This is a genomic window from Amycolatopsis sp. 195334CR, assembly GCF_017309385.1.
In the GTDB taxonomy this organism is placed as follows: domain Bacteria; phylum Actinomycetota; class Actinomycetes; order Mycobacteriales; family Pseudonocardiaceae; genus Amycolatopsis.
In genome coordinates, this window is sequence record NZ_JAFJMJ010000002.1 from 1,448,840 (window position 1) to 1,561,407 (window position 112,568).

The window sequence follows — 112,568 nt, forward strand, 5'->3', positions numbered from 1 at the left end:
GAGCTGCCGGGCGATGCCCTCGGCGGCGGGCACGTCCAGCGCGTCCGCCCAGCCGAGTTCGACCGTGCCGTCCAGGGTCTGGCTGGCCAGTGTGCCGTCCTCGCCCACGTGCAGCACGATGGTCGCCGGGTCGAGCGCGCGCGGCGGTGCGGTGCGCAGGTCGATGACCGTGACGCCCTCCAGCCCGCCCTCGGCCATCAGCGTGTCCGAGCCGGCGGTCGATCCGCCGTCCAGCACCACGACCACGTGCGGCATGGCCGTCCTGCTGTCCACCGCGAGGTCGAACCGGGGCCGCTCGCCGAGCAGGTCGTCGATCATCGCCTCGATCGACACGATCGAGCCCGCCACCAGCCGCAGTGGCCCCACGGCGTCGGACCGTTCGGGGTGCTGGGCGTGCGGCAGCCACTTGAGCCATTCCCAGTCCGCCTGGGCGGACGCCGAGGTGCAGGCCGCGATCCGCAGGTCGTCCGGTGACTGCAGGGAAGCGAGCTGGCTGAGCACCGCGCGCACCAGCGCGGTCGAGCGGGACCGGTCGCCGCGGACGTAGATCCGGCTGAACCCGTTGACGGCCATGGCGAGCGGCAGCCCGGGAATGGCGGTGTAGGTGGTGAGGAACCGCCGCAACGCGAGCGCGGACAACGGTTCCAGCTGTTCCAGCGGCTTGGCGTCCGGCGGGACGAGGGTCATCGCGGGCCGCTGCTCGCCGGTGCCGATGCGGGCCACCCCGAAGTCGGCGTCCACCGGGCGGCGTTCCCACAGCCGGTAACTCGCCACGAGGGACAGCAGCGCGGCCGGTTCGGGGTGCAGGTAGACCATGGCGTCGCGCTGCTTGTGGATGGCGCGGGTCAGCCGGAGCCGCTGCTGACCGAGGTGGCGGAGGTACCCGCGCCGTTCCTGGCCCATTTCCCGTTTGCTCGGGCCGCCGGAGTTGAGCAGCGCCACGCCGACCATGCCCAGCATGCCGACGCCGAACAAGCCCATCACGACCAGGCGCAGAACGCCGTTGCCCGCGCCGAAACTGCCGGAGAACAGGAGCATCATCGCGGCCATCATGGCGATCATCGGGATCACCATGAGGACCTGCGTCCACTGCCGCCCGCCCGGCTGCGGAATCTCCGGTGGAGCGTCGAGGATCAGCTCACCGGAGGGCTGTTCCGGGGCGGGCCGCCGAACCGGCCTGCGCACCACGACCGTCGCCATCGCGCTCCCCTCCTGGTGGCCGGACACCGCCGATTCTCGCCCCGGTATGCGGCGCGGTGGGGCCGTTGGCAGGAACGTGCCGCGCGCCCCAGCGGGCCGTACCGCCCGAACTAGCTTCGAAAGTGCCCTGTCATGCGGGGAAGTCGGCGTGAGCCGCAAACAGGAAAGGAGGCTCCGATGACCGGTAGCGGTTTGATGGACGCCAATACGGACACGCTCGCGAGAGTGGTCCAGATGGCCGCGGTGGTCGTGCAGGAGATCGAAGGCCACCGCGGCAAGCTCGAGGGTGAAGTGAACAGCGTCATCCCCGCGCAGTGGAACATGAACCAGTCCCAGGCGCTGCTCGTGGCGCACAAGAAATGGGACATGGCCATTCGGAACCTGTGTCAGAAACTGGAAAAGCTGGGTGGCGACACCCAGTTCGCGATGAACGACTACATCGGCGCCGACGAGCAGGGCACCCAGTGCTTCCACGGCGCCGAGGGCGGCGGCGGAGCGGGCTTCGGCGGCGGCTTCGGTGGTGGCGGCGGGGCCGGCTTCGGCGGTGGCGGCGGTTTCGGTGGCGGCGGCGGGTTCGGTGCCGGCTTCGGTGGCGGGTTCGGTGACGTGCTCGGGGGTGACCTGGGTGGCGGTCTCGGCGACACCGGCGGCGGCGATTCCGGCGGCGGCGACTCCGGCGGGGATTCCGGCGGTGGCGACTCCGGCGGCGGGGACGGCGATTCCGGCAGCGGTGGTGACGGCGGCGGCGATTCCGGTGGCGGCGCCTCTTCCGGCTCCACCTACGCCTTTGCCGGAGTGCTCCGCGCGATCTGAGGAACACGTATCACGGAAAGGAGATGAACCGTGCGCAAACTCGCGATGTTCGGTGCGCTGGACGGCCTTTCGGCGAGCATGAACGGCTGTGTCAACGGCGTTCAGCAGTCGATCGATTCCTGGGGCAACGCCTCGGGCATGACCCAGGCCGACTGGACCGACCAGGCCGGTGGGCAGTTCGCCGAGATCAGCCGGGCCTGCCAGCAGGTGATGGCCGCGGGGCAGGAGCTGATGCAGGCCATGAACCAGGGTGTGCAGTCCTGCAACTCGGAGAACATGGCCGCGGTGCAGCGGTCCTGCGGCAGGCTGGGTTCCGGCATGTGACCGGACCCGGCTGAAAGTGTCCCGGCGCGCCCGTGCGCTCCGGGGCATTTTCTTTCGCTGCCGAGGATTCCCGTGGCAGGAACAGGTCAGTGGCGGCCGTGCGGGCTTCGATTGCCGGACAGTAGGCACATTCCGGCGGTCTGGCGTTAGTCCTCTGAAAGGCCTGCGATGCCTGAACCTGGTGCGGCACAGCCCGCTGAATCGCCCGCGCCCGCGGAGAAACCCGCGCCCGCGGAAGAGCCCGCGCCCGCGGAGAAGCCCGCGGAACCGGAATCGGCGGCACCCGCCGAGTCCGCACCATCACCGGACAAGCCGGATTCCACTTCGGACGATCCGAACGCGTCCCAGTCGGAGCAGGGCGGCGCGGAGAAAAAGCAGGCGGACTCGGCCGAGCCCACTGAGGAGGAGCCGCGAAGCGAATTCCGCGACGCGGTTCACGCCCAGGAGCCGCCCATCGGGCGGCCCGACTCGATGCACCAGACGGCCGACGAGCTGAAAAAGGTCGGCGAGAAGTCCGACGCCACCACCGAAAACAACACCCGGGCGCGGACCGCCATCGCGGCGGACTGGACCGGCGCGCCCGCCGAGGAGGCAGACCGGCGGGCGGCCGACTTGGCCGAGGACGGCAACGAGGTCGGCCGGCTGGCGAAAGCGGGCGCCGAGGCCGCCGGCAAGAGCGCGCAGCACGTCGACCAGGCCAGAGCCGACGACGAGCAGGTGCTCACAGAGGGCGAGGGCGACTGGAACCTGGCTCGCACCTTGCTGGCCGACGGGGAAAGACAGGTCGCCGAGACCAACCTCACCGAGTCGACCGCGAACGCCACCCGGCAGAACCACGCCACCGCCGCGGCGGGGATCCGGCAAGCCTGGGAAGGGGTGTTCGACGAAGGCGGAGAGATGATCGACGATGCCGGTGACGCCGTCAAGGACGCCGGCGACCAGGCGGACGCCGCGATCAGCGCCGCCGGCGAGGCCGCGGCCGACGGCGTCAGCGACGCGCTGGAATCCGCGGGTGAACTGGTGGGCGGCCCGGTCGGCCGGGCGCTGGGGGAAGGGATCGGCGACACCATCGGCAACAACTTGGACACGACCGGGGAGTTGGTGGGCGAGGCCGTGGACGGCGTTCTCGGCACGGTCGGCACCGGCCTGGAAACGCTCGGCGGGGTCTCCGACGCGATCGGCGACGGCATCCGCGACGGCGACCCCCTGAGCATTCCGGGGGAAGTGGGTGCGGAGTACGGGGAAGGTGTCGGCGAAACCGTCGAACACTTGCTGGAAACCCGCGACGACATGGTCGACAGCGTCGTCGACGGTGTGGCCGACGGCGCCGCGAATCTGGGCGAGACCTCGGTCGAAGTCGCGGCGGGCGCGCTCGACCAAGCGACGGAGGCACTGCGCGACGCGGGCGACGGTGCCGTGGATTCCGCTTTGTACGTCGGCGAAAGCGCCGACGACCTCATCGACGGTGCTGGAGCCAGGCTCGGCGACGCCGTCGAAGCGCTGGGATTCGCGTCGGCGGGGCAGACCGTCACCGGCTTGGCCGATGCGGCCGGTGACGCCGTCGCCGAGGGAACGCTGGCGCACGGCGCGGGGGTGCGGAACAGCATCTACGACGCCGCGCAGGGCCTGGATGGCAAAGACTGGGCGCGGACCGTCTACATCTCACACGAACGCTACCCGGCGTCCGCGCAGCACATTGACGAGGCCCAGCGTGGAACCGTCTGGAGTGGTGATGTTTCCCGGCAGGCCCGGTCCGGGCTGGGAAGTGTTTTCGAGGTCGATCGTGATGGTGCCGCCGGGCGTCGTGCGGCTGCTCTCGGGTCGCTCCCGTCGAGCTCGGAATACGATCGCGACGAGTATCCGCCCGCGGTCGCGAAAACGGAGGGGGAGAAGAGCGTGAAGAACGTGCCGTTCTCCGACAACCGCGGCGCGGGATCGTCTATGGGCAACCAGATCAACGGGCGGGACGGCTCCATCCGACGCCAGCTCGAAGGGAGCGGCCTGCCGTTCTTCGGTGACGGCCGCGTCGACGACGGCGACCAGATCGAATTGAGGACCTTCCGATGAACACACTGACGAAACTGGTCGAGCGGGCCCGAGGGCCGCTCGGGGCACCGGTCGAGCTGGATTTCGGCGCCGGGCTGCCCGGTGAGCTCGGCGCGTTGTTGTCGGAGCTGAACGGGTTCGCGTTGTTCAACTACGGCGTCCAGGTTTTCCACGCCGGTCCTTCCGGGCTCGGGCCGGAACTCGGCGCCTGGAACGCCCCGGACACCTGGAAGGACACCTACGGCGACCTGGCCGATGGGCTGCTGTGCTTCGCGCAGGACCTGTTCGGCGTCCAGTTCGCCATTGAGCAGGGGCGGCGGGTCGTCACCTTCGACTCGGAAACGGGCGAGCGCGAGAACGTCGGCCCGGACCTCGACAGCTGGGCAGGCTGGTTGCTCGAGCAGCCGGATGTGCGCGGCGTGCGGTCGTTCGCCACGGTTTGGCAGGACACGCACGGCGCGCTCGGCCACGACGAACGACTGTTGCCGGTCAAGCCGTTCGTGCTCGGCGGCGAGTACGAAGTGGACAACCTCGTCGTCCGCGACGCGGTGACCGCGATGCGGATCCGCGGTCAGCTCGCCCGGCAGCTGCGGGATCTGCCTGACGGCACCCCGATTTCGTTCGTCATCACCTGATGTGGGAGGCATGTGCTGCCTGAGGCAGGCCCTCGGCCGGGCCGAGCGCACGGATGAAGACGTGCTCGCGCACGGTGACGGGGGAGGACGCCCCCGGTGACGGGTTACTGCTCGCTCGGCCGGTTGCCCGCCACGATGTCGCCGATGTTCCGCTGGCCCGGATTGGGCACATCACCGCGGATGTACCGGTCGTGGGAACCGGTGTCCGAGTAGTCGGCGTCCTGCGGTGGGCCCGGGTCGGTGCGGAAGCGCTCGCTGCCGAAGTGCTCGCCGGTGGGATCGGCGCCGTGGCCCAAGCCGGTCGAGCCGAGGTCGGCGATGAAGTCGTTGTTGGACTCAGTGGCCCACACCCGGCCAGGGGGCAGGTTGAGTTCCGACGCGTGGTTGACGCCGAGTCCGGGACTGCTGACCGAGATGAAGTCGTCGATCGGCAGGTCCCGGTAGTCGCGTGCGGTGGTTCCGGCGACGGTGCTGCCGTAGCTGTGCCCGATGAGCGTGTTGTGCGACGGCGCGCCGTCGTGGCTCTCGCGCAGGCCTTGCTGGAAGGCGGCCAGGTCGCCCTTGGCGTTCTCCGCGTAGGAGGTCGACGCCGCGTCCGTAAACCAGTCCGGTGCGTCGTAGTCGAACCACGCGATGCTCGAGACCGACTCCCCGGACGCCCGGGCCTCCTTGGCGATGTCGTCAGTGGTCTTGAGCACCGACTCGAAGCTGTCCAGGTCTGTCATCATGCCGGGGACGAAGGTCGCGACGTTCTCGGAGCGGTCCGGATCCCCGTTCGCCACGATGAACTTCCCGTCGTCGTCCCCGTCGATCCCGAGGAGGTAGTACCGGTTCCCATCGGGAGTCGGGCCTTCCAAGCGCGTCTGGAGTTTGTCGAGTGCTTCGATCTTGCCGTCGAGGTCCTGGATCTCGTTGGTCAGCTCGCCGTACTCGCGATCGGTTCGCGGACTCCGGAGCAGCTGGTCGCGTTCGGCCGCGATCCGATCGCGTTCGGCGGTGAGCGCGTCGCGTTCCCGGCCGAGCAAGATGTCGTTGGCCTTGTCGCGGGCGACCGCCGGTACGCCGTCCTGGTTGCCGACGAGTTCCGGCTGCTTCTCGGCGAGGTCGTTCCAGTGCCGTTCGATGTCCTCCCGGGTCGCGCCCTCGGGCGGCTGGGGCAACTGGGAACCTTGCCCGGCCTCGAGGCTCCGGATGTTGGCTGCGGTGATCTCGTCCTCGCGGTTGACGTCGCGCACCGTGACGGCCTCGATCTGCCCCCTGGCGACTTCCCGGTCCGCGTCGGGAAGCAGGTGAGACTGCAGGTAAGCGTCGTCGTTCGATCGGACGACCGACTTCCTGCGCTCGATGCCGTCGCCGACCTCGCCGGCCGCCGCGTCCGCGTACTCGGCCACCACCGTGGCGTCTTTGCCGAGGGTGTCGGCCTCGGCGGTCACCGAGTCGGCGCGGTTCCGCGTCGCCTCGCCCGCGGGGTCGTTCCAGGCCTGTTTGACGGCGTTCGCGGCCTGCTCGCCGTCGTCGCGAGCCGCGGTGGCCGTTCCGCTGACCTCGCGCGCCTGGTCACCGACCGCTCGCAACCGCTCCGGCGGGGTCACGTCCTGGACCTGCCCCTGTATCGCCTGTTCGAGCTCGCTCTTGCCGCCGTCGTCACCGGAGGTTCGCTCCTGGGGTTCGGCGCGCTCATCGGGAGCGGCTGCTTTCTCCGACGACGCCGGGCCGCCGCCTTCGGCCGCGTCCTTTGTGGACGACTCAGGGGTGCTTTCACCCGCGGGTGCGGCCTTTTCCGCTGGGGGAGCGGATTCCTCCGCCTTCGGGGCGGCCGGCTCGGCGGGCGCCGGCTCGGCGGGCGCGGAAGGGGCCGGTGCCGCGCCGCCACCCGAGTCCTCTGCCATGAGCGGAACTCCTCGATCGACACAGTGGAAGGGAGCCCAGCTTCGCGTGCCGTGGGTGGCCGTGACCGCTGCTGACCTGTTCCGGCCACCCGGCGCCACGCCACCGCCATCGACGCGACACTGATCACCGAGGCTGGTCGAAAGTTCAGGGGAGTGCCAGATGGCCGAGTCACCAGGAGACGGACCGAGCGCGTCCGGCGACGGCGCCGGTGGGTCTCCCGCGCCACCCGCGGACAGCGAACCCGCAGCCCCTCAACCCGCGGACAGCGAACCGGCAGCCACCCCGCCCGCAGACAGCGAAGCCTCCCAGCCTGCGGACAGCGAAGCCACCCCGCCCGCGGACAGCGAGGCCACCCCGCCCGCAGACAGCGAAGCCTCCCAACCTGCGGACAGTGAAGCCACCCCGCCCGCGGACAGCGAGGCCACCCCGCCCGCAGACAACGAAGCCTCCCAACCTGCGGACAACGAAGCCACCCCGCCCGCGGACAAAGAGACCAAGAACCCAGCCGCCGAGGACCCCGCGCCGAAGGAACAAGCGGCCGAGGACCCCGCGACAACCGATGCCGCTCAAGAACCGTCGGACAAGCAATCCGCGACGGCAGAAGCCAAGAACCCGGACGGCGACGAAGTCACCCAGCGGGTGCTCGCCAGGGCGCCACTGCCCGATACCGACACGGCAGCGATCCGCACCGCCGCCAACGGGCTGCAGGTGGCAGGGACCAGCGGGCAGGAAGCCGCCGACAAAGCGCTCAAAGTGGCCAACGGAACCGGCCAGGACTGGCGTGGCGGGCCGGGCGAGCAGTTCGGCACGCGGGCGACCGCCGAGGCCGAACAGACCAGGGTGGCCGGCCAGGAGATGAGCAAGCTCGGTGACGGGCTCTCCCAGGGCGCCGACACCGTGGACGCGCTCACCCGGGAGCGAGTGGCCGACATCGACGACAGCCGCCCGATCGCCGCCGTGGCCCGGGCGACACTGCCTCCCGCGGAAAGCGACTACGTCGTGGACAACGTGGTGGAAGACCTCGTTCAGCGCGGCAGCAACGCGACCGGGCCGGCCGTGCGACGCGTGCAGGAAGCCTTCGAGGGCTGGCAGGTCACCCCCGTCCAGTACGAGCGAGGTCCGGTGGAGACCGGGCACCGCTTCGAAGTCGAGGCCGGGAAGAAGAAGTTCGGCCACAACCCGGAGAAGAGCTTCGGCGCGAACAAGACCGAGGACCAGGTCGAGCGAAGCAAGCTGAGCGATCCGTCGCTGGTGCGGAGCTACGACGCGGTACGGGACGCGTCGTTCCAGGTCGACTCCGGACTGCGCAACCTCGAGATCGCGGGCGACGACGTGCCCGCCCGCCTCACCGCCGACGTCACGGGGTGGCGCAGCGACACGTTGCCGCACCAGGGTTCGCTGTACACCGAGTTCCTGGACACGCCGACGCCGAAAGCGGGCCGGTTCGAGGGAAAGGCGGCCTGGGGCGCGGGCGGGTCCGCCGACGTGCGCCTCGATGTCGGCGACGCCTCCGCGCGGGCGCGGTTCGAAGCGCTGGCCGGAGCCGAGGGCGACGCCAAGCTCGACGTCGGCTCGGAGTTCTTCGGCGCCGGGGCCGGCGGCTTCGTCGGCGGCAAGGTGAGTGCGGCCGGATTCGGCGAGCTCGGCGGATTCGGCGCGGGCGGCCGGGCCGAGGCCAGGGTCGGCATCGGCCTCGACGCGGGCGTGACCATCGGGAGGAAGGACGGGGACTGGGTGATCGGCGGCAAGATCGGCGCCGCGCTCGGCGTCGGCGGGAAGCTGGAGGGGCAGCTCGTCATCGACCCGGACAAGGCGGGCCAGACCCTGCAGGACCTCGGGTCGGCCATTGTCGAGGGCTTCCGGAACCCGGGCCCGTCGATTCCCCACAGCAACTTCTTCTAGCGGAGAGCCACGGTGACGGCGAACCTGTCCTTCCCCCTCGAATTCACCCTGCCGCCCGGTTGGCGAACCCCGCTGCCGCCGGAGGCCGAGTCGGCCGCGGGCACGGTCGTCGCCGTGCGGCCGGAACGGGCCGCGACCATCACCTCAGCCGGCGAGCTCCGCCCGGACGGCGCGGGCCTGCCCGAGGTCGCCGACGAGGCCATCACCACGCTGCGCGAGTCCGGCTCGCGCGTCGACGTGCTGAGCCGGACGGAGGTCGGCACGCCCGACTCGCCGGGGCTCGCGCAGATCCTGTTGCTCGGCGGCGCCGCGGCGAGCATAGAGGAAGTCGTGCAATGCCAGGCGTTCCTGGCGATGCCCGACGTCGGTGGCAGCGGCGTGCGCGCGGTGCTGCGGTTCGTGATGACCACGACCAGGCAGCACATCGGGGCCCTGGTGGGGGACTTCCAGCAGTTCCTCGGCACCGTCCGCCTGAACACCGCTGTGGCAGAAGGAAAGACCAAGGAGGAGCCATGATCCAGCCGATGATCGACCCGGCCGCGCGCAAGGCGGACTACGAACGGCTGCGCGACGACCTGCTCGAGATCAGGGACAAGATCGCCGACATCGAGGCGACCGCCGACTCGCCCGACGGCCTGGTCAGCGCCACCGTGGTCGGGCGCGGCGAGCTGAGCGAGCTGTACCTCGACCCGAGGATCTACCGGACGCACGACTCGAAGGCGCTCGCCGGGTCCATTGTGGACACCATCAGGGAGGCGGTGGCGCGCTCGCAGGAGCAGCTGTTCGAGATCACCCGCCGGTACCTGCCGCCCACCGCGAAGCTCGAGGACACCGACGTGCACACCGGTCCCTTCCTGCACCAGCTCGACCGGAAGATCAAGGGGGAGTTCTGATGGCGGACTACGACATGGACCCGGACGCGGTGACCCGCGGGATCAACCAGCTGCGCGCGGTCGGCGAGGACTTCGGCAGTGCGTGGGAAACGCACAAGCGGGCCATCCAGGCCGGGCAGGCGGGCATCGGCGGGGACACCCTCGGCCAGGCGTTCCTGGAGAAGTACCTGCCGCTGGCCGAGAAACTGACGGCGAAGGCCGACGCCATCCCGGCCGCGTACGGCAGGTTGTGCGACGACGCGATGGGCTGCGTGGCCGACTACCGCGCGGCGGACGCCGAGGGCACCGGCGCGGTCAACCGGCTGACCGGTACCGACGGCCGGGAAACACCGGCCTAGCGCGATGACCGGCAACAGGCTGGCGGCGGCGGTCGTGGTCGCGGCCGCCCTGACCGTCCACCCCGGCGTGGCGCCTGCGGCACCGCCGCCCGGCGCCTGCGGCGACGTCGACCCGGCGAGCCCCGAGGTCACCGAGGTGCCCTGGGCGCAGCGAACGCTGGACACCAAGGCCGTGCACGAGCACGGCACCGGCGCCGGGGTGGTGGTCGCCGTGGTCGACTCCGGGGTGGACGCCGACCACCCGCAGTTGCGCGGGAAGGTCCAGCCCAGCCAGGACTTCTTCCTCGTCGGCGACCTCCCCGGCAACTTCGACTGCGTCTCGCACGGCACCGGGATCGCCAGCATCGTCGCGGCGGCACCGGCTCCCGGCACCGGGTTCACCGGCCTGGCGCCGGACGCCTCGATCCTGCCGGTCCGGATCAGCGAGAGCGACACGACCGACGGCGCGGCTCAAGCGATCGACCCCGAGGTGCTGGCCAGGGGCATCTGGTACGCGGTCGACCAGGGCGCCGACGTCATCAACCTCTCCGTCGCGGGTGGACTCGACAACGTCTACGTGCGCGACGCGGTCCGGTACGCGGTGGGGAAGGACGTGGTCGTGGTGGCCGCCGCGGGCAACGCCCAGCAGGGCACCGCGCCCGGCCCGGCGAGCTATCCGGCCGGCTACGACGGCGTGCTGGGGGTCGGTGCCGTGGACATGACCGGCACCCGCCTGCCCAGCTCGCAGATCGGCCCGCAGGTGGACCTCGTGGCCCCGGGCGCCGGCGTGCTCAGCGCCGCGCGCGCGGGCGGACACCAGTACCGCGACGGCACCAGCTTCGCGGCACCGTTCGTGTCGGCGACCGCGGCACTGGTGCGCGCGGCCCGGCCGGAACTGTCCGCTCCCGAAGTCGTGCAACGGATCCTCGCCACCGCGAGCCCGGCGCCGGGCGGCCGGGACAGCGCCGCCTACGGGGCCGGTCTGGTCAACCCGTACCGGGCGCTGACCGACGGCCTGGTGACCACCGGCCCGGCCGCCGTGCCCGCGGTGCGGCGTCCCGTGCCCGATCCCGCGGAGGTGCGCCTCGCCGAGTGGTGGGACGACAGCACTTCGACGGCGTGGACCATCGCGATCCTCACCGGTGCCGTGGCCGCACTGGGCGCGATCACCGCGCTCGTGCTGGTCCGGGGGCGGCGCGGCGGCTGGCAGCCCCGCCGGGCCGTCCTGCCTCCCGCCGAGCCCCCGCGCGACGAACTGCCGGACGAGATGTTCGTGGTACCGCCACCGCCGGTGGAACGCTGACCCGCCGGTTCAGCGGGTCAGCACGGTGGCCGGGTCGAGCCCGCTCCCCAGCGGCACCCGGTCGACCAGCCCGGCGGGCAGCCGGACGGGGACCGCCTCGGCGTAACCGAGAACGCCCAGCACCTCGCGGTTCGCCAGCGGATACGCCCGGCCCTGGTCGGTGACCAGGACGAGGGTGCCCGCGTGCGCCCCCGGGCTCGGCATCACCTCGACCAGCGCCGCCCGGCCCGGTTCGACGTGGACGCGGTCGGCCAGCGGCATCCCGTAGGCGCCCCGGCGCGCCGTGGTACCGGTCGCCAGTTCGGGGAGCAGCGAGTCGACGTACAGCTCGGGAGCCGCCGCGGCGGGCTGGTAGGTGGCGCAGAGCGCGCCGCCGCCGGCGAACCGGGGCCGCACCGCGGGCGCCGCACCCGGATCGGCCGGGGCAGGGGGTGCTTTGGGGGCTCCGGCGGCCGCGGCCGGGCTGAGCGGGACATCTACCGGCTGGCCACCGTCGTAGGCTCGGCCGGTCTCCGGATCCGCGCGCTGGATGTCGTACTGCAGCGGGGAAATCGGCCGCAGCCGGTCCGCCTCGGCCAGGTAGTGCTCCCGCCCGCCGGAGGTCTGCACGACGAGCAGCTGGCCCACGCGCAGCCCGGCCAGGCCCGGTACGGCCGTGGACGGTGAACCGGTACCGGCCAGGCGGAGGGGCCCGATCGGCGCGCCCGCGGGCAGGATGTCCACCAGCGGCATCCCGGTCCGCGTCCTCGGCTCGCCGGTCAGCGAGAGCCCCGCCGACACGATGCTCGGCTGCTCGACGCGGTGCCGGTAACCGTTGGCGATCAGATAGGTTTCCCCGCTGGCCGGAATTTCGGCGAGCACCGCCGCGTCGGCCAGCGGCCTGCCACCGGGGTCGCCGACGCCCGCCAGCAGCATCGATTCGTCCACAGTGGACCCGCTGGGATCGGCCACCGGCCGCGAGCAGAGGCTCCAGCCGCCGGTGAGCAGCTTGTCCGGGGCCGGCAGCGCGTCCGGCGCGTCGGAGATCCCGATCCACGGCCCGCGTGGCACACCCGCCAGCGAATCACTGGCCACCGACACCGTCTCGGCGTGCTCACCGAGGGCGAGCAGCGCCGAGGCGTAGTTCGTCACCGGGTGCAGCACACCGTCGAGGTAGACGTACCGCGCCCCGGACTCCTGCGCCACGATCACCGAGGGCTTTTCCCGCCACGACGTGTTCCCGCCCGGATTGACCAGCCCGTACACCCAGAACCCCACCAATGCCAGCACGCCGATGACGATGCTGCCCACCGCGGCGCCGCCGGGGCGGCGGAACGGCGGTTGCTCCGGGTCCGGCTCGCGCGTCACCAGCGCCGAGATCGCCCGCTGCGCCAGGAACTGGTGCGCCTGCAGCAGGTCGCGTTTGGACGCCATCGCCTCAGCCGCCCAATCCGCGCACGAGTCCGTACAGGCCCAGCACCGCGCACAGCACCGGCACGCAGGCCAGCACGATCCCGATTTCCAGCAACTCGGCGAACCTGCCGAAGAACGGGCTCGGCAACCGCTTGCTGTGGCCGAGGCCCAGCAGGACCGCCAGCCCGGCCACGGCGAGCAGGACGGGCGTGGTGACCGCGAGCAGGACGTCCGCTTCGGCCATCACCGGACCGGTGGCCAGCGCACCCGCGCCCGCCACGCCGGTCAGCAGCAACGGGGCCCGGTGCCGCAGTGCCGGGTAAAGCCGGGCACGCAGGCAGAAACCCACCGAGAGCACGCAGAGCAGCACGACGACCGACGCGCCCGATTGCCCGGCCACCACGAACTGGCACAGCACGGCGACCGTGGCCGCACCGCCGATCATGCCGGTGAGCAGCTGGTCGGCCCGCAGCACCGCGGCGTACACCGCGTGCCGCGGCGGCTGCGGGTCGTCCCGCACGAGGTCGGCGGTGCTGCGCGGCAGCACCGGCATCGGCACCCGGCCCAGCCGGGTGGCCAGTGGGCCGAACAGCGGTGAGAACAGCAGCGTCACCACGGCCGCGACCGCGGCGCCGTCGACCCCGTCCAGCGCGTCCAGGCTGGCCAGCCAGGACGCGAGACCGCCGAGCAGGCCCGCGGTGACGCCCGCGAGGAACAGTTCGGCGCGCTCGACCACTCCGGCGTACCCCAGCGCGGAGGCCACCACGAGCGCCGAACACGCGGCGAGTACGTGCGGTGCACCGAATCCCGCGGCAGGCGGGCCACCACCGAGCAGCAACCCGCCGCCGGCGAAGGCGAACGGCAACCCCAGCGCGGCGACGACCGCGCCGGCGCCCGCGTCGCCCAGCGCGCGGGCCAGCACGGCCCCGGCGACGAGCAGGACCGCGCAGCAGCCCAAGGCGACCCACGCCGCGGAGGTCCACGGTGGACCGGCCCGGACCACCGCCACCAGTGCGAGGGTGGCGGCGAATGCCCCGGTGAGCAGGCCCGCGGCACGGGTGTGCACCGGCCCCCACGGCCTGCCGGTGCGCCCGGCGCCCTGCGCGATCGTGTCGGCGAGGTCGTCGTACTCCAGCTCGGGCCAGTGCAGGCGGCGGGACACCAGGTGCAGCACCTCGCCGTCACGGATGCCGCAGGTGCCCAGCGCGGCGCCGAGGCCGAGCGCGGTGCCGTCGGCCTTGCGCAGCAGCCAGCCGCCGTCGGTCACGCCGTCGTCGGCGAGGCTTTCCCCGGCGCGGCGCAGGAGGCCGGGCAGGACCTCGGCCACCGAGGCGCGTTCCGGCAGCGCCAGGTCGATCCGCCGGGCCGGTGCGTCGATGGTCACTCTGACGAGGTTCGTCGTCATCCGCGTCGTCCTCCTGGCCGTGGAGCGGACGGCAGCATCCTGCCGCCGGCACCCCCGTGGAACTTCTCGTTCCTACGATGAAGCGCGAACGGGCCGGGGGAACGGGAACGGCAGCTACCGGACAAGGGGATGGCGGCACCATGAGGGGTACGCACGATCCGGCGGGCACACTGACTCCGCTCGGCGACGGCCCGGTGGCCACCGTCCTCACCGGTGCCGACGGGCACGCCGCGTTCGCGCTCAAGGCGTATCCGGGAACGATCGACCGGCGCACCCGCGGCCTGCTCGACGCCGAACTGCGCCGGCTCGGCGAGCTGCGTACGCGGGCGCACGTGCTGGTGGCCGACCGGGTCGAGGAACTGCCCGACGGACGGTGTGCGCTGCGGATGGAGCTGTGCGCCCAGTCGCTGCCGGAACTGGTCGGCTCGTTCGGCCCGCTGACCGTTCCGGACGCGCTCGCCGTGGGCAGCGCACTGGCCGCGGCACTCGCGGCCGCGCACGCGATCGGCGTGGTGCACGGCGGCGTCACCCCCGGCAACGTGCTGTTCCGGCCGACCGGGGAGCCGGTGCTCGCCGACTTCGGCTTGACCCTGCGGCACGCGTTTCCCGCGGAAGTGAGCGCCGGGGCGGACTTCCTGGCTCCGGAGACCGTGCGGGACGGCACCAGGGACGAGCGGACGGACCTCTACGGGCTCGGGGCCGTGCTGTACTTCGCGCTGGCCGGTGCGTCCCCGCACCAGGGGCGGCTCGGGGAGCAGGTGGACGAGCGCCTCCTGCGCACCCTCAGCAGCGAGGTGCCCGCGCTGGAGCGCACCGACCTGCCGCCGGGACTGAGCCAGCTGGTGTCCGCGTTGCTGGCGCGGAACCCGGACGCGCGGCCGCTGGACGCGGCGACGGTGGCCGCCAGGCTGGGCCCGCCGCGGGCGCAGCCCGTGTTCGACGACTTCGGTGACGTATTCGCGGGCCACGTCGCCAGACCCCAGCCGCCCGCCCCCGTGCACCGGCCCGCCGAGGCCGTGCCGCGGGCCAAGCCGAAGACCGGTGCCGTCATCGCCATCGTCGGCGCGCTGTCGCTACTCGCCGTCGCGTTGGTGGTGTTGGTGAACCGGCCCGCGAAACCCGAGGCGCCGATCGCGCCGGCCGGTATCGCCGCGCCGGATCCCGGCCGGTCCGGCGGGCAGCCGGTGATTCTCGAACTCGCCGAGCCGGTGGACAAGGGGGAGTACGTCGAACTGTCCTGGCGCAGCAGCGAACCGCTGGACTTCGTGGTGGTCATCGCCGCGGAAGGACAGCAGGCGCACGCGGAATACGTCGAGCGGGCCAGCACCTACCGGGGCCGGATCGACCCGGTGCTGCGGTACTGCTTCCTGATCCAGGGCGCCACTTCCACCGGTTACGTGCAAAGCCAGCCGAAACCGATCCGCGAAGCCACGTGTGTCAACGAGTAACTGGCACCGTTCGTTCACCGAGCGTTCACCTCCTGATGGGCGGCCCGCGCGTCAAACGAGTCACGGGCGATGAAGGATCGGCCGCAGGGGGAACGAGTTGGGGAGACGCGACGAGTGAAACGCCGGTTGTCCATCGCCGCCGCGGTGGTACTGGTCCTGGCCGTGGCGGGCGTGATCGTGTTCGGCGGGCCGGATGAGGCCGGGACAGGCACGCGGGCGGGCGGAACGACCACGGTCAAAGGGGTGATCGGCTCGGAGAAGCTCGCCTTCTTCTCCGATCAGCGCGTGATCGACGCCTTCGCCAGGCACGGGCTCGAAGTGGAAGTGGACACGGCCGGTTCGCGTCAGCTCGCGACGAGCGTGGACCTGGGCGGTTACGAGTTCGCCTTCCCGTCCTCTTCGCCTGCCGCGCAACGCATCCAGCGTGACCGCTCGATCACCGGGGGGTACACGCCGTTCCAGTCACCGATGGCCGTGGCGACCTTCGAGCCGATCGTCTCGCTGCTCACCGCGAACGGCGTGGTGCGCCAGGGCGCGGGCGACTACCAGGTGCTCGACATCGCGAAGTACCTCGAGATCACCCGCGCGGGCACCCGCTGGGACCAGCTGCCCGGCAACACCGCCTTCCCCGCGCGCAAGAACGTGTTGCTGACCACCACCGACCCCCGCGAGTCCAATTCGGCCGCGATGTACCTGTCGATCGTTTCCTTCGTGGCCAACGGGAACACCGTGGTCAACTCCCCGGAGGCCGAGGCGAAGGTGCTGCCGGAGCTGTCGAAGCTGTTCCTCGACCAGGGGTACACGCAGAACAGCACCGAGGGCCCGTTCGAGGACTACCTGGCCGCGGGCATGGGGAAGACGCCGATGGCGCTGATCTACGAGTCGCAGTTCGTGGACCGGCTGATCCGGGCCGACGGCTCGATCCGGCCTGACATGCGGTTGCTCTACACCGCGCCGACGGTGTACTCGAAGCACACGCTGGTTCCGTTGTCCCCCAACGGGGATCGGGTCGGTCAATTGCTGACCGGTGACCCGGAGCTGGGGAAGCTGGCGGCCACCTTCGGCTTCCGCACCAACGACCCGCGCCGGTTCGGCGAGGTGACCGCCGCGGCGAAGGCACCGGTGCCCGCCGATCTGGTGGACACCGTGGAACCGCCGTCGTTCGAAACGCTCGAGCGGCTGCTCGACGCGGTCCAGAAGCAGTACTAGATGGACGCCTTCGAACTCACGCCACCGGAACCGGTGGCCGCGGTGCCGGCCGAGCGGGCCGCCGGACTGATCACTGTGGACGATGAGACCCGGGCCGCCGCCCGGCGGCGCGCCGAGCACTTCGCCGAACGGTTGCGGGAACTGGACGTCCGGTCGCCGCGGTTCACCGCGGTGCTCGACGAGCTGCTCGCGGTGGGGGAGGCCGACATGCGGGCCGCGGCCACCGTCGCCGGCGCGCTGCTGGACCGGTCCGCCCGCGCGCTGTCGGGAACGCGCGGCGAGGTGGCTTCCCCGCAGCAGCAGGTGACCGTGAGCCTGTCCGGGCTCCGCCGGACCGTCGCCGAGCTGGATCCGGCGAAACTTCCGATCACCGGGCGGAAACTGCTCGGCATGATCCCGGTGGCGGGGGCGGCGAAGAAGGCGCTGGACCGGTACCGGGCGGCGAACGAGCCGGTCAACGCCCTCGTGCTCGACCTGCGTGCCCGCCAGGACGTGCTGCGACGGGACAACGCCGTGCTCCAGGGCGAGCGGGAACGCCTGTGGCGGACCATGGGCAAACTGGCCGAGGCGGCCGCCTTCGCCGAGGCCGTGGACGCCGCGATCGACCGCCAGGCCGGGATCTTCGACCTCACCGACCCGGCGCGTGCCACTGCGTTGCGGGCCGACGTGCTGCACCCGATCCGGCAACGGCACCAGGACCTGCTCACCCAGCTCGCGGTGAGCGCGCAGGGTTATCTCGCGCTGGACCTGATCCGCCGCACCAACGACGAGCTGATCCGCGGGGTCGAGCGCGCGGTGTCGACCACGGTGACCGCGCTGCGGGTGGCGTTGCTGGTCAGCGGCGCGCTGGCCGGGCAGCGCGACGTGCTCGACGAGGTCGACGCGGTGCGCGCGACCACGGACGGGCTGATCAGGGCGAACAGCGAACTGCTGGCGATGCAGAGCGAAGAGGTCCGCGAGGCGAGCAGCGATCCGGCGGTCGGCGTCGAGACGCTGCGCGTGTCCTTCGACCGGATCTACGCCGCCATCGACGCGATCGACACCTTCAAGGCGGACGCGGTCCGCACGATGGCGAGCACGGTGGAGTCGCTGTCGGGCGAGATCCGCCGTGCCGAGGACTACCTGCGCCGGTCGCACGAAACGGCGCCGGACGGGGGAGCCTGATGAGGAAGCTGATCGCGTTCGCCGTCGCGGTGGCGTGTGCCGTGACGCTCGCCGCCTGCGACCAGGGTACCGATCCGGAGCAGCCCGCCGGGCCGCCTCAGCCGGGCACCCTGCGCGTGCTCGCGGGCAGTGAGCTCGAGGACCTGAAGCCGGTGCTCGAAGAAGCGGCGAAGGCCACCGGGGTCACGGTGAACTTCAGCTTCACCGGCACCCTGGAGGGCACCGAACTGCTCGCGAACGGGGGCGCCGACGGCAAGTACGATGCGCTCTGGTTCTCGTCGAACCGGTACCCGCAGGGCATTCCCGGCGCGGCGAGCAGGCTGGGCAACCAGACCAAGATCATGAGTTCGCCGGTGGTGTTGGGCCTGTCCACCGCCGCGGCCCAGCGCCTCGGCTGGGTGGGCAGGCCGGTCAGCTGGGCCGAGATCGCCGAGCAGGCGGGCAAGCGGGCGTTCACCTACGGGATGACCGATCCGTCGGCGTCGAACTCCGGTTTCTCCGCGCTGGTCGGCGTGGCGTCCGCGCTGGCGGGCACCGGCAGCGCGATCGACGCCGGCCAGATCGGCGCGGTGACCCCGGCGCTGACCGAGTTCTTCAGCGCGCAGGAGCTGTCCGCGGGCTCGTCGGGCTGGCTGTCCGAGGCCTACCAGCGGCGCGCCACCGGGCAGGAGCCGGGGGCCAAGGTCGACGGCCTGATCAACTACGAGTCGGTGCTGCTGTCGATGAACGCCGGCGGCAAGCTCCCGGAACCGCTGACGCTGATCTACCCGAGCGACGGCGTGGTGACCGCGGACTACCCGCTGACCCTGCTGAACAACACCGGCGACGACGCTCGCGCGGCGTACCAGAAGCTCACCGAGCACCTGCGCTCGCCGGACGCCCAGCGCCGGATCATGGAAATCACGCAGCGGCGCCCGGTGGTGCCCGGGGTTCCGCTGGGCCCGCGGTTCGGCGGCCAGAGCCTGGTGGAACTGCCGTTCCCAGCCACCCAGGAGGCCTTCGACGCGCTGCTGTCCGCCTATTTCGACAAGATCCGGCGGCCGTCGCGCACGTTGTACGTGCTCGACACCTCGGGGTCGATGGCGGGGGATCGCATCGCCGCGCTGCGGTCGGCGCTGGTCGGGCTGACCGGTGCCGACGGTTCGCTGACCGGGCGGTACCGGAAGTTCCGCAGCCGGGAGGAGATCACCATGCTCCCGTTCGACACCGGGCCCGGGCAGCCGCGCACGTTCACCGTGCCGGAGCAGGATCCGCAGCCGGCGCTGGACCAGGTCAAGGCGTTCGCCGAAGGGCTCACCGCGGACGGCGGCACGGCGATCTACGACAGTCTGAAGCGGGGGTACCAGGTCCTTTCCCCGCTGGTGAGCCAGGACGCGAACCGGTTCACCTCGATCGTGCTGATGACCGACGGCGAGAACACCGACGGGTCGGACGCCGCGTCGTTCGAGGCGTCCCTGCCCGGCGTGCCCGAGAACGTGCGGGGCGTGCCGGTGTTCACGGTGTTGTTCGGCGAGGGCAACGTGGACCAGCTGAACCGGGTCGCGTCGCTCACCGGGGGCAAGGTGTTCGACGCGCGCGACACCGATCTGGGCAAGGTCTTCCAGGAAATCCGCGGGTACCAATGATCCGCTATCTGGGTTCGACGAAGAACCTGGCCGGCTGCGCGGGCGGCCTGCTCGGGCTGGTGCTGTACCTGGTCGGGGTGGTCGGCTCGTTCTGGCCCCTGGTCGTCGCGGGCCTGTACGCCGCGGGGGCGCTGCTGGCACCGCCGGAAAAGGTCCACCTGATCCCCGACGCGTCCGGTCAGCTGCGCGCCGGGCTGGAAACGTTGGTGCGCGGGGTTTCCGAGCAGGCAGGCCGAATGCCGGAAGGCACGGTGGAAACGGTGCGCCGAACCGCGGAAATCCTCGACGGCCTGCTGGCGCGCGCCGACCTGCGCGCGAACCCCGATGTCCTGCACGCGGTCACCACCCTGGCACGGGTAGACCTGCCCCAGTCGGTCGAGACTTACCTGAACCTGCCCTGGTGGCTCTCAGCGAAACGGTTAGCGGGCACCACAACCAGCGCAGCTGACGAACTGCGCACCCAGCTGGACCTGCTACTGGCCAGGGCCGAGAACGTCGCCGAACGCTTCTACGCCGCGGAGTTGCACCAACAAGCCGACCACACCCGCTACCTCCAATCCCAGGACGATCCCCCCGACGCCTGACCGGTGTGTGCCGATCATTCCGTCATTCCGACGAGCGGCGAGTGGGGGCCGCCGGGGCAGCCCCCACTCGCGATCACTGGCCGGGAGTGGCGTGCAAGTCCAGCCCTGCCCGGGTCTGGCCCGCGACGACGGACACCGGCTCGGGGTACCAGTCGACGTGCTGCGTCGCGACGAAACTGATCCTGATCTGCTGGGTGTCCAAACCGGACAGTTCGTAGTCGAAGGTCGACTCGACTCGACCGTCCGGCCCAGCCGGGTCCCCGGTGGCCGCGTTGTACGCGTTCACCGAGAGGAAGTAGGCCGGGAGGGTGGCGCCGTGGATTCGTCCGGTCACCTTGCCCGCCGGCTCGAGCCGGGCGTCGAGCGGCGCGGTCGCGCCCGCGGTCACGCGGACCGGGGTGGCAGCGAAGCGGTCCGCCTTGGCCCCGGACCACTGCCAGGCGTACTTCCCGGTCATGTCCGGGAACTGCACCCGCCAGTCGTACGGGCCGAGCCCGCTGATCGTGTAGCGGCCGTCGGTGTAAGTGCACGTCACGCCCCATGGCTGGTGGTGCCAGGAGTACGCGGGAGTGACCGTGGGACAGAGTCCGGAGACGGGAGCGCCGTTGTCCGCGCCGGTGACCACTCCGCTGATCGCACCGACTCCGTCGAACCGCACCTGGACATCGCTGGTCTCCCCGGACCTGAGCTCGACCCATCGCGCCTGTTCCAGGTCACCGGTGCCCCCGTGCGCACCCACCCACTGGCTGCCGTGCACGCCGTCGCCGGCGTACTTGTTGCCTGCCACCGCGAAGAGGCGGTAGCGGCCGGGGAACCAAGCGGTGAGGCGAAGCTTTCCGGTGCCGTACGCGCACTGCATGTGGTCCGGTGAGACGCTGCGCTCGTGCTCGGCCATGATGTAGACGCAGGCGTTGCCGACCGGCGCGCCGGTGGCGGCGTCGGTGAAGTCCACCGTCAGGACGGCTTCCTTGGCGAGCGCCTTGGTCAGCCTTGTTGTTTCGTCGGCCCGGACGACGGTTTCGCCGATGACGTCGTACTGGTAGCCAGTCTTGGAAAGCCCGAACTCCCACGTGGCGGCGCGTAGCGGCCCGAACCTCGCCACCCCTTCGGCGTCCGTGGTGGCCGAGATGGAGCCCGCGTGTGGCCCGCCGCGGGTGAACACGGACACGCCCGCCAGCGGTTCCCCGCTCACTTCGTCGGTGACCTCCACCTCGACGTCACCAAGCGGGATGGCGGTCTCGTCGACCACCGTTTCCTCGCCGGCGGTGACGGTGACCACCCCCGCCTGGTACGGATCGGTTTGCCGCGGCCAGTACTGATCGAACACGCCGGGGCCGTAGAACCGGAGTTCGTACTGGCCGGCAGGCACGTCGTCGAAGCGGTATCGGCCTTCGGCATCGGTGGACACCAATGCCTTCTGGTTGTTGTCGCGGTCGTCGAGCCGTACCCCCGCCGACGCGATCGGCCTTCCCGGGCCGCGGACGTAACTACCCGAAATGGTCCCCGTCTCGGCTGCGGCCGCCGGAACCGTGCTCAGCCCCAGCAGCAGCGTGAACGCCGCGAACACGGCCGTGACCGCACGCAGATGTCTTCGATCGAGCATTCTTCCCCCTCAGTCAGAGCAACGATCACAGCGAACACGCACCACACCGTGATTCGGTTGCCTCCACCCACGTCCACGTGCCCGGCGAGTCCGAATGGTCATCGATCTTGCTGCTCTCGACCAGAATGTCGGTGACCGCGAAGTTGCCGGCGTCCGGGGCCATGGACATCACCGCGCCGCTGCGGATGACGTAGCGGCGTCCCCACCGCCCGCTGTCGTCCGGCGGCTGGTCACCGTCTGCGGTGGCCGGACCGGCCGCGAACGAGCTTGTTCCCGCGGCAGCCACCGTGGCCATTCTCAGGAAGTCGCGCCGCCCGGCGCTGGAAGCGGCCCGCTCGGTGGCTCATCGTCACGTTGTTTGGTCATGGTGCGCCTTCCCGCGCGCAGGACGAGGTCGACGGGGTGTCGGCTCCGTCGCCGGGGTTCTCTACGGTGCTCAGGTCGTGGTGAAGATGCCTGGGTGGTCGACGCGCCACGACGTGTTCCCCCCGTGCCGCCGCAGGTGGTCGAGGTAGCGGTTGAGCAGTTCGGGGGTGAACTCGGGTTCGCGGACGCCGGTCGGGTCGAGGTGGCGCCGTAGGTTGCTGGTGTCCCAGCGGTAGGTGTTCTGGTAGAGCTCGACGGTGGATTGGCCCTCGTGCATGTCGTCGGTGTACATGCTGCGTAGCGGGTACAGCGGGGCCGCGGGGTTCTGCTCCCACAGCGCCACCCACTGCCTGAATGGCAACGTGGTGAAGTCCAGCTCGCAATGGCGGGTGAGCAGGTCGAAGAATTCAGTGAGGGTCATGGCCCGCTCGGGTGAGGGAACGAGGTTGAAGCGCTGCCCCAGGGCCTGCGGGCGGCGTGACACGGCGGCGATGGCCTGGGCCATGTAGTCGACAGTGGTCAGGCCCTCGCGCAGTTCCCGTAGGTCGGGAATGGCGCGCAAGGCGGTACAGGTTCGCACCAGTCGTCCCCACCATTGGTAGTCCGCGCACAACCCGGTGCGGCTGTGGCAGGTGGCGTAACCCAGCCGGAAGGTCATCAGCGGCAGCCCGTGTTCGGCGGCGAGGTCAGCGATCTTCTCCATGACCCACTTGCTGCGCACGTAACCGATGTCGGTGCTGACGGCGGACAGATTCTGGTCGATGTCGTCGTCCTCGCACATCCAGGTTTTGCCGGTGAAAAGGTGGCCCCAGCTGAAGACGGAGATGGTGGACAACAGGATCAGGGGTTTTGTCCTGCCCGTGGCGGCGAACGCGATCACATTCCGCAGCCCGTCCACGTTGTCGCGTTTCATGAAGGAGTACGGCTGGATGAAATTGACGGAACTGGCGGAGTGGTAGACGACGTCGACCTGTTCGGCGAGCCGCCGATAGTCCGCGCCATCGATTCCCAGTTCCCGTTCCGGTAGGTCCGCGGGGTAGACCGAGATGCGGCCGAAGTCGAGTTCGAGCCGATGGTGCCGGGCGAGCCGGCGGAGCCGATCGGTCGCGAGCGCGGTGCCTGCACCGCGGACCGGTAGATGCAGCTGGGCCTGGGTGGTGGCGAGCAGTTCGTCCAGCAAGTGGATACCGACGAAGCCGGTGGCCCCGGTGAGCAGGATATGCCGTGGCCTGACGAGCGCGTCCGGCTCCGGCTCCCCGGAGACAGTGAACCCGGCCGGGAGGGTGATGTCACGCCGCAGCTCGCGCACCGGCTCGCCGTCGGTGCCGTGGCCGCGCCGGTCGGCGCGCCCGCCGAGCTCGGCGGCGAGCATCCGGATACTCGGGAACTCGTACACGTCGCGGATGTGGGTCTTCGCACCGACGCGCGCACCGACCTGCTGGACCGCCGAGGCCGCCAGCATCGAATCCCCGCCGACTTCGAGAAAGGCATCGTCGGGACCGAAGTGCCGGTGTCCCAGGATTTCCTCCCACACGGCGGCGATCGCCTGTTCGGCGTCGCTGAATCCATTCCGGTGCACGCTGGCGGGTTGTGTCGTGGCCGCGGTTTCACGCAGCGCGCCCCGGTCGATCTTACCGGTGGCGGTGGTCGGCAGCTCCGAAACGACTCGATAGACGGCGGGCACCATGAAGTCGGGCAGTTCACGCCGGAGAGCGGCGCGTAGGCCCGTGACGAACTCGTCCTCCCGCATCTTCGGGACGTCGGGTACGAGGAACGCGACCAGCCGCAAATCCGCGCTCGCCGTGCCGGCCGCGACGACCGCCGCCGAGCGCACTTCCGGGAGTTTCATCAATGCCGCTTCAACGTCCCCTGGCTCCACCCGGTAGCCGCGGATTTTGACCTGGTCATCACGACGACCGAGGAACTGCAGCGTGCCGTCGTCCAGCCAGCGGGCCAGGTCTCCGGTGCGGTACAGCCGCCGCCCGAGCCGGCCGCTGTGCACGAAACACCGCGCGGTGAGCTCGGGGCTGTTCAGATACCCTCTGGCCAGGCCATTGCCCGCCAGGCACAACTCACCGACCTCGCCCTTCGGCACCTCCTCCAGGGCGTCGTCGAGAACGAACGCCTCGGTGTCGGCGACCGGGTGCCCGATCGAGGACCGCGCATGCTCACGCCGCGGTGGCAGCACCCGGCAGGTCGCGAAGATCGTCGCCTCCGTCGGTCCGTAGTAGTCCACCACGGTGTAGGGCAGGTCCGCGGTCGCCACGGGATGAAGCTTCTCCCCGGCGCAGAACAGATAGCGCAACCACAAGGAGTCCGGCTGCGCGCTGCTCGCCAGCCACGGGACCAGCGCGGTCGGCGCATAGGCGTGGGTGAGACCCTGGTCGGCGTAGAAGTTCAGCAGCGCCTCAGGATCTGCGCGAACCTCGTCGTCGACGACGTGCATCGTCGCCCCGGAGGCGAGCGCGGACCAGATCTCCCACTGTGAGACGTCGAAACCCGCTCCCGCCATCAAGGTGCTGTGGCAGCCCGGTCCCATCGTGAACCGCGCGTTGTGCCAGTCGATCAACCGGGCGAGCGACTCGTGTTCGACGACAACGCCCTTCGGCTCGCCGGTGGACCCGGAGGTGAACACCACATAGACAGCATCACCGCCAGTTGTCGTGGCTGTCTCAACCGATGCTCCGTCACCCTGGATGACGGACTCCACGGCGCTGACCGCGTCACTGGCAGGAATATCGACGTCGTCGCTCGACTTGGCCGCCAGCACGACCTTGGGCCGGCACTGCTCGATCATGCTCGCACGGCGCCTGGCAGGGTATTGAGCATCGACAGGGGCATACGCGGCACCGCTTTTCGCGACGCCCACCGTCGCGATGACCAGTTCGGCGGACCGTTCCGCCAACACCGGCACCACATCGCCCGGTCCCACACCCCGGCGGGCCAGCCAGCTCGCGACCCGGTCACTGGACTTCGCGAGCTCACGGTAGCTCAGGGTCCGATGCCGATCGACGACCGCCGCTCTGTCCGGGGTCTGCACCTCGGAACGCCTCAAAAAATCAAGAACGAGATCGCCGTGCATCGAGCATCCTCCTCGAATGTCGTATTCATGGGAGATCTTCAGGAACCCCTTGGTAGGATTCCCGCATCCCGAACTCTTCTAACGCGGCCGATTCAGTGAAGGGTGGATCCAGCGCACCGGACAAGCCGAGCATTGCGATTTCGGCCTTTTGCAGTAGGACGTTGCAACACGGGTTCGGTTTCGACTCGATGTCCGCCGGGCTCGCCGGTGCGACCACGGAGTCTGCCGCGCCACCGGCTATCACTACCTCGTCGGGATGGATTATCGAGGTGTTCGCCGAACAGATGAAATCTTAGGCTGCCAAGAAACCCATGAGTTCACTGGAAAGATCGTGCATGCGATAATTGCAGTACCGTCGAAGGGGGCGCAGAAATTTTCAGCGGCAGATTTTCGCAGGCGGCCGCGGACGAGATCCCAGATCCAGTCGGGAATCCGCCCGGCGACCAGTGCGCCAGCTGACGTGGACCCTCCTCGACCAATGACTTCGGCTGCTCCAGGGCGGCGAAGTGGCCCCCTGTGGTAGCTCCTCGAACCAGCGCAGGTCGGTCAACCGCAGTTCGGCCTCCCGGCGAGACGGGCGGGTTATGTCGCGCGGGTAGACCGACAGCCCGGAGGGCGCGGTGACCTTGTCGCGGAAGTGGGCGAAGGTCTCCCAGCACAGGCGCGCCGATGATGTGGCTGTCGGGGTGAACAGTAGACCGAGATCTCGTCGAGGAGTGTCCGGCGCGACAATGCGCGCAAGGAGGTGAACGACCATGACGACCGCCCGCACCCGCTGCGCCGCACGCGGTGAACCCAGGCTGGTGGTCCGGGGCAAGTCGCCGCCGCCGTGCACCCTGGTTGCTGGCGATCGCGCACCAGCTAGGGCCCGTCCTCAAAGCTGGTTGCTCTGACGTGCTTTGATCTTGTGTCGTGGTGCGCAGGCATGAGCTGTCTGATGAGCAGTGGCAGGCGTTGCAGCCGTTGTTGCCGATCTCGGGCGCGAAGGGGCGTCCGCGGGTGGATGACCGGCGGGTGATCAACGGGATGTTGTTTACAGCGAAGACCGGTGTCTCGTGGCGTGATCTGCCGGAGCGGTACGGGCCGTGGAAGACGGTCTGCAACCGGTTCTGGCGCTGGTCGCGCAACGGCACCCTGACCATGCTGGTGTCCAAGGCGCGGGTGATCGCGGAGGCGATCGACGAGCTGGACCGGGAGGTTTCGGTGGACTCCAGCATCGTGCGCGCCCACCAGCACGCGGCCGGTGCCCGCCGCCGCACCGCAGCGCACACAGGGGGCGAGCGGGTCGCGTGGCGGGCAGACCGAACCAGATGATCATGCTATCGGCCGGTCCCGCGGCGGCCCCTCGACCAAGATTCATCTGGCCTGTGACGGGCACGGCCGCCCGCTCGCGACCGTCCTGACCGGCGGGAACACGAACGACTGCACCACGTTCGACACCGTGCTGGCGGGTGTGGTTCCCGCCGGCACGACACGGCCGGCTCGCGACGCGGCCGACACGGGTGCTCGCGGACAAGGGTTACTCCAGCAAGTCCATTCGCGCTCACCTGCGCCGCCGCGGCATCCGGGCCACCATCCCCGAACGCCGCGACCAGCGCGCCAACCGAGCCCGCCGCGGTCGAGCCGGAGGCCGCCCACCCGCCTTCGATCCGGTGATCTACAAGCGCCGCAACGTCGTCGAACGCTGCTTCAACCGGCTCAAACAGTTCCGCGCGACCGCCACCCGCTACGACAAAACCGCTGTGTCTTACCAAGCCGGTCTCGGAGAAGGACTGGAACCGGTGGATCCCGGCCAGCCACGATCGGTGGTCGCGCCCAGGTATACTCCTGTGGTCCGTGGATGCCGACACGCACCCAGGCCTGGTCGTCACCCACACGAAAATTCGGGTTAATCGTAATTGCCTACTTTGATGTCGTCGATGACGGCCTGCCAGAACGAATTGGAATCGGCGAGTGTTTCAGCGTCGATAGCGTGCAGCAAGGCATGTATCTGGTTGCCCGCGTTTACATCCGTACCATAGCGCTTCTCGGACAGAGGCCTACCCTGGTCAACGGCAGCGAGGCTTTCCGCAAAAGCGCGCACGGATGCGTTCAACGGATCGATCGCATCTGACCAGGGTGGCGACGTGTGCACGGTACCCCGGGTGCGATGCACAATGACGGGGATTTCGTCAATGTTCCACATGCCGACCACCGCGTAATCGGGGTCGCGATCCCATATGGTGATTTCTTCTGCGGCTCGAAAGGAAACCACGTCCGTGTCGGGTAGTCCGATATCGGTCAGTGTGGCCCTCGCCTCCGCATTGTCAATTACGGAGACTTGTTGATGAGTGTAAGAAGTCATTGTGGTCCAGGGCGTCCTCTGTTGAATAGTTCTGCGATTGCTTCTTTGGCGCTGTCCCGCGAGGATGCCTGCGCGTCCCTCGGTTGCCAAGGCCAGGAATACTGAATTTGTGCATCGTCGGGCAGTTTTTGCTCGACCAGGTCCGCGCACCGGTTGCCCGTCGGGCACGGAGACCACTCGACGTAGAGTTTAACGTCGCGCAACTCCGACTTGAGGTCGACTTGATCTGGCCTGACGCCCTGCCGTTGCGCGATCTCCTGGATCATGTTCTTCACGATATCGCCCTCGGCGTGCTTCGTTGCGTCGGAGCTCCCGGATACCTGATAACTATTCCCCTGACTGTCCTTGAAGGTTGCCGCTCCGTACATATTTCTATTATTATTGTCTCTGAGTCGAGCCGCCTGGGCAAGTTGACTCTCGGGTGTCGTGCCGTATCCTACTTGTTGGTAGTGGCCGGGCACGGGCCCATTGGCATCCCGGGGCTTTGCCGGATCGGGTTTCGGCACGTTCGGGTCCCGCTTTCGCGACGGCCGCTTGCGGCCGGCCCGCCGCCCGCTCGACCGGCCCTTCAGCGCTTCGTCTCCGACCTTTTTCTGGCCATCGGCGGCATCTTTGACCGGGGCCGGGCGGCCGGGGACGCCACCCGGTTTGTTCTCCGGCCCGTCAGGCGGCTTACCGGGACCGTCGCCACCTCGGCGCTGGTACAGAAGGATGTGCACGATCAGCGAAAAAAGCGCCAGCAGCTTCTTCACGGCCCCCGCCTACCCGAGCAGCTTCTGGAGATTGGTCAGGCTGGTGATCAGGCCCGTGGTGTAGACGAGGATGCGCCCGGCCCACTTGACCACCGCCGCGACGATCTGCGCGGCGACCACCGGGATGGTCACCACGAAGATCGCTTCCGCCGCCCAGACGATCACCCTGGCCACGAGGTCCGCGATCAGGTCCCGGACGATCTCGCGGGTCATCTCGACCAGGCCCCCGGCGCCCTCGGTGGCCGATGCCAGCGCCGCCGACACCGCCGCCAGGCCGCCGATGGCCGCCACGTTGTGGGACATCATCTGCTGGTAGGCGTCGGCGCCCTCGCCGTGCCAGTCGGGCAGATCGCTCTCCAGTACCGACTTCAGTTCGGCGGAGATGCCGGCCAGTTCGGTGGCCATGTTGTTCCACGTCGTCGCGTGCGAGGCGACCACATCCGGTTTGCCGGTCAGGTCGTCGAGCACTTGGCGCAGCGGTTCGAAGTACTCCATGGCCCAGCCCAGGCCGTTGGCCAGCAGCGCGCTGATGGGGTCCATCACGGTCGCCGCGACCTCGATCCCGAGTGCGGCGCCGGCCAGTGCGTCGTCGACCCAGCCCTCGGACTTGATGGCATCGGCCAAGCCCTCGATGCTGTCCGCGAGACCGGCTCCGGTCCACGCCTCGCGGGAGGACTCGACCGGGGCGATCAGTGACGGGTCAGTCATCGCCCACCCCCTCGCTGAGACTCCGGAGCAACTGCGAGTGTGATTCCTCCGCCCCGCCGTACTCGTCCGCGGTGAGGAGCAAGTCGGCCGAGGCCAGCGACAGGTTTTCTTCGACGAAGGCGATCAGTTCGTCCTGCCGGGTATGCCGGCCTTCCAGTACGGCGGAAATCCACCCGCACAGCAGCCCGTACGCCTCGTCGTCCTGCGCGATGTGCGCGCTGGCGGTCTTCACGGCCTCGAAGCGCGCCCGGATGGCCTCTAGTTTGCCCGCGTGAGCTCGAATCTGCTCGAGGTCGACACGGTACCCCTCGCTCATGCTCAGTCCCGTCGGAGGTAGGAGTGGCTGTCGTAGCCTTCGTCGTCATCGTCGCGAGGCGCGGCGTGTTTCCGGGTGGGACCCCGAACCGGAGTCGGCGGCGAGACCGGTGGTGGCGGTGCGGGCGGCGACAGGGACGGAGCCGGGGCCTCCCGCAGATGCTGTCCCACGCTCTCCGAAATCGCTTTACCCGCAGCTGATTCGGTACCCATCGTTTCCGCGATAATCACCTGGGACTGCGCGGCCATTCGTTTCTTCGCGTCAGCGAGCGTGGCCATGATCGTTCCGGCCACCACGGCCGGCGCTGCCCGTTGCGTCCGATCGCTCAGTCGCAAACCGACCAGCGCGCCGGTGGCGTCGACGGTGACTTCGACCAGCCCGTTCGGATCGTTCGCAGTCACGCGCGCGGCCTGCATCCGCTCGCTCATCGCCTGAGTATCGGCGGCTAGTCTGTCGAGCCTGCCCTTCCAAGCGGCCAATCGTTCACGGGCGCCTTCCGGGCCGAGAATGCTTTCGTCCATCGCCCCTCCCCAAGGGATGCACTCGCAGTCGCGCGCCTTTGCTGACGCACTGTACTCGGACGGATACACCCGTGGCCCAAGGTTCGATCCAGTGGAAGTGCGAATTCCACACTCTCTCTTGCCCACTGCTGACGGTAGTACTGACGCCGGTGAACGCGCGTTTGTCATTCACCGCACGCACTGCCCGACAGAGGCGAACGCATCACTCGACCTCCGCGACCGCGCGCGGGCGGTCGTCCTCGCCTACCGCGTCGGCCGCCGAACCAGCCTGACCGCACCTGGGGTCCCAGGGCCGCCTCCTGGAGGCGTTACAGCGGCGCTGGGTCGACGCCGTGACTAGCTTGCGCGCCACGCACTCCCAAGCACTTCACACGCACCTGGCGCTGCCTGCCGCCTGACCCGGCTTCGCCTGCACCTGTGGCCCGTCACCATCACGGTGGCGGGCCACGTCATGTCCTGAGGATCTCGGCGTTCCCGCCAGGCGAGCTGAACCAGCGCAGGCGGCCTGGAGCCTCGATGTTGGATGTTGGACGCGGCCGGGTCGAGGAGAGACCAAGATCGTCCGGGGGAATGAGAAAGGGCCGCCTACCTGCGTAGACGGCCCTTCTGCCGGTCGGGCTGACAGGATTTGAACCTGCGACCCCTTGATCTTGTTCGGGGCTGCGCGGACCTGTGGCTGATCGCCTGTTATCGGCTCTGACCTGCTGCTTAGCCTTCGATGATCACGGTCGTCTGTCGTGCTCTGCTGACCTCATGTTGCACGGATGTTGCATGGGGCGCCGTTGGCTCGATCGAGGAGTCCTCAGTTGCGCGCCACGATGTCGATCGGGAAGTCGTCGGGGTACGTCTCGAAGGTCTCTTCCTCGCTTTCGAACTTGACGACCACCTGGCTGCCACCATCCGGTGTTCCCGCGCGGTCGGCTTCGGCGACCAGCCGAGTCCGTCCGGTGACGCTGATCCACACGTCACCCAGCCGAAGATCGGCCCACCGGATGCTCTGCTTCTGCGGAAAATTCCCCAACTTCATCGTCTCGCGCATCCAGACCAGGTTCATCTCCGAGGTTGTTGCCGAGCCCAGGTGCACCCCGTGGTGCGAGAACAACGCGACACCCCGCGAGTCGTTCTCCATGAATGCGACCCGATGGGGGCCAATGAAGACATCTGTGCGGTCACCGTTCGTCACAACTAGCAGGTCAACCATGGTCACTCCTTCTTTTTCAGTGAGTCGACCACCCTTAGATCTTCGTTACGAAGGAACTTCAGCAAGTGTGGGGCCTTTCGGCATCCCGTCGACCTGGTGAAGCCCTACCGCGCCCCGTCAAGGGACCCCGCCTGCCAAACAGCCGGCCGAAATCGGGGCTGTCCCTTGACGGGGTGTGGTAGCCCTTGTGGAGGTCGACGGGATGCCGTTTGGCCACACACGGACCGGCAGCCGACGTGCATTCCCGGCCATCCCGGAGACCTGCCCGTCCGGCGAGGACATCTCTTGTTCGTTCCGCGGCTTCCGGGGCTTCGGCCTGCCTCGGCTCCGGCCGTCGCGCGGGGACCGGCGCCAGCCGCACGCCCCGCGCGAGCGCGGCCGGAGCAAGAAGGCATGAGGCCGTGCGGCCCCGGAGGGGCCGCCTTGAACAAGAAAAGAAACTCTGAACACACCGGCCATGGGGCAGCGCTGGCGACCGGAGTCAGGAAGTCGCGACCACGGCAGTGAGGGACTTGTCGTCGTGCTGCTTGGCTCGGGGGAGTGCCTTGGCGTCCGGGTCTGTATTGGACTCCCAGTCGTGGCAGCGTTCCAGGATTCCTTGTAGCGCCTCGGGACTGCTCTCGGCGAGTGATGGCCAATCGTCGTGTCCGAGGTGGCGCATCGGCTCGTAGGCACCATCGGTTGCGAGGACGAACCACGCTGGCCGGTTGGTTGTCCACATGCGAGTGATCGCGTGCTCCGCTGCCTCGGGGATGGCTTCGGCGATCCAGTAGCCGCCTTCCCGGTTACGCGCGGCCGCCTGCTGGTTCTGCAACTCGCGTAGTAGCTCGCGGTGCTTCTCGGTGTAGCCCTCGCCCGCTGCCAGCCGGTCGCGGTACTCGTGGCGCGGAGCTAAGTCGAGCTGGTCCATGCGGCTGTCGGTGATTAGCTCGTCGGGCGTTACGACCAGGTTGTCACCGAGGACCAGGAGATCGGTTCGCTCGGGGAGCACGCGGAGGATGGTGACGGTGCTCGATGGGGAGTGCCCGGGGCGCAGATCCAGCTCGGCGGTGGTGGCCTCGATGCCGGACTGCAAGACGCGGATGAGGTCCGCCTGCGGGTTGGCATCGAGCGACGTGCTGAGGTGGCTCCCGAGCTGCTGAGCGTAGACGGCGGCAGGCACGGGGACGGGCCGGAACGCGGACGCACCGTCGAGCATCACGACGTAGTTGGCGCCGGAAAAGGTTCGATCGTCGCTGTGGTCCGAACCGGCGAGGTGGGCTGAGGCGACCTGCACGGCGCTCACCAGACGAACGGCCCGGCGAGCAACTTGCTCCCGGTGATAGTCAGCCCGTCCGAGCTGGATTGGACGATGAGCGAGCACTGCTCGTCGCCGACCTGTCCGAACAGCTCACCGAGGTTGCGGCTCAGGTAGTCGACCGCGCCGAGTGAGCCGACGCTGTGGATTCCGGCGATGTGGACCACCACCCGCCCGTCGAGCACGTGCCGGCCGATGTAGGCGATGTCCGCCTTCTGGGGGGCGGCGTCATCGGTGGGGGAGCCGTACCTGTCGCCGGTGGTCTGGTGTTCCAGCCACCATCGGCCGTCCTCGTCGGTGGTGAAGCGGAGAGCGGGCTCGTGTTCGAGGAGGCTCACGGCGACCGGCGCGGACTTCGGCCCGCAGATCACCACAGCGTCGCCGGGGGAGAGGTCCGCGGTTTCCGGTCCGATCTGGCTGCGTGTGGCTGCCAGCGAGAGCGAGCCAAGTAGGGCCTCTATCTGCTGGCCAGCTTCGGAGTCCTCGGCTGCGATGAGCGGGCGCTCCCGGTCGGTCACCGCGAGCCGGTACGGGATACCGACGCTGACCGGTCCGACGCCGAAGAACGCGCGCTCGGGGCCGGGTGCGCTACTGCGGATCTGGGTGATCCGGCCCTTGGTGATGCCCAGGGCGGTCGCGATCTCGGTATAGCTCATGCCCTGCTCGCGGTGGGCTTCTTCGATCGCGGCCTTCCGCAACCGGGCAAGCTCGGTCGCTCGCTGCTGGTAGATCGTCAGCAACTCGGTGGCCCGTTTCCCCCGGCGCACGGGGTTGGGGTCCCGCCGCACGCTGTCGAAGTCGTCCACGCTCTCCATGCCCAGGGAGTTTAGACCCCCTTGACACGTCCGGGAAGCGGGCGTAGCTTGTGTGTAGACCCCCTAAACAACCACAAAGAACGACGGCTCGGGAGTTTAGAGGGGGTATACGAGCCGGGGAGCGAGGAACTGATGAAGGACATCGCGATCAACTTCGGCGGCTACCGGCTGATGGTGACCGAGGAGCCGACGATGAAGACGCGGGAGAACCGGCAGACCGGCGAGATCGAGACGGTGACGAACCGGGCCGGTGAGACGCAGTTCGTGGTGATGCTGTTCGCGAAGCCGCGGCCGGTCGAGGGGCGACGGACCGGTAAGGGTGAGGAGATCAAGGTGAACCTGTCGGCGGACCCGGGGGAGGGGTTCACCGAGGGCTCCTATGTGGAGCTGGTCAACCCGGTGCTGAACACCTACGAGATGCGTGACCAGGAGACGGGGCAGATCACCGGCTCGGGTCTGTGGTTCAAGGCCGATGGCCTCAAGCCTGCCGGGCGCGACGCGCTGAGCACCGCCGCGTAGCCCGGCTGATGACCGGTGGGTGTCCGGCCGCGGGAACCTCCCCCTCGTCCCGCTAACACCACCCTGGCCGCGCTGCCCTAGCCGGTAGGTCGCCCGTTTCGAGTCGGGCCAGCGCACTTCTTCGTTCATTGACAAATACAGAGTGGGCCGATTCATGCCAAAAATACGCGCTACATGGTGGCGCGCATTGATTCCCGGACGCATTTCTCCGGGGGTCTTTGGGTTTCACCATGACCGTGCTGACGTGCGATGAAGAGGTGATTTACATGCGTGACCGCGAATGGTGGGAAGACCTGAAGCAGACGGTTCCGTGCTTGGTGGGCGGGTTGTCGACGTACGACCCGAACGGTCCGGCCCGGGGTGTCTGATGGCCGACCACGTGTGTTCCGCGAATTTCTGGCTTTCTCCGACTCGTATCGCCACCTGCCGGGTGTGCGGTGCCCAATGGAAGGTGTGATCGATGGGTAATACGGCGGTCTGGAACCGCGCAACGTTCTACTTGCTCTGGCTCGTGCTGGCCGGAGCGCTGACGGCGGCTCAGCCGGGCTTCGGGGTCGCGGCGCTGATGCTGGGCCTGTTCCTGTGGGTGCGGGTCCGGTGAGCCGCCGCAAGTTCGCGACGGTCCGCCGCCTGGTGGGCCTGCTCGACCGGGAACGCACCGCGTGCCTGTCCGATCCGGACGCTTCGGTCGACCCGCAGTAGCGGGCGGGGTTCTGCGCGGGCCTGTCGGCGGCGCAAGCGGTGGTCAGGAAGGGGCTGTAGTGCAGGAGATCGACGACATCATCCGGGCCGTGCGGGTGAGCTACCGCCGGTTCGCCGACGGAAGCCCCGACCCGGAGACGCGAGTGGCGGTGGGCAACGCGGTCCGGTTCCTGATCGCGGACCTGACCTCCGCCTCGGAACTGGCGGAGAACCACAAGAAGGGAATCGCGGCATGACCACGGAACAGGCGCTGCGCAACATCGCCGACGCGATCAGCGACACCTACGGCGACTTCATCGAAACCAACCCGCCCGGCGCGCTCAACGAGTCCTTGACACGCGTGCTGGCCGTCACCGTCGGCGACCTTCACCGCTTGGTGTGGGTGCTGACCAACACCGAAAGGTACGAGTAATGCAGATCAACGCGGTCAATCAGCGGGCTCGCCGGTTGTACGGGGCGTTCATCTCCGCGATGGACATGGTGGGGGAGGCGTTCGACTCGCTGGACAAGCTGATCGAGAAGGTCGACGACAAGGCCGCCCCGGGCGGCTTCACCGTGGCCACCAAGGAAGAACTCCAGGGCATGCGGCAGCGCGCGTTCGACGAACTGGACCGGCTGCGCTCGCAGGCCAAGAAGTACGAGGCGGAGCTCGTCTCCCGCGATTGGAGGATCTGAGCATGTCGCATCAGGTGGACCGGGTGCTCGACGAGGTGGACACGGCGTTGCGGCAGTTGCGCCGCTCGATGCGCGGGATTCCCGTGCGCCGTGAGGGCCTCAAGGCGATGCACGACAAGATGGCGAAGTCCATGGGGCAGTTGACCGTCGCCCTCGACGACGCGCGCTCCACGATCAAGAACTAACTACCCCCTGCTGGCTGGATCGGCTCTGCGATCCGGTCAGCTAGTTCGGGTCGCGGGGCCGGTCTCGCCCGCAGTCCGGAAGGGACTCACGAGACCATGAACACCACGTCGAAGCGCCGGATGGGGCGCGAGATCAAGGCCGCAGCCTGGATGGTGCGGCACCCGGGGTTCCTGGCCGCTCCGGCCGGCACTTTCGGCGCCGGAGTCGAGCTGGGCTGGGCCGCCACCGGCGGCATCGTCGGCGGGACCACTGCCGCCCTGGGCGCCTGGTATCGGGCGCACCCGGACTCGTTCGACCGGCTGGCCGCTCCGCGGCTTCGTGCGGTGCGCCGCCGCTGGACTGCCTACCTCGGTCCGCGCTGGAAGGCCACGCTGCGGGCGTGCGACCTGTACACGGTGCACCGCAAGACCGGTGAGGAGCACTTCCCGCGCATCACGAAGGTGCGCGCCTACTCGCCGACCGTGGACGTGCTGCACCTGGCGCTGCCCAAGGGCCAGCACGTGCGCCAGTTCGAGGCCAACGCGGAAATGCTGGCCGACGCGCTGCGCGCCTACCGGGTCGGGGTCGAGCGGGTCAAGCCCGGTGTCGTCGGCCTGGTGATCCAGCGGGCGGAGGCGTTCACCGAGGTGATCGACGCGCCGGAGATGCCCTGGGACTCCGACGCGGTCGACCTGGCCGACCTCTACGTCGGCGAGGACGAGTACGGCAACGAGTGGCGACAGGGCATCCTCGGCCGTCACGTGTTCGGGGCCGGTGCCACAGGGTCGGGGAAGAACTCGATCCCGATGTCCATGTTGCGGGCGATGGCGCCGATGCTGCGGGATGGGCTGGTGCGGCTGTGGCTGTGCGACCCGAAGCAGATGGAGTTCGCCAAGCTCGCTCCGATCGCGCACCGCTACGCCGCCGACAACGAGGCGTGCGGGGACCTGGTGGGCGACTACGTGGAGGCGATGCAGGAGCGGCAGCGCGAGTTCGCCGCTGAGGGCCGACGGAAGATCACCGTGTCGCGGGAGACCCCGCTGGATCTGCTGGTGCTCGACGAGATCGGCGCTCTGCTCGCCTACGGCGACCCGTCCACGGCTCGGGAGTTGCGGCGTCAGCTGGCGTTGGTCGGGTCGCAGGGCCGCGCTACCGGTAATTCGATGCTGGCGCTGGTGCAGGAGCCGACGAAGGACACGGTGCCGATCCGTGACCTGTTCACGGACCGGTTCTGCCTGCGGGTTACCGCGGCTTCCCATGTGGACATGGCGCTCGGGGACAACGCCCGGCTGCGGGGCGCGGTGGCCGACGAGATCCCGAACGACCCGGCCACGGCCGGTATCGGCTACGTCATCCGCCAGCGTTCCCGGGTGCCGATGCAGGTCCGCGCTTCCTACGTCGCCGATCACGAGATCGACGAACTCGTGGCCTTCGTCCAGAACGGGCGCTCGGCGGACCTGCGGGTGGTGGCGTGATGTCTCTGCGAGAGGACACCCACGCCCGGCTCGTGCGACTGTTGCGGGACAAGGCGGTCGACACCTGCTCGATGTGGTGCGACCTGGTGCGTCAGGACGTTGAACACCGCCTCGGGCACACCGGTGAGATCGGGCCGATCGAGGACCCGGAGTACGCGGCCACCCTGGACGCCTTCAGCGCGGTTAACGAGGCGCTGGACGTGGTGCGGAGGGTGGGTCCCTGATGCCCTTCCGCGCTGATTGCTACGCCGAACTCGCGCGCACCATCGACAAGGCGTTCACCGACGTCAACGAGTGGTGCCGGGCGGTCGAGGCTGAGGTGCAGGTCCGCCTCGGCCCTGAGGCCGCCGAAGACGCGATCTTGGAAGACCCGGAGCACATCGCCGTTCGCGACGCCTGTCGGGCGCTGTGGGACCTGGCCAACGCCGTGCACCGCGTCGGCCGCTGACCCGCCTGCTCGCTCCACCCTCTTTCGACCTCACTGGAGGCATTTCTCATGTGGCGCATCGGATTTCTCGCGTGGCGGGCCTGGGTCTACGTCAAGTTCGGCGTTCCCGCCGTCGCCCTGCTCGCCCTGATCTACCACGCGCAAGGCCCCTCGCTGCTGTTCGGCATCACCGCGTTGCTCGTCACCGGTGGCCTGTTCGGCGTGCGGTTCGTCCTGCGCGACCTCGCTGCGAAAGAAGACCTCGACCGAGACAGGACACCACGATGACCGATCAACTCGACCTGTTCGGCACCCCGCCGACACCCACCGGCCGCCCGGCACCCGGACGGCAGTGCCCGCCGGTCCGCCAGCGCGGACAGCGCTCAACCGCGGGCAACCCGGCCGTCACGGTCGACGTGCTCGCCGAAGTCCACGAAGGACGGTACGGGCTGCTCGACGACACCGACCGCGTGGTCGTCTTCGAAGACTCCGACCGCGTGCGCATGGCCCTCGACGAGGACGCCGTGCACCAGCTCCTCGCACAGGGCTACGCCCAACGGCGACCGCTGTACGACACGGTCTCCTGCTACCACGGCGTCGTCCGGCGGCCGGTACTCGGACTGCGGCTGACCAAACGCGGCCGCTCACTGCTGGCCCGCTGGTCCGCCCTTCGCCCCCTCGACTAGTCCCGAAAGGACACAGCCGTGATCAAACTGACCGACGAGGAACGCTGGGAAGCGCACACGGTGCTCGACATGTGCCGCGACGGCTACCTCTACGCCACCGCCGACGGCTACGCCGTGGTCGACACCGGATGCGCCGAAGCCGACCCGAGCTGCAAGCAGATCGCCGACCGGCTGGTCGACGCCAACCTGATGACCCGGGGCCGCGCCGAGGTCGTCCAGCTCGACGACGACAACCGCACCACCGCTCAGCTCGACATCACCGACGCCGGGAAGCGGCTGCTTGACCAGCTCACCACCGCGCTCGGGCTGTAGAAAGGACTCTGCTCGTGCTCACCGTTGCCGACCTGAGCGCGGACGAGCGCTGGGAAGCGCACACCACGCTCGACATGTGCCGCGCCGGAATGCTGTGCACCACCGAAACCGGCTACGCCGCGATCGACCTGCTGTCCCTGCCGTTCACCGCCTACCGCGAACTCACCGACCGGCTCGTCGACCACCACCTCATCGCCGTCGGGCAGCCGTGCCGCGTCCCGCTCGACGACGGGTCGCACACCACCGCGGAGCTGTACATCACCGACGCCGGGGAACGGCTCCTCGGCAAGCTCACCGCCGCGCTCGGGCTGTGACGCCGGACGATCCAGAAAGGACACCGCTCGTGCTCAAAACCTCCGACCTGAACGACGACGAAGCCTGGGAAGCGAAGTTCGTGCTGGACATGTGCCGTGAGGGCTGCGCCTACAGCACCGCCACGGGATACGCCTGGGTCGACGTCGGGCACGCCGACGCCGAACCGAACTGCAAGGAGATCACCGACCGGCTCATGGACGCCAACCTGATGGTCACGGGTCGTTCAGAGGCGGTCCGTCTCGACGACGGCACCTACACCACCGCTCAGCTCGACCTCACCGACGCCGGAAAGAAGTTCCGCAACCAGCTCCACACCGAGTTCGGCGGCTAACCCCGCAACTGCCTCGAAGGGAGGTGACCTCTCGTGTTCGGCAAGTCCAAGAAGGACCCGCAGGCGCCGAAGACCTCGCGCCGGGTGCGGGTGCTCGCCGCGCAGCTCGACGAAGCACGCGACGTGCACCGGCTGGCCGCGAACCCGCTCCTCGGGGCGGTCAACGCCGACCGGTTCCGCGTCTCGATCACCCGCACCATGTGGTTCTTCCTCGCCGTGGGGCTCGGCTTCACCACCACCGGCGTGCACGACTTCCTCGCCGGGCACCTCACCGCGGCTGACCCGATGTGGTGGGGCGGCTGGCTCGCTGAACCCGCGCTCGCCGGGATCCTGATCACCCTGCTCCGCTGGGAAGCGGCGATGCTGGTGCACGGCCTCGACGTCGACCACCGGCCGGTGAAGTGGCTCAAACGGGTGCTGCTGGCCTCGACGCTGATCGCGAACGTCTGGGCCGCACTCGCCCCGTCGGACGGGCGCATCTCCAAGGGCAACGTCTTCTTCCACCTCGTCATCCCGACCGTGGTGTTCCTGCTCGCCGAAGTCATGCCGATCATCCAGGCCGAGTGCACCAAGGTCCGCGAGCAAGCCGCGGCTGAGGTGCCCCACGGCACGGAGGGGCCGAGGCCGGCGGCGGCACCGACCGCCCCGACCGGCACGCACCAGCCTGGTCCGCCGCTGCCGTCCTTGGCACCGGACCCAGCCCCGGCCTCCCGGGTCAAACTCCCGCCGGAGATGACCGGCCGCATCACCGCCGCGCTCGACGCGGCACGCGCTGAGGGACGCACGCCGACCACCGCCGACATCCGCGCCGTGGTCAAGATCCCCGAACCCGTGGCCGCGCAGGTCCTCGCCGACCACGCCCCACGCAACGGGCACACCCTCACGCACTGAACCCGCACCACCAGGGCGGGGCACGGCCAACACCGGTCGCGCCCCGCCCTTCTGCACGAAAGGGCCTCCTGTGCTCACCCTGGAATCCCGCATCGCCGAACGCGTCACCCGCGCCGACTACGACCAGTGGCGCACCGCCGTGCACGCGGTCAACGGCTGCGCCAAACCCATCCGGCTCGCCGGAGCCTCCCAGATCCAAGACGCGCTCACCGGCAAGGTGCTGCACCACCACGGCGGAGACATCTTCGTCCCCTGCGGCAACCGCCGCGCCACGGTCTGCCAGAACTGCTCGGACCGCTACGCCGCTGACGCCTTCCACCTCATCCGCGCCGGAATGTCCGGTGGCAGCAAGGGGATCCCGGAGGACGTCGCGGATAAGACGCGCGCGTTCGTCACCCTGACCGCCCCGTCGTTCGGGCCGGTCCACGGGCGCCGCACCACGGCCAGCGGGAAGCGCATCCCGTGCGGCTGCGGGGAACACCACCACGAAGCCGACACCCGTCTCGGGTCGCCGCTGGACCCGGAGAGTTACGACTACACCGGCGCGGTGCTCTGGCAGGCCAACACCGGCGCGCTCTGGCAGCGCTTCACCACCCGCCTGCGCCGCACGCTCGCCCGCATGGTCGGGCTGACCGTGCGGGCGTTCCGGTTCCGCGCCCGGCTCTCCTACGCGAAGGTCGCCGAGTACCAGCGGCGCGGGCTCGTGCACTACCACGCGGTGTTCCGCCTCGACGGCCCCGACGGACCGGCCGACCCCGCGCCCGCCTGGGCGACACCGGACCTGCTGCGAGACGCCGTGCACGTCGCCGCTGGGGCGGTGGAATACGTCATCGCCCGCCCGGACGGCTCGCCGCTGCGGCTGGTGTGGGGCGAACAGGTCGACGTCCGCGACATCCGCCCCGCCTCGGCGGCTGAGTTCGAGGATGGCGGCGAGATCAGCGAGCAGGCGCTCGCCGGGTACATCGCCAAGTACGCCACCAAGGGCACCGGCAAGAGCGAGGCCGCCGACCGGCCGATCCGCTCCGAACGGGATATCGCTTTGCTCAAGGTCAGCGCGCACCACCGGCGCATGATCGAGACCTGCTGGGACCTCGGCGACCTGGAGCGGTACGACAAGCTCAACCTGCACCGCTGGGCGCACATGCTCGGGTTCCGCGGCCACTTCCTGACCAAGTCGCAGCTCTACTCCACGACTTTCCGCGTCATCCGGGGCGACCGCCGCGATTACCGGCGCGCCGAAACCCTCGACCGCCTCGGCCTCGACCCCGCCGGGGTCACCGTGGTCAACAACTGGTGGTTCGAAGGCTCCGGCTACCTCACCGACGCAGAGACCGAACTCGCGGCCGGGATCGCTGAGCGCATCCGCGCCGACCGAAAAGCCCGATACAGCAAGGAGAACCGCTCATGAGCGAGCCACTGTGGACGATCAAAGACGTGTCCGACTACCTTCAGATTCCGGTAAACACGCTGTACCAGTGGCGTACCCGCCGCGTCGGCCCTGCCGGTCTCCGGCTGGGAAAGCACATCCGGTACCGGCCCGAGGACGTGAGCGCCTGGGTGGCTGAGCAGGGTGGAGCCTGATGGCTCGCGTCTGGATCTACGACCGGCTGAACACGGTCGACTACCAGGAAGCGGCTCGCCGGGCGAAGCGCAAGGGCAGGAAGCCGCCCGCTCGCTGGCGGGTGATGTACTACGACAGGGCGGGCAAGCTGCGCTCGGAGGTGTCGCCGACCAGCACGGCGGCGAAGGACCGGCGAACCGAGCTGGAAGCGTCGCTCAAATCAGGGACCTACATCGATCCGGTGGACGCCAATGTCTCGCTGGGGGAGATGGCCGAGAAGTGGCTTGAGTCCCGGCACGATCTGAAGCCGTCGACCTGGTGGAAGTACCGAGGGCTGCTCGACAACCACGTACTGCCGCGCTGGGGTGAGCTGCCGTTGCCCGCGATCCAGCGGGAGGACATCGCGGTGTGGGTGGCGAAGCTCCTCAAGTCCAAAGACGACGGTGGGAGCGGGCTCGGGCCGTCGCAGGCGCGCCACGCTTACCGCGTCCTGGCGATGGTGCTCGACTGGTGCGTCCCGGCTCGCCTGGCCGTGAATCCGGCACGCGGGGTGAAGTTGCCCGTGCAGCCCGAGGCCGAGCATGTGTACCTGAGCTACCAGCAGGTCGAGCTACTGGCCGACGCGGCGGGAAGCCTGCGGACGAAGTACGACCGGCCGACTGCCTGTGCCGCGATCAACCGGGCGCTGATCCTGCTCCTGGCCTACACGGGGCTGCGGTGGGGTGAGGCTGCCGCCCTGCGGGTCGGCAAGGTGGACCTGGACAAGCGGCGCATCCGCGTCTCGGTCACCTTCTACGAGGTCAACGGAGTTCAGCACGAAGGGCTACCGAAGAACGGCAAGCGGCGCACGGTGTCGATTCCGGCGTTCCTGGTGCCCGTGCTGCTGCCGCTGATCGAAGATCGCGATCCGAACGAGCTGGTGTTCACCACGGCGCGCGGTCAGTCGCTGCGGGCGAACAACTGGCGCGTGCGGGAGTTCAACGCGGCTGTGGAGGCTGCCGAGCTGGATCTAGCGGGGCTGACTCCGCACAAGCTCCGGCACACCGCGGCTTCGTTGGCCATCGCGGCCGGGGCGGACGTGAAGGTCCTTCAGCTCATGCTCGGGCACGCCGACGCGGCGATGACGCTGAACATCTACGGGCACCTGTTCCCGGATCGCCTCGACGAGGTGGCCGACGTGCTGGATACGCAACGCTCCTTGGCGCTGGCCGCGTGATCACCGCCCCGGGGCGTATTGCACAAATGTTGCATGCTCCGGGGCGGAGGCGTGTCCAAGATCGTCCGAAGACATGAGAAAGGGCCGCCTACCTGCGTAGACGGCCCTTTCGCCGGTCGGGCTGACAGGATTTGAACCTGCGACCCCTTGACCCCCAGTCAAGTGCGCTACCAAACTGCGCCACAGCCCGGCTGTCGACCTCCCGCCTGGGAGGTGATGTGGAGAAGCTTAGCGGGTCCCCCCAGCACGCCCGAAGGCAGGGGGGAAAGAACCGAAAGCGCCTGGTCAGCGGCCGGGGGTGTGTCGGTTGCGGAAGTGGGGGGCCGGCTGGGGGAGACTCGCGGCGGTGTACACCCCAACCGATCTTGCCGACCTCCTCGAGTGCGAGCACCGCAGCGTGCTCAAGCAGGCGCTCGCGGCCGGCCTCCCGGACGCACCCCGCCCGGGCAGCGGCGCCGACCAGCTCGCGGTCAAGCACGGCCGCGCGCACGAGGAGGCCACGCTCAACCGGTTCCGCGGGGAGAAGCACGCCGTCGTCGAGATCGAGCACGTCGACCACGAGACGGCCGTGAGCGACACCGCCGTCGCGCTGTGGTCCGGGGCGCCGGTGGTTTACCAGGCCGTGTTCGACGACGGCCAGTTCACCGGGCGCGCCGACTTCCTGCTGCGCGACGACCAGGGCCGCTACGAGGTGTACGACACCAAGCTCGCGCGTCACGCGCGGCCCGCGGCCGTCCTCCAGCTCACCGCCTACGCCGACGCGTTGCGCAGCGCGGGCTGGCCCGCCGGGCCCAACATGCACCTGCTGCTCGGCGACGGCAGCACCCGCACCCTCCGCGTCGACGACTTCCTGCCCCTGCTGCGACGCCTCCGCGCGCGCCTGCTCGACCGGCCCGCCCAACTGCCCGTGCAGCTGTGGGCCGACCCGCGACCGGGGTGCGCCAGCTGCGGATTCGCCGACCACTGCGCCTCGGGCCGTGAGGCCGACCGGGACCTCTCGCTCGTCGCCGGGATGCGGAGTGATCAGCGCCGCAAGCTGGTCGAGTCCGGGCTGGGCACGATCGACGCGCTCGCGGAGGCCGAGTCCGAGGACCGCCCGCGTGAGCTGTCCGCGGCCAGCTTCACCACGCTCCGCGCGCAGGCCAAGATCCAGGTCAAACAAGACAAAACCGGCGAGATCAGCTACGAGATCATCGACGAGGAACCGCTCGCCGCGCTCCCGCAGCCCAGTCCCGGCGACGTCTTCTTCGACATGGAGGGTGACCCCTACGCCCTCGGCGGCACCGGCCTGGAGTACCTCTTCGGCGCGGTGACCACGGACGGCGGCCAGCGGTTCACCCCGTTCTGGGCGCATTCCCGCCCGGAGGAGAAGCGGGCCTTCGAGCGCTTCGTCGACTTCACCACGGCGCGGCTGGCCGAGCACCCCGGCGCCCACGTCTACCACTACGCGCCCTATGAGGTCACCGCCCTCAAGCAACTCGCCGCCCTGCACGGCACCCGCGAGGAACAGGTCGACGAACTCCTGCGCGGCGGCGTCCTGATCGACCTGTACGCCGTGGTGCGCAAGGCTTTGCTGGTCTCCCAGCGCTCCTACTCGATCAAGTACCTGGAACCGCTGTACATGCCCGAGGCCCGCGACGGCGACGTCAAGACGGCCGTGTCGAGCATCGAGGCCTACGAGGACTACCTGACCCTCACGCAACTCGAGGAAACCGAGCAGGCGGCCGAGGTGGTGCGCGGGATCAGCGACTACAACGAGTACGACTGCGTGTCCACGCTGAAGCTCTTCGAGTTCCTGCACGAGATCCGGGAGAAGGCCGGGATCGAGCCGCTGCCGGTCGAATCCGGGGAGGACACGCTCCTGCAGGACACCGCGGACGACGTCGCCGCGCAGCGCCGGGCCGAACGGGCCGCGCGCCTGGCCGCGCTGGTCGACCCGCTGCTCGACGGCCTGCCCGCGGACCCCGTCGAGTTCACCGAATCCGACCGGGCGAAGGCGCTGCTGGCCGCCTCGGTCGGCTACCACCGCCGCGAGACGAACCCGGCGTGGTGGGAGCACTTCCGCCAGCTCGCCGCGCCGCTGACCGACCTCGAAACCGACACCAGCTGCGCGGTCCCGGTCTCGATCCACGCGGGGGAGTGGGTGCCGCCGACCGGCCGCGCCCGCACCGCGAAGCGCGCGCTGACCATCACCACCGACCCCGAGCACCCGCACCCGTTCACCACCGGCGACAAGGTGCGCCTGCGCTACGGCCCGGAATCGCGTGACGCCAGGGTCGTCGCCGCGTCGGCCGAGGAACTCACGCTCGAGGAGAGCAGCAAGGTCGACGAGACCACCGCGGACCGGCCGCAGGCCGTGCTGCCCGGCGATCCCGTCCGGCCGGCGCCCAAGGACGAGGCCGTGGCCGACCTGGCCCAGCTGGTGGTGGACCGGCTGCCGAAGCTGCCCCCGCACCCCGGCGTCGACCTGCTGCGCCGCCTGCCGCCGCGACTGAGGAAGGGCAAGAAGCTCCCCGCACCGGGCGAGGACCTGGTGGCCACGGTGATCGAGGCGGTGGACGCGCTCGACGGTTCGGCGCTGGCCGTGCAGGGCCCGCCCGGCGCGGGCAAGACGTACCTGGCGGGCAAGCTGATCGCGCACCTGGTGCGGGCCGGGAAGACCGTCGCGGTCACCTCGAACAGCCACAAGGCCGTGGAGAACGTGCTGACCGCGGCGATGGCGAACGCGCCGGAACTGCCGTGCGCCAAGCGGCCGCGCAAGGCGCCGGACCCGGAACTGCCCTGGGAACAGCCGAAGGACAACAACTCGCTGGCCCGCTGGCGCACCGAGCACGACACCGGGCACCTGGTCGGCGGGACCGCGTGGACCTTCGCCAACGCGGCGCTGCGGGCCGAGCCGTTCGACGTGCTGATCGTCGACGAGGCCGGGCAGTTCGCGCTGGCCGACGCGCTCGCGGTGTCGATGTGCGCGCGGAACCTGGTGCTCCTCGGAGACCCGCAGCAGCTGCCCCAGGTGGTGCAGGGCACGCACCCGGCCGGTGCGGAGGCCTCCGCGCTCGGGCACCTGATCGGCGAGGCCGACGTGATCGCGCCCGAGCTGGGGTACTTCCTCGACCAGTCCCGGCGGATGCACCCCGCGGTCTGCGAGCCGGTCTCGAAGTTGTCCTACGCGGGCAGGCTGCACGCCCACCCGACCGCCGCGGACCGGGGCATCGACGGCATCGGGGCCGGGCTGTACGTGTCCGAAGTGGACCACCGGGGCAACACCACGCGCTCGGTGGAGGAAGCCGCCGAGATCGTCCGCATCGTGCGGGCGCTGCACGGACGCAAGTGGACGGACCACGGCGAGGTCCGGCCGCTGGACGACGGCGACATCCTGGTGGTGGCCCCGTACAACCTGCAGGCGCGGGTGGTCGGCCGGGCGCTGGAGAAGGCGGGCTTCCCCGGGGTGCGGGTGGGCACGGTGGACCGGTTCCAGGGCCAGGAGGCGCCGGTGGTGCTCACCACGATGACCTCGTCCTCGGCCGTGGACCTGCCGCGCGGCCTGGACTTCCTGCTCTCCCGCAACCGCCTGAACGTCGCGTTGTCGCGAGCTCAGGCGGTCGCGGTGCTGGTCTGCTCACCACGCCTGGTCGAGGCCGACATCCGCACCGTGGACCAGATGCGGCTGGTCTCCGGCCTGGTCGGACTGATGGCCGGAGCCACGCCGTTCGACCAGGCCTGAGTCCCTACCTCGGCCGCGAGTTCCACTCGTTCACGCCGGGGTGGCTCCCGGACGGGGCGTCGAGCGCCTTGAACCGGTTGATCAGGTCGTCGACGTGGGCCGGAGTGTAGTCGCCCGGGTTCTTGCCCAGGTTGTCGAACTCGTTCCGGATGTTCTTCCACTCCTTGTGCTCGGCGGTGGTGCCGCCGGGCCAGTCGAAGTCGGAGGAGAACTTCACGTCGTCGAGGAACTCCTGGCGTTCCTTCGGGTCCTTGATGTCGTCCGCGGCCTTGAAGATCGGGTCGGCGAACTCCGCGCGGTGCTCCTTCGAGTACCCGGACGACTTGTCGAACGCGTCGCTCGGGTTCATCGGCGCGTCCGGCTGGTTCTTGCCCGACGGCGTGTACGTGCCGTCGATCCTCGACTCGACCGTCTTGAAGTTGTCCACCACGCGCCCGATCGACGAGTTGATCTCGCCCTCGCCGAGCGGCAGGTTCTCGATCTTGGTGTTCATCTGCTTGAGCTCGTCGACGTACTTCTTCGTCATCGCGTCGCGGTCGGGGTGCCCGGGCGGGAACTTCTCGTCCACCCACGCCTTCGTGTTGTCCCGCATGGTCTGCCACGAGATGATGTGGCGCCCGTCGTAGTCGCCGCCACTGCCGTAGGCGGGATCGTTCGGGTCGTCCTTGCGGTTCTTGTGCTCGTCCTTGGTGGCCTTGTTGAACGCCGGGCGCTTCGCGAAGGGGTCGGTGTTCTTCTTCGGCTTCTTGGCGGGCGGGTTGTTGCCCGAGCCGTCGGCCTTGCGCTTGCCCTTGTTCGGCGGGGGCGTCGGCGTGGCCGAGCTGCCACCGGAGTTGCCCGCGTTGTGCTTGGCCGGCGGGTTCCCCGACGGCGGGTTGCCGCTGCCGCTGCCCGACGGCGTCGTGGTCGAGCAGTTCATCAGGCCCAGCAGGTCGAACTCGGCGAACGGGTCGGTGACGTAGGCGGTCGGGTTCGGCCCGGCCTCCAGGCCCAGCGGGTCCTGGCTGAGGTACCGGGCCGACGCCGGGTCGTAGTAGCGGAACACGTTGTAGTGCAGGCCGGATTCGGCATCCGCGTACTGACCGGGGAAGCGCAGCGGGGTTGCCGCCCGCGCGCCAGGGGACGGCAGTTCGCGGCCCCACAGTGTCCGGCGGCCGCTCCAGGCCAGCTGCCCGCGCTCGTCCACCAGCTCGGTGGGCGTGCCGACCGCGTCGGTGACCACCGAGTGGAACCGCGCGCCGGCTGGACCGCGTTCGAACTGGGTGACCGGGGCGGCGGTGCCGGGCAGCCGGTCCCAGGTGGTGATCCAGCGCGCGCCGTGGACGTCGGTGTGCTCCTGCTCGATGAGCACCGTGCCGTCCCAGACGAACCGGAACGACTCGGCGACCGAACCGTCGGGCCGCACGCACTGCTTCGCGGTGCGCCTGCCCAGCGGGTCGTAGCGGTACAGCCAGCGGTTGCCGTCCGGGGTCCGCAGCTCGGTGAGCAGTTCGCCGGTCCAGACGTACTCCCAGGACCGGTCGCCGAGGCGCTGGCGGACGCGGCGGCCGAGGTGGTCGTAGTCGAAGCTCAGCCCGGCGCCGCCCGACCAGCCGGTCAGGTTGCCCGCCGGGTCGTACCGCAGGTCCTCCTGGCCGTGCGCGGTGGACACCGCGGTGATGCGGCCGGCGGCGTCGCGGGTGAACCTGGCCGGGCCGGTCAGTTCGTCGTGCACGCCGGCGAGGCTGCCGTCGGCTCGGTACTCGAACCCCCGGCGCTGCACCGGGACCGAGCCCGCGGTGAGGTGCTGGGCGGTGAGCCTGCCGCCGGGCCCGAAGGACTGCTCCAGCACGCTGGCGCCGTCGACGTCGCGGGCGACCGGGCGGCCGTCCTCGTCGAGCCGGTAGCGCACGGTGTGCCCGGCGGTGGTCAGCGAGATCGGCTGTTCCGCCTCGTCGAAGGACCACACGCTCTCGGCGCCGGACGGGGTCCGCCGCCGGATCGTGTTGCGGTCGGCGTCGTAGGCGAAGGTCACCGCCAGCCCGTCGACGGACTCGCGGACGACGCGGCCGTACTCGTCGCGCTCGAACTCCACCACCGAATGGGCGGAGGCCACGCGCACGACCTCACCGACCGGGTCGTAGGCGTAGGTGGTGACCCCGGCCGGGGTGTGCAGCTCGACGAGGTTGCCGAGCACGTCGTAGCGGTAGCCGGTGACGGCGCCGTCCGGGGCGGTGGAGCGCACCAGCTGCCCGGCGGCGTCGTGCTCGTAGGTCCAGCTCCGGCCGTCGAAGTCGGTCTGGCCGGTGAGCCTGCCCGCGGCGTCGTAGCGGTAGGTCCACACGCGACCGGTCGGATCGGTGGTGGACACCAGCCGCAGCTCGGTGTCGTAGGCGTGCACGGTGCGCGCGCCGGTGGGATCGGTGGTCGCCACGAGCGAGTCGAACGGGCCGTAGTCGCGGCGGGTCACCTGGCCGAGTTCGTCGACGTGCTCGACCTCGTTCTGCTCACCGTCGTACCGCCACACCGCGCGTTCGGACCGCGTGCCGGTCCGCGACGCGCGCTTCCCGTCGACGGTCCAGCCCAGCAGCACCCGGCCGCCGCCGACCTCGGGCACCGAGCGCGGCCTGCCGAACTGGTCGCGGTCCGCCGAATCGGGCTGCGGCGGCTGGTTCGCCAGGATGTCGGTCCGGTACGCACTGGCCACGCCGACCGCGTCGGTGGCCGGGTCCGGAGCGGCCCCGGCTTCGTAGTACCGGCGCCACACCTGGGTTCCGTCGTCCACGCTGACCGAGGTCAGCACCTCGCCGATGTGCTCGAGGGTGACCACGCTGCCGTCGGGCCGGGTGATCCGGGTGGGCGTTCCGTCGGGGGCGTAGTCGTAGCGGGTGACGCGGCCCAGCGGATCGGTGCGGGAGAGCAGGTTGTCGTAGCGGTCCCAGTCGAAGGCGGTCACGTTCCCGAGCGCGTCGGTCTCGCGAACGGTCTGGCCCGCCTGGTTCAGCTCGAACACCTTGGTGTTGCCGAGTGAATCGGTGTACGTGGTGAGCAGGCGTTCGCGGTCGTAGGTGAACGCGCCGTCGAGGAACGCGCCGTCGCCGACGGTGCGGACGCAGCGGCCCTCGGTGTCGTAGACGTAGCGGTACCAGACGCCGTTGCGGTCCTGCCAGCCGGTCATCCGGCCTTCGTGGTCGTAGTCGAAGCGCGTCGGGAGGCCGGAGGAGTTGACCACCTCGGTGAGGTGGCCGCGGTCGTCGTAGCGGTAGGTCAGCACGACGACGTCCGGGGTGCGGTCGCCGCCGAGCACGCTCAGCTCGGTCAGCCTGCCACCGTCCACTTGGAACCGGACGCGCACGCCGTTCGAATGCGTGAGCAGGGCGGGGGCACCGGCGTCGTCGTAGAGCAGCTCGATCCGGTCGCCGTCGGCGGTGTCCACCGCGTGCAGGCGGCGGATCGGCCCGGCGCCGGTGAAGTGCAGCTCGCGCTGCGGCTGGCCGACGGTGAAGCTGCCGTCGGCGTGGCGGGACAGCGGCCAGCGCGGGCCCTCGACCGGGAGCACCGGCTCACCGGTGGCGGGCAGCGGGTAGACCAGGATGAGGCCGTCGGGACCGACGTAGCAGATGTCGTTGGTGTCCACCTCCAGCCGCTGGTCCACTGTGGACGCCCAGGACGGGCCGAAATGGCGGCCGGCGCGGTAGGAGGAGACGTGCACGCGCTCCAGCGGCAGGCCGGGAAGGTCCAAATCGGACTGTTCCAGGATCACCTCGCCGGTGGCCACGTCGACGGGGTCGGTCTCGCAGTTGCGCTTGGGCGGTGGCACCGACGTCCCGCGCGGGTTGCTGGGCGCGCTGCTGCTCGTCGTGCTGTTGTTCGGCTTCGGCGCGGGGGTGGGCGTCGGCGTCGGGGTCGGCGTGGGGTCCGGTGACCGCGTCGTCGGCGGTGGGGGCGGGTTGGGCGTGGGCGTGGGCGGCGGGTCCTTCGGCGCGGAACTCGGCGTGGTGCTGCCGCCGTTGCTCTGGCCCGGGGGCGGGTTGGGCGTGGGGCCGGCGCTGCTGGTGCTGGTGTCGCCGCCGCCGCGGGTGGTTTCCGGCTTGGGCTGGTTGCCGCCCTTGATGTTCTTGAGGGCCTTGGCCGCGTCGCCGAAGGAGTCGCCGAGCTTCTTGAGCAGCGGGGAGAGCTTGCTCAGCGCCTGGACGAGCTTCTTGGTGATGTCGGCGATCTTCATCGCGGTCTTGGCGACCGCGGAGACGACCTGCGGCACCACCCAGGCGAGACCGATGCCGAGGGTGAACAGCACCTGGAGCGCCCAGCTGATCATGTGGCCGACCAGTTCGGCGATGATGTCGCGGACCAGGGACCGCACGGCGCCGACGACTTCACCGGCGGTGCCGATGCCGCTGGAGGCACCTTCGGCGGCGGTCTGGGCACCGGCGATGAGCGTGGCCGTGTCGGCGCCGCGGGTGCGGTAGGCGTCGCCTGCAGGGCCGAGCCAGCCGGCGGTGTCCTCCTCGATCATCTTGGCCAGGTCGGCGCTGATCGAAGACAGCTCGGTGCCGACGTTCTTCCACGTCTCCGAGTGCGCCTTGATCTCGTCCGGGTTCCCGGTCAGCGCGTCGAGGGCGTCCGAGAGCGGACCGCAGTGCTCGATCAGCCACCCGACCCCGGCGGCGAGGATGGAACCGAACGGGTCCATCGCCATGCCGAGGGCGTCGAGCGCGGTGCCGGCGGCGCCCATCACGCCCGCCGCCCAGTCACCGCTCTCGATGGCCTTGCTGGTCTCGGAGATCGACTCCAGGATCGGTACGCCGGAAATCGCCGTGGTCGAGTCCTTGACCTCGGCTACCAGTGGATTGCCCACGACTCACCCAGTCCCGTCAGTCGCGCAGCGGATCGAAGTCGGGATCGACGTCGTCCTCGCCGTCGTCCGGACGGCGGCGACGGGTCGGCCCGGCGGCGGGCGGGGCGGGCGGTGCCGGAGGTGCGGGCGGCGCCGGGGGAGCGGGCGGTGGTGGCGGCGGGGTGTCGTCGCCCTCGTCGTAGTCCCACTTCCCGGACACCGCGTCCTCGGCGGCTTCGGCCTCGGGGTCGGGCTCGGGGAAGCGCGTGCGCAGCTCGTCCATCATCAGCGAGCGGGTCTGCTGGTCCTCGTCGCCGAGGTTGGCCTGCATGGTCTCGCCGACCTGGCCGACCACCTGCGACTGCGCGGTCTGCATGGTTCGCATCACCATCGCCGACAGCTCGGCCGGGGCGATCTGCCGGATGCGGTCGCTGAACTGCAGGTCGGTGACGCTGCCGTCGGCGCGGACGGTCACCTTCACCGTGCCGTCCGGGCTGCTCGCGGTGGTCCGGATCTGGTCCACCTGCGCCTGCGCGGCCTGGTACCGCTGGGCCTTCTCGGCGAAGCCCTGCGCCCACCGGTCGATGTCGGCTTCCACCTGCGACGGGTCCTGCCCGAGCGCACCGAGTGGGTTGGTCATGCTGATCTACCGCTTTCTTGGCTCGGTCAGATGATGCGGTTCGAGTGGGCCGGGGTGATCTCCTCGGCCTGCTGGCGCTCGGCCACCTGGAACGGCTCGGGACGCTGGACGGCCTCGTGGGCCGGGGTGACCATGGGCTCGCCCTGCTGGGCGGGCGTGAAGGTCGGGCGCTCGGCGGCCTGGAAGGGTTCGGGGCGGATGGCGTCTTGGCGTTCGGCGGCTTGGAACGGTTCGGGGCGGATGGCGTCTTGGCGTTCGGCTGCCTGGAAGGGCTCTGGCCGGATGGCGTCTTGGCGTTCGGCTGCCTGGAAGGGCTCTGGCCGGATGGCGTCCTGGCGCTCGGCGGCTTGGAACGGTTCCGGCTGCACGGTGCCGACCCGCTGCGCGGTTTCGAACGGCATCGGCCGCTGGGTGCCCTGCTGCGCCGGGGTGGCGTCCTCGGTGGGGAGCGCGGGTTTCTGCCAGTTGGAGGGCAGGCCCTGGGCTTCCTCGTTGGGCAGCGCGGGCTTCTGCCAGTTGGACGGCAAGCCCTGCTGAGCCGGAGTGGCGTCTTGGCCTTCACCGCCTTGGAAGGGCATCGGGCGCTGCGTGCCCTGCTGGGCCGGGGTGGCTTCCTCGTTGGGGAGCGCGGGCTTCTGCCAGCTGGACGGCTTGTCACCGCCGCCACCCCCGCCGCCGCCACCGCCGGACGAGCCCGCCAGTTCGACCACCTTCGTCCCCTCGGCGTCCGCCTGGAACTTCTTCAGCGGCTCCACGTGGGCCTTGTCGGACTCGCGGTAGGCGTCGGCGGCCTTGCGCACGTTGCCCGCGGTGGTCTCCACGCCCTCCACCGCGGCGCCGATCGCCTCCATCCCCTTCTCTTCCATGGGATTCACGATCGGCGGCAGGAACGAGCACAACAACCCGTAGGCGCTGTCGTCCATGCTCACCGTCTTCGCCGCGTCCAGCGCGGTGTTCAGCCGGTCGGTCACCCCGTCGAGGTGACTCGCGTGCGCGACCAGGTCTTCGGGCTCGACCTCGTAGGACATGTCTGCCTTCCCCCTCAGCGCGCGCCGGCCAGCACCGTGGCCACCCGCTGCTCGATGCGTTCGTTGTCGGCGGGCGCGATGCTCAGCCAGGAGTCCTCGCGCACCATCAGGTAGCGGCCCTGGTGGGTGTCGAACCAGGTGACCAGGGTCGGCACGCGCTCGGTGCGCCTGCCCCCGCCGATGGTCACGCCCAGCTGACCACCGGCCTTGCGGTTGTTCGCCAGCTCGACCAGCGCCCCGGCGTCGTTGCGCGACACCCCGGCCCGGCTGAGCACCACGCGTTCGTCGAGGTCGCCGCCGTACGGGTCGTCCTCGTCCTCCTGCGGCTCGGCCGCTTCGGCGAGCGCCTGGTAGGGCACGGACATCGCCTGCCCGGGCCCGGCGTCCGCCGAGGGCAGCACCTCCACGATGGACCGGGCTAGCGCGGTCGGCCGGATCTCCTTCAGCCACAGCTCACCACCGGCGAGCACGGCCAGCACCGCGGCGTTGCCCCGGGCGGCGGCCAGCGCGCGCACCGGGTACCCGATGTGCCCGATGGCGTCCACCGCCACGTCGAACTGCGAGAGCAGCAGGAGCAGGGACTCCAGGTCCGCGTCCACCCGCTGGCCGCGGGCCAAGCCGCGGTCGCCGAGCTCGCGGTAGACCTCGGCGGCCAGCTGCGCCCGCTGCTCGACCGTGCGGCCGGTGCTCGGCACGTCCAGCGGGTACGGCAGCCTGCCCAGGTCCAGCTCGCCCCAGACGATGTCGAACTCGTGCGCCGAGAGCACGAAATCGGGAGTGTTCACTGCTGCTCCGGCTTCTTCTTGCGCGCACCGATCACCGGCGGCGGCAGGTCCTCACCCGGCACGTGGAAGATCTCCTCGCCCTGGATGTAGGCGGCCGAACGCCGTTCCTTGTCCTCTTCGCCACCGCGGCCCGCCCCGGCCGCGCCGGCGCCCATGCCGCCCATCGCGCCACCCATCGGCGCGCCACCGGGTCCACCGCCGACCCCAGCCGGGCCGAAGCCCGCCCCGGGCATGCGACCACCGGGGCCCGCGCCGGTCGAGGCACCGGGACCCTGCGGGCCGTAACCACCGGCGCCCGCGCCGCCGCCACCGGCACCACCGGGGCCGAAGCCACCGGCTCCACCGGCACCGCCGCCGCCGGGACCGAAGCCACCGGCGCCGCCACCACCGCCACCGCCGCCGAAGCCGCTGACGCCCGGGATGGGCGGAATGCCGGACGGGGGCAGGCGCGGCGGCATGACCGGCGGGGTGCCGGGCCGGTTCGGGCCGGGGTAGTTCGGGCTGTTCGGGTTGTTCGAGCCGCCGGGCCCGCCGTACGGGTTGCCGGGGGTGTAGTTCGAGCCACCGGGCCCGTTGAAGTCGGGCAGCTTCGGCGGCGTCGGCCGCGGCTGGCGGATGGTGTCCTCGGAGCCGGGGCCCTTGTTGCCGGTCGGCAGGTTCGGCATGCCGAAGTTCGGCGCGGTCTGCGGCGTGGTGCCGCCGGGCCGTCCGCTGGTGGTGAAGTCGGGCCCGCCACCGCCGGGAACGGGCGGCGGGGTGAAGTTCGGCATGGTGGTGCTCTGCGGGCGGGTGTCGCCCGGCTTCGGGGTGAAGCCGGGACCGCCACCACCGGGGATGCCGGGCGGCATCCCGCCGGGCATGCCCGGCATCTGCGGGCTGCCGGGCGAACCCGGACCACCACCGCCGGGACCGCCGGGCAGGCCCGCGGCGGGCACCTGCGGCATGCCCGGCATCTGCGGGCTCCCGGGGGAACCGGGCCCGCCCGGACCGCCGGTGAAGCCCGCCGTGGTCGTGTCGCCGTTGAACGGCGGCATGGCGGGAGTGCCCTGGGCCGCCGGAGCGCCCAGCGTCGCCGGGGTGCCCTGACCGGCCGGCGTGCCGAGCGTGGCCGGGGTGCCCTGGTTCGCCGGGGTGCCCTGCTGGAACGGCTGCAGGGTGCCTTCGCCGCCCCCGCCGCCGCCGGCCCCACCGCCGCCTTCGCCGTCCACGCTCATCATCGGGCGGCCCAGCATCGCCGGGGTCGCCTTGACCGCGGGCGGCTCGAACCGCGGGGTACCGCTGTCGACCTCGCGCGAGGCGGTCTCCATGTTGGACATCACCGCGACGGCCTGCTCGTGCGCGGAGTTGGCTTCCTCGCTCTTGGCCCGCACGTCCTGCACGGCCATCGCGAACCCGGCCAGCCCGCCGGTGGCGAAGCCGTTGGTGACCATCGCCTTCCAGTCGAACTCGACCGGCTCGGGCATGGTGGCCCTGGCGTTCTCCATGATCCGGCCCTGCTCGCCGATCCGGCGGCCGACCTCCTCGGCGGTGGTCGAGGCCTTGCCCGACCACTGGACCAGCTCCATCACCGATTCCCTGGCCGAGTCCGCGCCGTTGCCGCGCCAGCCGCTTTCGGTGGCCTTGATCCGCTCGCCCATCCGGCGCGAGTGCTCGCTCATCTCCGCGCCGATGCCGGTCCACTCCTCGGCGAGCTGCCCGACCTGGCCGGGGTCGTTGCCGAGGTGGACCGATTCGTAGAGTTCGCGGTGGCTGCGCGAACGCCAGTTCTGCGTCTGCGTCAGCGCCAGGTCCGCGGGGTCCGGCTTCTCGTCAGTCACGCGTTCGTCTCCCCGTTGGCGGTGCGGAGCAGGTTGATCGACTGGTGCTCGAAGTCGCCGTAGCGCTGCATGGCGGTGCCCACCGTCTCGTGCGCCTTGGCCAGCAGTTCGCGGTAGGGCACCAGGACGCCAGCCAGCGCGGAGTCGCCGTCGCCGGCCCGCTGCTGGAACTTCCCGGCCATCGCGTCGGCCACCGGGTTCTGCCCGAGCGGGGCCTGGCGGCCCAGGTCGATGGCCTTGCGGAGCCAGACGTCCACCTGGTCCATCTGCTCGGTCAGCATGCCGCGGATCTCGTCGCCGACCGCGGGGTCCAGTGCGAGGTCGCCGGACGCCACCTGCTTCTGGAGCCGCTCCACGCGCGCGGCGAGCGCGACCACCGTCGCTTGGGTGGGCATCAGCCGCTGCGCAGCCACTGCTTCTTCCTCGGCCACCGTTCGGGCTCCCTGGGATCGACCGTTGTCGTTTCCCCGCCGAGTCAACCGGAGATCCCGGCCGGGTTCAGCCCGGCGCGCGGGGTGCTGCCCGATCCGACACCGGGTGCTGCCCGGTCACCCCTCGTGACGCAACCGGGCCGCCAGCGCGGCCGCCGCGTCGGTCTTCAGCTCGGCGCACAGGGCGAGCGCGCCGGCCCGGTACTCGTCCGCGGTGGGGTCGCCCATCAGCTCGAGCATGGTGATCAGCTCGGCCAGCGTGTTCGCCCGCTTCCAGCGGTTCGCCACCCCGGTGAACACGCTCAGCGCCAGCCCGAAGCACTCGCGCGCCACCACGTACTCCCCGGCTTCGCGGCGGGCGATGCCTTCGTGCAGCGCGGTGTCCGCCTCCTCGATCCGGAAGCCGGACTCCTCGAAGTACCCGCGGGCCTCACGCAGCGTTCTCGCCGCCTCCTGCCAGTCTCGCATGGCCAGCAGCGTGCTGCCGACGTCCAGCAGGGTGACCGAGCGCAGGAACCGCCGGGTGTCCGGATTCGCCTCGGCCCGGCGGGCTTCGGCGTCGTCGAGCACACCGCGGTGCACCGCGAGCGATTCCTCGTGCTCGCCCAGCACCCGCAGGATCCGGCCGAGCGCGTTGCGGATGGTGCCCTCACCGGTCCAGAACCCGAGCACCTCGGCGAGATCCACCGCGCGCCGCACGCTTTCGAGTGCTTCGTCGAGCCTGCCGAGCCGCATCAGCACCGAACCGCGGTACCCCAGCGCCCACGCCTGCTCGGCCTTGTCCCCGATCGCGATGGCGACCGCCAGCGCCTCGTTGTGCGCGGTCAGCCCGCCGTCGTTGTCCCCGAAGCAGAAGTACCGCGCCCAGCCGACGAAGTTCAGCAGCACCGCCTCATCGAGCTGGTTCCCCAGCGCCCGCGCGGCTTCCACACCGCGCTGGAAGATCTCGTCCCACGGCCGTTGCTGGGTGCGGCCGTCGGAGTACCAGTGCAGGGCGCGCGCGAGTTCGACCACCTCGCGGTGCAGTCCCTCGACCGGGGCCTCGCGGTGGGCGGCCAGCCAGTTGCCCGCCTCCACGTCCAGCCAGGCGCTCGCGGCCTCGCGCGTGGTGAACCGGCGGGCGGCGTGCGTCGGCGCGACCAGCGCGTCCGGCATGAACGCGCGTCCGGCCTCGGAAGCGGTGTGCAGCAGGTGGTCGAGCATGGTGCGCCGGTGCCGGTCGCGGTCGGCGGGTTTCTCCTCGGCCTCCAGCCGTTCCACCGCGAAGATCCGGATGAGGTCGTGGAACTGGTACCGGCCGGGGGAAGCGGCCGCCTGCAACAGGTTCGCGTCGACCAGCTCGTCCGCGTGGATCTGCACGTCGGTCTCGGCCATGCCGGTGGCGACCGCGGCGAGTTCGGCGCCGAAGTCCGGGCCGGGCACGATCGCCAGCCGCCGGAACACCAGGCGGGCGGCGGGGGACAGGCGCCGGTGTGACATCTCGAAGGCGGAACGCACTTGCAGATCGCCCGCCGACAGCGAACTGAGCCGCGTGCGCTCGTTGCGCAGCTGGGTGGTCAGGTAGGCGATCGTCCAGTGCGGACGGCTGGCCAGCCGGTTGCCCGCGATCCGCACCGCCAGCGGCAGGTTCCCGCACAGCGCCACCAGTTCCGCGGTGGCCCGCGGTTCGGCGCGGACGCGGGCCTCACCGGCGATCGCGGTCAGCAGTTCGACCGCGCCGAGGTCGACCAGCGGTTCCAGCCACAGCCAGCGCCCGGATTCCAGGCCGGCCAGCGCGCTGCGGCAGGTGATCAGCGTCAGGCAGCCGGAGGAGGCCGCCAGCAGCGGCCGCACCTGCGCCTCGTCGGCGGCGTTGTCCAGCAGCAGCAGGATCCGGCGGCCGCTGAGCAGCGAGCGGAACAGCGCGCTCTGCTCGGGCACGGTCACCGGGATCTGCTGCGGGGGCACGCTCAGCGCGCGCAGCAGCTGGGTGAGCGCACTGCGCGGGGTGACCGGTTCCTCGTCCATCCCGCGCAGGTCCAGCGCGAAGGCACCGTCGGGGTACCGGGAGCGGAGCTGGTGCGCGGCGGTCACCGCCAGCGCCGTCTTGCCGACACCCGGGTGGCCGACCACGGAGACCACCACACCACCGGGTGCGTCGGCGGCCGCTTCCTCGTGGAGTTTGGCCAGTTCGCCCTCGCGGCCGAGCAGATCCGGCACCGCCGGGGGCAGCGTGACCGACGGCGCGGTCTCGGTCTCCTCCTCGGCGCGCGGGGTGCGGCGGCGGCCCTGGCGGGCGGCTTCGAGGAACTCCTCCCGGTCGTCGCCGACCAGTCCGAGTGCGTCGGCCAGTGCCGTGGCGGAGCGCCGCTGGGCCCCCTGCGCACGGCCGCGTTCGAGGTCGCTCAGGGCGCGGATGCTCACGCCGGAGTTCTCCGCCAGGTCGGCCTGGGTGAGCCCGGCCGCGCGGCGGTGGCGGAGCAGGAGCGCGCCGAAGGCCGCCTCGTCGGTTCGCTGTCCGTCGTTCACCACGGTCCATTTAACCGGCAGAATTGGCCGGCGCGAAAACCTGCCGGTTGTTCCGCCTGGTCTGCTGGTGTGGTAGCCGCTTGACTAGGGTGGTGACCTCGAGTTTGTCCACCAGCCGAATCCCCGCTCCGCCGGGAAAACCGGCGTTGCGCGCGGTCCCGTCACCGGTCCGGGTGACGGTGCTGGCCGCGGATCCGTTCGTCTTCGCCGGGGTTTCCGGTGAGCTGAAGAGCAAGCCGGGCGTCCACCTCGTGGACGGCCGGGCCGACGTGGTCGTCGCGGTGCCCGACGGCACCCGGAAGCTGCACGAGGTGCTCGCCGGGGTCGACCCGGAGGCCAGAGTCGTGCTGGTCGCCGACGACCCGCGCCCGGCCGAGCTGCTGACCGCGGTCGAGCACGGCCTGGCCGTGCTGCTGCCCCGGCAGGAGGCGACCACCGCGCGCCTGCTGCACGCGATCAACGACGCGTACCAGGGCCGGGGCTCGCTGCCCGCCGAGCAGCTCGGGGAGTTGCTCAAAGGGGTGACGCGGCTGCAGCGCGAGGTGCTCGAACCGCGGGACCTGACGCTGAGCGGATTGTCGCGCCGTGAGACCGACGTGCTGCGCCTGCTCGCCGAAGGCCGCGACACCGCGGAGATCGCCGCGGAGATGGCGTACTCCGAGCGGACCGTGAAGAACATCCTGCACGGCCTCCTGACCCGCCTCGACCTGCGCAACCGCACGCACGCGGTGGCGCACGCCCTGCGCCTCGGCCTGATCTGAGGCGCGGGGCTTGACCTCGACCCGAGTCGAGGTCCTAGCGTCGCGCGGGTGCGGAAGATCCTGGTGACCGGCGCGACCGGCAACATCGGCGGCCACGTCCTCGCGGCCTTGAGCGGGACCGGCGCCGACCTCCGGGCGCTCGCGCGTGACCCGCGCGGGCTGCCCGGTGGCGTGGCGGGTGATCTCTCCCGCCCGGAGACCCTGGTCCCGGCGTTGCGCGGGGTGGACCGGGTTTTCCTGGTCTGGCCGCGCATCCCGGTCCAGCAGCGGGTGGTGGAGCTGATCGCCGAGCACGCCAGGCAGGTGGTCTACCTGTCCACCGACGTGGCCGACCTGGCCGACGGCGAGCCCCCGGTGAGCTTCCACCAGGAGATCGAGCGGCAGATCCGGGGCACCGGGCTGGACTGGACCTTTCTGCGGCCGATCGACTTCGCCACCAACACCCTGGCCTGGGCCCCGCAGATCCGCCGCGGCGTGGTCGAACTGCCGTACGGCCGGGCCGCGCGCTCGCTGATCCACGAACGGGACATCGCCGAGGTGGCCGCGCACGTGCTCACCACCGGCGGGCACGAAGGCGGGAAGTACGTGCTGACCGGCCCGGAGTCGATCCCGCAGGCCGAACTGGTCCGGACCATCGGCGAGGTGCTCGGGCGCGAGGTGCGCTGGGCGGAACTGGCACCCGAGGTCGCCCTGGAGCGGTTCACCGAGGCCTGGGGCGACCGGGCCTTCGCCGAGGCGAGGCTGGCCGCGTGGAAGTCCTTTGTGGAAACACCGGAACGGGTGACCGGCACGGTGGCCCGGCTGCTCGGCCGGCCCGCGCGCGATTTCCGCACGTGGGCCGCCGAGCACGCGGAAGACTTCCGGTAGAACTGCCGGTTACACCTACTTCGGTGGTGTCACAGCGGTTTCCACCTCGGCCAGGGTTTCGCCGGTGACCAGGCCGGTGTCCTCGAGCACCTCCATGTGGTCGAGCACGGTCTGGTTGGCCTCCCGCGCGTGCCTGCGGATCAGGTCGTTCTGCGTGCCCGCCCGCACCTCGCCGATGGTGGCGAAGATCTTGCCGTGCGAGGAGCGCAGGACGTTCGCGAAGAACTTGTCGAACTCCTCGCCGCGCAGGCCCTCCATCTGGGTGACCCACTGCTGTTGTTCCTCGGTGGCCTCGTTGGGCAGCTCGACGCCGAGGATCTCGGCGTCCTCGCGGACCAGCTGGTCCAATCGGGAGTGTCCCTCCAGCAGGTGGTGACCGGCGCGCTTGACCGCTTCGCTGGATCCGTTGGTCTGTGCCAGCCTGCCCGCCGGGATCTCCCAGAGCCCGGCCTGGCGCACCTTCACCAGGAAGGTCTTGTCCAGTTCGGTGACCGGGCCCGCGGTACCGGCCTCGCCCTGCTGCGCGGCGTTGAGCTGACCGGGCGCGGTGACCGCGTTCGCCGCGTTGTCCCCGCTCTGCAGTGAGATCACCACGGGCACCAGCGCGGCCAGCGCGACGATCGCGATGGTGATGACCAGCGTGCGCGGGCTCAGCCGCGTTGTTCGCCGGGTGTGTCGCATTCTGCCCTCCAGATAGTGCGGGTCTGCAGAGGGAAAAACGGACATCATGCGCAGTCGTTCGTTCCGCCGGTGAAATCCGTGTGCGGAAGGAACTCGCGCGCGGGCGGGGCCGATGTGGACTGAACCGCTCCGGCCGGTGGTCCGTACCTCCCTCGGTAGCCAGATCGGGCCACCGGAGGGAAGTGATCAGGTGCGGCACAGTGCAGGCGGCGCGGACGCGCTGTTCGGGCGGACCGCGCACAGTCCGTCCTACTTCGAGCTCGCGCGTGCGGGGGAGCAGGGCCCGCCCCCGGTCGACTTCTGCATCCCGTGCAACCCGTACTTCCCCACCCCGGCGATGTTCGACCTGCTGGCCGGGAACCTCGAAACGGTGCTGAAGTTCTACCCCAGCGACGCGGCCACGATCGGCCGCCAGCTGGGCCGGGTGCTCGGGCTGAACCCGGCGACGCTGGCCATGGCCAACGGGTCCACCGAGCTGATCACCTGGATCGACCACCTCTGGGTGCGCGAGAGCCTGGCGATCCCGGTGCCCACCTTCGGCCGGTGGACCGACCAGCCGCTGGAGACCGGGAAGCGGGTGGACATGTTCCCGCTGCGGGAGGCCGGCGGGTTCGAACTGGACCTCGACGCCTACGCCCGGTTCATCAGGGCACGCGGTTCGCGGGTGGCGGTGCTGTGCAACCCGAACAATCCCGACGGGCGTTACCTGCCGCGCCGCGAGGTGCTGCGGTTCGCCGACGAGCTCGGGGACCTCGATCTGGTGGTGATCGACGAATCGTTCATCGATTTTGTCGAACAGGAGCGGAATCCGTCGATCGCCGAGGAGGCGGTGCTGCGGCCGAACGTGGTGGTGCTCAAAAGCCTCGGGAAGAACTTCGGCCTGCACGGCATCCGGTTCGGCTACCTGGTCGGGAATCCGGCGCTGGCCGGGAAGATGAGCCGGGCGCTGCCGAAGTGGAACCTCAATTCGCTGGCCGAGACGGTGATCTTCATGCTCGCCGAATACGCCGAGGAATACCGGGAAAGCCTTTACCTGCTCGCGCGGGACCGTTATCTGATGGGCGTGGAACTGTCCCGGCTGCCGGAACTGACCGTGTTCCCGTCGCAGGCGAACTTCCTGCTCGTGAAGCTTTCCGCCGGGATCGACGGCACGCTGCTGCGGGACCACCTGTACGCGCGGCACCGGATCCTGATCCGGGAGTGCGGCAACAAGATCGGGATGAGCAACCAGTTCCTGCGCCTGGTGGTCCGCCCGGAGGCGGACGTCACCAGGCTGGTAACCGGCATTCTCGACCACACCCGCCCGCGGGAGGACGCGGGCGAGAACACCGGCCCCTTCGAAATGGTCCGAAGCGTCTCCTAGCGCTTCAGCCGGAGCAGGGTGACGCCGTGCGACGGCACTTCCGCCGAGATGGTGCCGTGGCTGAGCCACTTCTTCCCGGTCCACAGGTCCGTCACGCGGTGCCTGCTGCCCTTCGCGCCGACCTCCTTCGCGGTGGTGCTGATCTTCGCGGTCTTGTCCGACCGGTTGAACAACGCCACCGCCACGTCCCCGCCGGCCAGCGGCCGGGCCCACACCTCCAGGTCACCGTCGTCGCGCACCCGGTCGGCGGCCACGCCCTTCGGGTCCTGGTTCACCGCGAGCACCGCGCGATTGGTCAGGATGCCGTGCACACCGTCCGGAATGGACCGGAGGTCGTTGCCCGCGATCATCGGCGCGGCCAGCATGGCCCACATGCTGAAGTGCGCGGCGGCCTCGGTGTCGGTCAGGCCGGGGAAGCCCTCCACGTCGTACACCCCGACTTCGAGCATGTCCGGGTCGTTCCAGTGGCCGGGGCCCGCCCACTCCCGCAGCGGCTCGGTGACGTCGATGATGTCGGTTACGCCCATCGGGTAGGTGTTCGGGTTCCCGGTACGCCAAACGGGTTTGATGTCCTCGGTGGTGCGCCACTGGTCGGCGATGTTCGACCAGTCGTACTTCGCGCCGTTCTTGTCGGGGTGGTAGCTGTTGGCGTTGATGCTGTAGAGGATGTCGCGGCCGGTGGCGTGCAGGGCGTCGCGCATCAGGGTGAAGCCGGCGATCTGGTCTTCGAGCGTGCCTTCGGGGGAGCACCAGTCGTACTTCAGGTAGTCCACGCCCCAGTCGGCGAAGGTCTGGGCGTCCTGCGCCTCGTGGCCGAGGCTGCCGGTCGCGCCGGGGTAGGCGCCGCCGCGCTGGGCGCAGGTCAGTTCGGTGGGCACCTGGTAGATGCCGAACTTCAGGCCCTTGGCGTGGACGTAGTCGGCGAGTGCCTTGATACCACTGGGAAAGCGTTCGGGGTGGGCGCGCAGCGAACCGTCCGCGGCGCGCTGCGGGTCGAACCAGCAGTCGTCGATCACCACGTACTCGTAGCCCGCCGCGGCCATGCCGGAGGAGACCATCGAGTCCGCGGTGTCGCGGATCAGCTGCTCGTTGATGTCGCAGCCGAAGGTGTTCCACGAGTTCCAGCCCAGCGCCGGGGTCGGCGCGGGCTCGGCGGCGTGCGCCGTCGTCGTCAGCGTGCCCACCATGGTCAGCCCCGCCAGCACGGCCAGCGCGCGTCTCACCGGAATCATCAGCGACTCCCTCCGCAGTCAACAAAACCGAACACGAGACAACAGGGATTCACCAACCACGTCAAGAGTGCGTTCAGGGCACCCGGGAAAAGCCGGGAGTAGGCTGCCGGGGCATGATCCCGGTGCTGGGCGAACCACGGAGCTCCGTCCCGATCATGTACGGCGCCCCGGCGCCACCCGGTCCGCTGCTGCCGTGGTCCTGGGCGCACCGCAGGCTGGCCGAGGCCCGCGACTACTGGATCGCCACCACCCGCCCCGGCGGCAGGCCGCACTGCCGCCCGGTGTGGGGTGTGTGGCTGGACACCGGCTTCTGGTTCAGCACCGGCTCGCTGGCCGTCGGCAACCTCTCGTCGAACGACCAGATCACCGTGCACCTCGAAGACGGCCAGGAAGTGGTGATCGTCGAGGGCACCGCCAGGATGGGCCACGATCGCGAGAGCCTGCGCCCGCTGTGCGAGGCCTACGGTCCCAAGTACGACTACCCGATCTCACCCTGCGACGACGGCACCGTGGTGGACGCCTCGGGCCTCGGCGGCCCGGCCTTCCACGTGGTGCCCGAGGTGGTCTTCGGCTGGGGCCGGGACATGGCTTCCCCGACCCGCTGGCGGTTCTGAGCTTCACCGCTCCAGCGCCGCCGCGGCGGTTCTGAGCCTCACCGCTCCAGCGCCGCCGCGGCAGTGCCGACCTCACCGCTCCAATGCGGCCGCGGCGGCGGAGGCGACCACCTCGGCCGCCGCCGCCAGTGCCGGTGAGTCCAGTTTCCACTGCTGCCAGAACAACGGCACGTCGATCGCGTGCTCCGGGGCGAGGTCGACCAGGGTGCCGTCGCGCAGGAACGGTTCGGCCTGCGCCACCGGCACCATGCCCCAGCCCAGCCCGGCGGCGACCGCCCGGACGAAGGCCTCCGACGAGGGCACGTAGTGCCGCCCGCCACCGGCGCCCCGGCCGCGGGTGAGCTTGCGGGTGAGCCGGTCCTGCAGGTCGTCGCGGCGGTCGAACAGCACCACCGGCGCCTCCGGCAGCGACTGCCGCAACGGCCTGCCGTCACCGAGCCAGCGCGCGGCGAACGCCGGGTGCGCCATCGGCAGGTACCGCATCTTGCCCAGCGCGCGCACCGAGCACCCGGCCACCGGATCCGGCGAGGAGGTCACCGCGGCCATCACCACGCCCTCCCGCAGCAGCGCGGTGGTGTGGTCCTGGTCCTCGCGGTGCAGTTCGAAGAAGACACCGGGCACCTCGGCCAGCGCGGGCAGGAACCAGGTGGCCAGCGAGTCGGCGTTGACCGCGATGGACAGCCGCGCCTGCGTGCCGGTGTCCATGCCCAGTTCGGTGCGCGCGTCGAGTTCCAGCCGGGCCAACTGCCGGGCGAACCGGACCACCACCTCGCCGGATTCGGTGGGCCGCACCGGTTTCGTGCGCAGCAGCAGCACCCGGCCGGTGCGCTGTTCGAGCGCCTTGACCCGCTGGCTGATCGCCGACGGCGTCACGTGCAGCGCGGCCGCCGCCGCGTCGAAGGTGCCCTCGTCGACCACGGCGAGCAGGGTGCGGACCTGGTCCAGCGGGAGCTCGGTCATCATCACGAGCGCTAATGTTACGTAAGAATCTTGAGCTGTACTGTTGACGGGCCCGAGCTTAGGTTCGAGCCATGGGTGACCTCCTGCTCGCCGCGGCCGCCGGTTTCGGCACCGGCCTCTCGCTGATCGTCGCCATCGGCGCGCAGAACGCCTTCGTGCTGCGCCAGGGCATCCGGCGGGACGGGGTGCTCGCGGTGGTGGCGATCTGCGCGATCTCCGACGCGGTGCTGATCGCGCTCGGCGTCGGCGGGGTCGGCGCGGTGGTCACCGCCTGGCCCGGCGCGGTCACCGCGGTCGGCCTGATCGGCGGTGTTTTCCTGCTGTGCTACGGGGTTCTGGCCGCGCGCCGGGTGTTCCGCCCGGCCGCCATGCAGGTCGACCTCGCGCGCCCGGGCTCGCCTCGGCGCGCCGTGCTCACCTGCCTGGCGATGACCTGGCTCAACCCGCACGTCTACCTGGACACGGTGCTGCTGGTGGGGTCACTGGCCGCCGCGCGGGGCGACCTGCGCTGGGCGTTCGGCCTCGGCGCGGTGCTGGCGAGCCTGTGCTGGTTCACCGCGCTCGGGTTCGGCGCGCGCCTGCTCACCGGCTTCTTCGCACGCCCGTCCTCGTGGCGGCTGCTGGACGGACTCGTCGCGGCGACCATGGTCACCTTCGGCGTGCTGCTGGTGAGCGGAGCCTGAATTCGTCCGTGCACCACTGGTTCGAGCGCGAACGGCCGGGGTGACTACGGTTGGCGGTGCCCACCGTCGACCGTCACCCCGAGAGGACACCCATCGTGGCCGAGACCGACCGCCTGATCGCGGAGCGCTACCGGCTGCTGGAGCGGATCGGCGCCGGCGCGATGGGCGTGGTCTGGAAGGCCGAGGACCAGCGGCTGGACCGCGTGGTGGCGCTCAAGGAACTCATCCTGCCGCACGCGATGGACGATCCCGGTGCCGCCGACCTGATCGCCGACGCCAGCGCGCGGGCCATGCGCGAGGGCCGGATCGCCGCCCGGCTGACCCATCCGAGCGCGATCACCGTGTTCGACGTGGTCACCGACAACGACCGCCCGGTGCTGGTGATGGAGTACCTGCCCTCGACCAGCCTGGCCGAGGTGCTGGGCAGACGCGAGCGGCTCGGCGCCGAGGAGGTGGCGGCGATCGGTGCGCAGATCGCCGCGGCGCTGGCCGCCGCCCACGAATCCGAGATCGTGCACCGCGACGTCAAGCCGGCCAACGTGCTGATGTCCGACGACGGGGTCGCCAAGCTCAGCGACTTCGGCATCTCACGGGCCGCCGGGGACGGCACGCTCACCGCGACCGGCGTGGTCGCCGGGACCCCCGCCTACTTCGCGCCCGAGGTGGCGCGCGGGGAGGACGCCGACTCGCGGTCCGACGTGTTCTCCCTCGGCGCCACGATGTACCACGCGGTCGAGGGCGCACCGCCGTTCGGCGTCGGGGACAACCAGATCGCCCTGCTCTACCGCGTCGCCACCGGGGAGTTCCCGCCGCCCGCGCACGCCGGTCCGCTGCACGGCCTGCTGTTGCGCATGCTCGACACCGATCCGGCCGCACGCCCGGCGATGAGCGCGGTGGCCGCCGAACTCGCGTTGATCACCGAGGCGAAGACGGTTCAGATCGCGCCCGCGGTGCCCGAGGGCGGCAACCGCCGGTTCCGGCTGATCCTGGTCCTCTGCGTGGTGGTGCTGCTGGTGGCCGGTGGGGTGGTCGCGGTGGTGCTGATGAACCGCGGTGAGCAGACCCCGGAGGTCCCGCCGGTCGCGCAGAGCACTTCGCAGCCCGCGCCCCCGCCGCCTCCGCCCCCCGCGCCGGAGTCGTCGGCGAGCCCGCCGTCCAGTTCCGCGCCACCGTCGTCGTCGCCGGCCCCGCCGCCGCCGGACCCGGGACAGGCGGTCAGCGACTACTACGCGCTGCTGCCGGGAAACCTCGAAACCGCCTACGGCCTGCTCTCCGACCGGATGAAGCAGGACCGCGCGCCGAGTTTCGGCAGTTACTCCGCGTTCTGGGGCCAGATGAGCTCGGTGCAGGTCTCGGACATCAGCGTCAGCGGGACCACGGTCACCGCGAGCATCGTCTACACCCGTTCCGGCGGGGGTACCGAACGCGAGCGGCACACCTACACCCTGGTGCAGAGTGGCGGCAAATGGCTGATCGACAGCCAGCGCTAGGACCCCTGGCCGCACCGGCAAACGGGTGTTCCTCACCGGTACGCGTCACGGATGCGTGAAAGTCGCGGGCCAGCGCCGGTGTGCCGTCGTATGATTACCTACGGTGAGGGGGAATGCGGGCACCAGCGAAGCAGCCGGGCACGCAGGGGAGCCGTGGCGGATCAGCATCCAGGATCCGTCGGGGGAGACCCTGGGGGCCGGTATTTTCCTGGGCGAGCACATCGCGCTCACCTGCGCCCACGTGGTTTCCGGGGATCCCCAAGCCGATCCGGCGGAGCTGCGCGTGCTCGCCCGGTTCGTCGGCTTGCCCGACCGGCCCGCGGTTCCGGCGTCCGTGGTGCCCGGCGCGTGGGTTCCGCCGGAGGAGGACGGCACCGGTGACGTCGCGCTGCTGCGGCTGACCGAGTCACCGCCGGTGCCGGGCGCGCCGCTCTGCTACACCGACGCCGTGCGCGATCGCGTCGTGCACACCTACGGTTTCCCGCACCCGCACGAGAACGGCGTCTGGGTCAACGGCGCCGAACTCGCCGGCCCGTCGGGGCAGTGGGTGCAGCTGAACTCCCCGGTGCCCGGCGAGCGCGTGCGTGCCGGGTTCAGCGGTGCCGGGGTGATCGACAAGGCCACCGGCGCGGTGATCGGCATGGTGGTCACCGAGTACACCGACCAGCGCACCGGGCTCGCCTACATGATCCCGATCCGGGTGCTGGCCGGGTACGTGCCCGCGCTCGACGGTTTCGTCACCGGGGAACTGCCCGGTTCCACCGGCACCATCACCATCCTGATCGGCGACCGGCGGGCCGCGCTCGACAGCGGGTTCTCCGAGGTGGCGGGCAAGGAGCAGGCGGGAAGGCTGTTCACCGTGGACGCCACCGGCAAGAGCCCGGGCGAGGTGTCCTCCCGGATCGCCGAGGAACGCGGGCACTCGCCGGAACCGGCCACCGTGGCGCTGGCCGGGGTGGACGGGTCGAGCCAGCCCGAGCAGCTGCTGCACGAGGTGGTGCGGCCGCTGCTCAAGGTCGGCGCGAAGGTGATCGTGCAGTTCAGCGCGGACAACGCGCCCGGGGTGCGGCTGGCCAGGGACTGGCAGCGCGACGAGAACACCGCCCGGCTGGACCGGCTGCGGGTGCTGGCCGCCGCGTTCGAGTCCGAAGAGGACAGTGTGCGGCGGCAGGCGCGGCGGCTGGGGGAGCGGATCCAGCCGTTGCCGGAGTTCGCCCAGCGCGGCGCCGAACTCGCCTTCCTGCTCGGCGCCGCGGACGCGGCCGAGCCCGCGCGGATGAACCGGCGCCTGGTGTCGCTGGAGAAGTGGGTGCGCCGCCAGCGCGACCGGCTGGCCGCCTACAAGCACGAACTGGCCGCCAAGGACGAGGAGTACGAGGAACTGCGTGGGCAGCTGAGCGCCTACAACGCGATGGCCGTGCGCCACGGGCTGATGGAGGACGAGGAACTGGCCGAGGCCTACCTGCCCGCGAAGGCGGCGCTGACCGCGCGGCCCTGCGTGCTGCCGGAAGCGGCCCCGCTGGTGCACTCCTACGCCACCGCGGTCCGGCGGAAACTGGCGCGCCGATGAGCGAAGGCGTGCTGACCTGCCACGGGAAACCGGTGGGGCCGGGCGGGTTCTGCGACGAATGCGGCCGCCGCCGGGTCGTGCCCGTGCCCGCGGCGGTGCCGATGCCGCCGCCGAGCGCACGGCGTGGCACCGACAGCGAACTGACCGGCGACAACGAGTTCCAGTCACTGCCGGTGGTCGAGGTCCCCGATCCGGCGACGCTGGTGCTGGCCGAGCCGGAGTACCCGGTGGAGCACCAGGTCTGCGGGAAGTGCGGTGGCCCGGTCGGGCGCCCGTACCGCGACCAGCCCGCGCTGCGGCACGGGTTCTGCGAGCAGGACGGCGAGCCGTTCGACTTCCGGCCGAAGCTGGCCGCGGGCGAGCGCGTCGGCGGGCAGTACGACGTGCTCGGCTGCCTCGCGCACGGCGGGCTCGGCTGGGTGTACCTGGCCACCGACAGCCACCTGCCGGACAAGTACGTGGTGCTCAAGGGCGTGCTCGACCGGCACAACGCCAGGGCGCGCCAGCTCGCGCAGGTCGAACGCGACGTGCTGACCCAGCTCGACCACCCGAACATCGTGCGGATCGTGGACTTCGTCGAGCACGGCTCCGACGACTACCTGGTGATGGACTACGTCGGCGGGCTGTCCCTGCGCGCGGTGCTGGAGCAGCCGGACCTGCTGCGGGTGGAGCACGTGATCACCTACGGCCGCGCGATCCTCGCCGCGCTGGACTACCTCCACGGCGAGGGCCTGCTCTACGTGGACATGACGCCGAACAACGTGATCCACGGCCACAAGCGCGTCAAGGTGATCGATCTCGGGGCCACCAGGGCGATCGGCGACCGCGAGAGCGTCGCGGTGCTGACCACCGGCTACCGGATCGGCGACCGGGAGCGCCACGAGCACGGGCTGACCGTGCGGTCCGACGTCTACTCGGTGGGCCGCACCCTGGAAGCCCTGCTGGACGCCACGCCGGGGGCCGCGGACAGCCCCGGCATCGAGTCGCTGCGGCTGGTCCTTTCGCGCGCGACCGCCTCGTACGAGCGCCGGTTCACCAGTGCCGCCGAGATGTCCGAGCAACTGGACGGGGTCCGGCGGGAGGTGCTGCACCAGCGGCCGCGGCGGTCGGCGCGGTTCGAGAGCACGCCCGAACTGCTCGACGCCGGGCTCGGCGCGGTGCCGGGACTGGCTTACTGGACCGAGCCGCAGCCCGACGTGCTCGACACCGGGCGCCCGGAGCCGGCGGAGGCGGCGTCGTGGTTCCCGGTGCCACTGCCGGTCACCGGTGAGGACGCCGTGGAAACCGAGCTGACCAGGGCTCGCGCGCGGATCGATTTGGGGGACCCGCGGGCCGCCGAGCGCGCCATCGGCCTGGCCGAGGAACTGCTGGGGGCCGCTGCCACGCACGACTGGCGGATCGCCTGGCACCGCGGGCTGCTGTGCCTCGCCGACGGTGCGGCCGAGCGGGCGGACCGGAAGTTCGGCGAGGTGCTCCAGGCGTGGCCCGCCGAGGACGCGCCGAAGCTCGCCGTCGCCTACTGCGCCGAAGTGCGCGGGGACAACGACCGGGCGCAGCAGTTGTACCAGTCCGTGTGGTCGCGTGACGACAGCCAGGTCAGCGCGGCGTTCGGCCTGGCGCGGTGCCTGCTTCGCCGTGGTGACAAGGAAAACGCGGTCGCCGCACTCGACGGGGTGCCGGGCGTTTCGCGGCACTACGACGCCGCGCGCGTGGCCGCCGTGCGCATCCGCGTCGCCGCGCCGGTCAGTCAGGGCGATCTGGCGGACGTGGTGCGGCGGCTGCCGGAACTGTTCCTGGACGGCGAATCCGCGGAACTGCTGAAGACCTTCGTCCGCCAGGCCGCGCTGGACCACGCCGGGGCGGGCGGCTGGAACGGGGACGAGCTGTTCGGCGACCCGGTCACCGAGCACGGGCTGCGGTTGCGGCTGGAGGGCTCGTTCCGGCGCATCGCCCGGCTCGCCAGTGATGAAACCCGGTACGGGCTGCTGGTGGACCGGGCCAACGACGTCCGCCCGATGACGCTGAGGTGAGGCCGTGACCAGAGACGGGAACACTGGGGAGGGGCCGGGGTTCGAACTGGAACTCGGGCAGAACAAGTACCTGTCGCCGTCGGACCGGACCATGCACGTGATCCTCACCGTGCGGGCGGTCGGCGCGCACCCGCCCGCCGAGGCGGCCGAGGTGCTGCTGGTGGACTGCTCGGCGTCGATGGACTGGCCGCCGACGAAGATCGCCGCCGCGCGCCAGGCCACCGCGGTCGCCATCGACACGCTGCGCGACGGCGTGCACTTCGGCGTGGTCCGCGGCACCGGGCGCGCGGAGCTGGTGTACCCGGCGAGTGGGCTGGTGCGGGCGACCGCGGAGACCAGGGCCGAGGCGAAGGCCAAGACGCGCGACCTGATCGCGGGCGGTGGTACCGCGATGAGCACCTGGCTCAGCCTGGCGGCGAGTCTGTTCGCACCGCACGAAAACGTGGTGCGCCACGCGATCCTGCTCACCGACGGGAAGAACGAGTCGGAGTCGCCGGAGAAGCTCGGCCGGGTGCTGGAGGAGTGCACCGGCCGGTTCGACTGCGACGCGCGCGGCATCGGGGACGACTGGCAGCCCGCCGAACTGGAGCGGATCTGCGGGGCGCTGCACGGGCAGGCCGACGCGGTGCTGGCCGACGCCGAGCTCGCCGCCGACTTCGGGCGCCTGATCGAGTCGGCGATGGGCCGGGTGATCCCGGAGCTGCGGCTGGGCATCCGGACCATGCCGTTTTCCGCGCTGCGCTTCGCCAAGCAGGTCTATCCGTCCAAAGTGGATATGACGGAGCAGGTGCGGCCGACCGGGGAGCGGACCTTCGAACTGCCGACCGGTGGCTGGGCGGTGGAGCACCGCGAGTACCACCTGTGCTTCGAGGTGGACCCGGACGCGCTGGTGCCGGGTGAGGACGTGCAGCTCGGCCGGATCGAACCGGTCGGCAGCCCGGTGAGCTGCGTGGTGGTCGGCCACCTCACCGAGGACCTGGCGCTGTCCAGCCGGGTGGACGAGCAGGTCGGCAGGCACACCGAACAGGCCGAACTGCGCGCGATCGTCCAGGCGGGCTGGAAGTCCTACGACCAGCAGGCGACCGAGGAGGCGGTCCGGCGCTGGGGCGAGGCGCTGCGGCTGGCCGTGAAGCTGGGCGACGACAACCTGGTCACCCGCCTGCGGCGCCTGATCGAAGAGGACGGCGGCGGCTTCCGGCTGCGGGAGGGCCTGCGGCCACGGGACATCAAGTCGGCGGTCATCGGCTCGGGGCTGTCGATGGATTCGGCGATACCCCGGGCCGACGCCGGGCAGTCCGAACCGGCTGGTGAGGACGTGTGGTGCCGGGGGTGCCGCCGGATCCTGCCGTCGACCGCGAAGGTGTGCGGAAGCTGCGGCACCGCGGTGGCGCCGCGATGACCACGGCGGGCCAGGGCGTCGGAAGCGCGGTGGGCTCGCCGGGCCGGAGTGGCGGTGGCAGGGTGAGCACGGCGGGCCGGGGCGTCGGAAGCGCGGTGGGCTCGCCGGGCCGGAGTGGCGGTGGCGGGGTGAGCACGGCGGGCCGGGGCGGCGGTAGCGGTGGTGGTGGCGGGGTGAGCAAACCACGCGGCGGTGGCTGGGTGAGCGCACTGCGCCGCGGTGGCGGGGCGATGATCACGGCAGGCCGGGGCAGTGGGGTGAGTACGTTGCGCCGCTTGCAGCGGCTGCGGTTGGGGCTGGTCGCCGCCACCGGGGTGGCGACGCTGGCGGCGCTGCTCACCTTCGCCGGCATCCAGGCCGCGGTGGCCGGGGTGCGAGACGGCACGGCACCCGCCGTGCTGGGGGTGCTCGCCGCGCAGGATGCGCTGGTCAAGGCCGACAACGCGCTGGTGACCGGCTTCGACACCGGACAGGTCGAGCTGACCGGCCCCGGCGAACGCCACCAGAGCGAACTGGTCATCGCCCGCCAGAGCCTCACCCAGGTCGCCGAGAACAACGCCGCCGGTGTCGAGGGCAGCCGCGCGCTGCAGGTGGTGGACGGGCTGCTGGCCGGCTACGCGAACTTCGTCGGCCAGGCCGACGCGCACTACCGCCACCAGGACGGCCGCATGGTCGGCGCGGCCGACCTCTGGTACGCCTCACGCCTGATGCACGCACCGGACAACGGCATCCTCGCCCGGCTCGACGCGCTCGCCGACCTCCAGCACGACGCCCTCCGCGAGCGCCTCTCCGGTGGCTGGCTGGCCGGGGCGGTGGCCGGATTGTGGCTGCTGCCCGCCCTGCTGCTGCTCGGCCTGCTCGGCTACACCCAATACCGGTTGCGCCGGAAGTTCCGGCGGCGGTGGAACTTCTGGCTGCTCGGCGCGACCACCCTGCTGCTCGGCCTGATCCTGACCACCTCGTTCGCCTTCGGCTCGGTGTCCGGTGCCCGTGACGCGAGCGCCACCGTCGACACCGCGGTGGCGCAGTGGCGCTCCGGCTCCGCCGCCGAAGCCGCCGCCGGGCGGCCGAAGCTGGTGGAACTGCTGCGCGAGACCTGCGCGGGCAGCTGCGGCGAGGTGGTCGGCGAACTCGCCGCCGGGCTGCCCGCCGGGGGCGCGGCCCCACCGGCCACCGCCGGTGACCCGGCCGACGACGGCCGCCGGATCGACGGGCAGCTGGCCGCGGCCGACCTGCCCGCCTACAGCGAGTTCCTGATCGCCGCGCTCGGGCTGGCGATCGCCGGACTGGTGGTGGCCGGTTTCCACCGCCGCGTCGACGAATACCGGTTCAGGTCCACATGAGACGTTCACTGACCGCGCTGCTCGGCGTGCTGCTGCTCGGGCTGAGCGCGTGCTCGGCCGCCGCCGGCACCAGAACCCTCACCGTGCTCGCTTCGTGGGAGGGCGCCGAGCAGGAAGCCTTCGAAGCGGTGCTCGCGGAGTTCGAGCAGGAGAGCGGGATCGAGGTCGACTACCGCGGCACCCGGTCGGTCAGCCAGGTCCTGCGCTCCGACGTGCAGAAGGGCCGCCCGCCGGACATCGCGGTGCTGCCGAACCCCGGCGAGCTGGCGCGCTACGTCGACAGCGGCGACCTGCGCCCCCTCGGCCAGGAGTTCGGCGAACAACTCGGCGCGCAGTGGCTGCCCCTGCACCGGCTCGGCACCCCAGCGCACTACACGGTCGTGGTGAAGGCCGACCTGAAGAGCCTGATCTGGTACCGCCCCGGCACCTTGCCCGGCCCGCCACCGCGCACCTGGGCGGAGCTGGTCGCGCTCAGCGGGGACCTGACCGCCCGGGGACAGGTCCCGTGGTGCCTCGGCATGGAATCGCAGAGCACCTCGGGCTGGCCGGGCACCGACTGGATCGAGGACATCCTGCTGCGGCGCTCCGGCCCCGAGGTCTACCAGCGGTTCGCCGCGGGGGAACTGCCGTGGACCTCGGCCGAGGTCCGCCAGGCGTGGCAGGACTGGGGACAGCTCGTCGCCCAGCCGGGCGCGGTGCGCGGCGGCACGAACGGCGCGCTGCTGCTGCCGTTCGGCGACGCGGCCAAGCCGATGTTCGCCACCCCGCCGGGCTGCGCGCTCGACCACTTCGCCTCGTCCAGGATCAGCGGTTACCAGCAGTACGAGGCGAAACCGACGGTGGCGGACTTCGACTTCTTCCCGTTCCCGGTGGTCAGCGCGACCGCGGAACCGGCGGCCGAACCCGCCGGGGTTTCGGCGGACCTGGCCGGTATGTTCGTCGAGTCGGAGGAGGCCAAGGCGCTGATGCGGTACCTCGCCGCCGAACGCGGCCAGGCGGTGTGGCCGTCCCGCACGGCCGGTGCCACCTTCTCGATCAACCGGAACCTGCTCGACCAGGGCGTCTACCGCGACCCGCTGAGCAGGCGGGTGGCCCAGCGGCTGACCTCGGGGCCGTGGTGCTTCGACGCGTCGGACATGATGCCCGCGACGATGAGCGACGCCTTCCAGCGGGCCGTGCTCGACTACCTCGGCAATCCCGGTGCGCTGGACGGCCTGCTCGAAGCACTCGAACAGGTACGGCTCGGCGTGCCCGCCGACGAACGGCTCAACCTGCCCTGCGGACGATAGGAGGAAAGGCACCCGTGACGGAGTTCGTGCGGTTCCCGCTCGATGACGGTGGTTCGGTACTGGTCGAAGTGGAGGTCCCGCATTCGGTCGAACGCGCCGGGCGCCCGAAGAACATGCTGCGCGAGGCGGGCGTGTCCTTCGAGCGCGCGCTGGACGAGGTGCGGGGCGCGGCGGGGGCCGCGCTGGAGAAGTTCCGCTCGATGGGGCCGGACGAGGTGGAGCTGAAGTTCGGCGTGAAGCTGGACGCGCAGGCGGGCGCGGTGATCGCGAAAACCGGGCTGCAGGGCCAGTTCGAGGTCAAGCTGAAGTGGCTGCGCGACCCCGCCGCGGTGGTGCCGCCGGAAGAGGTCGTCGAGGACGCGCCCGCGGCGAAATCCTCACAGGACGAGGGAGAGTAACCGGAAGCTCAGCCCCTTGCCGTGCGTGTCCAGCGCGAGCGAGGTGGTGACCCCGCCGTCGAGCGCCTGGCGGCAGCGGAACTGCAGCGCGCACAGGTTCGGCAGCACGTACCGCACCACCTCACCGCGCAGCTGACCGGACAGGTGCGCGCGCACGCGCTCGGCGGTCACCTCGCGGACGAGCAGCGGGAAGTCCTCGTCGCGGTAGGGGAACAGCGACAGGATCGAGGTGTCGCCCTTGTCCCCGGCGCGGCAGTGCGCGATGTCGTGCAGGATCATCGCACCGGTCCGAAGGTGGTGACCGCCGGTTCGGCGATCTCGCGGTCGAGGAGCGCGGACACGATGCCGATGACCTCCGTGGTGCTCGTGCGGACCCCGCCGCCACCGGCGGGTCCGTTGGTGTACAGGGCTTCCACCTCGTGGCAGACCACCTCGGCCGCCTCGCGGTCCCGGGTCAGCGCGGCCACCCGCAACCGGCTTTCGCTGTCCGATGTGGACAGCTGGATCCGGGGTGGGTCCGGCAGCCGCCGGGTGACGATCTCCCCGGCCAGCCGGGCGCGTTCCCGGGAGTTCGGGCCCTCGTAGGAGATTTCGGCTTCCGCGCGGAACCCGGCCCGGTAGCCGACGCTCACCTTCAGCCGGGACGGCCGCGCCCGGCCGATCGCCCCGGTCACCGCGACCCGGTCGGGGCCGGTCTCGCGCACGGTCACCGCACGCAGGTCCAGTTCCACGTCCGGGGTGAGGTACGCGGTGGGATCGCTGATCTCGTACAGCAGTTGCTCGCGCACGGTGGCCCGCGAGACGAGCCCGCCGGTACCGTCCGGTTTGCCGAAGACCGCCGCACCACCGGCATCGACGTCGGCGAACGGGAAACCGAGGTCGGCGAGTCCGGGCACCTCCTTGCGCCCGGGGTCGGCGAAGTAGCCGCCGGTGAGCTGGCCCGCGCATTCGAGCAGGTGGCCGATCAGCGTGCCCGCCGCCGCCCGCGGCGGATCGGCCAGGTCCCAGCCGAGCCGGTCGGCGAGCGGGGCGAGGAACAGCGACGGGTCGGCCACCCGGCCGGTGAGCACCACGTCCGCGCCGAGCGCGGGCAGGATCGCGTCCGCGCCGAGATAGGCGTTGGCGGAGACCAGTTCGCCGTGGTCGGCCAGCGGCACGCCGTCTTCGAGCGCCGGGGTGCGGGGGTCGATCCGGTCGAGCACGTCGTCGCCGGTGACCACCGCGACGCTGCGGTCGAGGCCGAGTTCGCCGAGCAGGGCCGCGGTCGCGCGCCCGGCGGCGAGCGGGTTGGCCGCGCCCATGTTGCTGAGCACGCGCACCCCGTGCTCGGCGGCGAGCGGGAGCAGGCGCCGGAAGCGCGCGAGCAACCGCGGGTCGTACCCGGCTTCGGGATCGGCCAGCTTGCGCTGCTGGCCGAGCGCGATCGTGCGCTCGGCCAGGCACTCCAGCACCAGGTCGGCCAGCCCGGCCCGGCGCACCAGCACCTCGGCCGGTTCGAAGCGGTCGCCGGCGAATCCCGCGCCACTGCCGATTCGTGTCGTTCGCATGCTCGTCCTCAGAAGGAGATCGCGCCGGTGGCCAGTGCGACCGCGGTCATCACCAGGGTGGTGGCGAAGGCCCACTTGAAGATGAACCGCTGGTGCGCGCCGAGGTCGACGCCGGCCATGCCGACCAGGATGAAGGTGGACGCGGTGAGCGGGCTGAGCGGGAACCCGGTGGTCATCTGCCCGAGCAGCGCCGCCCTGGCCACCTCGGACGGATCGCCGCCGAGCGCGGCGCTGGTTTCGGCGAGCACCGGCAGCACCCCGAAGTAGTAGGCGTCCGGGGTGAACACCAGGCTCAGCGGCATGCCGGTGACCGCGGTCAGCGGCGGCAGCGCCCCGGCCGCCCAGTCCGGGATGATCCCGACCAGCGCGCGGGCCATCGCGTCGATCATGCCGGTGCCCGACAGCACCCCGGTGAACACCCCGGCGGCGAAGATCATCGTGGTCACCAGCACCACGTTGTGCCCGTGCTTCTCGAACAGTTCCTGCTGCTGCGGCCACTTCGGCCGGTTGACCAGCAGCGCCAGCACGAAGGCCACCACGAAGAGGATCTCCAGCTTGGCCAGCTGGGCCAGCAGCGCGGCGACCAGTGCGAGGGTGAGCACCACGTTGAGCCAGAAGCGGACGCGCTCACCCCGCGTGCGTTCGGCGGGGGCATCGACCGCGGTGTCTTCGAGGGTGATCACGCCGAGGCGCTTGCGCTCGGTGCGGCCGATCAGGTACGCCGCGACGAGCACCCACAGCACGCCACCGATCATCGCGGGCAGCAGCGGCAGGAACAGCTCGCCGCTGTCGGCGTCCATCGCCGCCATCGCCCGCGCGGTCGGACCGCCCCACGGCACCATGTTCATCACGCCCGCGCCGAGGCAGACCACCCCGGCCAGGACCAGCGGCCGCATGCCGAGCCTGCGGTAGAGCGGCAGCATCGCCGACACGGTGATCAGGAAGGTGGAGGCGCCGTCGCCGTCGAGCGCGACCAGCAGGGTGAGCACCGCGGTGCCGACGGTGATCTTCAGCGGATCGCCCTTGGCCCAGCGCAGGATCCGGGCCACCGCCGGGTCGAACAGCCCGGCCTCGATCATCAGGCAGAAGTAGAGCACCGCGAAGGTGATCATGATGGCCACCGGGGCGACCGTGGTCAGCCCCTTGCCGATCAGCTCGCCGAGCCGGGGCGCCGCGCCGACCGCGAGCCCGGCCAGGATCGGGATCACCGTCAGCGCCAGCAGCACCGACACCCGGCGTGAGAGCACACCGGCCAGGAAGACCGCGATGGTCAGGAATCCCGCCAGGGCAAGCATGTGGTCCGGCCTTTCACCCGTCGTCGTTGACGCCCCGACTGTGAGCCAAGCCGCATATCGAGGTCAAGCAAGGGTTTCGCATAGACTGATGCACCATGCGCATGGACTTGACCGTTCCGCAGCTGCGTGCCGTGGTCGAAGTGGCCGACGCCGGCGGCTTCACCAGCGCCGCCCAGCGCCTGCACCTGGCGCAGTCCTCGCTGAGCCGGGCGATCGGCGAGGTGGAGCGGCGCGTGGGCGTGGCCCTGTTCGAACGCACCACGCGCCGGCTGGAACTGACCCCGGAGGGAGCCGAGTTCGTCCGGATCGCCCGCGGGGTGCTCGGCTCCTTCGACGCCGGGATGCGGCACTTCGCCGGCTTCCTGGCCGGGACCAGCGGGCACGTGCGGGTGGCCACGCTGCCCTCGCTCGCGGCGATCCTGCTGCCGCCGGTCGTGGCGGCCTACCGGCGGGCGCACCCGTCGGTGGAACTGTCCATCGAGGACGCGTTGTCCGACGAGGTGCTGGACCGGGTCCGGGCCGGGGAGGTCGACCTCGCGGTGACGGTGGTGACCGAACCGCTGCCCGGTCTCGACGTGCGCGAGCTGGCGGCCGACCGGTTCTGCGGCATCTTCCCGCCCGGCCACCCGCCGGTGCGCGACTGGGCTTCGCTGGCGGGGGAGCCGTTCATCGCCTTCGGCACGTCGTCGAGCATCCGCCGCCTGGCCGACCGGGCGCTCGACACCGCGTCCGTGGTCACCGGGCGGCGCATCGAAGCCAGGAACATCGCCGCGGTGGCCGGGCTGGTGGCCGCGGGGCTGGGGGTGTCCGTGGTGCCGGGATTGGTGCTGCCGCTGGTTTCCTTCGCCGGGCTGGAGCACGCGCCGCTGGCCGGGCCCGCGTTGGAACGCACCATCGCGGTGGTGCGCGACCCCGCCCGCCCGCTGGCCCCGGCGGTGCGGGCCTTCGTCGAGTCGCTGTTCACCGACCGGCCCGCGCTGCCGCCGGAATCACTGTGGCTGCCACGGTGATCCGACGTTGATGTCGCGAAGGTGCCGGACTTTTCGCGCGGTGCTTGGTGAACTGTCCGCATGCCCGCGGTTTTCTGCATAACACTGGGAATTTTCTCGCTCGTCACCACGGAGATCCTGCCGATCGGCCTGCTCACCGCGATCGCGCGCGAGTTCGGCGTCACGGACGGCACGGCCGGGCTGACGATGACCCTGCCCGGCCTGCTCGCGGCGATCGCCGCGCCGGTGGTCACCACCGCGACCGGCCGCCTCGACCGGCGGGTGGTGTTGTGCGCTTTGGTGCTGCTGCTGGCTTTCGCCGACTTCCTCGCCGCCGTCGCCCCCGCCTATCCCGTGCTGCTGGCGTCCAGGGTGCTGGTCGGGCTGGCGATCGGCGCGTTCTGGTCGGTGGGCGCCGGGCTGGCGCCCCGGCTGGTCGCGCCGGAGCGCGCGGGCACGGCCAAGGCGGTGATCTTCTCGGCGGTCCCGCTCGGCTCGGTGCTCGGGGTGCCCGCCGGAACGTTGCTCGGCGAGCTGGCGGGCTGGCGCACGGCCTTCACCGTGCTGGGCGTGCTGACCACGGCCCTGTTCCTCGCCATGCTCGCCTGCCTGCCCCCGCTGCCCGCGCACGAGGTGACCAGGGCGGCGGTGCTGGGCGGGCTGCTGCGGCGGGGGAGTGTCCTCACCGGACTGGCGGTGACCTTCCTGATCGTGCTCGCGCACTTCGGCGCCTACACCTACGTGACCCCGTTCCTGCTCGAGGTCACCCGGCTCGACTCCGGCGCGATCACCGTTTTCCTGCTGGTGTACGGGATCGCGGGGATCGCCGGGAACTTCCTCGCCGGATCCACTGTGGACGAACGACCGCGCCGGACGTTCGCCGCGGTCGCTTCGCTCCTCGCCGCCGCCACCGCGCTGCTTCCCGTGCTGGGCGGCACCCCGGCCGGCGCGCTCGCGCTGCTGGCGCTGTGGGGGCTGGCCTACGGCGCGGTACCGGTGTGCTCCCAGACCTGGTTCGCCAAGGCCGCACCGGAGGCGCCCGAGGCCGCGACCGTGTTGTTCACCGCGTCCTTCCAGGCCACCATCGCCGCCGGTGCCTGGCTCGGCGGGCTGGCCGTGGACGCGTTCTCGCCGTCGGTGGTGATGGTGCTCGGCGGGGTGGTGGCCACCGCGGCCGCGCTGTTCGTCCTCCAGCGGCCGGTGAACCGCCCCGGCGTGACGCCGAGGTGACGCTTGAAGTGCCGGTTCAGGTGCGCCTGGTCGTGGAACCCGGCCGCGGCGGCGACCTCGGCGGGCCGCTGCCCGGCCAGCAGGAGCCGTCGCGCCAGGTCCACCCGGCGCCCGGTCAGGTACAGGTGCGGTGGCAGGCCGAACGCCCTGGTGAACGAGCGGACCAGGTGCGTCGGGTGCGCGTGCAGCGCCGCCGCCGCGTCCCGCAGGGTCAGCCCGCCGACGGTGTGCTCGTCGAGCAGGTCGCGCAGGTCACCGGCCAGCCGGGGCACCGGGGCCTGCCGCTCCTCGGCGCGGCGGCGGAGGTGGACGCGCAGCCGCTCGCGGACCAGCGCCAGCCTGCTCTCCGCCTCCAGCTCCTCACCCGGCGTGGCCAGCACCAGGTGCAGCTGGTGGAGGCGGTGCCGCAGCGCCGGATCGGTCAGCGTGGGCTGGTCCACCGCCGCCCCGGCCAGTTCGGCGCCCAGCACCGAATCGTCCACGTAGAGCACGCGCTTGCGGAACCCGCCGTCGGTGGCCGAGCGGCCGTCGTGCGGCACGTGCGGGGGCAGCACGGACACCGACGGCGTGCCGATGCCGTGGTGGTGCAGGTCCAGGTCGAACCGCACCGCGCCGTCGTCCACGATCAGCACGGTCCAGGCGTCGTGCGTGTGCGGTGGGTAGGCGTGGTCGGTGAAGTGCGCGTGGAAGACCTCGGCGACCCCGGGCACGCCCGGTTTCCAGGCCCGGATCATGTCAAGAACATACAAGACCGGGCCGGGGTGCCGGGCGCATGCTGAGGGGGCCAGAGAGCCAGCCCACCCCGAGGAGCACCACCGTGACCGCCGCCCGGTTCGACACGAAGATCGCCGTCCTGCTGCGCAACGACCTGGAGTCGTGGCAGCGGCTCAACGTCACCGCGTTCCTCAGCAGCGCGGTCGCCGGGGCCGACCCCGGCCTGATCGGCGAGCCCTACGCCGACGCCGACGGCACCGAGTACCTGGCCATGTTCCGCCAGCCGGTGCTGGTCTTCACCGGGGACGCCGAACTGCTGACCACCGCGCACGGCCGCGCGCTCTCACGCGGGCTGAAGCTCGCCGTGTTCACCGAGGAGTTGTTCAGCACCGGCAACGACACGGACAACCGGGCCGCGGTCGCCGCCGTGCCCGCGGAGAAGCTGAACCTGGTCGGGATCGCGCTGCACGGGCCGAAGAACGCCGTGGACAAGGTGATCAAGGGCGCGAGCCTGCATCCGTGACCGTTGCCTCGTCGTCGTCCTCGCCGATGGTGGCGGTGAAGTCGGCCACCACCTCGGCGGCGATGGCGCGGACCTTGACGTTGCGGCTCTGCGAGAAGCTGACCAGCTTGTCGAAGGCGGTGTCCGCGTCGCACCGGAACGCCGCCATCACCAGGCCGACCGCCTCGCTGACCGTGCTCCGGGTGTCCAGCGCCTTGCGCAGGTCCTCGGCTTCGCGCGCACCGGCCGCGATCAGCTTCTCCCGCAGCCACGACAGCTCCAGGTTGACCCGCACCCTGGCGATCAGCTCGCCGGGGTGGAACGGCTTGGTGATGTAGTCGTCTGCGCCGTGGCTCAGACCGTCCACAGCGGACTCCGCGCCGGCGCGGGCGGTGAGCAGCATGACCGGCAGCCGGGCGGTGGCCGGATCTTCGCGCAGTTCGCGCAGCAGCGAGAGGCCGTCGCGGCCGGGCAGCATCACGTCGCTGAGCACCAGGTGCGGTTTCCGCTCGGCGATCCGGGCCAGCGCGCCGTCCACGTCGGCCGCCACGTCCACCGCCCAGCCCTGCGTGCCCAGCAGGCGCAGGATGTGCGCGCGCATGTCGGCGTTGTCCTCGACCAGCAGGACGCGGGCCTCGCCGTCGGCGATCTCGGTCTCCTGGGGGCGGAGCCACTGCTCGGCCTCCTCGGCGAACCCGGCGCCGACGCTCGCGGCCACCGTCGGCGGCGCGGGTTCGGCGTCCACCGGCCGCCACGGCACGGAGACGGTGAAGGTGCTCCCCGCCCCCGGCTCGCTGGTCACGGTGACCGTGCCGTCCATCGCCGAGGCCAGGTCGGAGACCAGGGACAGGCCGATGCCCGCGCCCTCAGCGGTCCGCCCGGCGGCGTTTTCGACCCGGTGGAACCGGTCGAAGACGTGGTCCAGCTCGGCCGCCGGGATGCCGGTCCCGGTGTCGGCCACGGTCAGCACCAGCTGCTCGTCCCGCACCGCGAGGCCGAGTTCGATCGAGCCGCGACGGGTGAACTTGAGCGCGTTGGACAGCAGGTTGAGCACGATCCTGGCCCACATCTCCTGGTCCAGCTCGGCCACCGCGCCGGTCCGCTCGCCCAGGTCCACCCGCAGCTCCAGCCCGGCCTGCTCGGCGGCGGAGCCGAACATGGCCACGCATTCGGCGGTCAGCCGCGCCGGGTCGGCGGGTTCCCGGCGCGCCCGCAACCGGCCCGCCTCGGCGGTGGCGACGTCGAGCAGGGTGTCCACCAGCCGCTTCAGCCGCCGGGCCGCGCGGAGCGCCTCGGTCATCGACCGCTGCTGGTCCGGGGGCAGGCCGCCCTCGTCCAGCAGCGCCTCCAGCGGGCCGAGCAGCAGGGTGAGCGGGGTGCGGAACTCGTGGCTGACGTTCTGGAAGAACCGGGTCTTGGCCGCGTCGAGCTCGGCCAGTGCCACGGCGCGGTGGCGTTCGGTCTGGTAGGCCAGCGCGTCGTTCACGATCGCGGTGACCCGCGCGGCGACCAGCTCCAGGAAACCACGGTAGGACTCGTCGAACTCGCGGTACGGGCTGATCCCGACGACCAGCTCGCCGACCGGCTCCGGCAGGCCGGTCGCGATCAGCGGGTACTCGACGAGCCGGACGGCTTCGCCCGATTCGAGCCGGAACTCGGGTGCTTCGCCGGTGCCGTCACCGCGCAGGGAGATCGCCACCACCGGCAGGTCGGCCGGGTTGTCGCTGAGAATGCGGATCGCCGCCGCGGCGGGCGCCGTGGTTTCGGCGTCGGTCAGGTCGATGGTGCCGAGCCGCCGCAGGATCTCCATCCGCCGCTCGGCCAGCACCGCCACGGTGACGTCGGTGGTGGCGACGAAAACCCCGGCCACCGAGCCGTCCTCGGCGTAGACCGGGCTGTAGGAGAAGGTCCAGTACGTCTCTTCGAGATAACCGTGGCGGCGCAGGAAAAGTTGCTGCTTCTCGGTGTAGGTGGCGCCGCCGCCGTCGAGCACGCCCTGGGCGAGCGGGCCGAGCTGGTCCCAGACCTCGGCCCAGCACTCGGCGCCGGGCTGCCCGATCGCGGCGGGGTACTTGTCGCCGAGCACCGGGGTGTAGGCGTCGTTGAAGATCTGCACCAGTTCCGGGCCCCACCACAGGAGCATCGGGATGTTCGAGGGCAGCACCGTGCGGATCGCGCCGCGCAGCTCGACCGGCCAGTCCTCGACCGGGCCCAGCGGGGTGGCCGCCCAGTCGGTGCCGCGCAGACGAGCACGGGTTTCCCCCGGGCCGGCGAAGAGCTGGTCCGCCGACGGTCTGTCGCTCATCGTTCGTAGCCTCCCGGGCTGCCGGTGCGCGGGCGCGCGAAGGAAACCCGGCTGGCTGCTCAACCGGCGGAACCAGCATACCGGGGGTGATCACCCGGGGTGACGACTACCCGGCGGTCAGGAAGTCCAGCACCAGCGGGCTCGCGACCTCGCGGAACTCCTCGAAGTAGGCGTGCCGGGCGCCGGGGATCAGGTGCAGTTCCGCGCCGGGGATCCGCTCCGCGAGCAGGGGAGCGTTGGCCGCCGGGTTGAACACGTCGTCGGTGCCGTGCACGACGAGCGTGGGCGCGGTGATGCCGGGCAGCGCGTCCCAGCTGTTGTGCTGGGCGCTGGCCAGCAGGTGCGCGCGGCGCGCGTGCGGCGGCATGTCCCGGTCACCCAGCGTGCGGTACGGGCCGGGGTGCGTGGCGAGCCACTCCGGCGTGTACATGAGTTCGAGCAAAGCCCGCCGGGCCGCGGCGGCGTCGCGCTGGCCGAGCGCGCGCTTGACCTCGCGGTCGCGTTCGAGGCCGTGCGGCAGCCCGGGGGAGGTGCAGCCGAGCACCAGCCCGCCCACCCGGCCGGGGTGGTCCGCGGCCAGCCACTGCGCCACCCGGCCGCCCATCGAGGTGCCGTACACGTCGGCGCTGGCCACCCCGAGGTGGTCCAGGATGGCCACCACGTCGTTCGCGAACCCCCTGGTGCTGTAGGAGTCGTCGTCCGGCTTGCCGCTGCGGCCGAGCCCGCGGTGGTCGTAGGTCACGGTGCGGAAGTACGGGTCGAAGTCCGGGCGGGCGCTGTCCCACCAGTGGTGGTTGTTCGCCTGCCCGGCCAGCAGCACCAGCACCCGTTCGCCGTCGCCGTGCACCTCGTAGTACAGCTCGACGCCGTCCGGCGCGTGCGCGATGGGCATGCCGATGATCTTAGGCGGCGCTCACTCCAGGAACCGGAGCACCCAGGTGCGCTGCCACGGCGTTTCGACCGCGCGCGGCTGGTAGTGCTCGCGCGTCCAGGCGATCGACTCGGCCGCGGGCACACCGGCCAGCTGGGCCAGGCAGGCCACCACGGTGCCGGTCCGGCCGACCCCGCCACCGCAGGCGACCTCCACGCGCCGGCCGTCCTTGGCCAGGGCGTGCAGGGCGCGGATGCGGGCGATCGCCGCGCGGCGGTCCAGCGGCAGCAGGAAGTCCGGCCAGCTGATCCACTCCCGCGGCCAGGTCACGTGCCCGCCGTGGCGCCGGCGCAGCATCCGCGTGCCCAGGTACAGGCCGTGGTCGGGGGCGTCGCCCTCGGGCGCGCCGCGGCGCAGGCCCCGGCCGCGCACCCAGGTCCCGTCGGGCAGTTCGATGGCGCCGGTCAGCTGGATCGTGCTCATCCCGCCATCGTGCCAGTGCGCGGGGCCGCCGGGACGGCCCCGCGCCCGGTGTTCACTCCTGGCAGATCTTGTTGCGGTTGACGCAGTTGACCAGTCGCCACATGATGCGCTGCGACATCACGTTCGCGAAGTCGTCGTGGTCGCTGAGCGGGTTGTGCTCCTCCTCCGGGAAGGAGTCGACCGCGTACTGCCCGGCCACCTGCACCGCCCGCGGCACGTTGTAGGTCAGCGTGATCCGCAGCTGCGGCACCGCGCGGAAACCACGGGCGCAACGGCCGTTCTGATCCGGGAAGACGATGTGGTCGCGGTGGTTGGCCGAGTCGATGTTCTTCCCGTCCCAGCAGCTCGGGAAGTCGTGCAGCCGCACCACCTTGCTGCCCTCGGGGCAGATCGGGTACTTGTTCATCAGCACCCGGTCCTCGAACCCGCTGCAGGTCCACGAATCACGCGCGTTCTTCGGGCCGTTCGTGGTCACCTTGGCGTCGCCGTAGAGGATCCGCAGGAACCGCGGCATCGCGGTGACCCGGGTGACCGGGCTGCCGCGGAAGGTCAGGTCGACCTTCTCCGGGCGCTGGATCTCGCCCTCGTTGCCCTCGAGTTCGTTGTTGTCGTTCTCCTCGGGCTGCGGCTGCTTCGCCTCCTGTTCGGTGCCTTCGGCCTGGGCGTTGTCGCTGTTCTCGTCACCGTTGGCCACGCCGGGGTTGTTCTGGTCCTTGACCCCGCACGGCGCCAGTTCCGCCAGGTTCTGGGGCTTGTCGGCTTCGGCGTCGATCGCGTTCGCCATCCGGTCGATCGCCGCCGCCCGCTCGCCCTTCAGCGGTTCGAGCACTGCCGCCGGGTCCTCACCGCCCTGCACCTTCTGCTCGGCCGCGTCGAGCTGGCCGTCGAGGTTGCCGAGTTCGGTTTCGACCGCCGCCTGGGCGGGTTCGGGGATTTCGTCGGGGAGCTGGCTGGCCACGTCGGGGCAGTCGACCCGCGGTTCGGCCTTGGCCTGCTGGTCGGCCGCCTGCGCTTGTTTCCGCTGCGCTTTCTGTTCTTCCGCGGGCGGATTTTCCGCCGGCTCCGCTTCTTCGGTGTTGATCCGCAGCACCGGCCAGAAATAGGTGGATTTGTCACCGTTCTTGCACGTGGTGCCCGCGCGCGCCAGGCTGCGGTTGTTCGAATCGGCGTTGGTGGACAGGTTGCCCACGTAGTCGTGCAGGTGCTGGGCGCCGTTGCGGACACCGGGCTGGGCGATGAAGTTGTCCGGGTTGAAGTGCCCGTTCTCGTTCCGTCCACAGTCGACCGTGAACGTACCTTTGCTGGCTTTCCGCTGCGGCGTGGGCTTCTTCACGTTCGGCGCCACCGTGAGGATGTCGACGAACAGCGACTTGTCGGCGCCGTCCGCGCTCGCCGGTGCGGGGTCACCGGCGGTCGCGTTGACCACGACCGCACCGACCGCGAGCACCAGCCCGATCGCGCCGGTGGTCAGTTTCGTGCGTCTGGAAATGCGATGTCTGCCCATGTCGTACCTCATCTGGGTCAAAACTGCGTCGGGGCGGGAACCGCGTCGCCGGAATTGTTTTCGGCAGGGGAAGACGCGGCTTCGAACGCTTATTACGGTCGCTCGCCCCGGTTGTTCAGCTCGCGGATGAGGTTGCGCCGTCCGGCGCAGTCGTGCTGGTGCTAACGGCCCATCGTGAAGAACTCGGCGTTCGGGCGCAACGCGGTCAGGTGCGCGAGCCGGTTCGACATGGCGAAGAGCGCGGTGATGGCGCCGACGTCCCAGATCTCGTCCTCGGTCAGCCCGGCGGCACGCGCGGCCGCCAGCTCGGTCTCGCCGAAGCGCGCCGAATCGCGGGCGAGCGCGAGCGCCAGGTCGACGATCGCGCGGCCGCGCTCGTCCAGCTCGACCTGCCACGGGTTGCTGGACACGCGGTCGGCCAGCTCGGGGTCCTTCGCGCGGATGCGCAGGATCGCGCCGTGCGCCACCACGCAGTAGGTGCAGTGGTTCGCGCCGGAGGTGGCGACCACAACGAGTTCGCGCTCGGCCTTGCTCAGCCCGTCGGAGCGGTCCATCAGCGCGTCGTGGTAGTCGAGGAACGCCCGCAGCTCGGCCGGGCGGTGGCCCAGCGCGCGGAAGATGTTCGGCACGAACCCGGACTTCCCGGCGATCACGCCGATGCGTTCGCGCAGGTCCTCGGGCAGTTCGTCGAGTTCGACCACGGGGAACCGGCTCACGTCATCGCTCATGGCTCCCACTCTAGGAGGTCCAGGATCACCGCCGCGGTCCAGCTGAAGTCGTGCGCGCCGTGGCCGGTGCGGGTCAGCGGGTCGACGTACTCGCGGAACCCGACGTCGTCGGCGGCGGCGAGCAGGGCCGCGCGCACGGTCCCGGCGAGTTCGCGCGCGCCGTGCAGCCGGAGCCCGCGCCAGAGCAGCCAGCCGATGTTGAACCAGGCCGGGCCGCGCCAGTACCGGCCGGCCTCGAACAGCGCGTCGGTCAGGTCGAAGCTGGCGGGCAGGCCCAGCTCGCCGAGCCGGAACCGGGGGCCCAGCGTGGTCTTCACCAGCGCGTCGGCCACCGGCAGGCCGGGGACCACCAGCGGTACCAGCCCGGCCACGCTGCCCGTGCGCAGCAGGCGTCCACTGTGGACGTCGCGGGCGTGGAAGCAGCCGTCGCCCTCGTCGAACAGGACGTCCACCAGCGCGTCGGTCAGCCGGGTCAGTTCGGCCAGGTGCGGGGCCGGATCCCGGCCCAGTTCGACGGCGATCTCGGCGAGGGCGTGTTCGGACGCGGCCAGCAGGGCGTTGGTCAGCGGGTCCTCCACGGCGAACGCGTGCCCGGCCGGATCGTCGGAGTACCCGTGCTCGCGGTAGGTCCGCGCCAGCCGGACGTACCGGCCGTAGTCCAGTTCGGTCGGCCGTTCCCCGGGGGCGGCGTGGTCCAGGTCGCGCCTGCGGAACCCGCCGGCGGGCGCGACCCGGGCCAGCGGCTCGTCCCACGCCGGGCTGTTGTCCATTCCGGACTCCCACGGGTGCACCACGGACACCAGCCCGTGCCCGCCGAAGTCGCGGCGGCCGGTCAGGTACCGGTGCCAGGCCACCAGCTTCGGGTACAGCCGCGGCAGGAAACCGCGTTCCCTGGCGGAATCCCTGGCCGCGCGGAAGGTCTCCCACGCGGCCAGCGCGTGCACCGGCGGCTGGACCAGTCCCGAGGTCGCCGGGAAGCCGGGGCCGGTCACCGCGGCCGAGCACCAGAACCCGGGGCCGGGGAAGTAGGCCTCGGCCGGGGTCGCGGCGTCGAACACGATGTGCGGCACCCGCCCGTCCGGCCACTGCGCGCCGAACAACGATTCCAGCTCCCGCTGCGCCCGCCGGGGCGAGAGGTGCCGCAGCCCGAGCGCGATGAACGCGGAGTCCCAGCTCCACTGGTGCGGGTACAGCCCGCCCGAGGGCACGGTCGACTGCCCGTGCCAGTTGTCCAGCAGCACGCGGCTCGCCCGCGCGCGCAGGCCGAGGCTCATGAGGCCCGCCGCAGGAACGACGGCACCGAGCGCAGCGCCTCGGCCGGTTCGCCGCGCAGGCGGCACTCCAGGGTCAGGTAACCCGGGTAGCCGATCGCGGCCAGCGCGCCGAGCACCCCCGGCCAGTCGACGTGCCCGGTACCCGGCTGGGCCCGGTTCGACTCGCTGACGTGGACGTGCCCGAGGTGGTCCCCGGCCCTGGTCAGCGCGGTGACGGGGTCGTCCTCCTCGATGTTCATGTGGTAGGTGTCCGCGGCGATCCGGATCGAGTCCAGCCCGGTCTCGTCGATCAGCTCGGCGGCCTGCGCGAGCCGGTTGACCAGGTGGTCCTCGTAGCGGTTGAGCGGTTCGAGGTAGAGGTGGACGCCCTCGGTGGCGGCGTGCTCGCCCAGTTCGGTGAGCCCGGCGAGCAGCACCTCGCGGTCTTCGGCCTCCCCTCGCGGCGGCTCGAACGGCGGCAGGCGGCGCGAGAACATGCCGTACGACGCCGGGGTCATCACGCCCTGCCCGCCGAGTTCGGCGACCACGGACAGCTGGGACTTCAGCTGCGCGATGGCGTCGGCCCGCAGTTCCGGGTCGAAGGCGCCGAAGAAGTGGGACATCTCCACGCAGACGGTCGGCATGACCACGCCGGACGCCGCCGCGCGCCGCAGTTCGGGCAGGCGGTCGAGCAGCGCGTAGTCACCGCGGCCCCGCAGTTCGATCGCGTGGTAGCCGGCTTCCTGGGCGAACTCCCACTTCCGCTCCAGTGTCGCTCCTGGCAGCAACTGTTCCTGACAGCCGAATCGGGGCACGGGGTCACTCCTGGTCGAAGTCGAGCACGATCTGCAGCGCGTCACCGGGACCGGTGTCGAGCAGCCGGTAGGCCTCGGCCACCCGGGACGGCGGGAGCCGGTGGGTCACCAGCGAAACCGGGTCCAGCGCGCCCTCGGCGCACAACCGCAGGAAGGTCCGGTTGAGCCGCGCCTGGTCCCACCGCCCGGACAGCCGCGCGCTCACCCCGCCGATCTGCGAGCTGACCAGTTCGACGCGGTTGTGGTGGAACTCCTCGCCGAGCCGCAGCCCGCAGCCCTCGTCCTGGTAGAACCCGGCGGCGACCACGCGCCCGCCCGCGGTGACCGTGCGGATCGCCTCGTGCAGCGCCAGATACGACCCGCTCAGCTCGATCGCCACGTCCGCGCCCGCGCCGCCGGTGTGCTCGCGCACGCGCTCCGCGACCCCCGGGGGATCGAGGGCTCGCGCGGCACCGGCCTCGAGCGCCCGCGCGCGCCGGGCCGCGAGCCCGTCCACCGCGACCACCTCGGCGCCGCTCCGCCGGGCCATCTGCGTGGCCAGCAGGCCGATCACGCCCTGGCCGAAGATCGTCACGACCTCGCCGAGGTGCAGGTCCGCGCTCAGGACGGCGTTGAGCGCGACCGCGCCGACCCTGGCGAACGACGCGGCGAGCGGATCGAGACCGTCCGGCACCCGCCGCAGCTTCTCCGCGGGCACCACGGCTTCGCTGCGATGTCCCCAGATGCCCCAGACCTGGTCGCCCGCCCGGAATCCGGTGCCTTCCGCGGCTTCGGCCACCTCGCCCGCCTCGGAGTAACCCCAGCCGACGACCGGGTAGCTCAGCCCCGGGGTGCCGGCGTTCTCGGTGAACAGCCGGAGGTCCGCGTTCCAGGTGCGGGTCAGGTACGGGTTCGTGCCGCGGTAGGCGGTCAACTCGGTGCCCGCCGAGATGCCGGAGAACCGGGTGCGCACCCGGACTTCGCCGTCGCCGAGCGGATCGGGCGGGCACTCGGCCAGTTCGACCTGCCGCGGCCCGGTGAACCGGACAACGCGCACAGCGCCTCCTCTCGCGCAGTTACGGCCGGAACTATACCGACTTATGTCTTGCGATCAATCATAAGGTCTGTTTCGATGTGCCTCCTGCGGCCAGAAGTGGAGGCACGGGATGCGACGGAGCTTCCGGGCGGTGGCGCTCCTGCTCAGCGCGGTGCTGGGCGGGACGCTGCTCACGGGGTGCGGGACGGCACCGGGGCGGAGTCCGGCGCTGGTGGTGTGGAGCCTGGAGAACCTGACCGACCGGGTCCGGGCGACCGAGCGGATCACCGCGCGGTTCACCGAGGCCACCGGCATCCCGGTCGAGCTGGTGGCGGTCGACGAGAACCAGTTCAGCCAGCTGGTGATGTCCTCGGCGGCGGCGGGCAAGATGCCGGACGTGATCGGCGCGCTGCCGCTGACCGCGACCTGGCAGCTGGCCGGCAACGAACTGCTCGACACCGCCGCCAGCCAGGAGATCGTGCGCGCGCTCGGCCCGGGCACCTTCTCCCGCCGCGCGCTCGAACTCACCAGCGACGACGGGGGCCAGCTCGCCGTGCCGTCGGACGGCTGGGCGCAGATCCTGGTCTACCGCAAGGACCTCTTCGCCGCCGCCGGGCTCGCCCCGCCGGACACCTACGACCGGATCACCGAAGCCGCGCGGCGGCTGAACCAGGGTGACCGGGCCGGGATCTCGATGGCGACCTCGGCCAACGACGCGGCCACCGGGCAGGCGTTCGAAGGCCTGGCCGTCGGCAACGGCTGTCAGCTCGTCGGCGCGGACGGTGGCATCGCGCTCGACAGCGGGCCGTGCCGCCGGACCTTCGGCTTCGTCGGCGACGTGGCCGGGAACTACTCACCGCCGGGCACCCAGGACATCGACAGCACGCGTGCCACCTACTTCGCCGGCCGGTCCGCGATGATCGTCTGGTCCTCGTTCCTGCTCGACGAACTCGGCGGCCTGCGTGACGACGCGCTGCCCGCGTGCCCGGAATGCGCCGCCGATCCGGGCTTCCTGGCGCGCAACAGCGGGGTGGTCAGCGCGATCGGCGGCCCGGACGCGACCGAGCCCGCGCAGTACGGCGAACTGACCTCGTGGACGGTCCAGGTGGGCGCGAAACGCGAGGAGGCCAAGAAGTTCGTCGAGTTCATGATGGGGGAGCAGGCCTACCCGGAGTGGCTGGCGATGGCGCCCGAGGGCAAGATCCCGGCGCGGCGCGGGACCGCGGCCGAGCCGGAGAAGTTCGCCGAGGCGTGGGAACGGTTCCCGGCCGGGGTGGACACCAAGCGCCCGCTCGCCGAGATCTACCCGCCGGAGACCATCGCCGCGCTGCGGGAGAGCCCGGAGCGCTTCTCCCGCTGGGGTTTCGAGGAGGGACAGGGCTTGCTGGTCGGGGCCACCGCCGGGGAGATGCCGGTACCGAAGGCGGTCGACGCGATGCTCGGCGGCAGTCCGCCGGACGAGGCCGCCGAGGAAGCCGCGGACGAGATCCGCTCGATCCAGACCTCGCTGGAGTGACCGCGGTGAGGGCGAAGGGAACGTTGCGACAGCAGGAAAATCGCGCGGGGTTGGCGATGATCTCGCCGACCCTGCTGGTGGTGCTGGCGGTGGTCGTGCTGCCGATGGTGTGGACGCTGGTGCTGGCGTTCCAGCGGATCCGGCTGATCAACGTCCGCGAGACCGGCCTGTTCGAGCGGTACACGGTGCAGAACTTCGTCACCGTGTTCGGTTCGCCCGGGTTCTGGAGTTCGGTGGCCACCACGCTGGTCTACGCGATCGGCGGCACGCTGCTGTCGCTGGTGCTCGGCATGGCCGCCGCGCTGGCACTGCGGAAACCGTTCCGCGGCCGGGGTTTCCTGCGCGGGGCGATGCTGCTGCCGTACGTGGCGCCGGTGGTCGCGGTGGCCTTCGTCTGGGAGGTGATGCTCAGCCCGCAGTACGGCGTGGTCAACGAGTGGGGCGCCCGGCTCTTCGGCTGGGACCGCCCGATCGCCTTCCTCACCCAGCGCGAGGCGACGGTTTCCGTGCTGGGCCTGGACATCGATGTCCCGGTCGCGCTGCTCACGGTGATCGTCTTCGAGGGCTGGCGGTACTTTCCGTTCGCCTTCCTGTTCCTGCTCGCGCGGTTGCAGGCGATCCCCGGTGAACTGGAGGAGGCGGCCAGGGTGGACGGCGCCACGCCGAGCCAGCGGTTCCGGCACATCGTGCTGCCGCAGCTGGCCGGGGTGATCGCGCTGCTGGCGATGCTGCGGTTCGTCATGAACTTCACCAAGTTCGACGACGTCTACCTGCTCACCGGTGGGGGCGCGGGCACCGACGTGGCCAGCGTGCGGGTCTACGACTTCATCACCGCGCGGTTCGACGTCGGTGCCGCCTCGGCGCAGGCGCTCGCGCTGGCCGCGGTGCTGCTGGTCTTCCTCGCGGTGTACCTGATGTTCTTCGCCCCGAAACCGGAGGACAAGGCGTGAACCGGGATGTCTTCGAGACCAGGCTGTTCCGCGTGCTGCGGTGGGTGGTGCTCGCCGGGCTGGCGCTGGCCACGCTGTTCCCCTTCTACTACATGGTCGTGCTCTCGATCCGCCCGATCGAGGACCTGCTGCGCGATCCCGGTGCGCTGTGGGTGAGCGTGTCGCAGTGGACCACCTCGACCTACGAGGAGGTGCTGGCCTCGGAGGACTCCGGCGGGCAGGGCATGCTCGGGCTGCTGGTGAACTCCGCGCTGGTCTCGCTCGGCACGGTGGTGCTGACCCTGCTGGTGTCGATCCCGGGTTCCTACGCGGTGAGCAGGCTGCGCTTCTTCGGGCACCGGCAGATCCACTTCCTGTTCCTGGCGGTGTACCTGTTCCCGGCGATCCTGCTGGCCGTGCCGTTGTTCGTGTTGTTCACCAAGCTCGGCCTGCGTGATTCGCTGGTGGGGCTGACCGTGGTGTACGTGGCGCAGACCATCCCGGTGTCGATCTACATGCTGCGCAACTACCTGAGCACCATCCCGGAGAGCGTCGAGGAGGCCGCCGCGATCGACGGCTGCACGCGGGGCCAGGTGCTGCGGCGGGTCACCGTGCCGCTGGCCGCTCCGGCGATCATGGCCAACGCACTGTACGTTTTCATGATCGCGTGGAACGAGTTCCTGTTCGCCCTGCTGTTCCTGGTGGCCGACCGGGAGAAGTGGACGGTCTCGCTCGGCCTGGCGCAGCTCGCCGGCGGCATCGAGGTGCCCAAGACCGTGCTGATGGCCGGGTCGGTGGTGCTGACCATCCCGATCGTACTGCTGTTCTACGCGGCGGAACGGATGCTGACCGAAGGGCTCACCAGCGGTGCTGACAAGGGATGACCGCTCGTCCGCGGGCCACCTGCTGTGGCTGGTGCGCACCGGGCGGGCGACCACGCGCGCCGAGCTGCAGGAGCACACCGGGCTCGCGCGGTCGACGGTGGGCCAGCGGCTCGACGCGCTGCGCGCGGCCGGATTCCTGCGCACCGGCGGGGTGGCCGGGTCGACCGGTGGGCGGCCGCCGCTGAAGCTGGAGTTCAACGACCGGCACGGCGTGGTGCTCGCCGCCGACCTGGGTGCCACGCACGCCCGGCTCGGCGTGTTCGACCTGGCCGGCACGTCGCTGGCCGAATCGCTGACGCCGCTGCGGATCGCCGACGGCCCGGAGCCGGTGCTGGCCTGGGTGGAGGAGGAACTGGACGCCCTGCTGGCACGAGCCGGGCTCGACCGGCCCGAAGTGCGGGGCATCGGGGTGGGCGTGCCGGGGCCGGTCGAGTTCGAGTCGGGCACCGTGCGGGAGCCGCCGATCATGCCCGGCTGGGACGGTTTCCCCGTCTCCCGGCACCTCGGCCGCCGCTTCGGCGTGCCGGTGGTGGTGGACAACGACGCGAACGCGATGGCGTTCGGCGAGCACATGGGCCGGGCGCCGGACTGCCCGTCGCTGGTGCTGGTGAAGGTGGCCACCGGGATCGGCGCCGGGCTGGTGCTCGGCGGCAGGCTGTACCGCGGCATCGACGGCGGGGCGGGCGACCTCGGGCACATCCGGGTGGACGCCTCGTCGACCGCCCGGTGCATGTGCGGGGCACAGGGCTGCCTGGCCGCGCTCGCCAGCGGCGCGGCACTCGCCGAACGGCTGCGCGCGGCGGGCGTGCCCGCGTCGTCCAGCCGGGAGTTCGTCGAGCAGGTGGCGGCCGGATCGCCCGAGGCCGCCGCGCTGGCGCGGGAAGCCGGTCAGCTGGTGGGGGAGGTGCTGAGCACGGTGGTGTGCCTGGTCAACCCGCAGGTGCTGGTGCTGGCGGGCGACCTCGCCGAGACGCAGTTCGTCACCGGGGTGCGCGAGGTGCTGTACCAGCGCGCGCTGCCGAGGGCCACGCGGAACCTGAAGGTGGTGACCAGCGATCTCGGCGACCGGGCCGGGGTGCTGGGCCTGCGCGCGATGGTGGTGGAGTCGGTGTACTCGCCCGAAGCGGTGGACCGCGCGCTCGGGTCTTGATCACTTGCGCGGTGGCGGGGGCGCGGAACAGACTCACCCATGCCCACTGCCTTCTCGCCGGAAACCGCCGACGCCATCGCCCGCGCCCGCCAGCACTCGGTCGGTGATCTGCTGCGCCGCACCGCGCTGCGGTACCCGGACAAGCTCGCGGTGGTCTCCGGCGACCGGCGGGTGACCTTCGCCGAGTTCGACGCCGCGGTGAACCGGTGCGCGCACACGCTGGCCGCGCGCGGGCTGGTCAAGGGCGACCGGCTGGCGCTGCTGAGCCACAACTGCTGGGAGTTCGCGGTGCTGGTGTTCGCCACCGCGAAGCTCGGCGTGGTGCTCGTTCCGGTGAACTTCATGCTGGGCGCCGAGGAGGTGGCCTACATCCTGCGGCACGCCGGGGTGAGCGGCATGGTCGCCGAGGGCGCGCTGGTCGACACCGCGAACCACGCCCTGGCGCTGGCCGAGCTGGACGACGTGCCGCGGGCCCGCATCTCCGGCGGCGCGCACGACCAGCCCGGCTGGGAGGAGGTCACCGACTGGATCGAGGAGCCCGGTGACGTCAGCGCGCCGGACGTGCTGGTCACCGACGACGACCCGCTGCGCCTGATGTACACCTCGGGCACCGAATCGCGGCCGAAGGGCGTGATGCTGTCGAGCCGGTCGCTGCTGGCGCAGTACGTCTCGTGCGCGATCGACGGCAGCATGACCGCCGACGACGTCGAGGTGCACTCGCTGCCGCTGTACCACTGCGCGCAGCTGGACTGCTTCTTCTCCGTCGACGTCTACCTGGGCGCGACCAGCGTGATCCTGCCCGGCCCGGACCCGGCCGCGCTGCTCGCGGCGGTCGAGCGGGAGGGCGCCACGAAGCTGTTCGCCCCGCCGACGGTGTGGATTTCCCTGCTGCGGCACGAGAACTTCGATCGCACTGATCTGTCCAGCCTGCGCAAGGGTTACTACGGCGCGTCGCCGATGCCGGTGGAGGTGCTGCGCGAGCTGCGGGAGCGGTTGCCGGAGGTGGAGTTCTGGAACTTCTACGGGCAGACCGAGATGGCGCCGCTGGCGACCATTCTGCGTCCGCACGAGCAGCTGCCGAAGGCCGGTTCGGCCGGGCGGCCGTCGATCAACGTGGAGACCGCGATCGTGGACGAGCAGGACAACCCCCTGCCGCCGGGGCAGGTCGGCGAGATCGTGCACCGCAGTCCACACGCGACGCTGGGGTACTACGAGGACGAGGAGAAGACGGCCGCGGCGTTCCGCGGTGGCTGGTTCCACTCCGGTGACTTGGGTGTGCTGGACGAGGACGGGTATCTGTCCGTTGTGGACCGGAAGAAGGACATGATCAAGACCGGGGGCGAGAACGTGGCCAGCCGGGAGGTCGAGGAGGCGGTGTACCTGCTCGACGGGGTGGCGGAGGTGGCGGTGTTCGGGATCAGCCACCCGCACTGGATCGAGGCGGTGACCGCGGTCGTGGTGCCCCGCGAAGGGGCGGCGCTGACGGAGGAGGGGGTACTGGCGCACGTACGGGAGCGGCTGGCGGGGTACAAGTGCCCCAAGTACGTGGTGTTCGCCGAGGCGCTGCCGAAGAACCCGAGCGGGAAGATCCTGAAGCGGGAGTTGCGGGAGAAGCACGCGGGCCTCGCGCAGAAAGCCTGACCCGCCAGTCGCCCCGGCGGCTCAAGCCCCTGACTCGGCGTGCGCCCGGGGTGGCTCAAGCCTCCCGTCTCGGCGCGTGCCCCGGGCGGTTCAAGTGTCCTGGCCCGAAGCCAGTTTCCGTGTCTGCTCCCGCAGGATGTCGACCGTGCGCCGGACGTAGTCTTCGATGGCTCGTTGCTCCTCCTCGCGGTAACCGCTGATCAGCTCCTCCATCGCCCCGCCGAGGCCCGCGAACGCTGCCCCGAACACCCGCGCGCCCCCGCCCGCGGTGCTGATCACCACCCGCCGGCGGTCGTCGGGGTCGGGGGTGCGGTGGACCAGCCCTGCCCGCTCCAGCCGGTCCACCATGCCGGTGACCGCCCCCGGCGTCAGTCCGATCTCCTTCGCCAGCGCGCCCGCCGACAACGGCCCCAGCTTCCCGATCAGCGCGTACGCCCGCTGGTCGACCGCGCTCACCCCCAGCCGCGCGCCGATGGCCTCGTGGAACGCGACCACGGCGGTGCTCAGCTCACGTCCCAGCTCCGCGCCCTTCACGCCGATCACTTTAGCAGGGCAGATATTTCTGTATAGTGAACTAAAATACTTTCGAGGGAGACAACATGCGCGACGAACTGGCGCTCGCCCTGCGGGTACCGGCCTGGACCTGGCGGTTCTACCTCCGGCACCTGCCGCTGGTGGCGGGGTTGTCGCTGATCCCGTCGATCCAGCGGCTGCTGGTGGTCGGCGGGGACATGCCGGACGGACTGGTGGTGGCTTCCGAAGCACTGGTCGGCGTGGTGCGGCTGGGCCTGGTCGTGGCGGTGGCGTGGCTGGCGTTCAGACACACCCGGCCGCTGTTCTCGAACGCGCGGGCCTTCGTCCGCGAGCACTGGCGCAGCCTGGTCGTGCAGGGCGCGCTGCTGTCGATCGCGTTCGCCGTGTTCGACCTCTTCGCGGAGCAGGTGATCGCCGGGCTCCTGCCGGAATCGGCGCGCCAGACCTACCTCGCCTGGCTGCTGTTCCTGAAGAACCCGACGATCATCGCGCTCACCTTCATCTGGTGGATCGGCCTGGTGCGCCAGGTGTTCTGCACCGAACCGGCGAAGATCACCGCGTAGGCTCCGTGCGTGCCGAGACGAACCGTTCAAGCCGGGCTGGTGGTCGTCGCCGTGGTGGTGGCCCTCGTGGTGGTCAACCGCGGCGACGGCAGCGCGCCGCCCGCGGCCGCACCCGAGTGGACGACGTGGGCCGCCGAGGTGACCGGGGTGCGGCCCGGCGCCGACCCCGCCAGCGTCCTCATCGACGTGAGCATCCCGGACTGCGGCGGCGAACCGCGCGTGGAGATGCTCACCGAGGAGAACGACACGGTCTACGCGAACGTCGTGGTCTCCGGGCCGGGCACCTGCACCGGGCAGAAGACCGCCGAGGTGGTGCTCCGCACGCCCGGTCCACTGGGGACGCGCCCGCTGATGCTGAACACGATGGACGTGTGGGGCCTCTCGGGCGGCGCGTACGCGCGGTGCGACGAGCAGCTGGGCTGCGTGCCCCCGGCGGACCACTGCGCCGAGGCGTGGATCGACAAGACGGTCTACGGGATGGACGTGCCGATCAAGCGCCTGCACGGGGTCCGCGACGTGCGGGGGTGCGACGGCGACTGGCTGGTCCTCGACCTCAACCGCTCGGCGGGTGACTGCCCGCCCGCCGAGGGCGCGCCACCGTGCACCGCCGGCGGCCAGACCTCACGCGTGTTCTTCGAATGGCGGGACGGCTGGACGAGCTTCGCCGGTTCCCAGCAGGCGGGCTGCGCCGACGCCCATGCCGTCCGCCCGCAGTTCCCGGCGGCGTTGTGCGCCGCACTCGGCGCACCCTGAGCCGAAAATGTCGTACCCGCGGGGCAGCATCGCGGGCATGGCGGATTCGGACGATCTGACGGCACTGGTCGGCTCGGCGGACGAGCGGCTGGAGAGCGCGGTGAAGTGGGGGCGCCTGACCTTCACCCTCGGCGGCGACTGGCACCACTGGCTCTGCGCCATCGCCGCGCCGAAGAGCGGTACGCGCCTGGTCTTCCACAAGGGCGTCCTGCTCGACGACCCGGCGGGCCTCCTCGCCGGCTCGGGCCGGTACGTCCGCGAGATCCCGGCCGGGATCGCCCTCGACCACCCGGAGGAGGTGCGTGCCCTGATCCGTTCGGCCATCGACCACCAGACCGACCTCTAGCCCATCGGCAGGTGGAAGGTGTGCACGGTGTCGTAACGCCGTCCGGTGGCGATGCGGATTTCGCCGGTCTTCTGCCCGTAGACCACCGACCACTGCGTGTGTCCCTGCCGTACCTGGGAGAGGAGGTCCATCGCCTGCGCCTGGTCCAGGCGGCCATCGGACGTGCTCAGGGCGCGGCTCGCGGTGGCGTAGCGCGGGTCGGCCTGCCGGGTGGGTTCGTCGGTACCGGTCAGTTCGAAGTTCACCAGCGCCTGCCACGGGCCCGCCTGCCGGTGCACCACCATGGCGCCGTCGACGAACTCGATCACCGCGGCCTGCCCGGCCGCGTCGGCGACCAGGTAGTGCAGGGGCGGCCCGGCGGTGAAGTCCAGGTTGTGCCGCTCGAACACGGCGAGCGCCTCGTCGACCGTGGCCGCCTCGTCCAGGGCCAGGCGCATGATGCGGATGCCGCCCGCCGAGGTCCGGCCGGGGTGCCGCGTCGGCTCGGCGGTGGGCGTGGTGGCCATGCCGATGGCCAGGCCCTTCGCGTTCATCCCGTCGTAGGGCAGCAGCGGCGCGTTGAGCAGGGCCTGCCTGCCCGCCTCGGTGGCGAAGTCGACCTCGCTGGTCAGCCCGAGATTGGACGTGTCGACCAGCGAGACCGACGCGTAGCCGTCCGGGGGAGCGGTGAACAACAGCAACGCGGGCTGGTGCGGGTAGTCGAAGTTGCGGGCGAACAGCGGGTTCGCCGGGTCGCCGTGGGCGGTGAACAGCGAGCAGCCGAACTCCGGCTGCGTTGCCGTCATGCCGGTGTAGCGGTCGTAGCCGCCGCGGAAGGTCATCGTCCAGAGCGGGTGGTCGTCGAGCCGGCGCAGGCTGGCCAGCGTCACGGCCGCGTCGGACGGTCCCGGCGGTGGCGCGGGGACGGCGGGCGCGGGCTGGCACGCGCTCAGCGGCAGGGCCAGCACCAGGGCCACTACCAGGGCGAACGCGGTCCGGAACACCCGTTCATCGTCGCCGGGGCGGTGGCCGCCGGGATACCGCCGATCGGCGGCCCGGCTCGCGTGGTCAAGGCCCTATCCGGGTGGTGAACAGGACGGATGAAACACTTCCGGGGTGATCCTCGGATACGTGTTCGCCGTGCTGGCGGCGGTGGCGTCGGGTAGCGGATCGATCCTGGCGTCGATCGGCATCCGGCGCGCGGGTGCGTACGCCGGCCGGTCACGGGACCTGATCGGCGTCGGCAGGCAGCCGTTCTACTGGCTCGGCCTCGGCGTCGACGTGCTCGGCTTCCTCTTCGCCGCGGCCGCCCTGCACCGGTTGCCGCTCTTCCTGGTGCAGTCGGTGCTCGCGTTCAGCGTCGGGGTCACCGCCATCATCTCGGCCCTGCTCGGCACCCGCCTCGCGGCCGCGGGCTGGGGCTCGCTCGGGCTCGGCGCGCTCGGCCTGGTCCTGCTCGGCATCTCGGCCGACCCCGGACCGGGCAAGGTGCTCGACACCGGCTGGCGGTGGGCGCTGGCCGCGATGGTGGTCCCGGTGCTGGCCATCGCCGTCTACGCGCGCCGCCGCACCGGCTTCTGGGCGGCGCCCATGCTGGCCTTCGGCGCCGGGCTGGGCTACAGCTTCGTCGGCATCGCCGCGCGGACCCTGCACATCCCGGACTCGATCTGGCCGATCATCTTCGAGCCCACCGCCTGGGCCATCCCGCTGAACGGCATCGCCGCCGCGGTGCTGTTCGCGATGGCGCTGCAGAAGAGCGGCGCCACCGCGGTCACCGCGATCATGTTCACCACGAACTCGGCGCTGTCCTCCCTGATCGGCCTGGTCTACCTGGAGGACGGGGTGCGCGCGGGCTTCGAAGGCGCCGCCGTGGCGGGCTTCGTCTTCGCCATCGCGGGCGCGATCGGCGCCGCCCACTACGCCGCGATCGCCCGGCAGCCCGCGCGCACACCCCAGAGCTGACGGCCTCAGCTGGGGAACATGCTGGTGGCGTTGACGAACGTGCCGGTGATGCCCATGGCGTCGTCCGAGGCGAGGAACGCCAGGGTGGCGGCGACCTCCGCCAGCCGGGGGGAGCGTTTGGTCATCCGGGCCTCGGTGAGGGCGTTGAGCACGTTCTCCAGCTGTTCCGGCCCGGCCAGCTGCTCGTTGACCGCGGCGAGCTTCTCGGGGGTGAAGGTCTCCGGGACGCCCGCCACCCAGATGCCGAGCGCGCGGACGCCGTGCGGGCCGATCTCCACCGCCAGGTTGCGGATGAAGGTGTCCAGCGCGGCGTCGATCGAGCCGGTCGCGCCCATCATCGGGCTGCCCTGGGCGGACCCGCTGTCGAGGGCGAGGATGGCGCCGGAGCCCTGCTTGATCATGTGCCGGGCGGCCGCGCGGGCGGTGATGAAGTTGGTGGTGATGCCGGTGGTGATCGGGCCGACGTAGTCCTCGACCGACATCTCCACGAGCGGGATGCCCTGGATGTCGCCCCGGGTGACGAGGTTGAGCGAGATGTCGAGGCTGCCCGCTTCGCGCACGACGGCCGCCGCGTGGTCGTCGACCGCGGTTTCGTCGAGGGCGTCGACGACGGCGACGTCGGCCTGTCCGCCGGCCTCCCTGACCTCGTCGGCGAGCTTGGTCAGCGCGGGTTCGTGGCGCCCGGTCAGGAAGACACGGGCGCCGCGCCCGGCGAACTCCCTGGCGACGCCACCGCCGATCGAGCCGCCGGCGCCGTAGATGACCGCGTTCTTGTTCCGCAGGTTCATGGGGGTGTTCCTTCCACGTGGGTCGGTTCGTGCTGGTCGACCATTGAGACGCGGAAGGCGCGCGAAACCTATCGGTGCCCTCAGGTGAGCGTCAGCGGCAATCCGAACGCGGGGAACAGGTGCGGTTCGAACGCGGTGATCTCGGCGACCTTCCCGTCCTCGATCCGGAGCACGTCGAGCACCTGCGCCCGGTAGATCCGGGTGCCGGGCCGCCGGACGTACCCGGCCGCCGCGGGCAGCCGGTTCGCCGTGGCCGGAAGGTGTTTCCAGGAACCGAAGTAGGTGGGGGAGGCGGGATCGAGGGACTGGCTGACGAACTCGAGCAGGGTGTCCCGGCCGGAGAACCACAGCGGGTTCGGCGGCATCGTGAGCAGCACGTCCTCGCGGAGGAGTTCGGCCATGGCGCGGACGTCACCATCGCCGGTGGCGGCGGCCATGTAGCGCCGCAGGACCGCCTGCTCCTCTTCGGTCGGCGCGGTCGCTCGCGTCCAGTCGGCACGGCGTTCCGGCAGCCGCTCGCGCAGGGTGGGCCGGGCGCGCTGGAGGGCGCTGGTGACCGAAGCGACGCTGGTTTCCAGCAGCTCGGCGGTTTCCGCGGCCTTCCACCCGAGCACGTCGTTGAGGATCACCACCGCCCGCTGCTTCGGCGGCAGGTGCTGGATGGCGGCGAGGAAGACCAGTTCCATCGTCTCCCTGGTCTCCGCGAGCTCGTCGAGCTGGGCGTCGGGATAGGGCTGCAACCAGGGCAGGAACTGGGGTGGCCCGCCCAGTTGCTCGACGCCCGGCAGCTCGTCGTAGGGGAGCGGGGCCCGTTTGTTGCGGCGCAGGAAGTCCAGGCAGGTGTTGGTGGCGATGCGGTAGAGCCACGCGCGGAAGCTGGACCGGCCTTCGAAGCCGTCACGGCCGCGCCACGCCCGCAGGAAGGTCTCCTGGACCAGGTCCTCCGCGTCGTCGTAGGAGCCGACCATGCGGTAGCAGTGCACCCGCAGTTCCCGCTGGTGCTCCTCGATCCGGCCGGCGAAGGCGACCTCGTCCACGATTTCCGTCACCGGCTCCTCGGTGACGATTTGCTCCTCTTCCTTCGCCCGCAGCGTGAGCTGGGCGATGCGCCGCAACCGGGCGACGGCCGAGGTCAGCTCGCTGAGATCGGCGGCGAAGGTGTCCGGAGGCTGGGGTGCCAGCCGGTTCGCCACCTGCCCGACCTCGGTGATCAGGGCCGTCACGTCGGGCGCGGGCGCGCGCCGCGACCGGTAGGCCTGCTGGCGGCAGGCAGCCGAGCAGTAGAGCGCCGTGCGCCCGCGCGCCCCCGGCTTCGGTGGCAGCGGGCGGCCGCAGTTCGCGCAGGCCGGTCCGGTCATGGCAGCTCCCCCAGAAAACGTCACGCTCGATCGCGTTACGCATTCTTCTCCACGACCCTCTTGTATAACGACCTATACGCGGGCGCTCAGGCCCAGCCGGTGCAGTTCCCACCGGGCCAGTTCGGCGAGGACGTCGGGGTCCCGTTCCCGCCAGCCCTCGGTCACCTCGCCCGCGGCGGCCAGGCGCGGCAGGGGCTGGGTCACCAGCGCGCGCAGGGCCAGCAGGTCCCGGCCACCCGCACCGAGGCGGCGCAGGCGCGCGCCCGCGGTGGCCTTCCGGACGTACCGCACCCGCAGCGGCAGCCAGGTCACCAGCAGGAACAGCACCGGCAGGGCGATCAGCACCGCGGCCAGCCACCACGCCAGGTCCGTCACCGCCTCCACCTGCCACTGCCCGGCCTCGGCCAGCCGGGTGCCCGCGTCCGAACCGGTGTGCAGCGCGCCCGCCAGCGCCTCGCCGACCAGCGGGATGTCGTCGGCGTTGTCGGCGGCCGAATCGAAGGTGCCGCGCAGGCCGCCACCGGCGTTGATCAGCCCGTCACCGGGTGCGCGCAGGCGCATGACCTGCTCGTGCACCTCCATCGCCAGCCAGATCGCGAATCCGGTCAGCAACACCGCGAACAGATCGCTGAGCACCTGCAGGACCCAGCGGAACGGCCGATCGGCGTAGAGCTTCATGCGGGGACACCTCGCAGCGGGGGACGGCAGGGGATGGGGAGTTACCCCCGCCGCCGGAAACCGAATCCTCGCCGTGCGCCAGAATGCGGTGATGGGGACCGCGGAGAAGCACCTGGTGTACTGCTGGATCGAACGCGACGGCGAGGTGCTGTTCCTCCGCCGCACCGAAGGCACCTTCCACGGCGGCCGCTGGGAGTTGCCCGGCGGCACGGTCGAACCGGGCGAGCCGATGGAACAGGCCGCCGTGCGCGAGGCCGCCGAGGAGACCGGGCTGACCGTCCGCATCACCGGCGAGCGCAGCCACCACAGCTGGATGGACGTCACCGGCCGCGACCTGCGGGTGCACGCCCGGATCTACACCGCCGCCGACAGCGCCGGTGATGTGGTGCTCAACCCCGCCGAACACCAGGACCACGCCTGGCTGGCGCCCGCGCGTGCCGCCGACCTGGACCTGTTGCCGCACGTGCGGGAGACGCTCACCCGCTGAGCTTTTCGGGGGTCCGGGGGTCGTCCCCCGAGCGGACGGCGCTGAGTGCTGCGATGCCCTGGTCCGCGCGCGTTTCCTGGGCCAGGTAACCGATCCGGCGCGCGGTGTCGCGAGCGAGCCGGTGGTGCCGCCGCGCCGCCTCGGGATCACCGGTGGCGCGGCAGGCGGCGCCGAGGCTGTTCGCCGCCATGGTGAGCATCAGCGGGTGGTTCAGCCAGGTCAGGATCTCGCTCGCCCGCTCGGCTTCTTCCCTCGCCCGCGCGGGAAAACCCGCGGCGAGCAGGACTTCGGCGTGGTCGATTCGGCTCCACGCCTCGCCGAACGCGTAATCGAGATCGACCGCCTCCCGCACCGACCGTTCGGCCAGCGACAGCGCCTCGCCGGACCGTCCCAATCGCGCGAGCACCACGGCCTCCTGGGCGGTGCTCAGCACGGCACCCCGGTCGTCACCGATGCGCCGCCGGAGCTCGGTGGCACGGCGGGCGCAGGCGAGCGCTTGGTCGAGCTTGCCGAGCATTTCCTCGTTGTGGCTGGCATTCGCGAGGATCAGGCTGGTCAGCGCGTCGTCCTCGACGGCGAGCGCCAGCGCTTCCCGGTAGCAGTCACCGGCTTGGTCGTAACGGCTGAACATGCCGTGCAGCGCACCCAACCGGCTCAGCGCGCTCGCGCGATCGAGGTCCGACCGTGCCACGCGCAGCCGTTCTTCGGCGCACGCCATGGCCGCGCCCAGATCACCGGATTCCCAGTGGGCGTCGGCGAGAAAGCCGAGGCTGTGCTGGATCGCGTCCGGGTCGTCGAGCCGGCGGGCCGCGGTGTGGCCCGCGAGCGCCACGGCCAGGAACTCCTCGCGACGGCCGCGTTGTTGCAGGTGCCCGGTGGCGTGCTCGGCGATCCGCCACGCGTGGTCGTAACGGGCTCGAGCCAGCGCGTGCTCGGTGACGGCGGCCAGGTTGCCGCCTTCCGCGGCGTACCAGTGTTCGTCGCCGCCTTCGCGGTAGTAGCCGAGCAGCCCGTCGCGCGCCAGAGCGGCTTCTCCGGGATCCGCGAGCCCGCGTGCGTGCTCGGCGAGCAGGTCGTGGAACCGGTAGCCACCGCGGTCGTGGGCGAGCAGGTGCGCGTCGAGCAGGTCCTCCAGCAGGCGTTCCGCATCCTTAGTGGACAGTCCGGCTAGCGCCGCCGCGGCGCCGGCGGTGAGCAGGGTGCCCGGATGTCCGCCCAGCAGCCGGAACATCCGGCGCTGCGCCTCGGTGAGGTCCTGATAGGACAGAGAGAACGCGGCGGCCACGTCCCGGCTGCCCGCCCGCAGTTCGGGCAGCCGGTCGTGCGCGGAACCCAGTCGCTCGGCCAGTTCCCCGGCGGTCCACTGCGGACGGTGACGCAGGCGGGCCGCGGCGATCCGGATGGCCAGCGGCAGGAATCCGCACCGCTGCGCCACTCCGGCGTCCTCGCGTCCGGACACCGTGGTGAACAGCTCCGACGCGGTGCCGGGCGGCAGGAGGTCCAGTGAGACGGGCACCGCGGCGTCGAGCGCGGTGAGGTGGCGGCGGCTGGTGGCCAGTACCGCCACCGTGCCGGTGCCGGGCAGCAGCGGCCGCAGTTGCTCCTCGCTCGCCGCGTTGTCCAGCAGTACCAGCAACTTCCGGCCCGCCGTGCGTGCCCGCCACAGCGCCGCGCGGCCTTCGAGCCCGTCGGGGTGGCGGTTCGCGGGCACGCCCAGCTGGACCAGCAGCGCCTCCAGCGCGGCTTCCGGGCTCAGCGGCGAGCGGCCGGGGGTGTAGCCGTGCAGGTCGACGAACAGCTGCCCGTCACCGAAGGCGGGCGCGGCCAGATGGGCCGCGCGCACGGCGAGCGCGGTCTTGCCGATGCCCGCCATGCCGTCGACCACCACCGGCGCGCCTTCCGGCAGCAGCGTCACCACCTGCTCGACCTCGTCCTCCCGACCGGTGAAGTCCGGCAGGTCGAAGGGCAGGTAGCACGGCCCGGCGCGATCCTCCGGCGGATCGCGCAACGCCTCCTCGTGCCGGGCCCGCAGCTTCGGGCCGGGTTCGACGCCCAGCTCCTCGACCAGCCGCCGCCGGGTCGAGGAGTACACGCGCAGCGCGTCGGCCTGCCGCCCGCCCTGCGTCAGCGCACGCATCAGCAGTCCGGCGAAACCCTCGCGCAACGGGTGTTCGGCAACGAGCGCGGTCAGTTCCGCCACCACATCGGCGCCCTCGTCCAGTTCGGCGGCCAGACAGAGCTCCACAGTGGACAAACGGCGCTCGGTCAGCCTGGCCACCGCGCCGTCGAGCGCGGCGCTGCCGACCCCGGCCAGTGCCGGGCCGTGCCAGCACGCCAGCGCCTCACGGTACTCACCGCGCTCGGCGTGCGCCTCGAATTCGCGGAGGTCGAGCCAGGGCGGGCGCAGCACGAACCCCGGCCCCTCGGCGGTGAGCACGTCCTCGGCGAACCCCGCGTCGAGCAGGGCGCGGCGCAGCGCGGTGGTCACGTTGCGGACCTGCCTGGTCGCGGTGGCCGGCGGCTCGCCGTCCCACACCACGTCGACCAGCCGCTCGACCGGCACCACCCGGCCGGCGTCGAGCAGCAGCGCGGCGAGGATCCGTTCCTGGCGCGGCCCGGCGGGCGGCGTGGACCGGCCCCCGGTGCACACGCGCACCGGCCCCAAGACCCGAAACCCCAGCGATTCCATCGTCTCGCCAGCTAACCAGCTCGGCTGGGGCGATGCACGCGTGATGCGGAGGTGATGCACGGCCCCGGCAGGCTCAGCGCACCGAAGCCGGAAGACGGAGGACAAAATGCGCAAATGGGTGTCCGCGGTGCTGGCGACCGCGGCCGTGGGGGCGGTGGCGGGAGTCGCCTCGACGGCGACCGCGTCGGCGGGCGACGAGCAGGCGGCGAACCAGGCCTGCCAGCGGGAGTTCGACCGCGCCGTGTGGGAGGACATGGACAGCTTCAACAAGCGGGACGAGGCCCGCTACCGGGCGATCATCCACCAGGACATGGTCACCGTCGGCCGCAAGGGCCAGCTGTTCATCGGCTACGAGGCCAACATCAACCCGGTGCTGGAGTCGTTCAAGCTGCCCTACGAGTGGTCCATGCCGTGGACGGTCACGCACACCGTGGTCAACGGCTGCAAGTCCGGATTCGCGCTGCTCGACGCCTACTACCAGGTGCCGTCGCAGAACGTCAACCGGCACTACACGATCAGCCTGACCCTGGTGAAGGAACGGGGGAAGTGGCAGGTCATCAAGGACACCGTGACCGACGTGCTGCCCTAGAGGCTGAAGTCGCCGAGCAGGCTGGCCAGCATCAGGTTGGCGAAGTGGTGGCCGACCTGCTCGCCGGACAGCGGCCCGTCGTGGTGGTACCACTGGCCCAGCCGGTGGATGGCGCCGAAGTGGTACTGCACCACGACGTCGGCGGGCACGTCGGTGCGGAACAGGCCCGCGCGCTGGCCCTCGGCGACCAGCTCGCGGACCCGTTCGTGGTACCGGCGGCGCTCCGCGCGGACCTGGGCCACCTTCTGCTCGGGCAGCAGGTGCATCGACTGGAAGAAGACCACCGCCTCGTCCAGGTGGGCGATGCTGGTGGCGACCACGTCCACCACGATCGCGTGGATGCGCTGCGGGAGGGGGAGGTCGGACGCGGCGATGGTCTCCATCCGCTGCGTCTGCACCCGCAGCATCCGCGAGTAGATCTCGTTGAGCAGGTCGTCCTTCGAGTCGAAGTAGTGGTACAGCCCGCCCTTGGTCACCCCGGCCGCGAGCACGATCTCGCGGACCGAGGTGCCCTCGAAGCCCTTCTGCGCGAACAGCGTGGTCGCGGCGCGGAGCACCCGGTCGCGCACCGTGGAACCGGTGCCCGATTCGGCGGTGGTGCCGGTCATGCCGGGGCTCCTTTCCACGGTTGTAGATGATCACATGTTAGCTGGTACCACCGAACAGGTTGATTTCCTGCGGGGTTTTGCGCTGCAGGTTCGCCGGGGTGATCGGCCCGCTCTCCCGGTCGGTCACCATCGGCGGCTGGATCTCCGTGGTGGTGGTGTCCGGGTTGATCTTGAACACGAACGCGCCGGTGTAGCCGGAGTGCGACTGCTGCGTGTATCCGAAGGGGGTCAGGCCGGGGCCTTCCAGCGCACCGGAGCTCATCGCGTCCACGAGTTTCTGCCTGGTGAGGTCCCGGCCCGCCGCCTTGAGCGCCTGGGCGAAGGTGAACGCCTGGACCATGCCGAAGATCACCGTGTTGGTCAGCTGCTCGTTCGGGATGTACTTCTGGTGCACCTCGCGCAGCAGCTTGATCCACGGGTCGTCGGCGCGGCTGACGTCGGGCAGGTAGCCGGTGCCGACCAGGCCGTTGAGCAGCTGCGGCGCGGAGACCTCGGTGCCACCCCGCTTGCCGAACTCCTGGAGCAGCCCGGTCAGCGTGGCCGGGTCCGCGCCGATGCTGCTCACCACGAACTGGGCGCGGTAGCCGAGCTTCGCCGAGTTCAGGATGGACAGCGCGGTGAACGCGGGCACGCACGAGCAGACGATGACCTCGGCACCGGCGTCCCGCAGCGCGGAGATCTGCGGCACCACGTCGGTGTTGGCCGGGTCGTAGCCCTGCCGCGCCACCACCTGGTCGGCGATGAACTGGTCGAGGCCCTTCTGCGAGTCGCGGCCGACGTCGTCGTTCTGGTACATCAGGCCGACCTTCTTGCCGGCCAGGTTCTTCTTGATCCAGTCGCCCTGGATCTTGCCCTCGCGGGTGTAGTCCACCTGGTAGCCGAAGGTCATCGGGCTCTTGGCCGGGTCGTCCCACATCAGCGCACCGGAGGAGACCAGCAGGTCGGGCACCTTCTCGGTGTTGAGGAACTCGATCACCTTCGAGTGCGTCGGCGTGCCGAGCCCGCCGAGCAGCGCGAACACCTGGTCCTGCAGGACGAGCTTCTTGACCACCTCGACCGTGCGCGTCGGGTTGTAGCCGTCGTCCTCGACCCGGTACTCGATCTTGCGGCCGTTCACCCCGCCGTTCTCGTTGATGTAGTCGAACATCGCCCGCGCGCCGACCGAGATCCGGCTGTAGCCCGGTGCCGCGGGCCCGGTCAGCGGCTGGTGCGTGCCGATCAGCACGCTGGTGTCGGTGACGCCCGGCGCCGCGGTGGCGTCGGCGGTGTCGCCGGTCTGCTGCTCACCCGCCCCGCTGCAGGAGGCCAGGGTCAGTGCCGCGACCAGCGCCGCCGCGACCGCCGTCGTTCTGTTCATCGATGACCTTCTTCCGTGCGTCGGAGGCGCGTCCACAAAGCCCGGACCCCGCCCTGGATCCCTTGGGGGAAAGCGAGAACAACCACGATGAGCACCACGCCGTACACCGCGAGCGGCAGGTTGTTCGCGATGTCGGTGCCGAGGTCCAGCGCGTGCGTCAGGTCCTCCGACCACGCCTGGAAGTAGACCAGCGCGAGCGCGCCCCACAGCGCGCCCCACATGCTGCCGATGCCGCCGAGCACCATCGCCGCGAGCAGGCTCAGCGAGAGCACCGGGGTGAACGAGCCCGGCGCGGCGGTGCCGAGCAGGAAGGCCTGCAGCCCGCCGGCCAGCCCGCCGCAGATCGCGCTGAGCACGAAGGCCAGGATCTTCGTCCGGCCGATGTGGATCCCGGCGAGTTCGGCGGAGACCTCGTCGTCGCGCACCGCGCGCAGCGTCCGGCCGAACCGCGAGCGGGTCAGGTTCGCCAGCACCACCAGCGCCAGCAGCACGGTGGTCCAGACCACCCAGGCCTGCCACTGCGGGGTGGGGATGGTGCCCGCCAGCGCGGCCGGGCGGCTGTTCGCCGTGAACGCCAGCCCGTTGCTGCCACCGAGCAGGTCGGGGAAGCGCTGGGTCACCGCGGGCAGGCCGACCGCGAGCGCGAGCGTGGCCCCGGCCAGGTACGGCCCGTGCAACCGGGCGGCGGCGGCCCCGGCGAGCGTGCCCGCCACCCCGCTCGCGGCCGCGGCCAGCAGGAGGTCGGCCCAGAACGGCAGGCTCGGCACGTGCAGCACCAGCAGGGCCACGGTGTAGGCGCCGATGAACATGAACGCGCCGTGCCCGAGCGAGACCTGCCCGTTGAACCCGGTGAGCAGGGTCAGCCCGGCCACCGCGATCAGGTAGTAACCGACGGTGGCCAGCCGGACGTTGGTGAACGGGTCGACCACGAAGGTCAACGCGACGATCACGGCGAGCGCGGCCAGCGCCAGCAGCAGGTGCCGGACCAGCGGCGGCAGCCCGGACGGGGTTCGGGCGGGGGCCCGTGTGCCGGGGGTGAGCCGGGCGGGCGGCGCGGTGGACTTCGCGGGCATGGGTCAGACCCTCCTGGCGACGGCGCGGCCGAACAGGCCGTTCGGGCGGAGTGCCAGTACCAGCACCAGGATCGCCAGCGCGGCGATGGTGACCAGTTCCGGCCCGAGGTAACCGGACACATAGGACAGTCCGATGCCGACGGCGAAGCCGCCGAGCACGGTGCCCGCCGGATTGTCCAGCCCGCCGATCACCGCGGCGGTCAGCGCGTAGACAAAAACCCCGTCCAGCACGGTGGGGAACAGGAACGGCGGGGTGGCCAGCAGCCCGGCCAGCGCGCCGACGGTGGCCGCCAGCGCCCAGCCGACGGTGAGCATCAGCCCGACCCGGACGCCGAGCATGCGGGCGACCTCCGGTTTGAACGCCGCCGCCCGCAGCCGCAGGCCGAGCGCGGTGAACCGGAACAGCACCAGGATGCCCGCCGCGGTGCCCAGCACCACCAGCACGGTGAACAGGTTCGAACTGGAGAACAGGCCGCGGAAGTCGAAGGCGTAGGGGAAGGACTGCGGTTCGTTGGTCCAGATCATCCCGGACACCGCCTGCAGCACCATGAGCAGGCCGAGGGTGACGATCACCGGGCTGAGCTCGGTGCGGTCGCGCAGCGGCCGGATCAGCAGCCGCTCGGTGAGCGCGCCCAGTATCGCGCCGGCGACCAGCGCGACGGCGAAGGCCAGCCAGTAGCTGCCGGTCGCCTTGTTCACCGAGTAGGCGAGGTAGGTGGAGATCAGCGCGAGCGCGGGCTGCGCGAAGTTGATCACCCGGGTGGCCCGGTAGATGATCACCAGCGACAGCCCCAGCGCGGCGTAGACGGCGCCGGTGGCGACACCGTTCACGGTCAGGGCCAGGAAACCGTTCATCGACTGCGGTTCCGTTCGGTCGGGGGTCAGAAGCCGAGATAGGCGTGGCGGAGCTGGTCGTCGGCCAGCAGGTCCTCGGCGCGATCGGTGGCGACCACCCGGCCGAGGGAGAGCACGAACCCGTGGTCCGCCACGGAAAGCGCGCTGCGGGCGTTCTGCTCGACCAGCAGCACGGTCAGCCCGGTGGCCGCGCGGAGGTCCTCGATCACCTGCAGGATCCGCAGGGTGACCAGCGGGGCCAGGCCGAGCGACGGCTCGTCCAGCAGCAGCAGGCGCGGCCTGCCCATCAGCGCGCGGCCGATCGCCAGCATCTGGCGTTCGCCGCCGGAGAGCGTGGCCGCGAGCTTGCCGCGGCGTTCGGCCAGCGGCGGGAACAGGTCGAGCACCTCGCGCAGGGCCGCCGCGCGGTCGGCGCGGTCACGGCGCCAGAGCGCGCCGAGGCGCAGGTTCTCCTCGACGGTGAGTTCGGTGATCACGCCGCCGCTTTCCGGGACGTGGACCAGTCCGCTGCGGGTGAGGCGGTCGGCGGGCCAGCCGGTGACGTCGTTGCCGTCGAAGCGCACGCGCCCGCTGTCCGGGGTGACCAGGCCGCCGATGGTGCGCAGCAGGGTGGTCTTGCCCGCGCCGTTCGCGCCGAGCACCGCGGTGATCGCGCCGTCCTTTGTGGACAGGCTGACCGCGTCGAGCGCGCGGACGGCGCCGTAGCTGGTGACCAGCTCGTCGACCTCAAGCACGGCGGGCCTCCTCGGTGTCCGCGCCGAGGTAGGCCTCGGTGACCAACGGGTCCGCGCGGACCTCGGCGGGGGTGCCCGCGGCGATCACCTCGCCGAAGTTGAGTACCACGATGTGGTCGCACACCTGCATGACCAGGTCCATGTGGTGCTCGACGACCACCACCGAGGTGGTGTCGGTGAACCGGCGGATGCGGCCGGCCAGCTCGTCGATCTCGCCGGAGGACAGGCCGCTCGCCGGTTCGTCGAGCAGCAGCATCGCCGGTTCGGCGACGAGCGCCCGCGCCAGCGCGACGCGTTTCTGCACGCCGTAGGGGAGCATGCGCGGGATCGCCCTGCGGTACTGGTCGACGCCGAGTTCGCGCAGCACGTGCATCGCCCTGTCGGTGAGCGCGGCCTCGTCGCGGGCGGCCTTGCGCGTGCCGAAGATGTTGGCGAAACCCTGTGCCTTGGCGTGTTTCTGCGCGCCGGCCATGACGTTCTCGAGCACGGTGAGCCCGGCGAACAGGCCGAGCCCCTGCAGGGTGCGCGCGATGCCGAGGCCCGCGAGTTCGCGGGGGCTGTGGCTGCGCAGGCGCTCGCCGCGCCAGTGCAGTTCGCCCTGCTGCGGCCGGACGAAGCCGCAGATCACGTTGAACAGCGTGGTTTTCCCGGCGCCGTTGGGCCCGATCACGCCGACCACCGTGGCCGGCGGCACCGCCATGGTGACTTCGTGGAGCGCCACCAGGCCGCCGAACCGCACGGTGATCCGGTCGAGCTCCAGCAGCGGTGAGGGGGAAGCGATCGTCATTGGTCTCCTCCACGAAGCGGGTTCCCAACATGTGGAACACCCGATACCGCGCGGTCGGTATGACGCGAAACTATGCGGAACCGGGCATCGGCATGTCAACCCCTCGGCCCGCGGTCGTGACCGGAGCGTGCCGTGGCGCTACCGCGGTTCCGTGGTCGCTTCGGGAGGAGACGGAGTCAGGGGCGCGGGCCCACCTCG

108 protein-coding genes, 1 tRNA gene and 4 pseudogenes (2 of these 113 running past the window's edge) are annotated in these 112,568 nt (G+C 71.1%); 61 read left to right on the top strand and 52 right to left on the bottom strand.

The genetic code is table 11. The features are described 5' to 3' along the window. On the bottom strand, window positions 1-1,200 hold the 5' end (the start) of the coding sequence (gene eccCa / locus JYK18_RS29780; RefSeq protein ID WP_206806755.1) for a type VII secretion protein EccCa. 2,784 nt of this gene lie to the left of the window's left edge; 1,200 of the gene's 3,984 nt are visible here — the first part of the coding sequence; it begins with the start codon at window positions 1,198-1,200; the stop codon falls past the left edge of the window. A 177-nt stretch (window positions 1,201-1,377) separates the two neighbouring features. On the opposite strand from eccCa, the gene JYK18_RS47010 reads away from it, so the two are divergent. From JYK18_RS47010 to JYK18_RS29800, 4 genes are all read left to right on the top strand, one after another. Beyond that, on the top strand, window positions 1,378-2,013 hold the full coding sequence (locus JYK18_RS47010; protein ID WP_242582217.1) for a hypothetical protein: 636 nt from the start codon (window positions 1,378-1,380) through the stop codon (window positions 2,011-2,013). Window positions 2,014-2,043: 30 nt separating this feature from the next. After that, window positions 2,044-2,337, top strand: coding sequence for a hypothetical protein (locus JYK18_RS29790; RefSeq protein ID WP_307796121.1), 294 nt, complete (start codon window positions 2,044-2,046; stop codon window positions 2,335-2,337). 471 nt (window positions 2,338-2,808) lie between these two features. Then, window positions 2,809-4,404, top strand: a complete 1,596-nt coding sequence (locus tag JYK18_RS29795; RefSeq protein ID WP_206806756.1) for a NucA/NucB deoxyribonuclease domain-containing protein — start codon at window positions 2,809-2,811, stop codon at window positions 4,402-4,404. Next, window positions 4,401-5,018, top strand: a complete 618-nt coding sequence (locus JYK18_RS29800; protein WP_206806757.1) for an SMI1/KNR4 family protein — start codon at window positions 4,401-4,403, stop codon at window positions 5,016-5,018. Before JYK18_RS29795 ends, JYK18_RS29800 begins: the two co-directional genes overlap by 4 nt. 104 nt (window positions 5,019-5,122) lie before the next feature. Here JYK18_RS29800 and JYK18_RS29805 read toward each other — a convergent pair whose 3' ends face one another. Further along, window positions 5,123-6,907, bottom strand: a complete 1,785-nt coding sequence (locus tag JYK18_RS29805; RefSeq protein ID WP_206806758.1) for an alpha/beta hydrolase — start codon at window positions 6,905-6,907, stop codon at window positions 5,123-5,125. Window positions 6,908-7,067: 160 nt separating this feature from the next. On the opposite strand from JYK18_RS29805, the gene JYK18_RS29810 reads away from it, so the two are divergent. From JYK18_RS29810 to mycP, 5 genes are read left to right on the top strand one after another with little or no spacing between them, the layout of a single operon-like run. Next, window positions 7,068-8,810 carry a hypothetical protein gene (locus tag JYK18_RS29810; RefSeq protein ID WP_206806759.1) on the top strand — a complete coding sequence of 581 codons (1,743 nt, stop codon included), beginning with the start codon at window positions 7,068-7,070 and terminating at the stop codon, window positions 8,808-8,810. A 12-nt stretch (window positions 8,811-8,822) separates the two neighbouring features. After that, a complete protein-coding gene (locus JYK18_RS29815) occupies window positions 8,823-9,326 on the top strand; it encodes a hypothetical protein (RefSeq protein ID WP_206806760.1) in 504 nt (167 codons plus the stop codon). Then, window positions 9,323-9,703: a YbaB/EbfC family nucleoid-associated protein gene (locus tag JYK18_RS29820; protein ID WP_206806761.1), complete on the top strand. Its 381-nt coding sequence runs from the start codon at window positions 9,323-9,325 to the stop codon at window positions 9,701-9,703. Before JYK18_RS29815 ends, JYK18_RS29820 begins: the two co-directional genes overlap by 4 nt. After that, a complete protein-coding gene (locus tag JYK18_RS29825; RefSeq protein ID WP_206806762.1) occupies window positions 9,703-10,041 on the top strand; it encodes a hypothetical protein in 339 nt (112 codons plus the stop codon). Before JYK18_RS29820 ends, JYK18_RS29825 begins: the two co-directional genes overlap by 1 nt. Window positions 10,042-10,045: 4 nt before the next feature. Next, window positions 10,046-11,323, top strand: a complete 1,278-nt coding sequence (gene mycP, locus JYK18_RS29830; protein WP_206806763.1) for a type VII secretion-associated serine protease mycosin — start codon at window positions 10,046-10,048, stop codon at window positions 11,321-11,323. Between the two features lie 9 nt (window positions 11,324-11,332). Here mycP and eccB read toward each other — a convergent pair whose 3' ends face one another. Together eccB and eccD are read right to left on the bottom strand one after the other, a co-directional pair. Further along, entirely contained in the window at window positions 11,333-12,736 is a 1,404-nt protein-coding gene (eccB, locus tag JYK18_RS29835) for a type VII secretion protein EccB (protein ID WP_206806764.1), read from the bottom strand. A 4-nt stretch (window positions 12,737-12,740) separates the two neighbouring features. After that, window positions 12,741-14,120 carry a type VII secretion integral membrane protein EccD gene (gene eccD / locus JYK18_RS29840; protein WP_206806765.1) on the bottom strand — a complete coding sequence of 460 codons (1,380 nt, stop codon included), beginning with the start codon at window positions 14,118-14,120 and terminating at the stop codon, window positions 12,741-12,743. Window positions 14,121-14,260: 140 nt separating this feature from the next. Here eccD and JYK18_RS29845 point away from each other — a divergent pair, with 140 nt between their 5' ends. The 5 genes from JYK18_RS29845 to JYK18_RS29865 all read left to right on the top strand — a co-directional run bounded on the left by JYK18_RS29845 (window position 14,261) and on the right by JYK18_RS29865 (window position 20,150). Next, the gene (locus tag JYK18_RS29845) at window positions 14,261-15,568 is read left to right on the top strand and encodes a protein kinase (protein ID WP_206806766.1); all 1,308 of its coding nucleotides are present in this window, start codon (window positions 14,261-14,263) and stop codon (window positions 15,566-15,568) included. 114 nt (window positions 15,569-15,682) lie between these two features. Then, entirely contained in the window at window positions 15,683-16,777 is a 1,095-nt protein-coding gene (locus JYK18_RS29850; RefSeq protein ID WP_206806767.1) for a hypothetical protein, read from the top strand. Continuing rightward, window positions 16,778-17,941: a toxic anion resistance protein gene (locus tag JYK18_RS29855; RefSeq protein ID WP_206806768.1), complete on the top strand. Its 1,164-nt coding sequence runs from the start codon at window positions 16,778-16,780 to the stop codon at window positions 17,939-17,941. Then, the gene (locus tag JYK18_RS29860; protein ID WP_206806769.1) at window positions 17,941-19,566 is read left to right on the top strand and encodes a VWA domain-containing protein; all 1,626 of its coding nucleotides are present in this window, start codon (window positions 17,941-17,943) and stop codon (window positions 19,564-19,566) included. Before JYK18_RS29855 ends, JYK18_RS29860 begins: the two co-directional genes overlap by 1 nt. Continuing rightward, entirely contained in the window at window positions 19,563-20,150 is a 588-nt protein-coding gene (locus tag JYK18_RS29865; protein WP_206806770.1) for a hypothetical protein, read from the top strand. The genes JYK18_RS29860 and JYK18_RS29865 overlap by 4 nt, the downstream gene beginning before the upstream one ends. Before the next feature lie 73 nt (window positions 20,151-20,223). Here JYK18_RS29865 and JYK18_RS29870 read toward each other — a convergent pair whose 3' ends face one another. The 4 genes and pseudogenes from JYK18_RS29870 to JYK18_RS47015 form a co-directional block, all read right to left on the bottom strand. Then, window positions 20,224-21,753, bottom strand: a complete 1,530-nt coding sequence (locus JYK18_RS29870) for a carboxypeptidase-like regulatory domain-containing protein (RefSeq protein WP_206806771.1) — start codon at window positions 21,751-21,753, stop codon at window positions 20,224-20,226. Window positions 21,754-21,778: 25 nt separating this feature from the next. Beyond that, window positions 21,779-22,039, bottom strand: coding sequence for a hypothetical protein (locus JYK18_RS29875; RefSeq protein ID WP_206806772.1), 261 nt, complete (start codon window positions 22,037-22,039; stop codon window positions 21,779-21,781). 150 nt (window positions 22,040-22,189) lie between these two features. Beyond that, a complete protein-coding gene (locus JYK18_RS29880) occupies window positions 22,190-25,201 on the bottom strand; it encodes an amino acid adenylation domain-containing protein (RefSeq protein WP_206806773.1) in 3,012 nt (1,003 codons plus the stop codon). Between the two features lie 467 nt (window positions 25,202-25,668). After that, a pseudogene (locus tag JYK18_RS47015) lies at window positions 25,669-25,936 on the bottom strand (epoxide hydrolase); the annotation flags it as partial. 177 nt (window positions 25,937-26,113) lie between these two features. Between JYK18_RS47015 and JYK18_RS29885 the strand changes: the two are divergent. Then, window positions 26,114-26,958, top strand: a pseudogene (locus tag JYK18_RS29885) (IS5 family transposase); the annotation flags it as partial. Window positions 26,959-27,089: 131 nt separating this feature from the next. On the opposite strand, the gene JYK18_RS29890 reads toward JYK18_RS29885, so the two are convergent. The 8 genes from JYK18_RS29890 to JYK18_RS29925 form a co-directional block, all read right to left on the bottom strand. Continuing rightward, window positions 27,090-27,545, bottom strand: a complete 456-nt coding sequence (locus JYK18_RS29890) for an SUKH-4 family immunity protein (RefSeq protein WP_206806774.1) — start codon at window positions 27,543-27,545, stop codon at window positions 27,090-27,092. After that, window positions 27,542-28,297, bottom strand: coding sequence for a nucleic acid/nucleotide deaminase domain-containing protein (locus tag JYK18_RS29895; protein WP_206806775.1), 756 nt, complete (start codon window positions 28,295-28,297; stop codon window positions 27,542-27,544). The genes JYK18_RS29890 and JYK18_RS29895 overlap by 4 nt, the downstream gene beginning before the upstream one ends. 9 nt (window positions 28,298-28,306) lie before the next feature. After that, window positions 28,307-29,005: a WXG100 family type VII secretion target gene (locus tag JYK18_RS29900; RefSeq protein WP_206806776.1), complete on the bottom strand. Its 699-nt coding sequence runs from the start codon at window positions 29,003-29,005 to the stop codon at window positions 28,307-28,309. Then, window positions 28,998-29,321: a hypothetical protein gene (locus tag JYK18_RS29905; protein WP_206806777.1), complete on the bottom strand. Its 324-nt coding sequence runs from the start codon at window positions 29,319-29,321 to the stop codon at window positions 28,998-29,000. Before JYK18_RS29905 ends, JYK18_RS29900 begins: the two co-directional genes overlap by 8 nt. Before the next feature lie 2 nt (window positions 29,322-29,323). Further along, window positions 29,324-29,842, bottom strand: a complete 519-nt coding sequence (locus JYK18_RS29910) for a YbaB/EbfC family nucleoid-associated protein (RefSeq protein ID WP_206806778.1) — start codon at window positions 29,840-29,842, stop codon at window positions 29,324-29,326. 802 nt (window positions 29,843-30,644) lie between these two features. Then, complete coding sequence (locus JYK18_RS29915; RefSeq protein ID WP_206806779.1) at window positions 30,645-31,043, bottom strand: hypothetical protein; 399 nt, start codon at window positions 31,041-31,043, stop codon at window positions 30,645-30,647. A 481-nt stretch (window positions 31,044-31,524) separates the two neighbouring features. Further along, on the bottom strand, window positions 31,525-32,328 hold the full coding sequence (locus tag JYK18_RS29920; RefSeq protein ID WP_206806780.1) for a protein phosphatase 2C domain-containing protein: 804 nt from the start codon (window positions 32,326-32,328) through the stop codon (window positions 31,525-31,527). Continuing rightward, complete coding sequence (locus JYK18_RS29925; protein ID WP_206806781.1) at window positions 32,325-33,155, bottom strand: hypothetical protein; 831 nt, start codon at window positions 33,153-33,155, stop codon at window positions 32,325-32,327. The genes JYK18_RS29920 and JYK18_RS29925 overlap by 4 nt, the downstream gene beginning before the upstream one ends. 132 nt (window positions 33,156-33,287) lie before the next feature. Between JYK18_RS29925 and JYK18_RS29930 the strand changes: the two genes are divergently transcribed. The 19 genes from JYK18_RS29930 (at window position 33,288) to JYK18_RS30020 (ending at window position 42,430) form a co-directional block, all read left to right on the top strand. Continuing rightward, complete coding sequence (locus JYK18_RS29930) at window positions 33,288-33,674, top strand: hypothetical protein (protein WP_206806782.1); 387 nt, start codon at window positions 33,288-33,290, stop codon at window positions 33,672-33,674. A gap of 230 nt (window positions 33,675-33,904) precedes the next feature. Then, entirely contained in the window at window positions 33,905-34,042 is a 138-nt protein-coding gene (locus JYK18_RS29935; protein ID WP_206806783.1) for a hypothetical protein, read from the top strand. Between the two features lie 92 nt (window positions 34,043-34,134). Beyond that, window positions 34,135-34,275 (top strand): hypothetical protein, encoded by a 141-nt coding sequence (locus JYK18_RS29940; protein ID WP_206806784.1) that lies wholly within the window; start codon window positions 34,135-34,137, stop codon window positions 34,273-34,275. Between the two features lie 160 nt (window positions 34,276-34,435). Beyond that, a complete protein-coding gene (locus tag JYK18_RS29945; RefSeq protein WP_206806785.1) occupies window positions 34,436-34,612 on the top strand; it encodes a hypothetical protein in 177 nt (58 codons plus the stop codon). Then, window positions 34,609-34,788 (top strand): hypothetical protein, encoded by a 180-nt coding sequence (locus JYK18_RS29950; RefSeq protein WP_206806786.1) that lies wholly within the window; start codon window positions 34,609-34,611, stop codon window positions 34,786-34,788. The genes JYK18_RS29945 and JYK18_RS29950 overlap by 4 nt, the downstream gene beginning before the upstream one ends. Then, entirely contained in the window at window positions 34,788-35,051 is a 264-nt protein-coding gene (locus JYK18_RS29955; protein ID WP_206806787.1) for a hypothetical protein, read from the top strand. Before JYK18_RS29950 ends, JYK18_RS29955 begins: the two co-directional genes overlap by 1 nt. Window positions 35,052-35,053: 2 nt before the next feature. Then, window positions 35,054-35,236: a hypothetical protein gene (locus JYK18_RS29960; RefSeq protein WP_206806788.1), complete on the top strand. Its 183-nt coding sequence runs from the start codon at window positions 35,054-35,056 to the stop codon at window positions 35,234-35,236. Between the two features lie 96 nt (window positions 35,237-35,332). Beyond that, window positions 35,333-36,691 carry an FtsK/SpoIIIE domain-containing protein gene (locus JYK18_RS29965; protein ID WP_206806789.1) on the top strand — a complete coding sequence of 453 codons (1,359 nt, stop codon included), beginning with the start codon at window positions 35,333-35,335 and terminating at the stop codon, window positions 36,689-36,691. Next, window positions 36,691-36,915 (top strand): hypothetical protein, encoded by a 225-nt coding sequence (locus JYK18_RS29970; protein WP_206806790.1) that lies wholly within the window; start codon window positions 36,691-36,693, stop codon window positions 36,913-36,915. The genes JYK18_RS29965 and JYK18_RS29970 overlap by 1 nt, the downstream gene beginning before the upstream one ends. After that, window positions 36,915-37,139 carry a hypothetical protein gene (locus JYK18_RS29975; protein WP_206806791.1) on the top strand — a complete coding sequence of 75 codons (225 nt, stop codon included), beginning with the start codon at window positions 36,915-36,917 and terminating at the stop codon, window positions 37,137-37,139. The genes JYK18_RS29970 and JYK18_RS29975 overlap by 1 nt, the downstream gene beginning before the upstream one ends. Before the next feature lie 48 nt (window positions 37,140-37,187). Next, on the top strand, window positions 37,188-37,406 hold the full coding sequence (locus JYK18_RS29980; protein WP_206806792.1) for a hypothetical protein: 219 nt from the start codon (window positions 37,188-37,190) through the stop codon (window positions 37,404-37,406). After that, complete coding sequence (locus JYK18_RS29985; protein WP_206806793.1) at window positions 37,403-37,804, top strand: hypothetical protein; 402 nt, start codon at window positions 37,403-37,405, stop codon at window positions 37,802-37,804. Before JYK18_RS29980 ends, JYK18_RS29985 begins: the two co-directional genes overlap by 4 nt. An 18-nt stretch (window positions 37,805-37,822) precedes the next feature. After that, entirely contained in the window at window positions 37,823-38,116 is a 294-nt protein-coding gene (locus JYK18_RS29990) for a hypothetical protein (RefSeq protein ID WP_206806794.1), read from the top strand. A gap of 14 nt (window positions 38,117-38,130) precedes the next feature. Further along, on the top strand, window positions 38,131-38,430 hold the full coding sequence (locus JYK18_RS29995; protein WP_206806795.1) for a hypothetical protein: 300 nt from the start codon (window positions 38,131-38,133) through the stop codon (window positions 38,428-38,430). Window positions 38,431-38,459: 29 nt separating this feature from the next. After that, window positions 38,460-38,762, top strand: a complete 303-nt coding sequence (locus tag JYK18_RS30000) for a hypothetical protein (RefSeq protein ID WP_206806796.1) — start codon at window positions 38,460-38,462, stop codon at window positions 38,760-38,762. A 33-nt stretch (window positions 38,763-38,795) separates the two neighbouring features. Next, window positions 38,796-39,653 carry a hypothetical protein gene (locus JYK18_RS30005; RefSeq protein ID WP_206806797.1) on the top strand — a complete coding sequence of 286 codons (858 nt, stop codon included), beginning with the start codon at window positions 38,796-38,798 and terminating at the stop codon, window positions 39,651-39,653. Window positions 39,654-39,723: 70 nt separating this feature from the next. Beyond that, the gene (locus JYK18_RS30010) at window positions 39,724-41,061 is read left to right on the top strand and encodes a replication initiator (RefSeq protein ID WP_206806798.1); all 1,338 of its coding nucleotides are present in this window, start codon (window positions 39,724-39,726) and stop codon (window positions 41,059-41,061) included. Then, complete coding sequence (locus JYK18_RS30015; RefSeq protein WP_206806799.1) at window positions 41,058-41,234, top strand: helix-turn-helix domain-containing protein; 177 nt, start codon at window positions 41,058-41,060, stop codon at window positions 41,232-41,234. The genes JYK18_RS30010 and JYK18_RS30015 overlap by 4 nt, the downstream gene beginning before the upstream one ends. Further along, window positions 41,234-42,430, top strand: coding sequence for a site-specific integrase (locus JYK18_RS30020; protein ID WP_206806800.1), 1,197 nt, complete (start codon window positions 41,234-41,236; stop codon window positions 42,428-42,430). Before JYK18_RS30015 ends, JYK18_RS30020 begins: the two co-directional genes overlap by 1 nt. A 116-nt stretch (window positions 42,431-42,546) precedes the next feature. Here the strand turns inward: JYK18_RS30020 and JYK18_RS30025 are convergent. Beyond that, window positions 42,547-42,620 (bottom strand) — tRNA-Pro (locus JYK18_RS30025). 156 nt (window positions 42,621-42,776) lie between these two features. On the opposite strand from JYK18_RS30025, the gene JYK18_RS30030 reads away from it, so the two are divergent. Then, entirely contained in the window at window positions 42,777-46,154 is a 3,378-nt protein-coding gene (locus JYK18_RS30030) for a bifunctional RecB family nuclease/DEAD/DEAH box helicase (protein ID WP_206806801.1), read from the top strand. A 4-nt stretch (window positions 46,155-46,158) separates the two neighbouring features. On the opposite strand, the gene JYK18_RS30035 is transcribed toward JYK18_RS30030, so the two are convergent. The 7 genes and pseudogenes from JYK18_RS30035 to JYK18_RS30065 all read right to left on the bottom strand — a co-directional run bounded on the left by JYK18_RS30035 (window position 46,159) and on the right by JYK18_RS30065 (window position 58,179). Next, window positions 46,159-50,991 (bottom strand): RHS repeat-associated core domain-containing protein, encoded by a 4,833-nt coding sequence (locus JYK18_RS30035; protein ID WP_206806802.1) that lies wholly within the window; start codon window positions 50,989-50,991, stop codon window positions 46,159-46,161. Between the two features lie 16 nt (window positions 50,992-51,007). After that, on the bottom strand, window positions 51,008-51,610 hold the full coding sequence (locus tag JYK18_RS30040) for a YbaB/EbfC family nucleoid-associated protein (RefSeq protein WP_206806803.1): 603 nt from the start codon (window positions 51,608-51,610) through the stop codon (window positions 51,008-51,010). Between the two features lie 740 nt (window positions 51,611-52,350). Beyond that, a pseudogene (locus JYK18_RS47020) lies at window positions 52,351-52,638 on the bottom strand (type VII secretion target); the annotation flags it as partial. A 14-nt stretch (window positions 52,639-52,652) separates the two neighbouring features. Next, window positions 52,653-53,423: an ESX secretion-associated protein EspG gene (locus JYK18_RS30050; protein ID WP_153033273.1), complete on the bottom strand. Its 771-nt coding sequence runs from the start codon at window positions 53,421-53,423 to the stop codon at window positions 52,653-52,655. Continuing rightward, a complete protein-coding gene (locus JYK18_RS30055; protein ID WP_206806805.1) occupies window positions 53,420-55,240 on the bottom strand; it encodes a PPE domain-containing protein in 1,821 nt (606 codons plus the stop codon). The genes JYK18_RS30050 and JYK18_RS30055 overlap by 4 nt, the downstream gene beginning before the upstream one ends. Continuing rightward, window positions 55,237-55,635, bottom strand: a complete 399-nt coding sequence (locus tag JYK18_RS30060) for a hypothetical protein (RefSeq protein ID WP_206806806.1) — start codon at window positions 55,633-55,635, stop codon at window positions 55,237-55,239. The genes JYK18_RS30055 and JYK18_RS30060 overlap by 4 nt, the downstream gene beginning before the upstream one ends. A gap of 153 nt (window positions 55,636-55,788) precedes the next feature. Beyond that, complete coding sequence (locus JYK18_RS30065) at window positions 55,789-58,179, bottom strand: tetratricopeptide repeat protein (RefSeq protein ID WP_307796122.1); 2,391 nt, start codon at window positions 58,177-58,179, stop codon at window positions 55,789-55,791. A gap of 92 nt (window positions 58,180-58,271) precedes the next feature. Between JYK18_RS30065 and JYK18_RS30070 the strand changes: the two genes are divergently transcribed. Then, window positions 58,272-58,940, top strand: coding sequence for a response regulator transcription factor (locus tag JYK18_RS30070; RefSeq protein WP_374195073.1), 669 nt, complete (start codon window positions 58,272-58,274; stop codon window positions 58,938-58,940). Between the two features lie 48 nt (window positions 58,941-58,988). Further along, on the top strand, window positions 58,989-59,807 hold the full coding sequence (locus JYK18_RS30075; RefSeq protein ID WP_307796123.1) for an NmrA family NAD(P)-binding protein: 819 nt from the start codon (window positions 58,989-58,991) through the stop codon (window positions 59,805-59,807). 15 nt (window positions 59,808-59,822) lie between these two features. Here JYK18_RS30075 and JYK18_RS30080 read toward each other — a convergent pair whose 3' ends face one another. After that, the gene (locus tag JYK18_RS30080; protein ID WP_206806808.1) at window positions 59,823-60,488 is read right to left on the bottom strand and encodes a DUF4142 domain-containing protein; all 666 of its coding nucleotides are present in this window, start codon (window positions 60,486-60,488) and stop codon (window positions 59,823-59,825) included. A 190-nt stretch (window positions 60,489-60,678) separates the two neighbouring features. On the opposite strand from JYK18_RS30080, the gene JYK18_RS30085 reads away from it, so the two are divergent. After that, the gene (locus JYK18_RS30085) at window positions 60,679-61,851 is read left to right on the top strand and encodes a histidinol-phosphate transaminase (protein ID WP_307796124.1); all 1,173 of its coding nucleotides are present in this window, start codon (window positions 60,679-60,681) and stop codon (window positions 61,849-61,851) included. Here the strand turns inward: JYK18_RS30085 and JYK18_RS30090 are convergent. Then, entirely contained in the window at window positions 61,848-63,083 is a 1,236-nt protein-coding gene (locus tag JYK18_RS30090) for a glycoside hydrolase family 27 protein (protein ID WP_206806810.1), read from the bottom strand. The two genes, JYK18_RS30085 and JYK18_RS30090, sit on opposite strands and share 4 nt — an antisense overlap. A 113-nt stretch (window positions 63,084-63,196) precedes the next feature. On the opposite strand from JYK18_RS30090, the gene JYK18_RS30095 reads away from it, so the two are divergent. Continuing rightward, window positions 63,197-63,697, top strand: coding sequence for a pyridoxamine 5'-phosphate oxidase family protein (locus tag JYK18_RS30095; protein ID WP_206806811.1), 501 nt, complete (start codon window positions 63,197-63,199; stop codon window positions 63,695-63,697). 72 nt (window positions 63,698-63,769) lie between these two features. Here JYK18_RS30095 and JYK18_RS30100 read toward each other — a convergent pair whose 3' ends face one another. Continuing rightward, window positions 63,770-64,660: a LysR family transcriptional regulator ArgP gene (locus tag JYK18_RS30100; RefSeq protein WP_206808205.1), complete on the bottom strand. Its 891-nt coding sequence runs from the start codon at window positions 64,658-64,660 to the stop codon at window positions 63,770-63,772. Window positions 64,661-64,728: 68 nt separating this feature from the next. Here JYK18_RS30100 and JYK18_RS30105 point away from each other — a divergent pair, with 68 nt between their 5' ends. The 8 genes from JYK18_RS30105 (at window position 64,729) to JYK18_RS30140 (ending at window position 74,859) form a co-directional block, all read left to right on the top strand. Continuing rightward, window positions 64,729-65,340: a LysE/ArgO family amino acid transporter gene (locus JYK18_RS30105; protein ID WP_206806812.1), complete on the top strand. Its 612-nt coding sequence runs from the start codon at window positions 64,729-64,731 to the stop codon at window positions 65,338-65,340. A 95-nt stretch (window positions 65,341-65,435) separates the two neighbouring features. Continuing rightward, the gene (locus tag JYK18_RS30110; protein WP_206806813.1) at window positions 65,436-66,830 is read left to right on the top strand and encodes a serine/threonine-protein kinase; all 1,395 of its coding nucleotides are present in this window, start codon (window positions 65,436-65,438) and stop codon (window positions 66,828-66,830) included. Between the two features lie 103 nt (window positions 66,831-66,933). Continuing rightward, a complete protein-coding gene (locus JYK18_RS30115) occupies window positions 66,934-68,400 on the top strand; it encodes a serine protease (protein WP_206806814.1) in 1,467 nt (488 codons plus the stop codon). Then, complete coding sequence (locus tag JYK18_RS30120) at window positions 68,397-70,430, top strand: serine/threonine-protein kinase (protein WP_206806815.1); 2,034 nt, start codon at window positions 68,397-68,399, stop codon at window positions 70,428-70,430. Before JYK18_RS30115 ends, JYK18_RS30120 begins: the two co-directional genes overlap by 4 nt. Before the next feature lie 4 nt (window positions 70,431-70,434). Further along, window positions 70,435-71,829, top strand: a complete 1,395-nt coding sequence (locus tag JYK18_RS30125; protein WP_206806816.1) for a VWA domain-containing protein — start codon at window positions 70,435-70,437, stop codon at window positions 71,827-71,829. Between the two features lie 173 nt (window positions 71,830-72,002). Continuing rightward, window positions 72,003-73,172 (top strand): hypothetical protein, encoded by a 1,170-nt coding sequence (locus JYK18_RS30130; protein WP_206806817.1) that lies wholly within the window; start codon window positions 72,003-72,005, stop codon window positions 73,170-73,172. Then, the gene (locus JYK18_RS30135; RefSeq protein WP_206806818.1) at window positions 73,169-74,461 is read left to right on the top strand and encodes an ABC transporter substrate-binding protein; all 1,293 of its coding nucleotides are present in this window, start codon (window positions 73,169-73,171) and stop codon (window positions 74,459-74,461) included. Before JYK18_RS30130 ends, JYK18_RS30135 begins: the two co-directional genes overlap by 4 nt. 14 nt (window positions 74,462-74,475) lie before the next feature. After that, window positions 74,476-74,859 carry a CU044_2847 family protein gene (locus JYK18_RS30140; protein WP_206806819.1) on the top strand — a complete coding sequence of 128 codons (384 nt, stop codon included), beginning with the start codon at window positions 74,476-74,478 and terminating at the stop codon, window positions 74,857-74,859. Here the strand turns inward: JYK18_RS30140 and JYK18_RS30145 are convergent. Genes JYK18_RS30145 through JYK18_RS30155 form a run of 3 tightly spaced genes read right to left on the bottom strand, consistent with a single transcriptional unit; the run spans window position 74,839 to window position 77,701 of the window. Next, the gene (locus tag JYK18_RS30145) at window positions 74,839-75,138 is read right to left on the bottom strand and encodes a hypothetical protein (RefSeq protein ID WP_206806820.1); all 300 of its coding nucleotides are present in this window, start codon (window positions 75,136-75,138) and stop codon (window positions 74,839-74,841) included. The genes JYK18_RS30140 and JYK18_RS30145 overlap by 21 nt on opposite strands. Next, the gene (locus JYK18_RS30150; protein WP_206806821.1) at window positions 75,135-76,406 is read right to left on the bottom strand and encodes an acyclic terpene utilization AtuA family protein; all 1,272 of its coding nucleotides are present in this window, start codon (window positions 76,404-76,406) and stop codon (window positions 75,135-75,137) included. Before JYK18_RS30150 ends, JYK18_RS30145 begins: the two co-directional genes overlap by 4 nt. A gap of 8 nt (window positions 76,407-76,414) precedes the next feature. Next, the gene (locus JYK18_RS30155; RefSeq protein WP_206806822.1) at window positions 76,415-77,701 is read right to left on the bottom strand and encodes a CitMHS family transporter; all 1,287 of its coding nucleotides are present in this window, start codon (window positions 77,699-77,701) and stop codon (window positions 76,415-76,417) included. Window positions 77,702-77,796: 95 nt separating this feature from the next. Here JYK18_RS30155 and JYK18_RS30160 point away from each other — a divergent pair, with 95 nt between their 5' ends. Then, window positions 77,797-78,711, top strand: coding sequence for a LysR family transcriptional regulator (locus JYK18_RS30160; RefSeq protein WP_206806823.1), 915 nt, complete (start codon window positions 77,797-77,799; stop codon window positions 78,709-78,711). A 60-nt stretch (window positions 78,712-78,771) separates the two neighbouring features. Next, window positions 78,772-79,920 carry an MFS transporter gene (locus tag JYK18_RS30165; RefSeq protein WP_206806824.1) on the top strand — a complete coding sequence of 383 codons (1,149 nt, stop codon included), beginning with the start codon at window positions 78,772-78,774 and terminating at the stop codon, window positions 79,918-79,920. Here the strand turns inward: JYK18_RS30165 and JYK18_RS30170 are convergent. Further along, window positions 79,893-80,654: pseudogene (locus tag JYK18_RS30170) on the bottom strand (AraC family transcriptional regulator); the annotation flags it as partial. The gene JYK18_RS30165 and the pseudogene JYK18_RS30170 overlap by 28 nt on opposite strands. An 83-nt stretch (window positions 80,655-80,737) precedes the next feature. Between JYK18_RS30170 and JYK18_RS30175 the strand changes: the two are divergent. After that, on the top strand, window positions 80,738-81,157 hold the full coding sequence (locus tag JYK18_RS30175) for a DUF2000 domain-containing protein (RefSeq protein WP_307796125.1): 420 nt from the start codon (window positions 80,738-80,740) through the stop codon (window positions 81,155-81,157). Here JYK18_RS30175 and JYK18_RS30180 read toward each other — a convergent pair. The 8 genes from JYK18_RS30180 to JYK18_RS47665 form a co-directional block, all read right to left on the bottom strand. Next, window positions 81,132-83,441: a response regulator gene (locus tag JYK18_RS30180; RefSeq protein ID WP_206806826.1), complete on the bottom strand. Its 2,310-nt coding sequence runs from the start codon at window positions 83,439-83,441 to the stop codon at window positions 81,132-81,134. The two genes, JYK18_RS30175 and JYK18_RS30180, sit on opposite strands and share 26 nt — an antisense overlap. A gap of 106 nt (window positions 83,442-83,547) precedes the next feature. Beyond that, window positions 83,548-84,333 carry an alpha/beta fold hydrolase gene (locus JYK18_RS30185; protein WP_206806827.1) on the bottom strand — a complete coding sequence of 262 codons (786 nt, stop codon included), beginning with the start codon at window positions 84,331-84,333 and terminating at the stop codon, window positions 83,548-83,550. A 21-nt stretch (window positions 84,334-84,354) separates the two neighbouring features. Further along, window positions 84,355-84,795, bottom strand: a complete 441-nt coding sequence (locus JYK18_RS30190; protein ID WP_206806828.1) for a protein-tyrosine phosphatase family protein — start codon at window positions 84,793-84,795, stop codon at window positions 84,355-84,357. A gap of 52 nt (window positions 84,796-84,847) precedes the next feature. After that, entirely contained in the window at window positions 84,848-86,311 is a 1,464-nt protein-coding gene (locus JYK18_RS30195) for a DUF1996 domain-containing protein (protein WP_206806829.1), read from the bottom strand. A 149-nt stretch (window positions 86,312-86,460) separates the two neighbouring features. Then, window positions 86,461-87,027: a peroxidase-related enzyme gene (locus tag JYK18_RS30200; protein ID WP_206806830.1), complete on the bottom strand. Its 567-nt coding sequence runs from the start codon at window positions 87,025-87,027 to the stop codon at window positions 86,461-86,463. Beyond that, window positions 87,024-88,301 carry a hypothetical protein gene (locus JYK18_RS30205; RefSeq protein ID WP_206806831.1) on the bottom strand — a complete coding sequence of 426 codons (1,278 nt, stop codon included), beginning with the start codon at window positions 88,299-88,301 and terminating at the stop codon, window positions 87,024-87,026. Before JYK18_RS30205 ends, JYK18_RS30200 begins: the two co-directional genes overlap by 4 nt. Continuing rightward, entirely contained in the window at window positions 88,298-89,095 is a 798-nt protein-coding gene (locus JYK18_RS30210) for a sugar phosphate isomerase/epimerase (RefSeq protein ID WP_206806832.1), read from the bottom strand. Before JYK18_RS30210 ends, JYK18_RS30205 begins: the two co-directional genes overlap by 4 nt. Window positions 89,096-89,099: 4 nt before the next feature. After that, window positions 89,100-90,131 carry a zinc-binding dehydrogenase gene (locus JYK18_RS47665; protein WP_206806833.1) on the bottom strand — a complete coding sequence of 344 codons (1,032 nt, stop codon included), beginning with the start codon at window positions 90,129-90,131 and terminating at the stop codon, window positions 89,100-89,102. 109 nt (window positions 90,132-90,240) lie between these two features. On the opposite strand from JYK18_RS47665, the gene JYK18_RS30220 reads away from it, so the two are divergent. The 5 genes from JYK18_RS30220 to JYK18_RS30240 are packed head-to-tail and all read left to right on the top strand — an operon-like array spanning window position 90,241 to window position 96,230. Continuing rightward, complete coding sequence (locus tag JYK18_RS30220) at window positions 90,241-91,626, top strand: ABC transporter substrate-binding protein (protein ID WP_206806834.1); 1,386 nt, start codon at window positions 90,241-90,243, stop codon at window positions 91,624-91,626. A gap of 56 nt (window positions 91,627-91,682) precedes the next feature. Then, window positions 91,683-92,576, top strand: a complete 894-nt coding sequence (locus JYK18_RS30225; RefSeq protein WP_206806835.1) for a carbohydrate ABC transporter permease — start codon at window positions 91,683-91,685, stop codon at window positions 92,574-92,576. Further along, a complete protein-coding gene (locus JYK18_RS30230; RefSeq protein WP_206806836.1) occupies window positions 92,573-93,439 on the top strand; it encodes a carbohydrate ABC transporter permease in 867 nt (288 codons plus the stop codon). The genes JYK18_RS30225 and JYK18_RS30230 overlap by 4 nt, the downstream gene beginning before the upstream one ends. Then, entirely contained in the window at window positions 93,423-94,589 is a 1,167-nt protein-coding gene (locus JYK18_RS30235; protein WP_307796126.1) for an ROK family protein, read from the top strand. The genes JYK18_RS30230 and JYK18_RS30235 overlap by 17 nt, the downstream gene beginning before the upstream one ends. Window positions 94,590-94,628: 39 nt before the next feature. Continuing rightward, the gene (locus JYK18_RS30240; protein WP_206806837.1) at window positions 94,629-96,230 is read left to right on the top strand and encodes an acyl-CoA synthetase; all 1,602 of its coding nucleotides are present in this window, start codon (window positions 94,629-94,631) and stop codon (window positions 96,228-96,230) included. Window positions 96,231-96,320: 90 nt separating this feature from the next. On the opposite strand, the gene JYK18_RS30245 is transcribed toward JYK18_RS30240, so the two are convergent. Beyond that, complete coding sequence (locus JYK18_RS30245; RefSeq protein ID WP_206806838.1) at window positions 96,321-96,764, bottom strand: MarR family winged helix-turn-helix transcriptional regulator; 444 nt, start codon at window positions 96,762-96,764, stop codon at window positions 96,321-96,323. A 65-nt stretch (window positions 96,765-96,829) separates the two neighbouring features. On the opposite strand from JYK18_RS30245, the gene JYK18_RS30250 reads away from it, so the two are divergent. The 3 genes from JYK18_RS30250 to JYK18_RS30260 are packed head-to-tail and all read left to right on the top strand — an operon-like array spanning window position 96,830 to window position 98,426. Beyond that, window positions 96,830-97,327 carry a hypothetical protein gene (locus tag JYK18_RS30250; RefSeq protein WP_206806839.1) on the top strand — a complete coding sequence of 166 codons (498 nt, stop codon included), beginning with the start codon at window positions 96,830-96,832 and terminating at the stop codon, window positions 97,325-97,327. Between the two features lie 9 nt (window positions 97,328-97,336). After that, on the top strand, window positions 97,337-98,080 hold the full coding sequence (locus JYK18_RS30255) for a hypothetical protein (RefSeq protein WP_206806840.1): 744 nt from the start codon (window positions 97,337-97,339) through the stop codon (window positions 98,078-98,080). A gap of 7 nt (window positions 98,081-98,087) precedes the next feature. Then, on the top strand, window positions 98,088-98,426 hold the full coding sequence (locus tag JYK18_RS30260) for a DUF1801 domain-containing protein (RefSeq protein WP_206806841.1): 339 nt from the start codon (window positions 98,088-98,090) through the stop codon (window positions 98,424-98,426). Here the strand turns inward: JYK18_RS30260 and JYK18_RS30265 are convergent. After that, entirely contained in the window at window positions 98,423-99,409 is a 987-nt protein-coding gene (locus JYK18_RS30265; protein ID WP_206806842.1) for a linear amide C-N hydrolase, read from the bottom strand. The two genes, JYK18_RS30260 and JYK18_RS30265, sit on opposite strands and share 4 nt — an antisense overlap. Before the next feature lie 112 nt (window positions 99,410-99,521). On the opposite strand from JYK18_RS30265, the gene JYK18_RS30270 reads away from it, so the two are divergent. Beyond that, a complete protein-coding gene (locus tag JYK18_RS30270) occupies window positions 99,522-100,367 on the top strand; it encodes a hypothetical protein (RefSeq protein WP_206806843.1) in 846 nt (281 codons plus the stop codon). A 5-nt stretch (window positions 100,368-100,372) separates the two neighbouring features. On the opposite strand, the gene JYK18_RS30275 is transcribed toward JYK18_RS30270, so the two are convergent. From JYK18_RS30275 to JYK18_RS30285, 3 genes are all read right to left on the bottom strand, one after another. Further along, the gene (locus JYK18_RS30275) at window positions 100,373-101,155 is read right to left on the bottom strand and encodes an SDR family NAD(P)-dependent oxidoreductase (protein WP_206806844.1); all 783 of its coding nucleotides are present in this window, start codon (window positions 101,153-101,155) and stop codon (window positions 100,373-100,375) included. 80 nt (window positions 101,156-101,235) lie between these two features. Further along, window positions 101,236-102,513, bottom strand: a complete 1,278-nt coding sequence (locus tag JYK18_RS30280; protein ID WP_206806845.1) for a sigma-70 family RNA polymerase sigma factor — start codon at window positions 102,511-102,513, stop codon at window positions 101,236-101,238. A 72-nt stretch (window positions 102,514-102,585) separates the two neighbouring features. Further along, window positions 102,586-103,191, bottom strand: a complete 606-nt coding sequence (locus JYK18_RS30285; protein WP_206806846.1) for a hypothetical protein — start codon at window positions 103,189-103,191, stop codon at window positions 102,586-102,588. Window positions 103,192-103,282: 91 nt separating this feature from the next. Here JYK18_RS30285 and JYK18_RS30290 point away from each other — a divergent pair, with 91 nt between their 5' ends. Beyond that, window positions 103,283-103,678: an NUDIX domain-containing protein gene (locus JYK18_RS30290; RefSeq protein ID WP_206806847.1), complete on the top strand. Its 396-nt coding sequence runs from the start codon at window positions 103,283-103,285 to the stop codon at window positions 103,676-103,678. Here JYK18_RS30290 and JYK18_RS30295 read toward each other — a convergent pair. After that, window positions 103,668-106,334, bottom strand: a complete 2,667-nt coding sequence (locus JYK18_RS30295) for a BTAD domain-containing putative transcriptional regulator (RefSeq protein WP_307796228.1) — start codon at window positions 106,332-106,334, stop codon at window positions 103,668-103,670. The two genes, JYK18_RS30290 and JYK18_RS30295, sit on opposite strands and share 11 nt — an antisense overlap. A 139-nt stretch (window positions 106,335-106,473) precedes the next feature. Between JYK18_RS30295 and JYK18_RS30300 the strand changes: the two genes are divergently transcribed. After that, window positions 106,474-106,956, top strand: coding sequence for a hypothetical protein (locus JYK18_RS30300; RefSeq protein ID WP_206806848.1), 483 nt, complete (start codon window positions 106,474-106,476; stop codon window positions 106,954-106,956). Here the strand turns inward: JYK18_RS30300 and JYK18_RS30305 are convergent. The 7 genes from JYK18_RS30305 to JYK18_RS30335 all read right to left on the bottom strand — a co-directional run. Further along, on the bottom strand, window positions 106,953-107,564 hold the full coding sequence (locus JYK18_RS30305; protein WP_206806849.1) for a TetR/AcrR family transcriptional regulator: 612 nt from the start codon (window positions 107,562-107,564) through the stop codon (window positions 106,953-106,955). The two genes, JYK18_RS30300 and JYK18_RS30305, sit on opposite strands and share 4 nt — an antisense overlap. Window positions 107,565-107,601: 37 nt before the next feature. Next, on the bottom strand, window positions 107,602-108,921 hold the full coding sequence (locus tag JYK18_RS30310) for an ABC transporter substrate-binding protein (RefSeq protein ID WP_206806850.1): 1,320 nt from the start codon (window positions 108,919-108,921) through the stop codon (window positions 107,602-107,604). After that, complete coding sequence (locus JYK18_RS30315; protein WP_206806851.1) at window positions 108,918-109,994, bottom strand: branched-chain amino acid ABC transporter permease; 1,077 nt, start codon at window positions 109,992-109,994, stop codon at window positions 108,918-108,920. Before JYK18_RS30315 ends, JYK18_RS30310 begins: the two co-directional genes overlap by 4 nt. Before the next feature lie 3 nt (window positions 109,995-109,997). Next, on the bottom strand, window positions 109,998-110,849 hold the full coding sequence (locus JYK18_RS30320) for a branched-chain amino acid ABC transporter permease (protein WP_206806852.1): 852 nt from the start codon (window positions 110,847-110,849) through the stop codon (window positions 109,998-110,000). A gap of 26 nt (window positions 110,850-110,875) precedes the next feature. Continuing rightward, the gene (locus JYK18_RS30325; protein ID WP_206806853.1) at window positions 110,876-111,583 is read right to left on the bottom strand and encodes an ABC transporter ATP-binding protein; all 708 of its coding nucleotides are present in this window, start codon (window positions 111,581-111,583) and stop codon (window positions 110,876-110,878) included. Beyond that, entirely contained in the window at window positions 111,576-112,370 is a 795-nt protein-coding gene (locus JYK18_RS30330; protein WP_206806854.1) for an ABC transporter ATP-binding protein, read from the bottom strand. Before JYK18_RS30330 ends, JYK18_RS30325 begins: the two co-directional genes overlap by 8 nt. A gap of 176 nt (window positions 112,371-112,546) precedes the next feature. Next, window positions 112,547-112,568: the end of a ferredoxin gene (locus tag JYK18_RS30335; protein WP_206806855.1), read on the bottom strand. It continues 194 nt past the right edge of the window; the window shows 22 of its 216 coding nt (coding positions 195-216); the start codon falls outside the window, past its right edge; its stop codon occupies window positions 112,547-112,549.

Excerpts from the sequence above, each read along its gene's own strand:
- JYK18_RS29890 (WP_206806774.1), bottom strand. The coding sequence starts at position 27,545 with ATGACTTCTTACACTCATCAACAAGTCTCCGTAATTGACAATGCGGAG.
- JYK18_RS30315 (WP_206806851.1), bottom strand. The coding sequence starts at position 109,994 with ATGCCCGCGAAGTCCACCGCGCCGCCCGCCCGGCTCACCCCCGGCACA.
- JYK18_RS30320 (WP_206806852.1), bottom strand. The coding sequence starts at position 110,849 with ATGAACGGTTTCCTGGCCCTGACCGTGAACGGTGTCGCCACCGGCGCC.
- JYK18_RS30160 (WP_206806823.1), top strand. The coding sequence starts at position 77,797 with ATGCGCATGGACTTGACCGTTCCGCAGCTGCGTGCCGTGGTCGAAGTG.
- JYK18_RS29820 (WP_206806761.1), top strand. The coding sequence starts at position 9,323 with ATGATCCAGCCGATGATCGACCCGGCCGCGCGCAAGGCGGACTACGAA.
- JYK18_RS29805 (WP_206806758.1), bottom strand. The coding sequence starts at position 6,907 with ATGGCAGAGGACTCGGGTGGCGGCGCGGCACCGGCCCCTTCCGCGCCC.
- JYK18_RS29845 (WP_206806766.1), top strand. The coding sequence starts at position 14,261 with ATGAGGGGTACGCACGATCCGGCGGGCACACTGACTCCGCTCGGCGAC.
- JYK18_RS30020 (WP_206806800.1), top strand. The coding sequence starts at position 41,234 with ATGGCTCGCGTCTGGATCTACGACCGGCTGAACACGGTCGACTACCAG.
- JYK18_RS30120 (WP_206806815.1), top strand. The coding sequence starts at position 68,397 with ATGAGCGAAGGCGTGCTGACCTGCCACGGGAAACCGGTGGGGCCGGGC.
- JYK18_RS30205 (WP_206806831.1), bottom strand. The coding sequence starts at position 88,301 with ATGAGCCTCGGCCTGCGCGCGCGGGCGAGCCGCGTGCTGCTGGACAAC.
- JYK18_RS29870 (WP_206806771.1), bottom strand. The coding sequence starts at position 21,753 with ATGCTCGATCGAAGACATCTGCGTGCGGTCACGGCCGTGTTCGCGGCG.
- JYK18_RS29865 (WP_206806770.1), top strand. The coding sequence starts at position 19,563 with ATGATCCGCTATCTGGGTTCGACGAAGAACCTGGCCGGCTGCGCGGGC.
- JYK18_RS29855 (WP_206806768.1), top strand. The coding sequence starts at position 16,778 with ATGGACGCCTTCGAACTCACGCCACCGGAACCGGTGGCCGCGGTGCCG.
- JYK18_RS30195 (WP_206806829.1), bottom strand. The coding sequence starts at position 86,311 with ATGAGGTACGACATGGGCAGACATCGCATTTCCAGACGCACGAAACTG.
- JYK18_RS30300 (WP_206806848.1), top strand. The coding sequence starts at position 106,474 with ATGCGCAAATGGGTGTCCGCGGTGCTGGCGACCGCGGCCGTGGGGGCG.
- mycP (WP_206806763.1), top strand. The coding sequence starts at position 10,046 with ATGACCGGCAACAGGCTGGCGGCGGCGGTCGTGGTCGCGGCCGCCCTG.
- JYK18_RS29930 (WP_206806782.1), top strand. The coding sequence starts at position 33,288 with ATGAAGGACATCGCGATCAACTTCGGCGGCTACCGGCTGATGGTGACC.
- JYK18_RS30135 (WP_206806818.1), top strand. The coding sequence starts at position 73,169 with ATGAGACGTTCACTGACCGCGCTGCTCGGCGTGCTGCTGCTCGGGCTG.
- JYK18_RS30280 (WP_206806845.1), bottom strand. The coding sequence starts at position 102,513 with ATGACCGGACCGGCCTGCGCGAACTGCGGCCGCCCGCTGCCACCGAAG.
- JYK18_RS30180 (WP_206806826.1), bottom strand. The coding sequence starts at position 83,441 with ATGAGCGACAGACCGTCGGCGGACCAGCTCTTCGCCGGCCCGGGGGAA.
- JYK18_RS30260 (WP_206806841.1), top strand. The coding sequence starts at position 98,088 with ATGTCGTACCCGCGGGGCAGCATCGCGGGCATGGCGGATTCGGACGAT.
- JYK18_RS30150 (WP_206806821.1), bottom strand. The coding sequence starts at position 76,406 with ATGCGAACGACACGAATCGGCAGTGGCGCGGGATTCGCCGGCGACCGC.
- JYK18_RS30155 (WP_206806822.1), bottom strand. The coding sequence starts at position 77,701 with ATGCTTGCCCTGGCGGGATTCCTGACCATCGCGGTCTTCCTGGCCGGT.
- JYK18_RS30080 (WP_206806808.1), bottom strand. The coding sequence starts at position 60,488 with ATGCGACACACCCGGCGAACAACGCGGCTGAGCCCGCGCACGCTGGTC.
- JYK18_RS29810 (WP_206806759.1), top strand. The coding sequence starts at position 7,068 with ATGGCCGAGTCACCAGGAGACGGACCGAGCGCGTCCGGCGACGGCGCC.
- JYK18_RS30220 (WP_206806834.1), top strand. The coding sequence starts at position 90,241 with ATGCGACGGAGCTTCCGGGCGGTGGCGCTCCTGCTCAGCGCGGTGCTG.
- JYK18_RS29925 (WP_206806781.1), bottom strand. The coding sequence starts at position 33,155 with ATGGAGAGCGTGGACGACTTCGACAGCGTGCGGCGGGACCCCAACCCC.
- JYK18_RS29860 (WP_206806769.1), top strand. The coding sequence starts at position 17,941 with ATGAGGAAGCTGATCGCGTTCGCCGTCGCGGTGGCGTGTGCCGTGACG.
- JYK18_RS30285 (WP_206806846.1), bottom strand. The coding sequence starts at position 103,191 with ATGAAGCTCTACGCCGATCGGCCGTTCCGCTGGGTCCTGCAGGTGCTC.
- JYK18_RS30330 (WP_206806854.1), bottom strand. The coding sequence starts at position 112,370 with ATGACGATCGCTTCCCCCTCACCGCTGCTGGAGCTCGACCGGATCACC.
- JYK18_RS29795 (WP_206806756.1), top strand. The coding sequence starts at position 2,809 with ATGCACCAGACGGCCGACGAGCTGAAAAAGGTCGGCGAGAAGTCCGAC.
- JYK18_RS30190 (WP_206806828.1), bottom strand. The coding sequence starts at position 84,795 with ATGAGCACGATCCAGCTGACCGGCGCCATCGAACTGCCCGACGGGACC.
- JYK18_RS29975 (WP_206806791.1), top strand. The coding sequence starts at position 36,915 with ATGCCCTTCCGCGCTGATTGCTACGCCGAACTCGCGCGCACCATCGAC.
- JYK18_RS30305 (WP_206806849.1), bottom strand. The coding sequence starts at position 107,564 with ATGACCGGCACCACCGCCGAATCGGGCACCGGTTCCACGGTGCGCGAC.
- JYK18_RS30040 (WP_206806803.1), bottom strand. The coding sequence starts at position 51,610 with ATGACCAACCCACTCGGTGCGCTCGGGCAGGACCCGTCGCAGGTGGAA.
- JYK18_RS30100 (WP_206808205.1), bottom strand. The coding sequence starts at position 64,660 with ATGATGACCGAGCTCCCGCTGGACCAGGTCCGCACCCTGCTCGCCGTG.
- JYK18_RS30310 (WP_206806850.1), bottom strand. The coding sequence starts at position 108,921 with ATGAACAGAACGACGGCGGTCGCGGCGGCGCTGGTCGCGGCACTGACC.
- eccB (WP_206806764.1), bottom strand. The coding sequence starts at position 12,736 with ATGGCGTCCAAACGCGACCTGCTGCAGGCGCACCAGTTCCTGGCGCAG.
- JYK18_RS47010 (WP_242582217.1), top strand. The coding sequence starts at position 1,378 with ATGACCGGTAGCGGTTTGATGGACGCCAATACGGACACGCTCGCGAGA.
- JYK18_RS30105 (WP_206806812.1), top strand. The coding sequence starts at position 64,729 with ATGGGTGACCTCCTGCTCGCCGCGGCCGCCGGTTTCGGCACCGGCCTC.
- JYK18_RS29940 (WP_206806784.1), top strand. The coding sequence starts at position 34,135 with ATGGGTAATACGGCGGTCTGGAACCGCGCAACGTTCTACTTGCTCTGG.
- JYK18_RS29800 (WP_206806757.1), top strand. The coding sequence starts at position 4,401 with ATGAACACACTGACGAAACTGGTCGAGCGGGCCCGAGGGCCGCTCGGG.
- JYK18_RS29935 (WP_206806783.1), top strand. The coding sequence starts at position 33,905 with ATGACCGTGCTGACGTGCGATGAAGAGGTGATTTACATGCGTGACCGC.
- JYK18_RS29950 (WP_206806786.1), top strand. The coding sequence starts at position 34,609 with ATGACCACGGAACAGGCGCTGCGCAACATCGCCGACGCGATCAGCGAC.
- JYK18_RS29955 (WP_206806787.1), top strand. The coding sequence starts at position 34,788 with ATGCAGATCAACGCGGTCAATCAGCGGGCTCGCCGGTTGTACGGGGCG.
- JYK18_RS29880 (WP_206806773.1), bottom strand. The coding sequence starts at position 25,201 with ATGCACGGCGATCTCGTTCTTGATTTTTTGAGGCGTTCCGAGGTGCAG.
- JYK18_RS30015 (WP_206806799.1), top strand. The coding sequence starts at position 41,058 with ATGAGCGAGCCACTGTGGACGATCAAAGACGTGTCCGACTACCTTCAG.
- eccD (WP_206806765.1), bottom strand. The coding sequence starts at position 14,120 with ATGACGACGAACCTCGTCAGAGTGACCATCGACGCACCGGCCCGGCGG.
- JYK18_RS30200 (WP_206806830.1), bottom strand. The coding sequence starts at position 87,027 with ATGAGCGATGACGTGAGCCGGTTCCCCGTGGTCGAACTCGACGAACTG.
- JYK18_RS29905 (WP_206806777.1), bottom strand. The coding sequence starts at position 29,321 with ATGAGCGAGGGGTACCGTGTCGACCTCGAGCAGATTCGAGCTCACGCG.
- JYK18_RS29970 (WP_206806790.1), top strand. The coding sequence starts at position 36,691 with ATGTCTCTGCGAGAGGACACCCACGCCCGGCTCGTGCGACTGTTGCGG.
- JYK18_RS29980 (WP_206806792.1), top strand. The coding sequence starts at position 37,188 with ATGTGGCGCATCGGATTTCTCGCGTGGCGGGCCTGGGTCTACGTCAAG.
- JYK18_RS29915 (WP_206806779.1), bottom strand. The coding sequence starts at position 31,043 with ATGGTTGACCTGCTAGTTGTGACGAACGGTGACCGCACAGATGTCTTC.
- JYK18_RS29985 (WP_206806793.1), top strand. The coding sequence starts at position 37,403 with ATGACCGATCAACTCGACCTGTTCGGCACCCCGCCGACACCCACCGGC.
- JYK18_RS29900 (WP_206806776.1), bottom strand. The coding sequence starts at position 29,005 with ATGACTGACCCGTCACTGATCGCCCCGGTCGAGTCCTCCCGCGAGGCG.
- JYK18_RS30240 (WP_206806837.1), top strand. The coding sequence starts at position 94,629 with ATGCCCACTGCCTTCTCGCCGGAAACCGCCGACGCCATCGCCCGCGCC.
- JYK18_RS30060 (WP_206806806.1), bottom strand. The coding sequence starts at position 55,635 with ATGCCCACCCAAGCGACGGTGGTCGCGCTCGCCGCGCGCGTGGAGCGG.
- JYK18_RS30290 (WP_206806847.1), top strand. The coding sequence starts at position 103,283 with ATGGGGACCGCGGAGAAGCACCTGGTGTACTGCTGGATCGAACGCGAC.
- JYK18_RS29960 (WP_206806788.1), top strand. The coding sequence starts at position 35,054 with ATGTCGCATCAGGTGGACCGGGTGCTCGACGAGGTGGACACGGCGTTG.
- JYK18_RS30225 (WP_206806835.1), top strand. The coding sequence starts at position 91,683 with ATGATCTCGCCGACCCTGCTGGTGGTGCTGGCGGTGGTCGTGCTGCCG.
- JYK18_RS30145 (WP_206806820.1), bottom strand. The coding sequence starts at position 75,138 with ATGATCCTGCACGACATCGCGCACTGCCGCGCCGGGGACAAGGGCGAC.
- JYK18_RS30275 (WP_206806844.1), bottom strand. The coding sequence starts at position 101,155 with ATGAACCTGCGGAACAAGAACGCGGTCATCTACGGCGCCGGCGGCTCG.
- JYK18_RS30250 (WP_206806839.1), top strand. The coding sequence starts at position 96,830 with ATGCGCGACGAACTGGCGCTCGCCCTGCGGGTACCGGCCTGGACCTGG.
- JYK18_RS29965 (WP_206806789.1), top strand. The coding sequence starts at position 35,333 with ATGAACACCACGTCGAAGCGCCGGATGGGGCGCGAGATCAAGGCCGCA.
- JYK18_RS30185 (WP_206806827.1), bottom strand. The coding sequence starts at position 84,333 with ATGCCCATCGCGCACGCGCCGGACGGCGTCGAGCTGTACTACGAGGTG.
- JYK18_RS30165 (WP_206806824.1), top strand. The coding sequence starts at position 78,772 with ATGCCCGCGGTTTTCTGCATAACACTGGGAATTTTCTCGCTCGTCACC.
- JYK18_RS30090 (WP_206806810.1), bottom strand. The coding sequence starts at position 63,083 with ATGATTCCGGTGAGACGCGCGCTGGCCGTGCTGGCGGGGCTGACCATG.
- JYK18_RS30095 (WP_206806811.1), top strand. The coding sequence starts at position 63,197 with ATGATCCCGGTGCTGGGCGAACCACGGAGCTCCGTCCCGATCATGTAC.
- JYK18_RS29910 (WP_206806778.1), bottom strand. The coding sequence starts at position 29,842 with ATGGACGAAAGCATTCTCGGCCCGGAAGGCGCCCGTGAACGATTGGCC.
- JYK18_RS29825 (WP_206806762.1), top strand. The coding sequence starts at position 9,703 with ATGGCGGACTACGACATGGACCCGGACGCGGTGACCCGCGGGATCAAC.